At 67.4% G+C, this 111,091-nt stretch carries 106 protein-coding genes, 1 tRNA gene and 1 pseudogene (2 of these 108 only partly in view); 59 read left to right on the top strand and 49 right to left on the bottom strand.

Translation table 11 applies throughout. The features are described from left to right. Positions 1-1,053 carry the 5' portion of a murein biosynthesis integral membrane protein MurJ gene (murJ, locus tag AAFN46_RS09035; protein WP_347808346.1) on the bottom strand. The gene continues 492 nt to the left of window position 1, outside the view, so only the first 1,053 of its 1,545 coding nucleotides appear in the window; the start codon lies at positions 1,051-1,053; its stop codon lies beyond the left edge, outside the window. Positions 1,054-1,216: 163 nt separating this feature from the next. Here murJ and rpsT point away from each other — a divergent pair, with 163 nt between their 5' ends. Then, positions 1,217-1,489 carry a 30S ribosomal protein S20 gene (gene rpsT, locus AAFN46_RS09030; RefSeq protein ID WP_347808345.1) on the top strand — a complete coding sequence of 91 codons (273 nt, stop codon included), beginning with the start codon at positions 1,217-1,219 and terminating at the stop codon, positions 1,487-1,489. A gap of 89 nt (positions 1,490-1,578) precedes the next feature. Here the strand turns inward: rpsT and AAFN46_RS09025 are convergent, their stop codons facing one another. From AAFN46_RS09025 to rplU, 5 genes are all read right to left on the bottom strand, one after another. Further along, positions 1,579-2,040, bottom strand: coding sequence for a CreA family protein (locus AAFN46_RS09025; RefSeq protein ID WP_347808344.1), 462 nt, complete (start codon positions 2,038-2,040; stop codon positions 1,579-1,581). A 12-nt stretch (positions 2,041-2,052) separates the two neighbouring features. After that, a complete protein-coding gene (gene proB, locus AAFN46_RS09020; protein ID WP_347808343.1) occupies positions 2,053-3,171 on the bottom strand; it encodes a glutamate 5-kinase in 1,119 nt (372 codons plus the stop codon). Positions 3,172-3,238: 67 nt separating this feature from the next. Then, the gene (cgtA, locus tag AAFN46_RS09015; protein WP_347808342.1) at positions 3,239-4,462 is read right to left on the bottom strand and encodes an Obg family GTPase CgtA; all 1,224 of its coding nucleotides are present in this window, start codon (positions 4,460-4,462) and stop codon (positions 3,239-3,241) included. A 106-nt stretch (positions 4,463-4,568) separates the two neighbouring features. Continuing rightward, complete coding sequence (rpmA, locus tag AAFN46_RS09010) at positions 4,569-4,826, bottom strand: 50S ribosomal protein L27 (RefSeq protein ID WP_347808341.1); 258 nt, start codon at positions 4,824-4,826, stop codon at positions 4,569-4,571. 24 nt (positions 4,827-4,850) lie between these two features. Continuing rightward, on the bottom strand, positions 4,851-5,162 hold the full coding sequence (gene rplU, locus AAFN46_RS09005) for a 50S ribosomal protein L21 (RefSeq protein ID WP_347808340.1): 312 nt from the start codon (positions 5,160-5,162) through the stop codon (positions 4,851-4,853). A gap of 615 nt (positions 5,163-5,777) precedes the next feature. Between rplU and AAFN46_RS09000 the strand changes: the two genes are divergently transcribed. Beyond that, a complete protein-coding gene (locus AAFN46_RS09000; protein WP_347808339.1) occupies positions 5,778-6,746 on the top strand; it encodes a polyprenyl synthetase family protein in 969 nt (322 codons plus the stop codon). Between the two features lie 145 nt (positions 6,747-6,891). Beyond that, positions 6,892-7,134: a hypothetical protein gene (locus AAFN46_RS08995; RefSeq protein WP_347808338.1), complete on the top strand. Its 243-nt coding sequence runs from the start codon at positions 6,892-6,894 to the stop codon at positions 7,132-7,134. 163 nt (positions 7,135-7,297) lie between these two features. On the opposite strand, the gene AAFN46_RS08990 is transcribed toward AAFN46_RS08995, so the two are convergent. The 6 genes from AAFN46_RS08990 to AAFN46_RS08965 all read right to left on the bottom strand — a co-directional run bounded on the left by AAFN46_RS08990 (position 7,298) and on the right by AAFN46_RS08965 (position 12,428). Next, positions 7,298-7,915 (bottom strand): FKBP-type peptidyl-prolyl cis-trans isomerase, encoded by a 618-nt coding sequence (locus AAFN46_RS08990; RefSeq protein ID WP_347808337.1) that lies wholly within the window; start codon positions 7,913-7,915, stop codon positions 7,298-7,300. Positions 7,916-7,989: 74 nt separating this feature from the next. Continuing rightward, positions 7,990-8,244: a DUF6482 family protein gene (locus AAFN46_RS08985; protein ID WP_347808336.1), complete on the bottom strand. Its 255-nt coding sequence runs from the start codon at positions 8,242-8,244 to the stop codon at positions 7,990-7,992. Positions 8,245-8,380: 136 nt separating this feature from the next. After that, positions 8,381-8,875 carry a TIGR00645 family protein gene (locus AAFN46_RS08980; protein WP_347808335.1) on the bottom strand — a complete coding sequence of 165 codons (495 nt, stop codon included), beginning with the start codon at positions 8,873-8,875 and terminating at the stop codon, positions 8,381-8,383. A gap of 181 nt (positions 8,876-9,056) precedes the next feature. Further along, complete coding sequence (locus AAFN46_RS08975) at positions 9,057-9,398, bottom strand: hypothetical protein (RefSeq protein WP_347808334.1); 342 nt, start codon at positions 9,396-9,398, stop codon at positions 9,057-9,059. A gap of 178 nt (positions 9,399-9,576) precedes the next feature. Further along, the gene (locus AAFN46_RS08970) at positions 9,577-12,030 is read right to left on the bottom strand and encodes an AAA family ATPase (RefSeq protein WP_347808333.1); all 2,454 of its coding nucleotides are present in this window, start codon (positions 12,028-12,030) and stop codon (positions 9,577-9,579) included. A 74-nt stretch (positions 12,031-12,104) separates the two neighbouring features. Beyond that, positions 12,105-12,428: a TraR/DksA family transcriptional regulator gene (locus AAFN46_RS08965; protein ID WP_347808332.1), complete on the bottom strand. Its 324-nt coding sequence runs from the start codon at positions 12,426-12,428 to the stop codon at positions 12,105-12,107. Positions 12,429-12,563: 135 nt separating this feature from the next. Between AAFN46_RS08965 and AAFN46_RS08960 the strand changes: the two genes are divergently transcribed. Then, positions 12,564-14,396 carry a DUF4105 domain-containing protein gene (locus AAFN46_RS08960; protein WP_347808388.1) on the top strand — a complete coding sequence of 611 codons (1,833 nt, stop codon included), beginning with the start codon at positions 12,564-12,566 and terminating at the stop codon, positions 14,394-14,396. On the opposite strand, the gene rtcR is transcribed toward AAFN46_RS08960, so the two are convergent. Continuing rightward, positions 14,397-16,004 carry an RNA repair transcriptional activator RtcR gene (gene rtcR / locus AAFN46_RS08955; RefSeq protein ID WP_347808331.1) on the bottom strand — a complete coding sequence of 536 codons (1,608 nt, stop codon included), beginning with the start codon at positions 16,002-16,004 and terminating at the stop codon, positions 14,397-14,399. It abuts the gene before it with no gap. A gap of 219 nt (positions 16,005-16,223) precedes the next feature. Here rtcR and AAFN46_RS08950 point away from each other — a divergent pair, with 219 nt between their 5' ends. The 9 genes from AAFN46_RS08950 to AAFN46_RS08910 all read left to right on the top strand — a co-directional run bounded on the left by AAFN46_RS08950 (position 16,224) and on the right by AAFN46_RS08910 (position 24,982). Then, positions 16,224-17,774, top strand: coding sequence for a TROVE domain-containing protein (locus AAFN46_RS08950; protein WP_347808330.1), 1,551 nt, complete (start codon positions 16,224-16,226; stop codon positions 17,772-17,774). A gap of 228 nt (positions 17,775-18,002) precedes the next feature. Next, a tRNA-OTHER gene (locus AAFN46_RS08945) sits at positions 18,003-18,061 on the top strand. 391 nt (positions 18,062-18,452) lie between these two features. Beyond that, on the top strand, positions 18,453-19,673 hold the full coding sequence (locus AAFN46_RS08940) for an RtcB family protein (protein ID WP_347808329.1): 1,221 nt from the start codon (positions 18,453-18,455) through the stop codon (positions 19,671-19,673). A gap of 41 nt (positions 19,674-19,714) precedes the next feature. Beyond that, complete coding sequence (gene rtcA, locus AAFN46_RS08935) at positions 19,715-20,731, top strand: RNA 3'-terminal phosphate cyclase (protein ID WP_347808328.1); 1,017 nt, start codon at positions 19,715-19,717, stop codon at positions 20,729-20,731. 210 nt (positions 20,732-20,941) lie between these two features. After that, entirely contained in the window at positions 20,942-21,703 is a 762-nt protein-coding gene (locus tag AAFN46_RS08930) for a transporter substrate-binding domain-containing protein (RefSeq protein ID WP_347808327.1), read from the top strand. A gap of 310 nt (positions 21,704-22,013) precedes the next feature. Continuing rightward, positions 22,014-22,547 carry a PAAR domain-containing protein gene (locus AAFN46_RS08925; protein WP_347808326.1) on the top strand — a complete coding sequence of 178 codons (534 nt, stop codon included), beginning with the start codon at positions 22,014-22,016 and terminating at the stop codon, positions 22,545-22,547. Positions 22,548-22,558: 11 nt separating this feature from the next. Further along, positions 22,559-23,563, top strand: a complete 1,005-nt coding sequence (locus AAFN46_RS08920) for a DUF6402 family protein (protein ID WP_347808325.1) — start codon at positions 22,559-22,561, stop codon at positions 23,561-23,563. Continuing rightward, positions 23,539-24,306, top strand: coding sequence for a hypothetical protein (locus AAFN46_RS08915; RefSeq protein WP_347808324.1), 768 nt, complete (start codon positions 23,539-23,541; stop codon positions 24,304-24,306). The genes AAFN46_RS08920 and AAFN46_RS08915 overlap by 25 nt, the downstream gene beginning before the upstream one ends. 157 nt (positions 24,307-24,463) lie before the next feature. Continuing rightward, positions 24,464-24,982 (top strand): hypothetical protein, encoded by a 519-nt coding sequence (locus AAFN46_RS08910; protein WP_347808323.1) that lies wholly within the window; start codon positions 24,464-24,466, stop codon positions 24,980-24,982. A 76-nt stretch (positions 24,983-25,058) separates the two neighbouring features. Here the strand turns inward: AAFN46_RS08910 and ettA are convergent, their stop codons facing one another. Continuing rightward, on the bottom strand, positions 25,059-26,726 hold the full coding sequence (gene ettA / locus AAFN46_RS08905) for an energy-dependent translational throttle protein EttA (RefSeq protein WP_347808322.1): 1,668 nt from the start codon (positions 26,724-26,726) through the stop codon (positions 25,059-25,061). Positions 26,727-27,068: 342 nt separating this feature from the next. Here ettA and AAFN46_RS08900 point away from each other — a divergent pair, with 342 nt between their 5' ends. Both AAFN46_RS08900 and glyA read left to right on the top strand, forming a co-directional pair. Further along, positions 27,069-31,151: an EAL domain-containing protein gene (locus AAFN46_RS08900; RefSeq protein WP_347808387.1), complete on the top strand. Its 4,083-nt coding sequence runs from the start codon at positions 27,069-27,071 to the stop codon at positions 31,149-31,151. Between the two features lie 107 nt (positions 31,152-31,258). Beyond that, positions 31,259-32,512, top strand: coding sequence for a serine hydroxymethyltransferase (glyA, locus tag AAFN46_RS08895; protein WP_347808321.1), 1,254 nt, complete (start codon positions 31,259-31,261; stop codon positions 32,510-32,512). Between the two features lie 60 nt (positions 32,513-32,572). On the opposite strand, the gene AAFN46_RS08890 is transcribed toward glyA, so the two are convergent. Then, the gene (locus tag AAFN46_RS08890; protein ID WP_347808320.1) at positions 32,573-33,079 is read right to left on the bottom strand and encodes a DUF3015 domain-containing protein; all 507 of its coding nucleotides are present in this window, start codon (positions 33,077-33,079) and stop codon (positions 32,573-32,575) included. 134 nt (positions 33,080-33,213) lie between these two features. On the opposite strand from AAFN46_RS08890, the gene AAFN46_RS08885 reads away from it, so the two are divergent. After that, entirely contained in the window at positions 33,214-33,585 is a 372-nt protein-coding gene (locus tag AAFN46_RS08885) for a PilZ domain-containing protein (RefSeq protein WP_347808319.1), read from the top strand. A 99-nt stretch (positions 33,586-33,684) separates the two neighbouring features. Here AAFN46_RS08885 and radA read toward each other — a convergent pair whose 3' ends face one another. Further along, positions 33,685-35,049 (bottom strand): DNA repair protein RadA, encoded by a 1,365-nt coding sequence (gene radA, locus AAFN46_RS08880; RefSeq protein WP_347808318.1) that lies wholly within the window; start codon positions 35,047-35,049, stop codon positions 33,685-33,687. A 62-nt stretch (positions 35,050-35,111) separates the two neighbouring features. Here radA and AAFN46_RS08875 point away from each other — a divergent pair, with 62 nt between their 5' ends. The 3 genes from AAFN46_RS08875 (at position 35,112) to mscL (ending at position 36,456) form a co-directional block, all read left to right on the top strand. Next, positions 35,112-35,603: a GNAT family N-acetyltransferase gene (locus AAFN46_RS08875; RefSeq protein ID WP_347808317.1), complete on the top strand. Its 492-nt coding sequence runs from the start codon at positions 35,112-35,114 to the stop codon at positions 35,601-35,603. 104 nt (positions 35,604-35,707) lie between these two features. After that, complete coding sequence (locus AAFN46_RS08870) at positions 35,708-35,962, top strand: YdcH family protein (RefSeq protein ID WP_347808316.1); 255 nt, start codon at positions 35,708-35,710, stop codon at positions 35,960-35,962. Between the two features lie 86 nt (positions 35,963-36,048). Next, on the top strand, positions 36,049-36,456 hold the full coding sequence (gene mscL, locus AAFN46_RS08865) for a large-conductance mechanosensitive channel protein MscL (RefSeq protein ID WP_347808315.1): 408 nt from the start codon (positions 36,049-36,051) through the stop codon (positions 36,454-36,456). A gap of 30 nt (positions 36,457-36,486) precedes the next feature. Here mscL and AAFN46_RS08860 read toward each other — a convergent pair whose 3' ends face one another. After that, complete coding sequence (locus AAFN46_RS08860; RefSeq protein WP_347808314.1) at positions 36,487-37,263, bottom strand: ferredoxin--NADP reductase; 777 nt, start codon at positions 37,261-37,263, stop codon at positions 36,487-36,489. A gap of 178 nt (positions 37,264-37,441) precedes the next feature. Here AAFN46_RS08860 and AAFN46_RS08855 point away from each other — a divergent pair, with 178 nt between their 5' ends. Continuing rightward, on the top strand, positions 37,442-38,533 hold the full coding sequence (locus AAFN46_RS08855) for an IS5 family transposase (protein WP_347808313.1): 1,092 nt from the start codon (positions 37,442-37,444) through the stop codon (positions 38,531-38,533). Between the two features lie 144 nt (positions 38,534-38,677). Here the strand turns inward: AAFN46_RS08855 and AAFN46_RS08850 are convergent, their stop codons facing one another. Next, positions 38,678-39,670, bottom strand: coding sequence for a DctP family TRAP transporter solute-binding subunit (locus AAFN46_RS08850; protein ID WP_347808312.1), 993 nt, complete (start codon positions 39,668-39,670; stop codon positions 38,678-38,680). Positions 39,671-39,966: 296 nt separating this feature from the next. On the opposite strand from AAFN46_RS08850, the gene AAFN46_RS08845 reads away from it, so the two are divergent. From AAFN46_RS08845 to AAFN46_RS08820, 6 genes are all read left to right on the top strand, one after another. Next, positions 39,967-41,091, top strand: coding sequence for a class I SAM-dependent methyltransferase (locus tag AAFN46_RS08845; protein WP_347808311.1), 1,125 nt, complete (start codon positions 39,967-39,969; stop codon positions 41,089-41,091). A 229-nt stretch (positions 41,092-41,320) separates the two neighbouring features. After that, a complete protein-coding gene (locus AAFN46_RS08840) occupies positions 41,321-42,751 on the top strand; it encodes a cytochrome ubiquinol oxidase subunit I (RefSeq protein WP_347808310.1) in 1,431 nt (476 codons plus the stop codon). After that, complete coding sequence (gene cydB / locus AAFN46_RS08835; RefSeq protein ID WP_347808309.1) at positions 42,748-43,752, top strand: cytochrome d ubiquinol oxidase subunit II; 1,005 nt, start codon at positions 42,748-42,750, stop codon at positions 43,750-43,752. Before AAFN46_RS08840 ends, cydB begins: the two co-directional genes overlap by 4 nt. After that, on the top strand, positions 43,752-43,874 hold the full coding sequence (locus AAFN46_RS08830) for a DUF2474 domain-containing protein (protein WP_347808308.1): 123 nt from the start codon (positions 43,752-43,754) through the stop codon (positions 43,872-43,874). The genes cydB and AAFN46_RS08830 overlap by 1 nt, the downstream gene beginning before the upstream one ends. Before the next feature lie 216 nt (positions 43,875-44,090). Beyond that, positions 44,091-44,243, top strand: a complete 153-nt coding sequence (arfA, locus tag AAFN46_RS08825; protein WP_347808307.1) for an alternative ribosome rescue factor ArfA — start codon at positions 44,091-44,093, stop codon at positions 44,241-44,243. A 57-nt stretch (positions 44,244-44,300) separates the two neighbouring features. Continuing rightward, positions 44,301-45,596: a lytic murein transglycosylase gene (locus AAFN46_RS08820; RefSeq protein ID WP_347808306.1), complete on the top strand. Its 1,296-nt coding sequence runs from the start codon at positions 44,301-44,303 to the stop codon at positions 45,594-45,596. 194 nt (positions 45,597-45,790) lie between these two features. On the opposite strand, the gene AAFN46_RS08815 is transcribed toward AAFN46_RS08820, so the two are convergent. Then, the gene (locus AAFN46_RS08815; protein ID WP_347808305.1) at positions 45,791-46,672 is read right to left on the bottom strand and encodes an AlkA N-terminal domain-containing protein; all 882 of its coding nucleotides are present in this window, start codon (positions 46,670-46,672) and stop codon (positions 45,791-45,793) included. A gap of 179 nt (positions 46,673-46,851) precedes the next feature. Here AAFN46_RS08815 and lipA point away from each other — a divergent pair, with 179 nt between their 5' ends. Further along, on the top strand, positions 46,852-47,904 hold the full coding sequence (gene lipA, locus AAFN46_RS08810) for a lipoyl synthase (RefSeq protein WP_347808304.1): 1,053 nt from the start codon (positions 46,852-46,854) through the stop codon (positions 47,902-47,904). A gap of 52 nt (positions 47,905-47,956) precedes the next feature. Here lipA and lipB read toward each other — a convergent pair whose 3' ends face one another. From lipB to AAFN46_RS08755, 11 genes are all read right to left on the bottom strand, one after another. Then, the gene (gene lipB, locus AAFN46_RS08805; RefSeq protein WP_347808303.1) at positions 47,957-48,574 is read right to left on the bottom strand and encodes a lipoyl(octanoyl) transferase LipB; all 618 of its coding nucleotides are present in this window, start codon (positions 48,572-48,574) and stop codon (positions 47,957-47,959) included. Then, the gene (locus AAFN46_RS08800) at positions 48,574-48,852 is read right to left on the bottom strand and encodes a DUF493 domain-containing protein (protein ID WP_347808302.1); all 279 of its coding nucleotides are present in this window, start codon (positions 48,850-48,852) and stop codon (positions 48,574-48,576) included. The genes lipB and AAFN46_RS08800 overlap by 1 nt, the downstream gene beginning before the upstream one ends. Positions 48,853-48,993: 141 nt before the next feature. Continuing rightward, on the bottom strand, positions 48,994-50,166 hold the full coding sequence (locus AAFN46_RS08795) for a D-alanyl-D-alanine carboxypeptidase family protein (protein ID WP_347808301.1): 1,173 nt from the start codon (positions 50,164-50,166) through the stop codon (positions 48,994-48,996). A 233-nt stretch (positions 50,167-50,399) separates the two neighbouring features. Next, complete coding sequence (locus tag AAFN46_RS08790) at positions 50,400-51,407, bottom strand: septal ring lytic transglycosylase RlpA family protein (RefSeq protein ID WP_347808300.1); 1,008 nt, start codon at positions 51,405-51,407, stop codon at positions 50,400-50,402. Beyond that, positions 51,404-52,390, bottom strand: coding sequence for a lytic murein transglycosylase B (gene mltB / locus AAFN46_RS08785; RefSeq protein ID WP_347808299.1), 987 nt, complete (start codon positions 52,388-52,390; stop codon positions 51,404-51,406). The genes AAFN46_RS08790 and mltB overlap by 4 nt, the downstream gene beginning before the upstream one ends. A gap of 26 nt (positions 52,391-52,416) precedes the next feature. After that, complete coding sequence (rodA, locus tag AAFN46_RS08780; protein WP_347808298.1) at positions 52,417-53,565, bottom strand: rod shape-determining protein RodA; 1,149 nt, start codon at positions 53,563-53,565, stop codon at positions 52,417-52,419. Beyond that, positions 53,562-55,484 carry a penicillin-binding protein 2 gene (gene mrdA / locus AAFN46_RS08775; RefSeq protein WP_347808297.1) on the bottom strand — a complete coding sequence of 641 codons (1,923 nt, stop codon included), beginning with the start codon at positions 55,482-55,484 and terminating at the stop codon, positions 53,562-53,564. Before mrdA ends, rodA begins: the two co-directional genes overlap by 4 nt. A gap of 10 nt (positions 55,485-55,494) precedes the next feature. Further along, the gene (gene rlmH, locus AAFN46_RS08770; RefSeq protein ID WP_347808296.1) at positions 55,495-55,962 is read right to left on the bottom strand and encodes a 23S rRNA (pseudouridine(1915)-N(3))-methyltransferase RlmH; all 468 of its coding nucleotides are present in this window, start codon (positions 55,960-55,962) and stop codon (positions 55,495-55,497) included. Between the two features lie 273 nt (positions 55,963-56,235). Further along, complete coding sequence (gene rsfS, locus AAFN46_RS08765) at positions 56,236-56,595, bottom strand: ribosome silencing factor (RefSeq protein ID WP_347808295.1); 360 nt, start codon at positions 56,593-56,595, stop codon at positions 56,236-56,238. A gap of 7 nt (positions 56,596-56,602) precedes the next feature. Then, positions 56,603-57,283, bottom strand: a complete 681-nt coding sequence (gene nadD / locus AAFN46_RS08760; protein ID WP_347808294.1) for a nicotinate-nucleotide adenylyltransferase — start codon at positions 57,281-57,283, stop codon at positions 56,603-56,605. Next, entirely contained in the window at positions 57,276-58,544 is a 1,269-nt protein-coding gene (locus AAFN46_RS08755; RefSeq protein ID WP_347808293.1) for a glutamate-5-semialdehyde dehydrogenase, read from the bottom strand. Before AAFN46_RS08755 ends, nadD begins: the two co-directional genes overlap by 8 nt. 152 nt (positions 58,545-58,696) lie before the next feature. Between AAFN46_RS08755 and AAFN46_RS08750 the strand changes: the two genes are divergently transcribed. Together AAFN46_RS08750 and AAFN46_RS08745 are read left to right on the top strand one after the other, a co-directional pair. Next, positions 58,697-59,386 (top strand): DNA-3-methyladenine glycosylase, encoded by a 690-nt coding sequence (locus tag AAFN46_RS08750; RefSeq protein ID WP_347808292.1) that lies wholly within the window; start codon positions 58,697-58,699, stop codon positions 59,384-59,386. Further along, positions 59,379-60,692, top strand: a complete 1,314-nt coding sequence (locus AAFN46_RS08745) for a bifunctional DedA family/phosphatase PAP2 family protein (RefSeq protein WP_347808291.1) — start codon at positions 59,379-59,381, stop codon at positions 60,690-60,692. The genes AAFN46_RS08750 and AAFN46_RS08745 overlap by 8 nt, the downstream gene beginning before the upstream one ends. A gap of 67 nt (positions 60,693-60,759) precedes the next feature. Here AAFN46_RS08745 and AAFN46_RS08740 read toward each other — a convergent pair whose 3' ends face one another. The 3 genes from AAFN46_RS08740 to AAFN46_RS08730 all read right to left on the bottom strand — a co-directional run bounded on the left by AAFN46_RS08740 (position 60,760) and on the right by AAFN46_RS08730 (position 62,577). Further along, positions 60,760-61,347, bottom strand: coding sequence for an LON peptidase substrate-binding domain-containing protein (locus tag AAFN46_RS08740; protein WP_347808290.1), 588 nt, complete (start codon positions 61,345-61,347; stop codon positions 60,760-60,762). Between the two features lie 154 nt (positions 61,348-61,501). Next, on the bottom strand, positions 61,502-62,212 hold the full coding sequence (locus AAFN46_RS08735; protein WP_347808386.1) for an LrgB family protein: 711 nt from the start codon (positions 62,210-62,212) through the stop codon (positions 61,502-61,504). A gap of 2 nt (positions 62,213-62,214) precedes the next feature. Then, complete coding sequence (locus AAFN46_RS08730; RefSeq protein ID WP_347808289.1) at positions 62,215-62,577, bottom strand: CidA/LrgA family protein; 363 nt, start codon at positions 62,575-62,577, stop codon at positions 62,215-62,217. Between the two features lie 165 nt (positions 62,578-62,742). Between AAFN46_RS08730 and AAFN46_RS08725 the strand changes: the two genes are divergently transcribed. From AAFN46_RS08725 to AAFN46_RS08710, 4 genes are all read left to right on the top strand, one after another. Beyond that, positions 62,743-63,198, top strand: coding sequence for a MaoC family dehydratase (locus AAFN46_RS08725; RefSeq protein WP_347808288.1), 456 nt, complete (start codon positions 62,743-62,745; stop codon positions 63,196-63,198). 94 nt (positions 63,199-63,292) lie between these two features. Next, positions 63,293-64,996, top strand: coding sequence for a C13 family peptidase (locus tag AAFN46_RS08720; protein WP_347808287.1), 1,704 nt, complete (start codon positions 63,293-63,295; stop codon positions 64,994-64,996). Positions 64,997-65,065: 69 nt separating this feature from the next. Further along, positions 65,066-65,707 (top strand): oxidoreductase, encoded by a 642-nt coding sequence (locus AAFN46_RS08715; protein ID WP_347808286.1) that lies wholly within the window; start codon positions 65,066-65,068, stop codon positions 65,705-65,707. A gap of 73 nt (positions 65,708-65,780) precedes the next feature. Beyond that, positions 65,781-66,254 carry a YbaK/EbsC family protein gene (locus AAFN46_RS08710; protein WP_347808285.1) on the top strand — a complete coding sequence of 158 codons (474 nt, stop codon included), beginning with the start codon at positions 65,781-65,783 and terminating at the stop codon, positions 66,252-66,254. Between the two features lie 3 nt (positions 66,255-66,257). Here AAFN46_RS08710 and AAFN46_RS08705 read toward each other — a convergent pair whose 3' ends face one another. The 6 genes from AAFN46_RS08705 to mpl all read right to left on the bottom strand — a co-directional run bounded on the left by AAFN46_RS08705 (position 66,258) and on the right by mpl (position 71,809). Continuing rightward, a complete protein-coding gene (locus AAFN46_RS08705; RefSeq protein ID WP_347808284.1) occupies positions 66,258-67,301 on the bottom strand; it encodes a TRAP transporter substrate-binding protein in 1,044 nt (347 codons plus the stop codon). A 109-nt stretch (positions 67,302-67,410) separates the two neighbouring features. Continuing rightward, on the bottom strand, positions 67,411-68,736 hold the full coding sequence (locus AAFN46_RS08700; protein ID WP_347808283.1) for a TRAP transporter large permease subunit: 1,326 nt from the start codon (positions 68,734-68,736) through the stop codon (positions 67,411-67,413). Further along, positions 68,733-69,242 (bottom strand): TRAP transporter small permease subunit, encoded by a 510-nt coding sequence (locus AAFN46_RS08695; RefSeq protein WP_347808282.1) that lies wholly within the window; start codon positions 69,240-69,242, stop codon positions 68,733-68,735. Before AAFN46_RS08695 ends, AAFN46_RS08700 begins: the two co-directional genes overlap by 4 nt. 132 nt (positions 69,243-69,374) lie before the next feature. Then, entirely contained in the window at positions 69,375-69,689 is a 315-nt protein-coding gene (locus tag AAFN46_RS08690; protein ID WP_347808281.1) for a YceK/YidQ family lipoprotein, read from the bottom strand. Further along, positions 69,682-70,311 (bottom strand): flavin prenyltransferase UbiX, encoded by a 630-nt coding sequence (gene ubiX, locus AAFN46_RS08685; protein WP_347808280.1) that lies wholly within the window; start codon positions 70,309-70,311, stop codon positions 69,682-69,684. Before ubiX ends, AAFN46_RS08690 begins: the two co-directional genes overlap by 8 nt. A gap of 145 nt (positions 70,312-70,456) precedes the next feature. Next, positions 70,457-71,809, bottom strand: coding sequence for a UDP-N-acetylmuramate:L-alanyl-gamma-D-glutamyl-meso-diaminopimelate ligase (gene mpl, locus AAFN46_RS08680; protein ID WP_347808279.1), 1,353 nt, complete (start codon positions 71,807-71,809; stop codon positions 70,457-70,459). 206 nt (positions 71,810-72,015) lie between these two features. Between mpl and AAFN46_RS08675 the strand changes: the two genes are divergently transcribed. The 3 genes from AAFN46_RS08675 (at position 72,016) to AAFN46_RS08665 (ending at position 76,178) form a co-directional block, all read left to right on the top strand. After that, a complete protein-coding gene (locus AAFN46_RS08675) occupies positions 72,016-73,383 on the top strand; it encodes a glutamine synthetase family protein (protein WP_347808278.1) in 1,368 nt (455 codons plus the stop codon). Positions 73,384-73,502: 119 nt separating this feature from the next. Next, positions 73,503-74,891, top strand: a complete 1,389-nt coding sequence (locus tag AAFN46_RS08670) for an aldehyde dehydrogenase family protein (RefSeq protein ID WP_347808277.1) — start codon at positions 73,503-73,505, stop codon at positions 74,889-74,891. A 126-nt stretch (positions 74,892-75,017) separates the two neighbouring features. Next, on the top strand, positions 75,018-76,178 hold the full coding sequence (locus AAFN46_RS08665; protein WP_347808276.1) for an iron-containing alcohol dehydrogenase: 1,161 nt from the start codon (positions 75,018-75,020) through the stop codon (positions 76,176-76,178). Positions 76,179-76,546: 368 nt separating this feature from the next. On the opposite strand, the gene AAFN46_RS08660 is transcribed toward AAFN46_RS08665, so the two are convergent. Beyond that, on the bottom strand, positions 76,547-78,451 hold the full coding sequence (locus tag AAFN46_RS08660; protein ID WP_347808275.1) for a sigma-54-dependent Fis family transcriptional regulator: 1,905 nt from the start codon (positions 78,449-78,451) through the stop codon (positions 76,547-76,549). Between the two features lie 295 nt (positions 78,452-78,746). Here AAFN46_RS08660 and AAFN46_RS08655 point away from each other — a divergent pair, with 295 nt between their 5' ends. After that, complete coding sequence (locus AAFN46_RS08655; RefSeq protein WP_347808274.1) at positions 78,747-80,267, top strand: aldehyde dehydrogenase family protein; 1,521 nt, start codon at positions 78,747-78,749, stop codon at positions 80,265-80,267. Between the two features lie 238 nt (positions 80,268-80,505). On the opposite strand, the gene AAFN46_RS08650 is transcribed toward AAFN46_RS08655, so the two are convergent. Next, on the bottom strand, positions 80,506-81,543 hold the full coding sequence (locus AAFN46_RS08650) for an AraC family transcriptional regulator (RefSeq protein ID WP_347808273.1): 1,038 nt from the start codon (positions 81,541-81,543) through the stop codon (positions 80,506-80,508). A 258-nt stretch (positions 81,544-81,801) separates the two neighbouring features. On the opposite strand from AAFN46_RS08650, the gene eat reads away from it, so the two are divergent. From eat to AAFN46_RS08615, 7 genes are all read left to right on the top strand, one after another. Then, positions 81,802-83,166, top strand: a complete 1,365-nt coding sequence (gene eat / locus AAFN46_RS08645; protein ID WP_347808272.1) for an ethanolamine permease — start codon at positions 81,802-81,804, stop codon at positions 83,164-83,166. Between the two features lie 57 nt (positions 83,167-83,223). Then, positions 83,224-84,618, top strand: a complete 1,395-nt coding sequence (locus tag AAFN46_RS08640; RefSeq protein WP_347808271.1) for an ethanolamine ammonia-lyase subunit EutB — start codon at positions 83,224-83,226, stop codon at positions 84,616-84,618. Further along, positions 84,615-85,463, top strand: a complete 849-nt coding sequence (eutC, locus tag AAFN46_RS08635; protein ID WP_347808270.1) for an ethanolamine ammonia-lyase subunit EutC — start codon at positions 84,615-84,617, stop codon at positions 85,461-85,463. Before AAFN46_RS08640 ends, eutC begins: the two co-directional genes overlap by 4 nt. A 117-nt stretch (positions 85,464-85,580) precedes the next feature. Beyond that, positions 85,581-86,033: a GNAT family N-acetyltransferase gene (locus AAFN46_RS08630; protein ID WP_347808269.1), complete on the top strand. Its 453-nt coding sequence runs from the start codon at positions 85,581-85,583 to the stop codon at positions 86,031-86,033. Positions 86,034-86,078: 45 nt separating this feature from the next. Continuing rightward, positions 86,079-86,867 (top strand): M90 family metallopeptidase, encoded by a 789-nt coding sequence (locus AAFN46_RS08625; RefSeq protein WP_347808268.1) that lies wholly within the window; start codon positions 86,079-86,081, stop codon positions 86,865-86,867. A gap of 75 nt (positions 86,868-86,942) precedes the next feature. After that, positions 86,943-87,815 (top strand): thioredoxin, encoded by an 873-nt coding sequence (trxA, locus tag AAFN46_RS08620; protein ID WP_347808267.1) that lies wholly within the window; start codon positions 86,943-86,945, stop codon positions 87,813-87,815. Then, complete coding sequence (locus AAFN46_RS08615; protein ID WP_347808266.1) at positions 87,815-88,249, top strand: thioesterase family protein; 435 nt, start codon at positions 87,815-87,817, stop codon at positions 88,247-88,249. Before trxA ends, AAFN46_RS08615 begins: the two co-directional genes overlap by 1 nt. A gap of 77 nt (positions 88,250-88,326) precedes the next feature. Here the strand turns inward: AAFN46_RS08615 and AAFN46_RS08610 are convergent, their stop codons facing one another. After that, entirely contained in the window at positions 88,327-88,662 is a 336-nt protein-coding gene (locus tag AAFN46_RS08610) for a hypothetical protein (protein WP_347808265.1), read from the bottom strand. Between the two features lie 113 nt (positions 88,663-88,775). On the opposite strand from AAFN46_RS08610, the gene AAFN46_RS08605 reads away from it, so the two are divergent. From AAFN46_RS08605 to AAFN46_RS08585, 5 genes are all read left to right on the top strand, one after another. Then, a complete protein-coding gene (locus AAFN46_RS08605; protein ID WP_347808264.1) occupies positions 88,776-89,348 on the top strand; it encodes a DUF2796 domain-containing protein in 573 nt (190 codons plus the stop codon). Positions 89,349-89,444: 96 nt separating this feature from the next. Continuing rightward, positions 89,445-90,152, top strand: coding sequence for an ABC transporter ATP-binding protein (locus AAFN46_RS08600; protein ID WP_347808263.1), 708 nt, complete (start codon positions 89,445-89,447; stop codon positions 90,150-90,152). 1 nt (position 90,153) lies between these two features. Beyond that, the gene (locus AAFN46_RS08595; RefSeq protein ID WP_347808262.1) at positions 90,154-91,416 is read left to right on the top strand and encodes an ABC transporter permease; all 1,263 of its coding nucleotides are present in this window, start codon (positions 90,154-90,156) and stop codon (positions 91,414-91,416) included. Between the two features lie 8 nt (positions 91,417-91,424). Beyond that, positions 91,425-91,937 (top strand): DUF3299 domain-containing protein, encoded by a 513-nt coding sequence (locus tag AAFN46_RS08590; RefSeq protein ID WP_347808261.1) that lies wholly within the window; start codon positions 91,425-91,427, stop codon positions 91,935-91,937. Positions 91,938-92,071: 134 nt separating this feature from the next. After that, a complete protein-coding gene (locus tag AAFN46_RS08585) occupies positions 92,072-92,773 on the top strand; it encodes an OmpW family outer membrane protein (protein WP_347808260.1) in 702 nt (233 codons plus the stop codon). 58 nt (positions 92,774-92,831) lie between these two features. Here AAFN46_RS08585 and AAFN46_RS08580 read toward each other — a convergent pair whose 3' ends face one another. The 4 genes from AAFN46_RS08580 to rpmE form a co-directional block, all read right to left on the bottom strand. Beyond that, positions 92,832-94,100 carry a malic enzyme-like NAD(P)-binding protein gene (locus AAFN46_RS08580; RefSeq protein WP_347808259.1) on the bottom strand — a complete coding sequence of 423 codons (1,269 nt, stop codon included), beginning with the start codon at positions 94,098-94,100 and terminating at the stop codon, positions 92,832-92,834. Positions 94,101-94,186: 86 nt separating this feature from the next. After that, entirely contained in the window at positions 94,187-95,623 is a 1,437-nt protein-coding gene (locus tag AAFN46_RS08575; RefSeq protein WP_347808258.1) for a M48 family metalloprotease, read from the bottom strand. Continuing rightward, positions 95,620-96,420: a thermonuclease family protein gene (locus AAFN46_RS08570; RefSeq protein ID WP_347808385.1), complete on the bottom strand. Its 801-nt coding sequence runs from the start codon at positions 96,418-96,420 to the stop codon at positions 95,620-95,622. Before AAFN46_RS08570 ends, AAFN46_RS08575 begins: the two co-directional genes overlap by 4 nt. An 8-nt stretch (positions 96,421-96,428) precedes the next feature. Then, positions 96,429-96,641: a 50S ribosomal protein L31 gene (rpmE, locus tag AAFN46_RS08565; protein WP_347808257.1), complete on the bottom strand. Its 213-nt coding sequence runs from the start codon at positions 96,639-96,641 to the stop codon at positions 96,429-96,431. Positions 96,642-96,805: 164 nt separating this feature from the next. Between rpmE and AAFN46_RS08560 the strand changes: the two genes are divergently transcribed. The 10 genes from AAFN46_RS08560 (at position 96,806) to AAFN46_RS08515 (ending at position 109,554) form a co-directional block, all read left to right on the top strand. Next, the gene (locus tag AAFN46_RS08560; RefSeq protein WP_347808256.1) at positions 96,806-99,025 is read left to right on the top strand and encodes a primosomal protein N'; all 2,220 of its coding nucleotides are present in this window, start codon (positions 96,806-96,808) and stop codon (positions 99,023-99,025) included. Positions 99,026-99,155: 130 nt separating this feature from the next. Next, positions 99,156-100,895, top strand: coding sequence for an arginine--tRNA ligase (gene argS, locus AAFN46_RS08555; RefSeq protein WP_347808255.1), 1,740 nt, complete (start codon positions 99,156-99,158; stop codon positions 100,893-100,895). Beyond that, positions 100,896-101,573, top strand: a complete 678-nt coding sequence (locus AAFN46_RS08550) for an SPOR domain-containing protein (protein ID WP_347808254.1) — start codon at positions 100,896-100,898, stop codon at positions 101,571-101,573. A 95-nt stretch (positions 101,574-101,668) separates the two neighbouring features. Continuing rightward, positions 101,669-102,199: an ATP-dependent protease subunit HslV gene (gene hslV / locus AAFN46_RS08545; protein WP_347808253.1), complete on the top strand. Its 531-nt coding sequence runs from the start codon at positions 101,669-101,671 to the stop codon at positions 102,197-102,199. Between the two features lie 27 nt (positions 102,200-102,226). Next, entirely contained in the window at positions 102,227-103,564 is a 1,338-nt protein-coding gene (hslU, locus tag AAFN46_RS08540; protein WP_347808252.1) for an ATP-dependent protease ATPase subunit HslU, read from the top strand. 94 nt (positions 103,565-103,658) lie between these two features. After that, complete coding sequence (locus AAFN46_RS08535) at positions 103,659-104,030, top strand: DUF971 domain-containing protein (protein WP_347808251.1); 372 nt, start codon at positions 103,659-103,661, stop codon at positions 104,028-104,030. Positions 104,031-104,323: 293 nt separating this feature from the next. After that, positions 104,324-106,003 (top strand): class II poly(R)-hydroxyalkanoic acid synthase, encoded by a 1,680-nt coding sequence (gene phaC / locus AAFN46_RS08530; protein ID WP_347808250.1) that lies wholly within the window; start codon positions 104,324-104,326, stop codon positions 106,001-106,003. Positions 106,004-106,163: 160 nt separating this feature from the next. Further along, positions 106,164-107,021, top strand: coding sequence for a poly(3-hydroxyalkanoate) depolymerase (phaZ, locus tag AAFN46_RS08525; protein WP_347808249.1), 858 nt, complete (start codon positions 106,164-106,166; stop codon positions 107,019-107,021). Between the two features lie 157 nt (positions 107,022-107,178). Next, the gene (gene phaC, locus AAFN46_RS08520; protein WP_347808248.1) at positions 107,179-108,861 is read left to right on the top strand and encodes a class II poly(R)-hydroxyalkanoic acid synthase; all 1,683 of its coding nucleotides are present in this window, start codon (positions 107,179-107,181) and stop codon (positions 108,859-108,861) included. Positions 108,862-108,939: 78 nt separating this feature from the next. Then, positions 108,940-109,554 carry a TetR/AcrR family transcriptional regulator gene (locus AAFN46_RS08515; RefSeq protein ID WP_347808247.1) on the top strand — a complete coding sequence of 205 codons (615 nt, stop codon included), beginning with the start codon at positions 108,940-108,942 and terminating at the stop codon, positions 109,552-109,554. Between the two features lie 223 nt (positions 109,555-109,777). Here the strand turns inward: AAFN46_RS08515 and AAFN46_RS08510 are convergent. The 3 genes and pseudogenes from AAFN46_RS08510 to AAFN46_RS08500 form a co-directional block, all read right to left on the bottom strand. Then, positions 109,778-110,293 (bottom strand): annotated as a pseudogene (locus AAFN46_RS08510) (phasin family protein); the annotation flags it as partial. An 89-nt stretch (positions 110,294-110,382) separates the two neighbouring features. Beyond that, entirely contained in the window at positions 110,383-110,826 is a 444-nt protein-coding gene (locus tag AAFN46_RS08505) for a phasin family protein (protein WP_347808246.1), read from the bottom strand. Between the two features lie 101 nt (positions 110,827-110,927). Continuing rightward, positions 110,928-111,091, bottom strand: the 3' portion of a protein-coding gene (locus tag AAFN46_RS08500) for a polyhydroxyalkanoic acid system family protein (RefSeq protein WP_347808245.1). 115 nt of this gene lie beyond the right edge of the window; only the last 164 of its 279 coding nucleotides appear in the window; the start codon falls outside the window, past its right edge; it ends in the stop codon at positions 110,928-110,930.

Genomic DNA, 111,091 nt, shown 5'->3' with positions numbered 1-111,091 from the left:
CTCGGTCATCTGCGCGTCGTGGGCGGTGAACTTGCCGTACTGGAACAGCGAGACGATCAAGGGTTCGGCGATCAGCGCCAGCGCCAGTGTGCAGGGCAGCGCCAGCAGGAAACACAGACGCAGGCCCCAGTCGAGCAGCCGCGAGTATTCCTCGCGATCGGCGCTGGCATAGGTCTTGGCCAGCGCCGGCAGCAGGATGGTACCCAGGGCCACGCCGAGCACCCCGGAAGGCAGCTCCATCAGGCGGTCGGCGTAGTACATCCAGGACACCGAGCCGGCGACCAGCAGGGAGGCGAACACGGTGTTGATGATCAGCGAGATCTGACTCACCGAAACGCCGAAGATCGCCGGCCCCATCTGCTTGAGCACCCGCCACACGCCGCTGTCGCGCAGGTTGAGACGCGGCAGCACCAGCATGCCGATGCGTTTTAGCGCCGGCAGCTGCCAGAGCAGCTGGGCCAGGCCGCCGACCAGCACCGCCCAGCCGAGGGCCATGATCGGCGGGTCGAAATAGGGCGCCAGCCAAACCATGAACACGATCATGCTGAGATTGAGCAGGGTCGGCACGAAGGCCGGCACCGAGAAACGGTTCCAGGTATTGAGCACCGCACCGGCCAGCGATGACAGCGAGATCAACAGGATGTAGGGAAAGGTCACCCGCAACAGATCGACAGTCAGGGCGAAACGCTCGGGCTCGTCGACGAAGCCCGGCGCGCTGATCCAGACGATCCAGGGCGCGGCGAGGATGCCGAGCAGACTGACCAGCGCCAGCACCAGGGTCAGCAGGCCGGCGACGTAGGCCAGGAAGGTGCGGCTGGCCTCCTCGCCCTGCTGGGTCTTGTATTCCGCCAGGATCGGCACGAAGGCCTGGGAGAAGGCGCCCTCGGCGAAGATGCGGCGTAGCAGGTTGGGTAGCTTGAAGGCGACGACGAAGGCGTCGGAAGCCGCGCCGGCGCCGAAGACGCGCGCGATCAGAGTGTCGCGAACGAAGCCCAGCACGCGCGAGAGCATGGTCAGAGAGCTGACGGCGGCCAGGGATTTGAGCAGGTTCATGCGGTGCCGGAAGCGGGAGGAGAAAGGTCGAGGAGTGTAACCAGCCGCCGCTGGTCAGGCCAGCAGATCGCGGCGCCGACGCACTTGACATAGCCTTCGCGCGCCGGCATGATTCGCGGCCTTAATTTGTTTGCTATCCCCCCAGTTTTCGAGGAGCTTGACGGTGGCCAATACACCTTCTGCCAAAAAACGCGCAAAACAGGCTGAGAAGCGTCGTAGCCATAACGCCAGCCTGCGCTCCATGGTTCGTACCTACATCAAGAACGTGGTCAAGGCTATCGACGCCAAGGACCTCGCCAAGGCGCAGGCCGCCTACACCCTGGCCGTTCCGGTCATCGACCGCATGGCCGACAAGGGCATCATCCACAAGAACAAGGCCGCTCGTCACAAGAGCCGCCTGAACGGCCACATCAAGGCGATGGCTACCGCCGCCTGATTGGTTGTGTTCTTGAAAAACCGGCCCCAGGGCCGGTTTTTTATTGCCCGCAGAAACACGAGAGCGGAGTCTGCCCCCGACTTCTCGACCTAGCGAACCGGCCAGGGCAGGATCGGAATGGCCGTCACCGCATTCTGCGGACTGCCCTCGATCACCCGGTCGCTGTACACCAGATAGACCAGGGTATTGCGCTGGCGATCGAAGAAGCGCACCACCTGCATGGTCTTGAACACCAGCGAAGTGCGCTCGCGGAACACCTCCTCGCCATCCTTGAGCTCACCACTGAAACGCACAGGCCCGACCTGACGACAGGCGATGGAGGCCTCGGCACGATCCTCAGCCAGCCCCAGGCCGCCCTTGACGCCGCCGGTCTTGGCCCGCGACAGGTAGCAGGTCACCCCTTCCACCTTGGGATCATCGAAGGCCTCGACCACTATCTTGTCGTTCGGTCCGAACCACTTGAACACGGTGGAAACCTCGCCGATCTGCTCCGCCCGCGCCAGCAGCGGCAGTGCCACGCACAGGCCCAGCAATCCCTTGGTGATGCGCATCGCGCCCTCCCGTCAGACCAGAATCAGATTATCCCGATGCACCAACTCCGGCTCATCGACGTAGCCGAGCAGCTTCTCGATGGCATCGGAGGGCCGACCGACTATCTTCTGCGCCTCCAGGGCACTGTAGTTGGCCAGGCCGCGCGCGATCTCGCGCCCGTCGGGCGCGACGCAGACCACCATCTCGCCACGGCGGAAACTGCCGCGCACCTCGCGCACGCCGACCGGCAGCAGACTCTTGCGATCGACGGTCAGTGCCTTGACCGCACCGGCATCCAGCACCAGGGTGCCGCGCGTCTGCAGATGCCCGGCCAGCCACTGCTTGCGCGCCGCCAGCAGGCCACGCTCGGGCGCCAGCAGGGTGCCCAGGCGCTCGCCCGCCTTGAGCCGGTCCAGCACGCGCTCGATGCGCCCACCGACGATGATAGTGTGCGCACCGGAGCGCGCCGCCAGGCGCGCCGCGCGCAGCTTGGTCTGCATGCCACCGCGCCCCAGGGCGCCGCCGGTACCGCCGGCCACCGAGTCCAGGGACGGATCGTCGGCGCGCGCCTCGCAGATCAGCTGGGCATCGGGGTTGCTGCGCGGATCGGCATCGAACATGCCGTCACGATCGGTGAGGATCACCAGCAGGTCGGCCTCGACCAGGTTGGCCACCAGCGCCGCCAGGGTGTCGTTGTCGCCGAAGCGGATCTCGTCGGTGACCACGGTGTCGTTCTCGTTGATCACCGGGATCACGCCGAGGTCGACCAGGGTACGCAGGGTGCTGCGGGCGTTCAGGTAGCGCTTGCGGTCGGACAGGTCGTCGTGGGTCAGCAGCACCTGGGCGGTATGCCCACCGTGCACGGCGAAACTCGACTCCCAGGCCTGCACCAGCCCCATCTGCCCCACCGCGGCGGCAGCCTGCAGCTCGTGAATGGCGCTCGGTCGCGCAGCCCAGCCGAGGCGACTCATGCCCGCCGCCACCGCACCGGACGACACCAGCACCAGCTCCACCCCCGCCTCGCGCAGGGCCATCATCTGCTCGACCCATACCGCCATGGCGGAACGGTCCAGGCCACGCCCATCGGCAGTCAGCAGCGCGCTACCGATCTTCACCACCCAGCGCCGCGCGCCGGTCACCTTGTCCCGCATGATGCCCTCTGCATTCAAGCCACTCGGCACAACGCCGCTGAAAAGCGGCGCTGCACGATACCCAGTCTCAGTCCCGGACGTAAATGATCTCGGGACCGTCTTCGTCATCGTCGAAGTCGTCCCAGTCATCGTCGTCGCCCACATCGTCGACGCTCTTCAGCCCCGCCTTGCGCAGGGCGCGCTTGTCGTCCAGCGCCTGCAGACGGGCGCGCGCCTCGTCCTCGATGCGCCGATCCAGCTCGGCCAGCTCGGCGGCGTATTCCTCGTCTTCCTCGATGCGCTCGGCGCGCTCGTCCATGTAGCGCATGATGGCCTGACTCAGCGCCTCGGTACCCTCGCGCTCCAGGGCGGAGATGACGAACACCGGCCCCTGCCACTCCAGACGCTCGACCACCGCGCGCATGCGCTCCTCGCGCTCGTCATCGAGCAGCTGATCGGCCTTGTTCAGCACCAGCCAGCGCTCGCGCTCGGCCAGCGCCGGACTGAACTTCTCCAGCTCGCGAATGATGACTTCGGCCGCCTCGGCCGGGTCGCTCTCGTCCAGCGGCGCCATATCGACCAGGTGCAGCAGCAGGCGGGTACGCGCCAGGTGCTTGAGGAAGCGAATACCCAGGCCAGCGCCCTCGGAAGCGCCCTCGATCAGACCAGGAATATCGGCGATGACGAAGCTCTTGTAGCGCCCGACACTGACCACCCCCAGGTTCGGCACCAGAGTGGTGAAGGGATAGTCGGCGACTTTCGGCTTGGCCGCGGACACCGAGCGAATGAAAGTGCTCTTGCCGGCATTTGGCAGACCGAGCAGGCCGACGTCGGCCAGCACCTTGAGCTCCAGCTTGAGATCGCGCTGCTCGCCCGGCTTGCCCGGCGTAGTCTGGCGCGGCGCGCGGTTGGTGCTGGACTTGAAGCGGGTGTTGCCCAGGCCGTGCCAGCCGCCCTGGGCCACCATCAAGCGCTGACCGGCACGGGTCAGGTCGCCGATCACCTCCTGGGTGGCGGCATCGATCACAGTGGTGCCGACCGGCACCGGCAGGATCAGGTCCTCGCCCTTGGCCCCGGTGCACTCGGTGCTGCCGCCCTTCTCGCCATTCTGCGCCTGGAAACGGCGGGTATAGCGATAGTCCACCAGGGTGTTGAGGTTCTCGTCGGCCTCGAGGAACACCGAGCCGCCGTCGCCGCCGTCGCCGCCGTTGGGGCCACCCTTCTCGATGAACTTCTCCCGGCGGAAGCTCATCATGCCGTTACCGCCGTCGCCGGCCTTTACAAATATCGAAACTTCGTCGACGAATTTCATTGGGTTGCCTCCCACCGCGACGGCGGGCCAGTTAACTCAGGAATACAGGATACACAGAAACAAAAAAGCCCCGTCGCGAGACAGGGCTTTTTCCGCAAGCGCGACCTTAGGCGGTCACGATGCTCACGTAACGGCGGTTGAACTCGCCCTTCACGTCGAACTTGATCACGCCGTCCACTTTCGCGAACAGGGTGTGATCCTTGCCCATGCCAACGCCGTAGCCGGCGTGGAACTGGGTGCCGCGCTGACGCACGATGATGTTGCCGGCCTTGATGGCCTGGCCGCCGTACATCTTCACGCCAAGGCGTTTACTTTCGGAATCGCGGCCGTTACGAGTACTACCGCCAGCTTTTTTGTGTGCCATGAGTCATAGCCTCCTAAAAGGGGATCAGGCCTGGATGCCGGTGATCTTGATTTCGGTGAACCACTGACGGTGGCCCTGACGCTTCATGTGGTGCTTACGACGGCGGAACTTGATGATGGTCACTTTGTCGTGACGGCCCTGACCGATCACCTCGGCGACGACCTTGGCACCATCGACCACCGGAGCGCCGATTTTCACGTCGTCACCGTTACCGACCAGCAGAACGCGGTCGAAGGTCACGGATTCGCCGGTGGCGACTTCCAGCTTCTCGACCTTGAGGAATTCACCTTCGGCGACCTTGTATTGCTTGCCACCGGTAACAATTACTGCGTACATGGATTTTTCTCCGTTAAACCTGCTCACCCGACTCTTTATGGGAAGAGTTATTGGCCGGCATGGCTGCATGGGGCCGGAACTGACGCCCGTGCAATTGCGTAAGGCAGGGAGTTGCCCATAGAAGTTTGGGGCCGCGATTGTACGGAAAGGCGCCCCCCGAGGCAAGCCCCGCCAGGCCTCGCCTTGACAGCCCCTACCCTGCCCGCAGGGTCTGTTACCGCTTCGGCACGACCGCGACGGAGCCAGTTTTTGCGTGGAGCTAGGCCGAGCCCGCTCCCGGCTGGCTACGGCATTCACTCCATCCCTGGAGATCGCGCGAGACGCGAAGTTTGGTCGTCCAAATGAGCCGTCGAGTAACGACGTTCCGCGCAAAAACTGGCCCGTCCCTTCGGGTTGCGCGGAAAATCTCGCCATGCGTCGTTGCGGGCCTTGGCAAGGGATCACCATTGCCTGCGTCCCGCGCCTAGCCTGGCGAGATTTTGCGCTGCAACGCGGCTTGCGCCGAAACGGCAACAGACCCTAACATGCCGCGCAGCCCGGTCCGGCCCTGCCCGACCGGCCATTTCGCCGCCTCCGCCCGGGAGTGCCGGCCCGATCCAGGAGCCCCCGTCACCGATGCAACCCCAGGCCTTCCAAAGCGTGGTCGCGGACGATTTCGCCGCCGTCGACGGCATCATCCGCCAACAGCTGAAGTCCCGCGTGCCCCTGGTGGAAAAGATCGGCGACTACATCATCTCCGCCGGCGGCAAGCGCCTGCGCCCGCTGCTGGTGCTGCTCAGCGGCAAGGCCCTGGGCCATCAGACCGACGACCTGCGCCTGCTGGCCGCCACCATCGAGTTCCTGCACACCGCCACCCTGCTGCATGACGACGTGGTCGACATGTCCGGCATGCGCCGTGGCCGCGCCACCGCCAACGCCCAGTGGGGCAACGCGCCGAGCGTGCTGGTCGGCGACTTCCTCTATTCGCGCTCCTTCGAGATGATGGTCGAGCTCGGCTCCATGCCGGTGATGAAGATCCTCTCCCACGCCACCCGGGTGATTGCCGAGGGCGAGGTGCTGCAGCTGTCCAAGGTGCGCGATGCCAGCACCACCGAGGAGACCTATATGGAGGTCATCCGCGGCAAGACCGCCATGCTGTTCGAGGCCTCGACCCATAGCGCCGCAGCGCTCGCTGGAGCCTCAGAGCCCCAGCGCGAGGCCCTGCAGCGCTTCGGCGATCACCTCGGCATCGCCTTCCAACTGGTCGACGACCTGCTCGACTATCAGGGCGATGCCGCCACCCTGGGCAAGAACGTCGGCGACGACCTGGCCGAAGGCAAGCCGACCCTGCCGCTGATCCATACCATGCGCGAAGGCACTGCCGAACAGGCCGCCCTGGTGCGCAGTGCCATTCAGAAAGGCGGCATCGAGGATCTGGAAAGCATCCGCGCCGCCGTGCAGGCCTCGGGCGCCCTGGACTACACCGCGCGCCTGGCCCGCGAGCACGCCGAACGAGCCATCGCCTGCCTCGACGCCCTGCCGGACAATGTCTACCGCGACGCGTTGGTCGAGCTGAGCCGCTTCTCCGTCGCCCGTACCCACTGAGGCAATAGCCAGACAGCCCGAGAGCCCGTCCACGTGACGGGCTTTTCGTTTTAGCCAAAGCAATGGACGATTGGTGCTTGCTATTTATGTAATAGGAATTATTCTCATTCCTTGTGAGTTGCCCCGCATTCAAAGGAGATGAGCCGTGACTTATCTGATCGACGCCTGGCTGGATCGCCCCCACCCCTACCTGCGCATCCTCAACCGCGAGACCGGCGAGGTCTGCGCCGTGCTGCACGAAGACGCCCTCTGCGAACTGCGCGAGCAGGGCGATCTGGACCTGCACGACTTCGGCTCCAGCGAGCCGGGGGTATTGAAGGAGCTGGTGCGGGGTCTGTTCCTGTTCTGCTATGCGCGGGCCTTGCGCCCGCAGGGCGAAGCCCACTGAACCCGACAAGACGGCACCGCGGAGCGGACCAACGGCGACCCGCTGCGGCCGGAACGCGTCGACAAAGGAAGGATCGACGGCATGGCCCAGGGCCATGCGCGAGGGCAAAGAGGCCCTCGCCGGTGCCCGCCGCGCTCAGGACGAGCACGGCGGGCATCACTTCTTACAGAATCTCGAGCAGCTCGACGTCGAACACCAGCACGCTGTGCGGCGGGATGCTGCCGACGGCCTGGCCGCCATAGGCCAGCTCGCTCGGTACATGCAGGCGCCACTTGCTGCCGGCGTTCATCAGCTGCAGGGCCTCGACCCAGCCGGCGATCACGCCGCCGACCGGGAATTCGGCCGGCTGGCCGCGATCGTAGGAGCTGTCGAACACGGTACCGTCGATCAGGGTGCCGTGGTAGTGGGTGCGCACATGGTCGTCACGCGACGGCTTGGCGCCCTCGCCCGCCACCAGCACCTCGTACTGCAGGCCGGAGTCCAGCACGGTCACACCCTCGCGCTTGGCGTTCTGCGCCAGGTACTCGCGACCGGCACCGGCGGCGGCCTCGGCCTTGGCCGCGGCTTCGGCCTGCATGATTTCGCGGATCACGCGGAAGCTGGCGTTCAGCGCCTCGGCGGACACCTGGCTCGGCTTGCCGGCGAAGGCGTCGCGCAGGCCGGCGACTATGGCCTCCAGGCTGGCGCCGGGCGGCGGGTTGTCGCGCAGTTGGTCGCCCAGCTGGCGGCCGATGCCATAGCTGACGCGCGTTTCGTCGGTGGACAGATTGAGTTCGGACATGGCCGGGCTCCACTAGGGTCGAAAAGGCCGGCAAGCCTAACACAGCCATTTGCCCCACGCGCCCTCGGCCAGCGCTAGTGCAGCCTGCCCGCCCCGCACATCTCGTCCTGCACGCCATCCTGCACCAGGCTGAAGGGCAGGCCGTGCAGCAACTCGCGCGCATGCTCCAGCGAGCGCGGCTGCAGGGGCGCGCCCCGCTCGTCCTCGACCGGCTGCATGAGCCCGTCGACGCGGGCCTCCAGCAGATAGATGCCGCCCTCCAGGGAGATCAGGTGCAGCGCCTCCAGGCGGCCGGCCTGGGCATGGGAAGTCAGATCATGGAGCCTCATGGGACACCTCGCTCGCCTCTGCGATTGCGTCTTCGACCCGTACAGTTTTTGAGCTGAACGAGGGAGGCACAAGGCAGAAACGCGACCGCCCGTCCGTTTCCCAACGGCCGGGCGGCGAAGAAGGCGCGGGAGGCGATCAGTGATCGTGCTTGGTCAGCTTGTCCAGATAGCCCATGGCGAAGGCCGAGGCGACGAAGGTCATGTGGATGATCACGTACCACTTCAGATGTTCCGGCTGGATGTTCTGCGCATCCATGAAGATCTTCAGCAGGTGGATGGAGGAGATCGCCACGATGGAGGCCGCCACCTTCATCTTCAGTGAACCGGAGTCCATCTTGCCCAGCCAGCTGAGCTTCTCCTTGCTGTCGTCGATATCCAGCTGGGACACGAAGTTCTCGTAGCCGGAGATCATCACCATCACCAGCAGGCCGCCGACCAGGGCCATATCGATCAACGACAGCAGCACCAGGATCAGGTCGGCCTCGGCCTTCTCGAACACATGCGGCAGGATGTGAAAGATTTCCTGGAAGAACTTCAGCGCCAGGGCCAGCAGGGCCAGGGACAGACCGAAGTAGATGGGGGCCAGCAGCCAGCGCGAGGCGTACATCGCGTTCTCGATAAAGCGTTCCATGGGATCTCGCCGAGTGGAAAAAACTGGCCGCGAGTATACCCAGCCAGGCCTCGCGGGCAAGGCGACAAGCTTTGCCGCGTTTTTATCCCCGGCATCTGTGGATAACCCTGTGCGCAGGGCCTGGAAGAACGCGTGAGCGCCCGGAGAAACGGGGCCGCACAACGGATTGGGCAGAAAGCGCTCAGCTCTCCGGACCGAACTGGCAGCTGCCGAGATGGCGGCAGCCCTCGCCGTTCAAGCGGCGCAGCTCGGCCTGCAGGTGCAGGCGCCAGATCATCGGTTCGTCACAGGGCGCATAGCCCTGCACGGCCAGACACTGAGCGATCGAATCGAGCACCGCCTCGGCCACGAAAGGCCCGTGGAACGGGCCCTGGGCCTTGATCGCCGAAGGCTGGGCGGCGGACATGCCGGCGGCACAGAGGAGAACCCAGAGCCCCCGCCCATCGGCCAACGGACGAAGCTCGCACTCGATGCGGGTGGTCAGGCCGAGGCACTGACGGGTAAGGCAGAGGCTGCGCGGCATAACGGCGATCCTCGCATGGTCTGGCTTCCAGCCTACACCCCGGCGGCGCGCTTCGGGAAGGTAAAAGTTATCCCCGCACACTGTGGATAACTCTGTGAATGAAGCGTGGGATAACCCGCGACGGCGGCGCCTGTCGCGGGCGCCACCGCACTGCGCAGTGACCGACCAGTTGTCGCCGTTACTCCTTGGCGGCTTTCGGTACAGGCTTGGCGCGCGGCTTGACCTCCTTGGTCTTGGCGGCGTCCTTGTCCTTCTCCTCGTCCTCCAGGCCCAGCTCGGCGATGCTGCGCAGACGCTCGACCACTCGGGCATTGACGCTGCCCTTGGCGAAGCGGCCCTGTTCGTCCTGGGCGCCGGCCGGCTCGCCGAGCAGCAGGCCGAGGGCCTCGTCGACGTGGCGCACGGCGTAGACATGGAACTGCCCGGCGCGCACCGCCTGCAGCACGCGCTCGTCGAGCATCAGGTTGCTGACGTTGGAGTGCGGGATGATCACCCCCTGCTCGCCCGTCAGGCCGCGCGCCTCGCACAGGCGGAAGAAGCCCTCGATCTTCTCGTTGACCCCGCCGACCGCCTGCACCTCGCCGAACTGGTTGATCGAACCGGTGATGGCGAAGCACTGCTTGAGCGGCGTGCGCGACAGCGCCGAGATCAGGGTGCAGACCTCGCCCAGCGAAGCGCTGTCGCCATCGACGTAGCCGTACGACTGCTCCAGGGCGATGCTGGCGGATATCTCCAGGGGAAACTCCTGGGCGTAGCGGCTGCCGAGGAAGCCGGTGAGGATCATCACCCCCTTGGAGTGGATCGGCTGGCCCAGGCTGACCTCGCGCTCGATGTCGACGATGCCGCTGCCGCCCGGATAGACGGTGGCGGAAATGCGCGCCGGCACGCCGAAGGCCGAGTCGCCGACCTGCAGCACGGTCAGGCCGTTGCACTTGCCGATGGCCGAACCCTGGGTGTCGATCAGGATGATGCCGGCCAGCATGTCGTCGATGATCCGCGCCGAGACCCGCCCGGTGCGGTCTTCCTTGGCCCGCAGCGCGCGCTCGATATGGCCGACGTCGGTGACGCTGTCGCTGGCCAGCTGGCGCACGAAGTCGGCCTCGCTGACCAGCTGGAACAGGTCGCCGATGCGCGCCGACAGGCGCCCCTGGTGCTCGGCCAGGCGCGCGCTGTAGGTGGCCAGGCGCGCCACCGCGGCGGCGGTCAGCGGCGCCATGCCCTCCTCCGAGGTGCGCGTCTTGAGCAGCTGGGCGAACTGTTCGAGGCTGTCGTCGCCGACCGGGATCTCCTCGTCGAAGTCGACCAGCACGCGGAACATCTCCTGGAAGTCGGAATCCAGGTCCTGCAGGGTGTAGTAGAGCTGGCGCGAGCCGATGATGATGACTTTGAGCTGCAACGGCACCACCTGCGGGGTCAGGGTCACGGTGGCGATGCGGCCGAGGTCGCCGAGCGGCGACTCCATCTTCAGCTGGCGCGAATGCAGGGCGCGCTTGAGCGCGTCCCAGACGAAGGGCTCGCCGAGCAGCTTCTCCGCCTCGACTATCAGGTAGCCGCCGTTGGCCCGATGCAGGGCGCCGGGGCGCAGCTGCCGGTAGCTGGTGTAGAGCGCGCCCTGGTCGGTGCTGTACTCGATGCGGCCGAACAGGTTGTCGTAGGTCGGGTGCGGCTCGAACACCACCGGCGCGCCGCCGTCGACATGATGGCCGACCACCAGGCTGGGGCTGTACTGCTCCTCGAGCATCTCGCGGCGCTGCAGGTCCGGCTTGTCGTCGAGCAGCTGGTCGACCACGGTGCGCAGCAGGTTGACCTGCACCGCCTGCAGGTAGGCGCAGACCCCGGCGTTTTCCGCGTACTGCTCGGACAACGGCGCCAGCAACGGCTGCAGGGCCAGACCGATGGTCTCCTCGTTGAGCTGGCGCAGCTGGTTGCTGCTCTCGCGCTTCCACTGCGGCAGGCTGGCCAGCTCCTGATTGAGGCGCTCCTCCAAGGCCGCGATGTCATCGTGGAAGCGCTCGCGCTCGGCCTCCGGCAACTGGGCGAAGTCGGCCTCGTCCAGCGCCTTGCCGTCCTTCATCGGGGTGAAGGCGATGTTGGCGCTGTCGCGATACAGGGCCACGTCCTTCTCCAGCGCCAGCTTCTCGATCAGGTCCAGGGCCTTGTCGTAGCGCTGGTTGAACACCCGGTCGATGGCGCCTTTCTTCTGCTGGTAGGTGGGCGTCTCGAACACCGCCGGAAAGGTCGCCAGCAGGTTGTCGATCAACTGGCCGATATCGGCGACGAAGGCCGCCGCGGTGCCCGGCGGCAGCTCCAGTGCACGCGGCTCGCGCGGTTCGTCGAAGTTGTTGACGTAGACCCGATCGACCGGGGTGGCCTGGCGCTTGGCCTCGGCCCGCAGGTAGCGCTGCACGAAGGAGAAGCGCCCGGTGCCGGGCTCGCCCATGACGTACACGTTGTAACCCGGACGCGGCATCGCCACGCCGAACTGCAGGGCCTCTACGGCGCGCTCCTGGCCGAGCACGCCGCGAAACGGCTCGAGGTCATCGGTGGTGGTGAAGTTGAACTGATCGGGGGCACAGGGGCGGGTCAGGGCGTCGGGAGCCAGGCGCAGGCTGGCGGCGAAGGATTCGGCCATCGGATGTCCTTGTCGAAGCGGCGGACCGCGAGATGGAGCCATTCTGTCGCCCCCCCGGCGAACCTGGCAAGGCGTCAGCCACGGACCTTGTCCGCACAGGCCAGGCAGAACTCGGCGGCCGGCAGGGCCTGCAGGCGTCCCGCCTCGATCGGCTCGCCGCAGCGCTGGCACAGACCGTAGCTGCCGTCGGCCAGGCGCAGGCGGGCCAGGCCGACCTGGCGCATGCCGGCCTCCGCCTCGGCCAGCAGCGCATTGAGCACCTCGTCGTTCTGCCGCTCGCCGGCCTGCTCGGCGAAATCCGCGCTGCGCTGCAGGCCGAGGTCGTGACGGATGGCGTTGGCGCGCTTGCTGTACTGCTCGTACAGCGCATCCAGGGCCGTCTTGGGGTCGATACTCATGACGCACCTCCGCAGCATTTCTCTCAGTGTGGTGCCTGCCCGGGACTTGCGCAAAACGGCCCCGGCTTGACAGCCCCGGCCCGGCCTGCGACAAGCAGCCACGAGCCCCGGAAGAAGGCGCCGCGCTTGAAACGGATGCTGCCCTGGCTGGCCCTGTGCCTGGCCCCGACCCTGCACGCAGCCCAAGTCGATCTCTCCCAGCTGGCCATGGAGGCCCACTGGCTGGCCCTCGGCCACTACGAGCGCGGCAAGCTCGGCGGCTGGCGCAGCTATGTCGATGATGACGACTTCTTCTTCGCCGCCGACGGCGACAGCGACCCGGCGGCCGAGCTGCGCGCCACTCTGCAAGCGCTGTACGCCGCCCCCAGCCTGGGCGACCGACACCCACAGTGCGCGTTTCCGGCACGCACCCGCTGGCTGCGCGAGCGCCTCGGGCTGCACGATCTGCCAGCGGTCGACTGCACGGAGTACCGCACCTGGTATCGCGATATCGCCCCGCACGGCACTGTGCTGGTGTTTCCCGCCGCCTACCTGAACAGCCCCTCGTCCATGTTCGGCCACACCCTGCTGCGCATCGACCAGGCCGACGTCGACAGCAACAGCACCGCGATGCTCAGCTACGCGCTGAACTTCGGTGCCTTCATCGAGGGCAAGGACAACAGCATCCTCTATGCCTGGAAGGGGCTGATGGGTGGCTACCCGGGCCTGTTCGCCCTGGTGCCCTACCGGGAGAAGCTCAGCGAGTACAGCCGCCTGGAAAACCGCGACCTCTGGGAGTACCGCCTGAACCTGACGGCGAGCGAGACCGGGCGCATGGTCGAGCACGTCTGGGAACTCAAGCAGATCCGCTTCGACTACTACTTCTTCGACGAGAACTGCTCCTACCGCCTGCTCGAACTGCTGGAGATCGCCCGCCCGGGCCTGGAGCTGACCGATGCCTTCCCCCTCACCGCCATCCCCGCCGACACCGTACGCGCGGTGAAGCAGGCCGGGCTGGTCGAACGCATCGACTACCGCCCCTCGCACGAGCGCGAGCTGCAGACCCGTAGTGCGCCGCTGAACGCCGCCGAATTGGACTGGACCCGGCGCCTGGCGGACGACGGCGAGCGCCTGCAATCCGCCGAATTCCAGGCCCTGCCCAGCGAGCGTCAGGCCCTGGTGCAGGACGCCGCCTTCCGCCTGCTGCGCTACGAGGCCGGCGGCACGCCACGCGACGAAGGCGACGCCCGGCGCAGCTACCGGCTGCTGCGGGCGATCAACCGCAATCCGCCACCGCCCCTGGCGGTCGAGCGTCCGCCCCAGCCGGAGGAGGGTCACGAGTCGCGCACCTGGCAACTCGGCCTGGGCAGTCGCGGCGAGCGCGCCTTCGCCGAGTACGGCCTGCGCATGGCCTACCACGACCTGGGCGACAATCTCGCCGGCTTTCCGCTGGGGGCGCAGATCGAGATCCTCGGCCTCAAGCTGCGCCAGTACGAGCGCAGCCACTGGCAGCTGCAGGAACTCAACCTGGCCAACATCCGCTCGCTGACCCCGCGCAGCGCCCTGCTCAAGCCCTGGAGCTGGCAGGTCGGCGGCGGCCTGCAGCGGGTGCCGGGCGCGGACGGCGAGCAGAGCCTGGTCGGCCATCTGAGCGGCGGCGCCGGCGGCAGTTGGGCGCTGGGCGACGCTGCCCTGGCCTACGCCCTGGCCACCGTGCGCCTCGAGCACAACGCCGATTTCGCCGCCCAGCTGGCGCCGGCCCTGGGCTTCGACGGCGGCCTGCTGTGGCGCAACGCCCTGGGCAACCTGAGCCTGGAGGCCAAGGGCGACTACTTCCACAACGGCGAGGTGCGCCGGCGCCTGTCGCTCAACCAGCAGTGGGAACTGTCGCGCAACCTCGGCCTGCGCCTGTCCGCGGCGCGCGACTTCAGCCAGCTGGGCGCCAGCGACAACGAGCTGATGCTGCAGCTGCGCTGGTACCACTACTAATCAGTCTTGGGCGCGCAGACCCGCCCAGTCCAGGCCGAAACGCGCCAGATACTTGCGCAGGCGGTCGGCATCGTTGGCCTTGGCCTTGGCCTGGCGCGACACGCCGAACAACCGGCGCCCGGCATCGGACAGGCTGTCGGCCTGGCGGCACACGCCGATCACCGCCTGCAGCTGCAGGCGATCGAACAGGTCCAGCCGCTCGGCGGCCTCGCCCAGCAGGGCCGCCAACTCGTCAGGCGCCGCACCCTGGCCCCAGCTGCGGCGCAGCCGGGCGATCTCCTCTTCTACCTGCGCCTCGTCGATTCGCCCGCTGTCGGCCAGGGTGGCCATGCGCGTGACCGAGGCCGACAGCTCGCGGAAGTTGCCCTGCCAGGCGGCCTCGGCGGAACCGGCGAAAGCCAGGTAGCGGCGCCGCGCCTCCAGGTTGAAGCGCACCAGGCGCCCCTGCTCGCGGGCGTGGCGCTCCAGTTCGAAGTCCAGATTGGGCTCGATGTCCTCGCGGCGCCCGGCCAGGCCCGGCAGCTCGAAGGTCCACAGGTTGATGCGCGCGTAGAGGTCTTCGCGGAACAGGCCCTCCACCACCCGCCCGCGCAGGTCGCGGTGGGTGCCGGCGATCAGCTGGAAGTCGCTCGCCACTTCCTTGTCCGAACCGAGCGGGAAGAAGCGCTTCTCCTCGATGGCCTTGAGCAGCATGGCCTGCTCGTCCAGCCCAAGCTCGCCGATCTCGTCGAGAAACAGCATGCCACCATCGGCCGCGCGCAGCAGGCCCTCGCGCGCGGTTTGCGCGCCGGTGAAGGCGCCCTTGCTGTGGCCGAACAGCGCCGACATGGCGCCGTCGCCGCGCAGGGTGGCGCAGTTGACCTCGACGAAACGCCCCTGCACCTGATGCCGCGCGCGCTTGAGCTCGTAGACCCGGCGCGCCAGAAACGACTTGCCGGCGCCGGTGGGCCCCACCAGCAGCATGGGCGCACGCGAACGCACGGCGACCCGCTCGATCTGCTCGATGCTGCGGTTGAACGCGGCGTTGCGCGTGGCGATGCCCGACTTGAGGAAGGCCAGGCCCTGCAGACGCTCGCGCTGAAAACGCGTGGCGATGCGGTCGTAGCGCGACAGGTCGAGGTCGATCAGCGCATGGGTGCCGGTGGCTTGCTGCTCGGGGTCGCGGCGGCGCGCCGGCGAGGTCTGCACCAGCCGCGCCGGCAGGTAGCGCGCCTCGGTGAGCAGAAACCAGCAGATCTGCGCCACGTGGGTGCCGGTGGTGATGTGCACCAGGTAGTCCTCGTGCTCGGTATCGAAGGCATAACCACTGGTGAAGTCATGCAGAGCGCCATACACCTCCTCGAAATCCCAGGGGTTGCGCAGGTGCATCGGCTGCAGGCGCACCTCGGTCTCCGGGGAAATCTGCTGGATGTCGGCGCGGATACGCTCGGCCAGGCTCAGGTCGCGCGCATCGGTACCGTGAATCAGCTCCAGGCGATCGATCAACAGATCGGCCTGCTGACACAGACCGATGCTCGGCCGCCACTTATTCCAGCGGTTGGCGCCCTTGCCGACCCGATCCAGGGTCGCGCCGATGAAACCGATGGCGACCGTGCGCTTGCCACTCATGCCCGCTACCTCAAAAATTATCCAAAAAGATAAACAACGATAACACTTGATATAAAAATCGATGAGCACGCGACCCAGAGAATTTCCACAATTGCTCCAGACATAAAATTAAACACATATAAATCAATAACTTGAGAATATTAACCGCAACAAGAAGAGAACCTGGCACAGCCGCTGCAATAGTCCTAGCACAACGGACAAACACAGCGAGACGCCAAGATGGCCAACTTCAATCTGTTCAACACCAGGGCCGCGCAACTGCCGGTCAGCGACACCCTGAACCAGCAGCAGGCGCCGGCTTATGCCTACACGCCCAAGCACAAGCTGGCTCAGCTCGCCGTCACCGGCTGCCTGAACCAGACCTTCTACGCCGATGCTGAAACCCAGCTGGCCGAAGTGCTGAAGCTGGTCGCCGAACTGGACGCCCGCTACGTGGCCAAGGCCGCGCTGTATGCCCGCAAGAAAGGCCACATGAAGGACATGCCGGCCCTGCTGCTGGCAGCCCTGGTCGCCCAGCGTTCGAGCCTGGTGCCGGCGCTGTTCGAGCAGGTGGTGGACAACGGCAAGATGCTGCGCACCTTCGTGCAGATCCTGCGCAGTGGCGTGACCGGACGCAAATCGCTCGGCTCGCAGCCCAAGCGCCTGGTGCAGAACTGGCTGAACATGGCCAGCGAACGCCAGCTGCTGCAGGCGGCGATCGGCAACCAGCCGTCACTGGCGGACGTGGTGAAGATGACTCACCCCAAGCCGAGCGAAGCCTGGCGCGAAGCCTTCTTCGCCTGGCTGATCGGCAAGCCGGCCGATGCCGCCGCCCTGCCGCCGCTGACCCGCGACCTGCTGGCGTTTCGCAGCGGCGCCAGCAGCGAGCTGCCGGACGTGCCGTTCCAGTTGCTCGGCAACGAGACGTTGAACGCCGAGCAATGGGCTGAGCTGGCCGGACGCATGGGCTGGCAGGCCCTACGCATGAACCTCAACACCCTGCTGCGCCACGGCGCACTGGCGGTCGAGGGTTGCGCAGAGCGGGTCGCACAGCGTCTGGCTGACGCCGAAGCCGTGGCCAAGGCACGGGTTTACCCGTACCAGCTGCTGGCCGCCTACCGCATGACCGGCGACGGTGTGCCGCTGGCCGTGCGCGAGGCGCTGCAGGACGCCCTGGAGCTGTCGCTGGCCAACGTGCCGGCGCTGAGCGGCCATGTGGTGGTGTGCCCGGACGTGTCCGGCTCGATGCACAGCCCGGTGACCGGCTACCGCCAGGGCGCGACCACGGCGGTGCGCTGCATCGATGTCGCGGCGCTGGTGGCAGCGGCAATCCTGCGCAAACAACCGCGTGCTCAGGTACTGCCGTTCGAGAACAAGGTAGTGAAGGTGGCGCTCAACCCGCGTGACAGCCTGATGAGCAACGCGCAGAAGCTGGCGGCGGTCGGCGGTGGCGGCACCAGCTGCTCCGCGCCGCTCAAGCAACTGGCCGACGCCAAGGCCAAGGTGGACACACTGGTTCTGGTTTCCGACAACGAATCCTGGATCGACGCCCGCCGCCATGGCGCCACCGAGACCCTGCGGCAGTGGGAGCGGATCAAGCACATCAACCCGCAAGCGCGGCTGATCTGCATCGACCTGCAGCCCTACGGCACCACGCAGGCAGCGGACCGCAAGGACATCCTGAATGTCGGCGGCTTCAGCGACGCGGTGTTCGATGTGCTGGCACAGTTCGCCAGCGGCCACTTCGGCGCCGGCCACTGGGTCGACGCCATCGAGCAGATGGAGTTATGACAACGCGCCCGGCCAATTGAGGCCGGGCACACAGATCAACAATTTCGAGCGCATTCGAATGCCGATGGGACTACATCCAAGACGTCTCATCACACCCTTGTCGACTGCGCACGAAGGCACGAATTCCAGTGGCTGTACATTGGTTAAGCGGGTTCGATTCCCGCCCGTGGCGACACGGAACAGTCACTCATCTTGTCGTGCCACCTGATTCAGAGTTTTGCGACGAATGCCGGTGGAACTACATCCTTTTAAGATCGAGGTTGCGGGTTCGAATCCCGTCGGCTCCATCACTGGGGGGGGCCGTAGCTCAATGGGAGAGCGCGTGTTTCACCACACCTTGTCGTCGCATCTTTTTTGGCCCGCCACGGCGCGGTCGGCAGCGAATGCCACGGGTACTACATTGGGTCGCGGGTTCGAGTCCCGCCAGCCGCGAGGCTGTAGCTCAGTCGGTAGAGCAAATGTGCCTGTCACCTTGTCGCTGCACGGAGGTCTGGCCTCCACTTTTTTGATTGACCCGGCGAATGCCGGTGGAACTACAGGACGTGAAGGTCGCGGGTTCGACTCCCGCCAACCGCAAGGTTGTAGCTCAGCGGATAGAGCATCGCGCATGTTTCACCACCTCTTGTCGCCGCACTGAAAGCACGCCGGATGACCGGCACGAATGACGAGTGAATGACGATGCAAACCAAGACTTACAACCTGCTGGAAGTCGCCGGCGGCAAGCCGATCAAGCTGTGGACGCAAGGCGTGCCGGTCGAGGACGACGCCAGGCAGCAGCTGATGAACACCGCGAAGATGCCGTTTATCTTCAAGCACCTGGCGGTGATGCCGGACGTGCACCTGGGTAAGGGCTCGACCATCGGCAGCGTGATCCCTACCGTCGGCGCCATCATCCCGGCTGCGGTCGGGGTGGATATCGGCTGCGGCATGATCGCCGCGCGCACCTCGCTGATGGCGCACGACCTGCCGGACAACCTGCACGGCCTGCGCAGCGCCATCGAGAAGGCCGTACCGCATGGCAAGACCTTCGGCAAGCGCGACCAGGGCGCCTGGGACAACGTGCCCGAGCTGGCCGGCCACGCCTGGTCGGCGCTGAGCGCGCGGTTCAAGGCAATCACCGACAAGTACCCGCGCCTGGAGAAGACCAACAACCGCAAGCACCTGGGCACCCTGGGGACCGGCAACCACTTCATCGAGGTCTGCCTGGACGAGGCCAACCGTGTCTGGTTCATGCTGCACAGCGGTTCGCGCGGGGTGGGTAACGCCATCGGCAACCTGTTCATCGAACTGGCCCAGGCCGATATGCGCCAGCACATCGCCAACCTGCCGGACAAGGACCTGGCCTACTTTGAGGAGGGCAACAAGCACTTCGACGACTACGTGGAGGCCGTCGGCTGGGCCCAGGACTTCGCCAAGCAGAACCGCGCACTGATGATGCACGCGGTGATTGCGGCGGCGCGCCAGGTCATCCGCAAGCCCTTCGAGGCCGAGCTGGAGGCGGTGAACTGCCACCACAACTATGTGCAGAAGGAGCAGCACTTCGGCCAAGAGGTGCTGGTCACCCGTAAAGGCGCGGTGTCGGCGCAGAAGGGCGAGCTGGGCATCATCCCCGGTTCCATGGGCGCCAAGAGCTTTATCGTGCGCGGCCTGGGCAACGAGGAGGCGTTCTGCTCCTGCAGCCACGGCGCCGGCCGCACCATGAGCCGGACCAAGGCGAAGAAGCTGTTCAGCGTCGAAGACCAGATTCGCGCCACCGCCCACGTCGAGTGCCGCAAGGACAAGGACGTGATCGACGAAATCCCGATGGCCTACAAGGACATCGACCGCGTAATGGACGCCCAACGCGAGCTGGTGGAAGTGGTGCACACCCTGCGTCAAGTGGTGTGCGTGAAAGGATAAGCGCGGCGCCCAACGGCGCCACGCACAAGGAGTAGAACACCATGCAAGCCGAAATGCTCGAACTGGACGGCGCCATCGGCGGCGGCCAGGTGCTGCGCAGCGCGCTGAGCCTGTCGATGCTCAGCGGCCGGCCATTTCGCATCGTCAATATCCGCGCCAGGCGCAGCCGCCCCGGGCTGCTGCGCCAGCATCTGACCGCCGTGCAGGCGGCGGCGCAGATCTGCTCGGCCGAAACGAACGGCGTCGAGCTGGGCTCGCAGCAGCTGAGCTTTCGCCCCGGCGCCATCCGTGGCGGCGATTACCGCTTCGCCATCGGCAGTGCCGGCAGCTGCACCCTGGTTTTGCAGACGCTGCTCCCCGCGCTGCTGCGGGCCGATGGGCCGAGCACCCTGCGGATCAGCGGCGGCACCCATAACCCGCTGGCGCCCCCGGCGGACTTCCTGCAGCTTGCCTGGCTGCCGCTGCTGCGGCGCATGGGCGCGCGGGTGGAGATGCAGCTGCTGCGCCATGGTTTCATGCCGGCCGGCGGCGGCGAGCTCGCCGTACAGGTCGAGCCCTCCCGACTGCAGCCGCTGCATCTGGAGTCCCCCGGCGCGCCACGCTCGCAGCGGGCACGGGCGCTGCTGGCCGGCGTGCCCGGGCATGTCGGCGAGCGCGAGCTGGAGCGCGTGGCCCGGCGCCTGAAGTGGCCCGAGCAGACCCTGCAGTTCAACTGGCTCGAGCAGGACGAGGGACCGGGCAATGCCTTGCTGCTGGAAGTCGTCTGCGAGGAGGTCACGGAAGTGTTCTGCGCCTTCGGCCAGAGTGGCGTGCGCGCCGAACGGGTGGCCGACCGTGCCATCGATCAGCTGCGCGACTGGCAGCGCAGTGGCGCGGCGGTGGGCGAGCATCTGGCCGACCAGTTGCTGCTGCCGATGGCGCTGGCCGGCGGCGGCAGCCTGACCACCCCACGCCTGAGCGAGCACCTGAGCAGCAACATCGAGGTACTCAGGCGCTTCCTGCCGCTGGATATCCGCTGCGACAGGACGGCCAGCGGCTCGCTACGGATCGCGCTGTAGCTTCGCCATTCCGAGGGAAAAAGTCGCAGGCATGCGGCTTCATGCCGCCATCTACATGCGAAATGCGCCAACTCACGACGCTCGGGTTCTACCCCATTCCCTTTATATGGACGCAGGGAATAATGGCGAGTCAGCGAGCCCCGTACGCTGTACGCCACCGCCTTCGCCAGCTAGCCTGAAATCAGGCGCAACGTGAGCGAGCAGTCTGTCGTGAAAGCTCTACTGGCCCTGCTGATAACCCTTCTGTGCAGCACCCCTGGCGCGGCCTTCACTCTCTGCGTCGAGTCCGCCGACTACCCGCCCTTCATCCATGCCCGCGGCGAGATCGAGCAGGCCGGCCTGCTGCCGCAGATGGTGCAGCAGGCGGCACTGGCGAACGGCACCCGAGTCGAGCTGCTGCGCCAGCCCTGGAAGCGCTGCATAGACAACGTGCGCACGGGCAAGGTCGACGCGCTCCTGGCGTTGATCTGGTCGCCGGAGCGCGACGAGTGGGTCGCCTTCCCCAAGCGTCCCGAGCGGCCGCGAGACGCCCCGGACAGCGAGCTGCGCGTATGGCGCGAGGAATACCGCATCTTCGTGCCGCTGCAGGGCACGCTGCGCTACGACGGCAAGCGCTTCGAGGGCCTGCGCACGGGCATCGGCGCGCCGACGGGTTACGTGGTGTGGCAACGCCTGAAGGATGCGGGCGTGCTCAGCGAGTCGGTGCTGAAGCCGCAGATCGGCCTGCGCCTGGTCGCCATGGGTCGGCTGGACGGCTACGTGTCCGAGCGCAGCATCGGCCTCCATCTGCTGCGCAGCATGGGCCTGCGCGACCAGGTCGCCCTGCTGCCGCAGGTCTACCACCAGGACGACTCCTACCTGGTCTTCTCCCACGCCTTTCGCCGCAGCCAGCCACAGCTGACCCAGGCGATCTGGCAGTCGCTGCGCGGCATTCGCGAGCGCCATGCCGCGCAGCTGCGCCTCGACGAATAACCGCGGCACCAAAGAAAACGGGGCCTCGCCCAGGTGCCGGCCGGCGGCGGCAGCCTGACCATCCCACAACTGAGCGAGCATCTGAGCAGCAACATCGAGGTGCTGCGGCAGCTCCTGCCGATCGATATTTGCTGCAGCGAGACCGCGAGCGGAGCGCGACTGATCGAGCTAATAACCTGCCCCATCCGCCGGTGCCGCAACCTCCCCATCCGAAGGCGTGACCCAATCCAGACTTCCGCCAATTTCCCTGTGCAACTCCAACCCCAAGTTGCTAGAAGACATCTGCTACCAATCGAAAAGGAGTTCGATCATGTCCGGCAAACCTGCCGCGCGCGTTACCGATCCGCAAGCCTGCCCACTCCCCGGCCACGGTACCAACCCCATTACCACCGGCTCACCCGATGTCCTTTTCAACAACTTGCCGGCGGCCACAGTGGGCAGCGACACAGCCTGTGGCGGCAAGGTCAGCTCCGGCTCCAGTACCGTCCTGATCAACCATAAACTCGCCACCATGCTCGGCTGCCAGATCGACCATGGCGGCGTCATCGTTGGTGGCTCAGGCAACATCATCATCGGCGAAAATCACACACCCGCGCCCTTCACCCCCGCTTCATCCATGGCCCCTACCTCGGCCATGACTGGCGTATTCGATCGCTTTTTCCAATTGCTTGATGCACGCAACGGCCAACCGCTCGAAGGCATGCGCTATATCGCCACCACCGCTTCCGGCAAGGAGATCGAAGGGCAAACCGCCTCCAATGGTCAAAGCAAGCCACTCAGCCATAGCCAGGCGGAAGCCGCCCAGCTATGGGTCGAGCCACAAATTGAAATCTTCATCGGTTAAGGACAAACGCCATGGCTCAGCCCGCCACACGCACTTACACTGCCCTGGCCGAGAACGGAGGGTTTCTCGAAACCGTCGAAATTCAGTGCCAAGCCGAATTGATCTGCACCACGCAGCTCACGCCCAGTAATGATCAAGCTCCTGCGACAGCGCCTGTCGAGCTTTTCAAGCTCAGAGACATTCCAGATGTGATGAAAAAGCTGGGCTGGCCGGTGGCGGCGCGCATTCAAGAGAAGTGGTTCAGCAATAGTAAGAAGGAGATGAATGAAAAAGAAAAGAAAGGAGACTTAGATTACGACCCGAAATTTATAGATACCACCAGTGCATCTTTGGAGTGGGTGCTGGGATACGAACGGGCACAAAATGCCTACACCGAGCTAAAGGCCAGCCTGAACAGCCCCAAGGCCAGGCAAGTACTGATCGACAAGCTGCGCCACCAAAGCCATCTGGCGCAACTTATCCCGCTGACCGGTATTACCCTGAACAACACTAATGATGCTATTCCGGCGCTACACAAGAACTGGCAGTTCCAGCGGGCTCCCGTCGATGTCAGCAACACGGACCGGTTAAAGACCTACCTGCGAGGCACCGACGACCTGTTCGCGGCCTTTGGCGGTTTTAATCTCTACGCTGCTGCCGGGCGCATATCCCTGACCCCGCAAACGGAAACCCTGCTGCAAGTCAGCATTCCTCAGGTCATCGTCTATGCGAAGGATACCTATGACTTTATAGAGCCTGACCAATACCTCGGTCATTGGAACAGACAAGGCGTGCAAGCGTTGCTGGCGAATAATATTAGCGACTCCCTGGATGCACCATTCAGGCCCCACTGGTACTCGACACCCAAAGACCTCTATTTCTGCGTACGCAACAAGCATTATCAAGAGTGGCGAAAGAAGAACGGCACAGGCGGCGATATGCTGATCTATACCAACGGCATGAGTATCTCGACTCCCGACCTCAAATTCTCCGTTTCATCCCAACAGCTCCCATGGACACTCAGGAAGCCACAGTGAACATATCTCTTCGCCAGCTAGCTCTAGGTGGCTTAACAGCAGCACTGATCGGCAGTCTTATTTATTACGCAAATCAGCCCAACATTCTAAGTCGCTGGATAAAGTTCTATCCAGACGGCCATGTAGCTCGTGGAGTAATGATCGAAACCATTGAAGGGCAGGGATACGAAGGCGGGCCCGACAGAGAGGAAGGAGTCTCTATTGAGGATTGGTCTAGCGAATGCTCAATCACCTACGCAAAAGGCTCAAAATCTCTATCGATCTCAACAAAATACCCCACCAAAAATAGTTATGGGTATTTAATCAGTGCCAACAGCACTGACCGCACCGCCCCGAACCAAGATATAACACAGACAATTCAGATATTCGACAATGACCTAACCTGGTATACAACCACAAAAACACACATAAACAATTTCGAGAGGAGAGAAAACCTAAACTACGACATCAAGAAAAAACGCCTAATAACCTTCATCGAACACAACCAAAAACCTTTCTCAGGCGACTTCATAGAGACAGATGCCAATGGCTGGCATCTATTGACCTATAAAGATGGAAAGGTGACACACAGTGTTACCGGTGAGCTTGAAGACCTCCTAAAGCTCAGACAAAGCGAAGCGACAAACATTGATTACACCGCTAAAGCCAAGCAACAAATCGAAGAATGGCGCACCGCTATTCTCCAAGAGTTAAACCTTTCACATCTCAAGTCGACGACTTGCGAAGCCATTGACAGCCCATAGTTGCCACCCCAACACCTCCAACAAACTCATTGGAATGCAAAACCATCCCATCACTTTCACCTCGTCCACCGCCCTCTATGTCGTTATCAGCAGAGTCAATGCTGATCCACACTATGGCGAGTTCCCATGCTTTCATGAAACTGGGAGGACAGAGGGAATGATCGCCCACTACTCTTTGGTCGATGCAATGATCGATGCTCGGGTGCGCACCCAAAACAAATCACCCAGCCAAGCCTTCGGCTTTCATAACGTCAGCCCCGTACAACTTATTGAGCGCAACAATGGTAAACTAGAAATATTGCTCACCTACGCCTTTGGGGCTCGCGACAACAAACTACTGTTGGAAAATGGTGCGCTGTACCCAATCTTTGCCCGGCAATCGTTCACCATCGCAAAACCCTATAAATGCTCATACCTGCAATGGCCAGCCAATTTGCAGCCTGCATTGGATACATATTTCTCTGCGCTGGGATTGCCCACACAGGTCAAACGCACTCGAAGCTTACAGCAGCATCCGAAAGCACTTTCCATGGCTGCACGCGCTACAGATATGGCACTCGCGACCATTCCTGGAACACTGTCGGTTTCGACGATCAAAGACCCGGAAATGATCCAACAAAACGCGGTCTATGACATTCGCAGTGGCACTTGGCGCTTTCGACCTATCTTCACCTAATACGCATGTTTATTGGCATAAATCGAAGGCATAAAAAACGGGACCCGAAGGCCCCGTTTTCTTTTGCAACTGGCGCTTACTGCGCCAACTTCTTGTAACGCACCCGGTGCGGCTGGGCTGCGGCCTCGCCCAGGCGCTTCTTGCGATCGGCCTCGAACTCGGTGTAGTTGCCTTCGAAGAAGTTGACCTTGCCGTCGTCCTCGTAGGAGAGGATGTGGGTGGCGATGCGGTCGAGGAACCAGCGATCGTGGGAAATCACGATGGCGGCGCCGGGGAAGTCCAGCAGCGCCTCTTCCAGGGCACGCAGGGTTTCCACGTCGAGGTCGTTGGACGGTTCGTCGAGCAGCAGCACGTTGCCGCCCTGCTTCAGGGTCAGGGCCATGTGCAGACGGCCGCGCTCACCGCCGGAGAGGTCCTTGACGAACTTCTGCTGGTCGGCGCCCTTGAAGTTGAAGCGGCCGACGTAGCCGCGCGACGGCACCTCGTAGTTGCCCACCTTGATCATGTCGAAGCCGTCGGAGATCTGCTCCCACACGGTCTTGTTGCCTTCGAGCATGTCGCGGCTCTGCTCGACGCTGGCGATCTGCACGGTCTCGCCGATCTCGATACGGCCGGAATCCGGCTGCTCCTTGCCGGTGATCATGCGCAGCAGTGTCGACTTGCCCGCGCCGTTGCCGCCGATCACGCCGACTATGGCGCCTTTGGGGATGCTGAAGGACAGGTCGTCGATCAGCACGCGATCGCCGAAGCCCTTCGACACGTTGATGAAATCGATGACCTTGTCGCCCAGACGCGGACCGGCCGGGATGTAGATCTCGTTGGTCTCGCTGCGCTTCTGGAATTCCTGCGACTGCATTTCCTCGAAACGCTGCAGACGCGCCTTGGATTTGGACTGGCGCGCCTTGGCGCCCTGGCGCACCCACTCCAGCTCGGCCTTCATGGCCTTGGCGTGCGACGCCTCGGCCTTGGCTTCCTGGGCCAGGCGGTTGGCCTTGGATTCCAGCCAGCCGGAGTAGTTGCCCTCGTAGGGGATGCCGTGGCCGCGGTCCAGTTCGAGGATCCAGCCGGCGACGTTGTCGAGGAAGTAACGGTCGTGGGTGATGGCCACCACGGTGCCGGGGAAGTCGTGCAGGAAGCGCTCCAGCCAGGCCACCGAGTCGGCGTCCAGGTGGTTGGTCGGTTCGTCCAGCAGCAGCATGTCGGGGGCCGACAGCAGCAGGCGGCACAGGGCCACGCGGCGCTTCTCGCCACCGGACAAGTGCTCGATCCTGGCGTCCCACGGCGGCAGGCGCAGGGCGTCGGCGGCGACTTCCAGCTGGCGCTCCAGATTGTGGCCGTCGGCGGCCTGGAGGATGGCCTCCAGCTTGGCCTGCTCGGCGGCCAGGGCGTCGAAGTCGGCGTCCGGCTCGGCATAGGCGGCGTAGACCTCGTCGAGGCGGGCCTGGGCCTGTTTGATCTCGCCCACCGCCTCTTCGACTATGTCGCGCACCGTCTTGCTGGGGTCGAGCTGCGGCTCCTGCGGCAGGTAGCCGACCTTGATGCCGGGCATCGGCCGGGCTTCGCCGTCGATCTCGGTATCGACCCCGGCCATGATGCGCAGCAGGGTGGATTTACCGGCGCCGTTCAGGCCCAGCACGCCGATCTTGGCGCCGGGGAAGAACGACAGGGAGATGTCCTTGAGAATCTCGCGCTTCGGGGGCACGACCTTGCTGACCCGATGCATGGTGTAGACGTATTGAGCCATGAAATGACCTTGGTTCCGCTGGGGATGTGAATCTGGGGATGGCGGCGCACGACTGCGGGAAACGCCGGTCGAATGGGCATGATAGCCCCTGCGCCCACGCGCGTGCGGCAAAACTACCGGAATGACGGGCGCGGGGCAAACCGCTCGACGGGCAGTAATGGCACTCTGCCGCATTTCCGGGCATGCTAGACGGTTGTTGTCGCCCGCTCATTGCCTAACCGCCACGGCAGCCATATCAGCAGGGTTTATCGCGTGTTCCGATCCCGCTTCCCATCCTCCCGCACACCGGCCCGCCCCTGGCGCGGCTCGCTGAAGGGCGCCCTGGCGCTGCTGGTGGCGCTGATGCTCGGCCTGCTGCTGTGGCAGCTGCAGCAGGAGACCCGCCAGCAGGAGGACAACCAGCGCCTGCGCAGCCAGGAACACGCCAGCCAGCTGGCCAACTACCTGAGCCTGGTGCTCAGGCTCAAGGCCGAGGCCGGCCACACCCTGCTCGCCAGCCAAGCGCAGACGCCTCCCAGCGCCGCCGAACTGCCCACCCTGCTGCAGGACCTGCGCGGCATCTACCCGGCCCTGCACAGCCTGGCCTGGCGCGATGAGCGTGGCCGGGTACTGCACGACAGCGCGCCGGGCTACCCCCTGCCCGCCCCCCTGGCGCCGTCCAGCGAGTTCCATTTCAGCTACGCGCCGACGGAGGCCGGGCTGATCCTGCTCGACCTGCGCCAGGCGCCGGGCCGCGGCTCCTGGCTGGTGCGCCTGCGCCCGGCGGCACTGAACAACTGGCTGCCGGCACATGCCAACGGCCAGCCCTGGCTGCTGCAGGACCGCCGCAGCGGCCAGACCATGCTGCGCCCACCGCGAGCGGACGGCCCCGGCTCCGGGCAGGCCAGCCAGGAACTGGGCATCGCCGAACTGCCGCTGAACGGCAGCGACTGGCAGATCCAGGCCCTGTTCGACGCGCCGCGCCTGCGCGCCGAGCTGCTGCCGATCCAGGCCGGCAAGCTGCTGCTGTTCATCCTCTGCGCCAGCCTGGCCCTGCTCGCCCTGTTCGGCCTGCTGCGCGAGCAGCGCAGCCTGCGCGCCTACCAGGCGCTGTCGCGGCGCGCCATGGAGGACGCCCTCGGCGCCCTGGGGGCCATCGACGAGTGCGTGCTGGTGACCCAGCCGGACGGTCGCATCAGCTACCTCAACCCGCGCGCCGAAGGCATGTTCGGCCTGGACCTGGCCGGCGCCAGCCAGATGCACCTGCTGGAGCTGCTGCCGCCGCTCAAGCCCTGGCTGGACAACGCCTGCCACGAGCAGCGCGAGCCCATCGAGCTGCTCATGAACGGCCGCCCGCAGCTGTTCGACGTCGCCTGTCACGCCCTCTACACCGATAACCCGGAGCCCAGCCGGGCCTGGGTGCTGCGCGACGTCACCGAGCGCCAGCAAAACCTGCGCGTACTGCAGGACACCCGCCGGCGCTACCAGGACATCTTCGAGGGTAGCGGCGTGGCCCTCTGCGTGCTCGACCTGTTCGATCTGCGCCAGTATCTGGAGGCCCAGGACCTGCGCCACAGCAGCCAGCTGCTGCCCTGGCTGGAGCAGGACCCGGCGCGCCACGCCGAGCTGCTGACGCGGATCCGCATCAGCGAAGTCAACCGGGTGGCGCTGCAGCTGCTCGGCGTCGACGGCCCGGACGAGGCCTGGACCCACCTGGTCGGCGGCCCGCCGCTGCGCATCGGCGGCGTCCGCCATGCCCTGATCAGCGCCCTGCTCGATGGCGAGCGCGACATGATGGTCGAGAGCCAGATAAAGACGCCGCAGGGCCACGAGCGCTACCTCTGGCTGGCCCTGCAACTGCCGCGCCGCCGCGAGGAACTGCGCGCGGTGACCCTCAGCGTGCACGACATCACCAGCCGCAAGCGCGTCGAGCTGTCGCTGGTCGAGCGCGAGCGCTTCTGGTCGGACGTGCTGCGCGCGGTGCCCGACACCCTGTACGTGCACGACATGAGCAGCATGCGGGTGATGTTCAGCAACAACCGCCTCGGCCCCGACCTCGGCTACAGCAAGGAGGAGCTGCGCAAGATCGGCGACAGGCTGTGGGAGAAGATCCTTCACCCCGACGACGTCGAGCTGTACCAGCGCCTGCGCAACCTGCAGAAGGTGGTGGGCGACGGCCAGCTGCTGCACTTCCAGCTGCGCTGGCGCCATCGCGACGGCAGCTGGCACTGGTTCGACGTGCGCGAGCACGCCCTCAGCCGCGACCGCCACGGCCGGGTCAGCCGCCTGATCGGCGTGGCCAAGGACATCACCGGCGAGATCGCCGCCCAGGCCAGCCTGCGCGACAGCGAGCGGCGCTACCGCCTGCTGGCGGAGAGCATCAGCGACGTCATCCTGTCCAGCAACAGCCATCTGCAGCTCAGCTACGTCAGCCCCTCGGCCCAGGCCCTGTTCGGCTACAGCCCGGAATGGCTGCTGCAGCACGGCCTGCTCACGACTCTCACCGACCCGCATCAGCTGAGCACCCTGCAGGCGCTGCTGGACGAGGTGAAGGAGTCCCTCGGCGACCAGGAGCACCTGCGCGAGCTGCACCGGCGCCTGAGCGCCCGCCCCTTCGTGTTCGACTGCCTGCGCGCGGACGGCCGCAAGATCACCGTGGAAATGCGCGCCATGCTGATGTGGGACGAGCAGGACCGCTTCGAGGGAGCGCTCGGCATCGGCCGCGACATCACCCAGCAGCGCCGCGCCGAGCGCGACCTGCGCATGGCCGCCACGGTGTTCGAGCACTCCACCGCGGCCATCCTGGTCACCGACCCGGCCGGCTACATGGTGCGCATCAACGAGACCTTCCAGCGCATCACCGGCTTCGCCCCGGAGGACGTGCTCGACCAGCGTCCGGACATGCTCACCGCCGACCGCCAGCAGGCCGCCCAGTTCAGCTACATCCTGGCCCAGCTCAACCAGCGCGGCAGCTGGGAGGGCGAGCTGTGGCTCAAGCGCAAGGACGGCGAACAGTACCCGGCCTGGGTCGGCATCACCGCGGTGCAGGACGACGACGGCGACCTGGTCAGCTACGTGTGCTTCTTCAACGACATCAGCGAGCGCAAGGCCAGCGAACAGCGCATCCACCGCCTGGCCTACTACGACGCCCTGACCCTGCTGCCCAACCGCACCCTGTTCCAGGACCGCCTGTACACCGCCCTGCAGCACGCCGAGCGGCATGACGAGTGGGTGGTGCTGATGTTCCTCGACCTCGACCGCTTCAAACCGATCAACGACTCCCTCGGCCATGCCGCCGGCGACCGCATGCTCAAGGACGTGGCCGTGCGCCTGGCCGCCTGCGTCGACGAGGACGACACCGTGGCGCGCATGGGCGGCGACGAGTTCACCCTGCTGCTGCAGGCCCGCAACACCCGCGCCGGAGCGCTGAACCGGGCCATCCACGTGGCCGAGCAGATCCTCGACAGCCTGGCCCAGCCCTTCGTCCTGCAGGGCCGCGAGTTCTTCGTCACCGCCTCCATCGGCATCGCCCTGGCGCCGCAGGACGGCAACGAGCTCAGCCAGCTGATGAAGAACGCCGACACCGCCATGTACCACGCCAAGGAGCGCGGCAAGAACAACTTCCAGTTCTACCAGGCGGAGATGAACGCCACCGCGCTGCAGCGCCTGGAGCTGGAGAGCGACCTGCGCCACGCCCTGGAGCAGGGCCAGTTCCAGCTCTACTACCAGCCACAGCTGTCCGGCGACGGCAAGCGTCTGACCGGGGTCGAGGCGCTGCTGCGCTGGAACCACCCGCGCCGCGGCCTGGTCGCCCCGAGCGAGTTCGTGCCGGTGCTGGAGGAGCTGGGGCTGATCGTCCAGGTCGGCGACTGGGTAATCGCCGAGGCCTGTCGCCAGCTCAAGGCCTGGCACCAGGCCAGCGTGCGGGTGCCCAAGGTCTCGCTCAACCTCTCGGCCCGCCAGTTCGCCGACGGCCAGCTGGGCATGCGCATCTCCCGCACCCTGGCCGACAGCGGCGTGCCGCCGGCCTGCCTGGAGCTGGAGCTGACCGAGTCGATCCTGATGCGCGACGTCGACGAGACCCTGCAGACGCTGACCAGCCTGAAGAAGCTCGGCCTGTGCATCGCGGTGGACGACTTCGGCACCGGCTACAGCTCGCTCAACTACCTCAAGCAGTTCCCCATCGACGTGCTGAAGATCGACCGCAGCTTCGTCGACGGCGTGCCGGCCGGCGAGCAGGACTCGCAGATCGCCCGCGCCATCATCGCCATGGCCCACAGCCTGGGCCTGGCGGTGATCGCCGAGGGCGTGGAGACCCAGGAGCAGCTGGACTTCCTGCGCCAGCACGGCTGCGACGAGGTGCAGGGCTACCTGTTCGGCAAGCCGATGCCGGCCGCGCAGTTCGAGTCCCAGTTCGGCGGCCGCGCGCTGTTCCTGCTGACCTGAGCTCCGCTTGTCCGCCACTTGACCGCCTTTCATGTGCCAGGGTGTGGCACATCGGGTAGAATGCCGGCCTTTCCCTACCGTCCCCGCCGATAGATCAGGTGACCATCATGTTCAGCCGTGAAATGACCATTGCCCGCTACGATGCCGAACTCTTCGCCGCCATGGAGCAGGAAGCCCAGCGCCAGGAAGAGCACATCGAGCTGATCGCCTCCGAGAACTACACCAGCCCGGCGGTGATGGAGGCCCAGGGCAGCGTGCTGACCAACAAGTACGCCGAGGGCTATCCGGGCAAGCGCTACTACGGCGGCTGCGAGTACGTCGACGTGGTCGAGCAGCTGGCCATCGACCGCGCCAAGCAGCTGTTCGGCGCCGACTACGCCAACGTCCAGCCGCACGCCGGTTCCCAGGCCAACTCCGCCGTCTACCTGGCCCTGCTCAACGCCGGCGACACCATCCTCGGCATGAGCCTGGCCCACGGCGGCCACCTGACCCACGGCGCCAGCGTTTCCTCCTCCGGCAAGCTGTATCACGCCGTGCAGTACGGCATCGACGCCAACGGCCTGATCGACTACGACGAAGTCGAGCGCCTGGCCGTCGAGCACAAGCCGAAGATGATAGTCGCCGGCTTCAGCGCCTATTCGCAGGTACTGGACTTCGCCCGCTTCCGCGCCATCGCCGACAAGGTCGGTGCCTACCTGTTCGTCGACATGGCCCACGTCGCCGGCCTGGTCGCCGCCGGCGTGTACCCGAACCCGGTGCCCTTCGCCGACGTGGTCACCACCACCACCCACAAGACCCTGCGCGGCCCGCGCGGCGGCCTGATCCTGGCGCGCAAGAACGAGGAGATCGAGAAGAAGCTCAACTCCGCCGTGTTCCCGGGCGCCCAGGGTGGCCCGCTGGAGCACGTGATCGCGGCCAAGGCGATCTGCTTCAAGGAGGCCCTGCAGCCCGAGTTCAAGGCCTACCAGCAGCAGGTGGTGAAGAACGCCCAGGCCATGGCCCAGGTGTTTATCGAGCGCGGCTTCGACGTGGTCTCGGGCGGCACCCAGAACCACCTGTTCCTGCTGTCGCTGATCAAGCAGGACATCACCGGTAAGGACGCCGACGCCGCCCTGGGTCGCGCCTTCATCACCGTGAACAAGAACAGCGTGCCGAACGACCCGCGTTCGCCCTTCGTCACCTCCGGTCTGCGCATCGGCACCCCGGCCGTCACCACCCGCGGCTTCAAGGAAGCCGAGTGCAAGGAGCTGGCCGGCTGGATCTGCGACATCCTGCAGAACATGGGCGACGAGTCCGTGGTCGACGCGGTGCGCGAGAAGGTCAAGGCCATCTGCGCCAAGCTGCCGGTATACGGCAAGTAAGGGCTACAGGCGCATGAAAAAGCCCGGCCAATTGGCCGGGCTTTTGCGTTTCTCAGCGCATCAGGCAGGCTGCTTGGCGTAACGCGCCAGGCGCCGGTCACGACTCATCACCTCGAGGGTGGCGGCCAGCACCTGCTCGCCGGTCGCACTTTCACTGGCGAAGATCTCGGCGAAGTGCTCGTGGGTCACCCTGGCGAAGTGCTCACGATCCTGCCGCTCGATCCCCAGCAGGATGGCGTAGGCATCCAGCGCCTCGCCCCGGCCCTGGGCCATGTCCTCGGCGATGTTGTCGAGCATGCCGTTCATCGCGAAGATCGAGCGCCCGCCGTAGCCTATTCGGGCCCCGGTGTCGCAGCCGTTGGTGCCCGACGTCATGCCGAAGGTGGCATTGCCCGAGGTGCCGTTGGTCGTGGTGGCCAGGAAGTGCGGGGCGAAGCCACGCTGCCCGTCGAACACCATGTTGCCCCAGCCACAGCCATTGCCACCGGCCGCATCGGCCAGTGCGCCGGCGCTGGCCAGGCTCAACGCCGCCAGCACCAACCCCTTGCTCAACAGTCTTTTAGCCATTTCCCTTGCTCCGCAATCAGATGATAAGAAATCCCCCCTTGGAGCTTTGGCGCCCCCCTTGCCCCTGTCAAACCGGAGGCGGCAAATGGCGGCGCTCTTGGCTATAGTGAGCAAAACCCTCGAGGAGTTTCGGCATGAGTGAAACCGCCACCGAGCGTCGGCGCTTCCAGCGCATCGCCTTCGACGCCGCCACCGAGCTTGCCCAGGGCGAGCGGCGCTGGACGGTTGCCCTGCACGACGTGTCGCTCAAGGGGTTGCTGGTCAAACGCCCGCGCGACTGGAACGGCGATCCGCACCAACCTTTCGTCGCCACTATCACCCTGGACGCCGACACCCGCCTGAAGATGGAGGTGGTGCTGACCCGCACCCGCGACGACCTGCTCGGCTTCGTCTGCCGGCATATCGACCTGGACTCCATCAGCCACCTGCGCCGCCTGGTGGAGCTCAACCTGGGCGACGAGAGCCTGCTGGAGCGCGAACTGGCCGCGCTGGGCGAGGAAGCCTGACCGGAGCGAGCTCTGCTCGCGAAGCATAGCGATTGAAGCTTCGCGAGCAGAGCTCGCTCCTAGCTCAACAGAAGAAGGGCGCCATCTGGCGCCCTTCTTCTATTCGAACAGCGCATCCAGCGCCTGCTCCAGGCGCGTCACCGCGATGATCTGCAAACCGGCCGGGGCCTCCTTGGGTGCGTTGCCCCGGGGCACTATGGCGCGCTTGAAGCCGTGCTTGGCTGCCTCCCTGAGGCGTTCCTGGCCGCTCGGCACCGGGCGGATCTCGCCGGACAGGCCGATCTCGCCGAACACCAGCAGGTCGTGCGGCAGCGGCCGATTGCGCAAGCTGGAGATCACCGCGGCCATCAGCGCCAGGTCCGAGGCGGTCTCCAGCACTTTCACCCCACCGACCACATTGAGGAACACGTCCTGGTCATAGGTGGGGATGCCGCCGTGGCGGTGCAACACGGCCAGCAGCATGGCCAGGCGGTTCTGGTCCAGGCCCAGGGTCACCCGCTTGGGGTTGGCCATATGGCTGGTGTCGACCAGCGCCTGCACCTCCACCAGCATCGGCCGGGTGCCTTCCCAGGTGGCCATCACCACGCTGCCGGGCACCGCCTCCTGGGCGCGGGTGAGGAAGATCGCCGAGGGGTTGGTGACCTCCTTCAGGCCCTTGTCGGTCATGCCGAACACGCCCAGTTCGTTGACCGCGCCGAAGCGGTTCTTCACCGCGCGCAGCAGGCGCAGGCGGCCATCGGACTCGCCCTCGAAATACAGCACCGTATCGACCATGTGCTCCAGCACGCGCGGGCCGGCCAGGGCGCCCTCCTTGGTCACGTGGCCGACCAGGAAGATCGCCGTGCCGCTCTGCTTGGCGAAGCGCACCAGCAGCGCCGCGCTCTCGCGCACCTGGGCCACCCCGCCGGGGGCGGACTGCAGCTGCTCGGTGAAGATGGTCTGGATCGAGTCGATCACCATCACCTTGGGCTGCTCGCGGCGCGCCACCTCGATGATCGACTCGATGCAGGTCTCGGTCATCACCTTGAGCCGGTCCTGCGGCAGCTCCAGGCGCCGCGCGCGCATGGCCACCTGCTGCTGCGATTCCTCGCCGGTGACGTACAGCGCCGGCAGACGCTGGGCGATGTTGCACAGGGTCTGCAGCAGGATGGTCGACTTGCCGATGCCGGGGTCGCCGCCGATCAGCACCACCGAGCCGTCCACCAGGCCGCCGCCGAGCACCCGGTCCAGTTCGCCGGAGACGGTGGAGAAGCGCGGCACCTCCTCGACGCTGACTTCGGCCAGGGTCTTGATCTGCGCCTGCTGCCCGGCCCAGCCGCCGCGCCCGCTGGGCGTGGCGGAACCGGCCTCCAGCACGGTCTCGGTCAGGCTGTTCCAGGCCCCGCACTCGCCGCACTGCCCGGCCCACTTGGGAAAGGTCGCGCCGCACTCGGTGCAGCCATACATGCGCTTGGCCTTGGCCATGGCGGTCTCCCTCTGGCAAAAGCGCGATAATAGCGTCCGCCCCCACCACGAGTCGCCCCGCGATGCAGATCGAACTGATGCCCACCACCGCCGAGCAGCTGCCGCTGATCGCCAATCTCTACCAGTTCTATGCCTATGACTCTTCGGACTGGGAACAGGAAGACGTGGAGCCGGACGGCCGCTTCTACCTGCACCAGGCGCACCTGCAGCGCTACTGGCAGGAGCCGGGCTGGAGCGCCCGGCTGATCCTGGCGGACGGTTTCATCGCCGGCTTCCTGCTGGTCGAGCGCAGCGAGCTGGCGGACCTGGACGCCCTGGAGTTCGCCGACCTGTTCGTGCTGAAGAAATACCGCCGCCTGGGCATCGGCCGCGCCCTGGCCGAGCAGGTGCTGTGCGGCGGCGAGCGCTGGCTGGTGCGTTTCTACCGCCAGGACGCCCTGGCCACGGCCTTCTGGCGACGGGTGTTGGCCGACCTGCCGCGCCGGGTGGAGCAGATCGAGCCGGGCGACGATGCCGAGTTGCTCAGTTACCTGATCACCCCGGCCATGCACTAGCCGGCGCCCTGGGGCGCGGCGCGGCGACCGTCCGCCGCCTGGGCAGCCCCGCCGCCCGTCGCTGAGCTAGGCTGAATAGGCTAGCCATGCAGGGAGTCACCACCATGCCGCTCGAACACCATCCATTGACCCGTGAGTTCCCCGACCATCTGCCGCAGCTGCAGGCGCTGAACGCCAGCGACGCCCATTTCGCCCAACTGGCGCAGCATTACGAGAGCCTGGACAAACGCATCTACGAAGTGGAAGACGGCCGCCAGACCCTAGACGACCTGGCCCTGCAGGCCCTGAAGAACGAACGGGTACAGCTCAAGGACCAGATCGCCGAGCGCCTGCGCAAGGCCAATGGCGCCGCCTGCTGAGCCCACGCGAGCCCCGAACCCCGGAGGCGCCGCGGCACATCCCTGATTACACTGGTCGCACAACCAGAAACCTCAGGGAGTGAAACATGGGCATCCTCAGCGAGTTCAAGGCCTTCGCGGTCAAGGGCAACGTGGTCGACATGGCCGTGGGCATCATCATCGGCGCGGCCTTCGGCAAGATCGTCAGCTCCTTCGTCGGCGACGTGATCATGCCACCGGTGGGCCTGCTGGTCGGCGGGGTGGACTTCACCGACCTGGCCATCACCCTCAAGGCCGCCGAGGGCGACCTGCCGGCCGTGGTGCTGAGCTACGGCAAGTTCATCCAGACCGTGCTCGACTTCGTGATAGTCGCCTTCGCCATCTTCATGGGGGTCAAGGTGATCAACAGGCTCAAACGCGAGGAGGAGGCCGCCCCGGCGGCACCGCCCGCGCCGAGCAAGGAGCAGGAGCTGCTCGCGGAGATTCGCGACCTGCTGAAGAGCCAGCAGCAGTGAGAACGACGGCGCCCGAGGGCGCCGTTTTCGTCACCAGTAGTTTTCCACCGCCACCTGCCCCGGCCTGCGCGTCAGCGCCAGGTTGAGGCCCCGCGCCTTGAGCACCGCCCGGGTGTCCTCGATCATCTGCGGATTGCCGCACAGCATCAGGCGCGAGCGGGCCGGCTCCAGGGCCAGACCGGCGGCGCGCTCCAGCTCGCCGCTCTCGATCAGGCCGGTGACCCGCTCGCCCAGTGCGCCCGCCACCCGCTCGCGGGTCACCACCGGGATGTACTGCAGCTTGTGCCCCGCCCCCTCCAGCCACTCGCGCTGCGGCAACTCGGCGATCAGCTGCTGGTAGGCCAGCTCGCCGCGATCGCGGGCGCTGTAGACCAGGAGGATGCGTTCGAAGCGCTGCCACGCCTCCAGGTCCTGGAGGATCGACAGGAAGGGCGCCAGTCCGGTGCCGGTGCCGATCAGCCAGAGGTCACGGCCGTCGGCGAAGCGGTCGAGGGTGAGATAGCCGGTGGCCTGCTTCTCCACCAGCAGCTCGTCGCCGGGCCTGAGGCGGCTCAGTTCGGAGGTGAACTCGCCGCCGGGCACGACGATGGAGAAGAACTCGAGGAACTCGTCGTGCGGCGCCGAGACCATCGAATAGGCACGCCAGACCACGCTGCCGTCGGCCTTGCGCACGCCCAGGCGGGCGAACTGCCCGGCGCGGAAGCGAAAGCCGGCGTCGCGGCTGCAACGCAGACTGAACAGGCTGGGCGACCAGACCCGCACCTCGGTGAGGGTCTGGCGGGTGAACTTCTCTTCGCTGGCGGTCATGGCGTCCCCTCGCTCACTTCCGCACAGTCTGGCGCAAAGCGCAGTGGACAAACACCGCTAGTTAGCAAGGATAAGGCGCAGGGATTAGCAGCCTGTTGAAATTCGTCGACGCGCTGTCTGGCTTTGCGGCATGAGGTTTACGATATTCGCTCCAATCTGCCGGGAGCCCTCGTTTTCCATGCGTGGAGCCGATATCACACAGGAATCCCTGTTCACTGTCGCCAAGCTTGATGACTTCGTGCCGCTGAATCACCCTCTGCGCGCCATCCGCAAGCTGGCGGACACTGCTCTGCAGCGGATGAGCGCCCTGTTCGACACCTTGTATGCCGATACTGGTCGCGCGTCGATTGCCCCCGAGAAGTTGATGCGGGCGCAGTTGCTGCAGCTGTTCTATTCGCTGCGCAGCGAGCGGATGCTCATGGAACAACTGGGCTACAACCTGCTATTCCGCTGGTTCGTCGGCCTGGCCATCGACGACCCGGTGTGGGATCACTCGGTGTTCTCGAAGAACCGTGACCGCCTCAATGCCCAGGCCGTGGCCGCCGAGTTTCTGAGCGAAGTGGTGCGCCTGGCAGAGAAACAGGGGCTGATCTCGGATGAGCATTTCTCGGTCGATGGCACGCTGCTGCAGGCCTGGGCTTCGCAGAAGAGCTTCCGGCCCAAGGACGACTCTCCGGATGAACCGGGCCCCGGTCCGCGCAATGCCCAGCCAGACTTCAAGGGCCAGAAGCGCAGCAACGACACCCACGCCTCGACCAGCGATCCGGATGCCCGGCTGTACCGCAAGAGCCATAACACGGGCGCACAGCTGAGCTACATGGGGCATGTACTGATGGAACACCGCAGCGGCCTGGTGCGCGGTGCTCATGTGACGCTGGCCAGTGGCCGGGGCGAGCGCGAAGCCGCGCTGGCGATGCTGAGCAAACTGGGTGGCCGCCGCAGGCGCACCCTGGCCGCGGACAAGGCCTACGACACGGCAGACTTCGTCGCCGCTTGTCGCGCACTCGGCGTGACGCCCTATGTGGCGCAGAACACCAGTGGCCGGCGCAGCGCCATCGATGGGCGCACCACGCGACACGCCGGTTATGGCGTGAGCCTGAAGATACGCGCCTGGATCGAAACCCACTTCGGCTGGCTCAAGGCAGCGGCAGGCCTGCGTCAAGTGAAGCAGCGCGGCTTGGAGCGGGTCACCGCCTTGTTCCAGCTGGCCATGGCGGCAAGCAACCTGGTGCGCCTGCCGAAATTGCTGGCTGCAGGCACAGCGGCATGAGCGCGCTCACGGGGAAGGTGCGCCCGGAGCCTGCCAAATCGGGCTATTTCATCGGTCAGACGCCCTGAGCAAGGCTTATCCGACCGCGACGATTGCTATCACAACGCGGTACTCGCAGTCATCGCAGTGAATTTCAACAAGCTGTTAGCGCCGGTTGACCGTCTGCGCGGCGCGCAGCACGTCGGCGCCTATCTCCGCCTCGTACTGCTGCCACAGCGGCTGCATGGCCGCGCGCCAGGCCGCGCGCTCCTCCTTGCCGAGGGTCACCAGGCGCGCGTTGCCGGCGCCGAGCAGCTGCTCGCGGCCCTTGCGGTTGAGTTCCTCGGCATCGCGGTTCACCTGGGCGGTGACCTCCTCGACTATCGCCTCCAGTTCGCTGCGGGTGGCGTAGGGAATGCTCTGCCAGAACGACGAGCTGCTGATCAGCATGTAGTTCAGCGAGCCGTGGTTGGTCTCGGTGATGAACGGCTGGGCGCGGTCGAAGCCGCTCGCGGTCATGTTCGACCAGGCATTCTCGGTGCCCTGCACTATGCCGTCCTGCAGGGCCTTGAGCGACTCGCCGAAGGGAATCCGCTTGGCCTCGGCGCCGAGCGCGGCGAACTGCGCTTCCAGCACGCTGGAAGACTGGATGCGGAAGGCCAGGCCCTTGGCATCGCCCGGCGCGCGCAGCTCGCGGGTGGCCGAGAGCTGCTTCATGCCGTTGTTCCAGAAGGCCAGGCCATAGATGTTGTTGGCGGCCATGGAGCGCAGCAGCTCGCGGCTCTTGTCGCGGCGCTGGAAACGCTTGACCGCCGCCAGGTCGTCGAACAGGAACGGCAGGTCGAACACCTGCAGCTGCTTGGTGTAGGCCTCGAACTTGGATACCGAGGGCGCCAGCATCTGCACCTCGCCGCGCTGCAGGGCGGCCATCTCGTCGGCGTCGCCGAACAGCGTGGAGTTGGGGTAGACCTCGACCTTCACCGCACCGCCCAGGCGCTCGGCGACCAGGCGCTGGAACAACAGGGCGCCACGGCCCTTGGGGGTGTCCTCGGCCACCACATGGGAGAACTTGATCAGGATCGGCTCCTTGCCGTCGGCCAGGGCCGGAGCGGACAGCAACAGAGAGCAGGAGAGCAATAGTGCGAACAGGTACTTCATGGACTTCCTTGCGGCAATGCAATAGCTGCGCCCCGCGAAACGGGCGGGGCGAATGGCGATTGGGATTGTGTTCGGCCGCGGCGGCCGTGGGGTTCGGGCGGTGCCTACACGTCAGGTCGCGTGGCCATCCGATTTGTTGTTGGACATGCCGCCCATTGCGGAACTTCGGCGGCGGCAAGTGACTGCATATTCTCCGGATTGCACCCCAAGGTCACAAGCCGCCTGTTTCTCACTTCGAGACATTTCCCTATGCATCTAGGACAATGCGCCAGCTCCACTCAGCCGACCCCGCCGCCATGCCGACTCTCGCCACGCCCTTCGCCCAGCTCGACCTGATCCGCCAGCCGGAGATGGCCAACGAGCCGCTGCAGGCCTTCGATGCCGCCGACGAATACCTGCTGGCCCAGCTGCACGAGCAGGGCCTGCAGGCGCACAGCCGGGTGCTGCTGCTCAACGACGCCTTCGGCGCCCTGGCCTGCTCGCTGGCCGCGCATTGCCAGGTGACCAGCAGCGGCGACTCGCACCTGGGCTTTCTCGCCCTGCAGAAGAACCTCGCGCGCAACGGCCTGGCCGCCGACGCCGTGCGCTTCGTGCCGGCCAGCGCGACGGCCGAGGGCCCCTTCGACTGGGTACTGCTGCGCGTGCCCAAGACCCTGGCCCTGCTGGAGGAACAGCTGATCCGCCTGCACGGCCAGTTGGCCCCCGGCGCCCGGGTGGTGGCGGGCGCGATGATCAAGCACCTGCCGCGTAGCGCCGGCGATCTGTTGGAGAAGTACATCGGCCCGCTGCAGGCCTCGCTGGCGGTGAAGAAGGCGCGCCTGCTGACGGCCACCCCCGAGGCCAGGACGGCCCCGGTGTCGCCCTATCCGACCCGCTACCGCCTGGACAACCCGGCCATCGAGCTGCTCAACCACGCCAATGTGTTCTGCCGCGAGGGCCTGGATATCGGCACCCGCGCCTTCCTGCCGCACCTGCCCAGGTCGCTGGCGCCGCAGCGGGTGGCCGACCTCGGCTGCGGCAACGGCGTGCTGGCCATCGCCTTCGCCCTGGCCAACCCACAGGCCGAGCTGACCCTGGTCGACGAGTCCTATATGGCCGTGCAGTCGGCCGAGCAGAACTGGCGCGCGGCACTGGGCGAGCGCTCGGCGACCTTCCGCGCCGCCGACGGCCTGGCCGACCAGCCGCGCGACTCGCTCGACCTGGTGCTGTGCAACCCGCCCTTCCACCAGCAGCAGGTGGTCGGCGACTTCCTCGCCTGGCGCATGTTCCAGCAGGCCCGCGCGGCGCTGGTCACAGGCGGCGAGCTGTGGATAGTCGGCAACCGTCACCTCGGCTACCACGCCAAGCTGGGGCGTCTGTTCCGCGGCGTCGAGCAGGTGGCGGCCAACCCCAAGTTCGTGGTGCTCAGGGCCATCAAGTAGCCTGGGAGCCCCTCACCCCAGCCCTCTCCCGGAGGGAGAGGGAGTCGAGCAGTGCTAGTTCTGAGCAGCGAGCCCGTCGACAGCTCGGACTGCCCCCTCTCCCTCCGGGAGAGGGTTGGGGTGAGGGAAGCGCGGCTGCGACAATTCGCCCGATGCGACAATACGCCAGCTACGCCGCGTCCTAGGCTTGACGGAAGATTGATTCAGATCAATTTCCGGAGTGGCCATCATGTTCGGCCTGGATGCACTGGAGCTGGGGCGCCTGCAGTTCGCCTTCACCGTCTCCTTCCACATCATCTTCCCCGCCATCAGCATCGGCCTGGCCAGTTACCTGGCCGTGCTCGAAGGCCTGTGGCTGAAGACGGGGCGCGAGGTCTACTACGACCTGTTCCGTTTCTGGCTGCAGATCTTCGCCGTCACCTTCGGCATGGGCGTGGTCTCCGGGGTGGTGATGAGCTACCAGTTCGGCACCAACTGGGCCGGGCTGTCCACCGCCGCCGGCAGCATCATGGGGCCGCTGCTGACCTACGAGGTGCTCACCGCCTTCTTCCTCGAGGCCGGCTTCCTGGGGATCATGCTGTTCGGCCTGAACAAGGTCGGCCGCGGCCTGCACTTCTTCGCCACCCTGATGGTGGCCATCGGCACGCTGATCTCGACCTTCTGGATCCTCTCCTCGAACAGCTGGATGCACACCCCGCAGGGCTACAGCCTGGTCGACGGCGTGTTCCAGCCCGAGTCCTGGTGGGCCATCGTGTTCAACCCGTCCTTCCCCTACCGCCTGGCGCACATGGCGGTGGCGGCCTTCCTCAGCACCGCCTTCGTGGTCGGCGGCACCGCCGCCTGGCACCTGCTCAAGGGCAAGCGCGACGAGGCCACCCGCATGATGTTCTCCATGGCCCTGTGGATGGCGCTGCTGGTCGCCCCCATCCAAGCCTTTATCGGCGACGCCCACGGCCTCAACACCCTCAAGTACCAGCCGGCCAAGGTGGCCGCGATGGAGGGCCACTGGGACACCGAGAAAGGCGTGCCGCTGCTGCTGTTCGGCATCCCCGATATGCAGGAAGAGACCACCCACTACGCCATCGGCATCCCGCGCCTGGCCAGCCTGATCCTCACCCATGACCTCGACGGCGAGATCAAGGGCCTCAAGGACTGGGCGCCGCAGGACCGGCCCAACGTGCCGGTGGTGTTCTGGAGCTTCCGCGTGATGGTCGGCCTGGGCCTGGCGATGATCCTCTGCGGCGTGCTCGGCCTGTGGCTGCGCCGTGGCGGGCGGATCTACGAGGCCAGGGGCTTCCAGCGCCTGATGCTGGCGATGGGCCCGAGCGGGCTGATCGCCCTGCTGGCCGGCTGGGTGACCACCGAGGTCGGCCGCCAGCCCTGGGTGATCTACGGCCTGCTGCGCACCTCGGATGCGGTGTCCAACCACAGCGCCACCCAGATGGGAGTGTCGCTGAGCATCTTCGTGCTGGTGTACTTCCTGGTGTTCGGCGTCGGCATCACCTATCTGCTGCGCATGATGCGCAAGGGCCCGACCCTCGGCCTGCTGCATGCCCACACCGCGGAACAGGACGGTGGCCCCGGCCATGCGCGCACTCCGTCGCGGCCGCTGTCGGCCGCCGACGAGAGCGTCGAAGACGAACAGGAGAGCCGCCAATGAGCATCGATCTGCCGCTGATCTGGGCCGGGGTGATCGCCTTCGGCATCTTCATGTACGTGGTGATGGATGGCTTCGATCTGGGCATCGGCATCCTCTACCCCTTCTTCCGCGACAAGGACGAGCGCGACGCCATGATGAACACCGTGGCGCCGATCTGGGACGGCAACGAGACCTGGCTGGTGCTCGGCGGCGCCGGGCTGTTCGCCGCCTTCCCGCTGGCCTACTCGGTGGTGCTCACCGCGCTGTACCTGCCGCTGGTGATCATGCTGATCGCCCTGATCTTCCGCGGCGTGGCCTTCGAGTTCCGCTTCAAGGCCAAACGCACCCGCCACCTGTGGGACGCCGCCTTCATCTGGGGCTCACTGCTGGCGACCTTCGCCCAGGGCGTGGTGCTGGGCGCCTTCATCGAGGGCATCGAGGTGGAGAACCGCGCCTTCGCCGGCGGCCCCTTCGACTGGCTGGCGCCCTTCCCGCTGTTCTGCGGCGCCGGCCTGGTGGTCGGCTATGCCATGCTCGGCTGCGCCTGGCTGCTGATGAAGACCGAGGGCCAGCTGCGGCGCAAGATGTACAGGCTGATGCTGCCGCTGACCTGCCTGATGCTGGCCTTTATCGCCGCCGTCAGCCTGTGGACGCCCATCGCCCACCCGGCCATCGCCGAGCGCTGGTTCACCCTGCCCAACCTGTTCTACTTCATCCCGGTGCCGACCCTGGTGGCGGTGGCCGTGCTCGGCATAGTGCGGGCCGTGCACCTGAAGATCGACTGGCAGCCCTTCGTGCTGACCCTGGCGCTGATCGCCCTGTCCTACACCGGCCTGGCCATCAGCCTGTGGCCGAACATCATCCCGCCCTCGGTGAGCATCTGGGAGGCCTCGGCTCCCGCGAGCAGCCAGGCCTTCGCCCTGGTCGGCGTGGTGCTGATGGTGCCGATCATCCTGTTCTACACCGGCTACAGCTACTGGGTGTTCCGCGGCAAGGTCAAGGTCGGCGAGGGTTACCACTGATGAACGACGACAGGCCGCCGCTGGCCAGGCGCCTGGCCTGGTTCGTTGCCCTGTGGCTGGGCGGCGTACTGGCCGTGGGGCTGCTCGCCTATGCGATCAAGTGGGGCATGGGCCTGGCCTGAGAGCCTGCTTGCGACCTCTTGATCGTCGGCCATGCCGCGTTGGAATTGGGCTCGGGCTGCTCATTTACGGTGTGTAAACTCCGCGCCCTCGCCCAATTCCGCCTAGCCTGGCTCTAGCTCAAAAGGTCGCAAACAGGCCCTGACTGGACATCTTTTGCACGGCGGCGCATAGTCCGCGCCGCCCGCAGCGTCGCGGGCCATGCGAGGAATCCGCCGATGAGCAAGAAGCGCAACAAGCGGCCGAACAAGGCCAAGTCCATAATCGCCCAGCCACTGTTCCGTTGCCGCCAGGAACAGCCGAAGAAAGGCAAAGGCAGCTACCGCCGCGAAGCCTCCCACTGGGAGGCTTCTTGCTTTCTGGCGGCCTGAAACGCCCTGGTCATGCTATGGTCGCGCTCTGACTGGCACTACCGAGATTCCCCCGCAATGCCCCTTCGCCTCTCCCATCCGCGCTTGGCCGGGCTGATCGCCGGCACCGCCCTGCTGCTCGGCGCCTGCGCCGAGACCCCGACCCCGGAAGCCGAACAGATCTCCAGCAAGCCGGGCGCCACGGTGCAACGCATCGAGCCGAGCGCGGCTCAGGTCCAGGTCGCCGTGCCGCCGGCCCCGGCGGTGACCTTCGCCGAGTGGCGCACGCGCTTCCGCCTCAAGGCCCTGCGCGCCGGCATCGACGCCGGGCTGTTCGACCGGGCCCTGGCCGGTATCGAGCCGGACGCCAGCGTGGTGCGCGCCGATGGCGCCCAACCGGAATTCACCCGCCCGGTGTGGGAGTACCTGGACGGCGCCATGTCGCCGGTGCGCGTGCGCAAGGGCCAGGCCCTGCTCGCCGAACACGCCGCCAGCCTGCAGGCCATCGAGCGCCGCTACGGCGTGGAGCGCGAGACCCTGGTGGCGATCTGGGGCATGGAGAGCAGCTTCGGCCAGTTCCAGGGCGAGCACTCGGTGATCCGCTCGCTGGCCACCCTGGCCTTTGAGGGGCGCCGCCCGCAGTGGGCCGAAGAGCAGTTGCTGGCCGCCCTGCAGATACTGCAGAGCGGCGACATAGGCCCGAACGGCCTGCGCGGCTCCTGGGCCGGCGCCATGGGCCAGACCCAGTTCATCCCCACCACCTACCTGAGCCATGCGGTGGACTTCGACGGCGACGGCCGCCGCGACATCTGGAACTCCAGCGCCGACGCCCTGGCCTCGGCCGCCCACTACCTGCAGGCCTCCGGCTGGCATCACGGCAAGCCCTGGGGCTTCCAGGTCGCCCTGCCGGACGGCTTCGACTATGCCCTGGCCGACAGCGAGATCCGCAAGACCTATGCGCAGTGGCACGCGCTCGGCGTGAAGGGCACGCCCGCCGGCCTGGCGCCGAACGACACCGGCTACCTGCTGCTGCCGGCCGGTCATCGCGGCCCGGCGTTCCTGGTGTTCGGCAACTTCGCCGCCATCCTCAAGTACAACAACTCCTCCTCCTATGCCCTGGCCGTGGGCCTGCTCGGCCAGCGCTTCGGCGGCGGCGGACAGATCGGCGGCAGCTGGCCGAAGGACGAGCGCCCGCTCGGCCGCAGCGAACGCATCGCCCTGCAGCAAGGTCTGGCGGCCAAGGGCTACGACCCGGGCCCGGCCGACGGCATCATCGGCGCCAACACCCGCCGCGCCGTGCGCGCCTTCCAGCAGAGCCTGGGCCTGCCGGCCGACGGCTATCCGACTCCGGCGCTGCTGCAGCGCCTGCGCTGAGCAAAGGCTGCTGCGCGTCGGCCGGGCGTTGTTGGAGAGAGGCCTCGGGTGCTCATTTACCACTCGTAAACTCCGCGCCCTCTGCCTCTCTACTCGCTGGCGCTCGCCCTTCGGGCCAGCCTATGGCTGTTACTCCCTCTGGTCGTTTCTCGCCTAGCCCGGCTCTAGCTCGCTAGCCTTTGCACCGCTAAAGCTTACGGCATGGCCCAGAGATGGGCCGCCACCAGCGCGCGCCAGGGGCTGAAGGGCTGCAGCCAGTCGCGCACGAAGGGCTGGCCGAGCTTCTCTGCGGAACCCAGCAGGCGCTGCAACTGGCGACGCACCGCGGCGTCGCCGTGCAGCGAGCCGTCCATGCGGGCGAAGCCGCGCAGCAGGGCATAGTCCACCGTCCAGGGGCCGATACCCTTGAGCGCCAGCAGGCGCTGGCCGATGGCCTCGGCCGGCTCGTCCGCCAGCCATTGGTCCAGCGGCAGACGCCCCGCCAGCACTTCACGCGCCAGCATCAGCAGGGTCTGGCTCTTGGCCCGCGAGAAGCCGGCCCGGCCCAGGGCATCCTCGTCCAGCGCCGCCACCGCCGCCGCGTCCGGGTAGCACAGCAGGCCGCCGGAGTGCGCCCGCCCGGCCAGCCGGATCAGCTTGCGGCGCAGGGAGATGGCCACCGCCAGGCTGATCTGCTGGCCGCTGATGGCCCAGCTCAGCGCTTCGAACGGGCTGCTCGACTGCGGCACGCGCAGGCCGGGATGGGCGGCGATCAGGCGGCCGAGCAGCGGGTGGCCGGCATGCGCCGCCGCGAACGCGGCCACCGGCTGGGTCAGCCCCAGCATGCGCTCGGCCAGCGCCCGCAGCGCCTGCGGCTCCTCGGCCACCCGGCCATCGATCGCCAGGGCCACCCGCGCCCGGCCAGGCGCGAAACGCATGCTCAGGCAGGCCGGCAGGCCCTGCCAGAGCAGCCCCTTGTCCAGCCCGTCCGCCGTCACCCGCTCGGCCAGGGCCTGGGCATCGCGGCCATGGAAGGCGAGCAGGTCGGCCGGGCGGAAGTCCGCCGGCAGCTCCAGAACAACCTCGATACGGCTCACTGCAAAGTCTCTCGATGGGCCAATGCCACCGGCACGGGCAAACTCAGGGAAGCACGGGCGGCCCGACAGTGCCTCTCGCCGCCAGCCGACAGGCGCCGGCGCCGTGCCAAGGCGTCTATGGTAGACTGCGATCCGGCCACAAGCCCCGCCACCGAAGCCCCTACCGGAGCCGAGATCAGATGTCCGACACCCCCTCGCCCAAGTCCGTAGCCAGCGGCGAAAAATTCCGTACGCCGCAGGGTATCACCGCGATCAAGGATGGCCAGAAGCGTCGCGCTTCGGCCGAGCCGCAGATCGTCGAACCCAAGCCGAGCTGGCTGCGGGTCAAGGCGCCGAGCGGCAGCCGCTTCGAGGCGGTCAAGCGCAATGTAGGCGAGCATCGCCTGAGCACCGTGTGCCAGGAATCGCACTGCCCGAACATGGGCGAATGCTGGTCCAACGGCACCGCCACCATCATGCTGATGGGTTCGGTGTGCACCCGCGCCTGCCGCTTCTGCGCGGTCGACACCGGCAACCCGAATGGCTGGCTGGACCTGGAAGAGCCGCAGAACACCGCCAAGTCGGTGGAGCTGATGGGCCTGCGCTACATAGTGCTGACCTCGGTGGACCGCGACGACCTGGCCGACGGCGGCGCCGCACACTACGCCGCCTGCGTGCAGGCGATCAAGGCCAACACCCCGCGGGTGGTGGTGGAAGCGCTGACGCCGGACTTCGACGGCGACCAACAGGCGATCGCCCGCGTGGTGGATTCCGGCCTCGAGGTGTTCGCGCAGAACGTCGAGACGGTCAAGCGCCTGACCCATGTGGTGCGCGACCCCCGCGCCGGCTACGAGAAGACCCTGAAGGTGCTGGAGTTCGCCAAGCAGCATCGCCCGCAGGTACTGACCAAGACCAGCCTGATGCTGGGCCTGGGCGAGACCGACGAGGAGATCCTGCAAACCATGGACGATCTGCGCGCCATCGGCGTCGACATCCTCACCCTCGGCCAGTACCTGCAGCCGACGCGCAACCACCTGAAAGTGCAACGCTGGGTCAGCCCCGAGGAGTTCAACCGCTTGCGCGACATCGGCCTGGAGAAAGGCTTCATGGAAGTCGCCGCCGGCCCGCTGGTGCGCTCCAGCTACCGCGCCGACCGGGTGTTCGAGAAGAACAACCTGGGCCTGGCCGCCCCCGTCCCAGTGCCCGGCCAGCAGCAGGACGACAGCCTGATTCCGGCGCTCAATCTGAACTGACAGCGGCGAAAACGAAAAGGCCATGGTCACCCCATGGCCTTTTTCGTTTGCCTCAGACGTAGCCCAGGCGCTCGCGCAGGGCGCGCTCTAGGCGCTGCGCCACCTCGTCCAGCGCGGGCGGGCTCTGCAGCAGGTCCTTGAGCTGGACCATCTTCAGGCCGGCATAGCCGCAGGGATTGATGCGCAGGAACGGCGCCATGTCCATGTCGACGTTCAGCGCCAGACCATGGAAGGAGCAGCCGTTGCGCACCCGCAGGCCCAACGAGGCGATCTTGTCGCCGTTGACATACACTCCCGGGGCGTCGGCCTTGGGCGCCGCCTCGATGCCATAGCCGGCCAGCACATCGACCAGCGCCAGCTCCATAGCGGTGACCAGCTCGCGTACTCCCAGCTTGCGCCGGCGCAGGTCGAGCATCAGGTAGGCCACCAGCTGGCCGGGGCCGTGGTAGGTGACCTGGCCGCCACGCTCGACCTGGATCACCGGGATGTCGCCCGGCGCCAGCAGGTGCTCCGGCTTGCCGGCCTGGCCTTGGGTGAACACCCGCGGATGTTGCAGCAACCAGATCTCGTCGGGGCTCGACGCATCGCGCTCGGCGGTGAAGCGGCGCATGGCTTCCAGGGTCGGCAGGTAGTCCGCCAGGCCCAGGTGACGCACGACGAGCTCGGCCACTAGAGCACCATGTGCACGCGGCCGGTGGCCTTGAGGTCGCTGTGGATCGCCTGCAGCTGCTCGATGCTGGTGGCGGTGATCAGCACCTGCACGGAGAGGAAGCGGCCGTTGCGGCTGTCGCGCGACACCAGGCTGGCGGGATCGAGGTCCGGCGCGTGGCGCTGGATCACTTCCACCACCAGGTCGGCGAAGCCTGCGCCGGCCTCGCCTATCACCTTGATCGGGTAGCGCTCGCAGGGGAATTCGATTTTCGGGGCTTGTACTTCGGTATCGGTCATCAGGGTGCTCCGGGTTTGTGGCCCGCGAGAAAAACAGAACGCCCCGTCAGGGGCGTCTCATGAGCGAGTCGCTCCGCGACTCGTCGGCCTTTCGCCAAAAATGGGCGCGCCTGGCCGGTTTTTCAAGGCGCGCCCATCGCCTCAGTTGAACAGGCCGTAGAAGAACAGGCGGATGCTGTCCCACAGGCGGCGGAAGAAACCGCCCTCCTCCACCGGCTCCAGGGCGATCAGGTCGGCGCTGTGCACCAGCTCCTCGCCCAGCTTGACCTCGACCTTGCCGATCACGTCGCCCTGCTTGAGCGGCGCCACCAGTTGTGGCTCCAGCACCATGCTGGCCTTGAGCTGCTTGATCTGGCCCTTGGGCAGGGTCATGGACAGGTCCTCGGCCAGGCCGGCCTTGACCTGGCGACCGACGCCCTTCCATACCTGGGCCTGGGTCAGCTCCTGGCCGGCCTTGTAGAAGGTCTGGGTCTCGAAGAAGCGGAAGCCGTAGGTCAAAAGCTTCTGGGTCTCGGCCGCGCGGGTCTTCTCGCTGTCGGTACCGAACACCGAGGTGATCATGCGCGCGTCGTTGCGCACGGCCGAGGCCACCAGGCAGTAGCCGGCTTCCTCGGTGTGGCCGGTCTTCAGGCCGTCGACCGTGCTGTCGCGCCACAGCAGCAGGTTGCGGTTGCCCTGCTTGATGTTGTTCCAGAGGAACTCCTTCTGCGAGTAGATCGCGTAGTGCTGCTTGTCCTCGTTGATGATGGCACGGGCCAGGATGGCCATGTCGTGGGCGCTGGAATAGTGCTCCGGATGCGGCAGGCCGGTAGCGTTCATGAAGTGCGAGTTCTTCATGCCGAGCCGCTCGGCGGTGGCGTTCATCATGTCGGCGAAGGCGTCCTCGCTGCCGGCGATGTACTCGGCCAGCGCGATGCTGGCGTCGTTGCCGGACTGGATGATGATGCCGTGCAGCAGGTCGTCCACCGTGACCTGGCTGTTGATCGGCAGGAACATGGTGGAGCCGCCGGAGGCCGCGCCGCCGGTGCGCCAGGCATGCTCGCTGACGGTGACCAGGTCCTGCTCGCCGATCTTGCCCTTGCGGATTTCCAGGGTGGCGATATAGGCGGTCATCAGCTTGGTCAGGCTGGCCGGCGGCAGGCGCTGATCGCCATTGTTCTCCACCAGCACCTTGCCGCTGGCGCCGTCCATCAGCACATAGGATTTGGCGGCCAGTTGCGGCGGCGAGGGAATCGCCGATTCGGCGGACGCGACGCAGGGCGCGGCCAGCATCACGAGCAGGGAGAGGCGTTGGGCAAGGCGAGAGATGTTCATCCGTTTCTCTGAAGTCACTGTTCAACAATGGCACGGGCGGCCTCGGCCGCCCGCATTCACCGCCGCCTCACGGCGGCGGACGAAGTCCGCTCAGAACCTGTTCAAAGTCTTGCGAGCTAGAGCCAGGCTAGGCAGAAACAGGCGAGGAAGCGCAGTTTACGAGCGGTAAATGAGCATTCCGAGTCTGTTTTTAACGACGCATGGCCGACGCGCAGCAGACTTTAAACAGGTTCTCAGTCGGGGCGCACCAGGGTCGGCTCCCCAAGATTGGCCAGGCGCACGCTGTCCTGCAGCTGCTGCGCCTCGGCCTGGGTCTCAACCGGCCCCAGGCGGACTCGGTGCAATATCTGCTGGTTGCGCACCACCGAGCTGATAAACACCTGGGCAGGCACCGTTTGGCTCAGCTTGGCCTTGAGAAGTTCCGCAGCGTCGGGATTGGCGAAGGCGGCTACTTGGAGATACAGGCCAGAGACTGCGGGCGTAGCGTTTTTTTTTACCTCGACCTGGACCGGCAGCACGGCGGCCGCATGCTGCTCGGCCGGCGGGCTGTACTGCTCGATCGGCTGGCTGGCGGCCACCGCCAGCGGCTGCGCGGCGGCCGGCTGCGGGCTGGCCATCTTCGGCTGCGCCAGCACCATGGGCACCGGGCGCCCCTGGGCGGCCCACCACTCGTGCGGGTCGATGCCCTCGACCTTGACCCGCGCGGTGCCGCTCTCGGCATAGCCGAGCTTCTTCGCCGCGGCGAAGGACAGGTCGATGATGCGGTCGGAATAGAAGGGCCCGCGGTCGTTGACCCGCAGGATTACGCTCTTGCCGTTGTCCAGGTTGGTCACCCGCACATAGCTCGGCAGCGGCAGGGTCTTGTGCGCGGCGGTCATGCCGTACAGGTCGTAGGCCTCGCCGTTGGCGGTGGCCTGGCCGTGGAACTTGGTGCCGTACCAGGAGGCGGTGCCGGTGGCGACATAGCGACGGCTGTCGCGGATCGGGTAATAGGTCTTGCCCATCACCGTGTAGGGGTTGGCCTTGTAGTTGCCGTAATGCGGCATCGGCACGGCATCGGGGATGCGCGACACGTCGACGTCCCACCAGGGCGCGCCGTCGCGGTGCGGACGGTTGTAGTCGGAAGGCCCGGAGATCGGCTGCGAGCCCGGCGCCACCGGCTGCGGCGCACGGCTGCTGGAGCAGCTGGCGAGTGCCAGGCCGAGCACGGCCAGGGCCAGGCCACGCAGCGCCAGGTTCATGGCCGGCCCCGCTTGGCCAGCAGCTCGCCGGACAGCTGGTGCACGGCCATGGCGTACATGGCGCTGCGGTTGTAGCGGGTGATCACGTAGAAGTTGGGTAGGCCCATCCAGTACTCCTGGCCCTCGGCGCCGTCGAAGCGGAAGGCGGTGACCGGGATATCGTCGCGCAGCACGTCGCCGCTGACCCAGCCCAGGGCGCGCAGCTCACCGACGTTCTTCACCGGATCGAGGCCTTGGGTCAGGCCGCCCTCGGCCAGTTCGCCCTTGATCTGGGCGCGGCTGACCACCGGCTCGCCGGTCGTCCAGCCATGGCGCTTGAAGTAGCTGGCGACGCTGCCGATGGCATCCACCGGGTTGCTCCAGATGTCGATGTGGCCGTCGCCGTCGAAGTCCACGGCATAGGCGCGGAAACTGCTCGGCATGAATTGCGGCAGGCCCATGGCCCCCGCGTAGGAGCCCTTGAGATTGAGCGGGTCGACCTGCTGCTCGCGGGCCAGGATGAGGAACTCGCGCAGCTGCTGGCAGAAGAATTCGGCGCGCGGCGGGTAGTCGAAGCACAGGGTGGACAACGCATCGAGCACGCGCCAGCTGCCGGTGTTGCCGCCGTAGAAGGTCTCCACGCCGATGATCGCTACAATCACCTGGGCCGGCACGCCATATTCCTGCTCGGCACGCGCCAGGGCGTCGGCATGCTTGTTCCAGAAGTCCACGCCCTTGCCGATGCGCGCCTCGGTGATGAAGATCGGCCGGTAGTCCTTCCACGGCTTGACCTTCTCGGCCGGCCGGGAAATAGCGTCGAGGATCGCCTGCTTGCGCTCCACCTGGTCGAACAGCGCGGTCAGCTGCTCGCCGGCGAAGCCGTGGTCGCGGGTCATCTCGGCCACGAACTCGGCCACCCTGGCCGAGCCCTGGTATTCCCCCGCGGCCTGGGCCGGCCCGGTCACGCCCAGCAGCGCCATCATGGCCACCGCAGCGCTACGCATTGCTTGTTTCAAATTCTGCACTCTTGTCATGCCTGGGCGATCCACTTGCGGTGCGTCTGGATCGCCATCAACACCCCGAACCCTGACAGCAGCGTCACCAGATGGGTTCCGCCATAACTGATAAAGGGCAGGGGTACCCCCACCACCGGCAGCAGTCCGCTGACCATGCCGATGTTCACGAATACATAGACGAAGAAGGTCATGGTCAGGCTGCCGGCCAACAGCTTGCCGAACAGCGACTGGGCGTTCGCGGTGATGATCAGCCCGCGGCCGATCAGCAGCAGGTAGACGAACAGCAGAATGCACACCCCGACCATGCCGAACTCTTCGCTCAGCACGGCAATGATAAAGTCCGTGTGGCTTTCCGGCAAAAAATCCAGGTGCGACTGGGTGCCGAGCAGCCAGCCCTTGCCGAATACGCCACCCGAGCCGATGGCCGCCTTCGACTGGATGATGTTCCAGCCGGTGCCCAGCGGGTCGCTCTCCGGGTTGAGGAAGGTCAGCACCCGCTGCTTCTGGTAATCACGCAAAACGAAGAACCACATGGCGATGGCGATCGGCACCACGGCCGCCAGCGCGCCGATGATCCAGCGCCACTGCAGGCCGGCCATGAACAGCACGAAGGCGCCGGAGGCGAGGATCAGCAGCGAGGTGCCCAGGTCCGGCTGCTTGAGGATCAGCACGAAGGGGATGAGGATCAGCACCAGGCTGATGGCGATGTGCTTGAACTTCGGCGGCAGGTTGTGCCGCGCCAGGTACCAGGCGATGGTCGCCGGCATGATGATCTTCATCAGCTCCGAGGGCTGGAAGCGGATCACCCCGGGAATATTGATCCAGCGCGTGGCGCCCATGGCCGTGTGGCCCATGACTTCCACCGCCACCAGCAGACCGACGCCCACCAGATAGGCCAGCGGCACCCAGCTGGCCATGAAGCGCGGCTCGAACTGGGCGATGACGATGGCCGCGACCAGGCCGATGGCGAAGGAGGTGCCCTGCCTGAACACCAGATCCCAGCTCTTGCCGCTGGCCGAATACAGCACGAACAGGCTGCCGGCGGCCAACGCCAGCAGGATCAGCAGCAGCCAGCCGTCGATATGCAGGCGCTGCAGCAGGCTGGCGCGGCGCTTGAACACGTCCTCCTGGGAAAGGTTGCGGTCGAATTCCTGGCGTTTCATCTTTGCACCCTCGCCTCTTCGGCCGTCAGTGGCGGGCGGTATTCCGGTTTGAGCTGGCCGTCGGGGCCCAGCAGCCAGGCGTCCATCACCTGCTTGACCACCGGCGCGGCGACCCCGGAGCCGGACTCGCCGTTCTCCACCATCACCGCCACGGCGATCTTCGGTGCCTGGGCCGGGGCGAAGGCGACGAACAGGGCGTGGTCGCGATGGCGCTCACGCACCTTGCTGCGGTCGTACTTCTCGCCCTGCTTGATCGCCACCACCTGGGCCGTGCCGCTCTTGCCGGCGATGCGGTAGGCGGCGGTGGCGCCGACCTTGGCCGCGGTGCCGCGCGGCCCGTGCATCACCGCCTCCATGCCCTGACGCCCGTAGTCCCAGAACTTGTCGTCGCGCAGCACTATGTCCGGCGGCGTCTCCATGCCGTCCATGGCGCCCTCGGCCATCAGCTCCTGCGGCGTCTGGCCGTCGGCGCTCTTGAGCAGGTGCGGGCGTATCCACTTGCCGCGGGTGGCCATCAGCGCGGTGGCCTGGGCCAGCTGCAGCGGCGTGGTCTGCATGTAGCCCTGGCCGATGCCGAGGATCAGCGTTTCGCCCGGATACCAGGCCTGGCGGTAGCGCGCGCGCTTCCACTCGCGCGAGGGCATCAGGCCGGCGGTCTCCTCGAACATGTCCAGCGCCACCCGCTGACCGAAGCCGAAGCGGGTCATGTAGGCGTGCAGGCGGTCGATGCCCATCTTGCGCGCCAGGTCGTAGAAGTAGGTGTCGTTGGAACGCATGATGGCGAACTCCATGTTCACCGAGCCGTCGCCCAGGCGGTTCCAGTTACGGTACTTGTGGCTGTTGCCGGGCAGCTGATAGTAGCCGGGATCGAACACCCGGGTCTGCGGGGTGATCACCCCGGCGTCCAGACCCGATACGGCCACCATCGGCTTGACCGTCGAGCCCGGCGGATACAGGCCGCGCAGCACCCGGTTGTACAGCGGCCGGTCGATGGAGTCGCGCAGCTCGGCATAGGCCTTGAAGCCGATGCCGGTGACGAAGGGGTTGGGGTCGAAGCTGGGCTGGCTGACCATGGCCAGCACCTCGCCGGTGGCCGGCTCGATCGCCACCAGGGCGCCGCGGCGATCGCCCAGGGCCTGCTCGGCGGACTCCTGCAGACGCACGTCCAGGCTCAGGGTGAGGTCCATCCCGGGAGTCGGATCGGTGCGCTTGAGCACCCGCAGCACCCGGCCACGGGCGTTGGTCTCGACTTCCTCGTAGCCGACCCGGCCGTGCAGCAGGTCCTCGTAGAAGCGCTCGATGCCGGTCTTGCCGATATGGTGGGTACCGGCGTAGTCGGTGGCGTCGAGATTCTTCAGCTCCTGTTCGTTGATCCGCCCGACATAGCCGACCGAGTGGGCGAAGCGCTCCTTCTGCGGGTAGTGGCGCACCAGCTGGGCGCTGACCTCGACGCCGGGCAGGCGGAACTGGTTGACCGCGATGCGGGCGATCTGCTCCTCGGACAGCTCGAACAGCACCGGCACCGGCTCGAAGGGGCGGCGCCCCTGGCGCATGCGCTTCTCGAACAGGGCGCGCTCGTCGGCGCCGAGTTCCAGCACCTCGACCACGGTATCGAGCACCCGCTGCCAGTCGCCGGCGCGCTCGCGGGTCAGGGTCAGGCTGAAGCTGGGCCGGTTGTCGGCGATGATCACCCCGTTGCGGTCGAAGATCAGCCCACGGGTCGGCGGGATCGGCTGCACATGGATGCGATTGTTCTCCGCCAGGGTCGAGTGATATTCGTACTGGATCACCTGCAGGTAGTACATGCGCGCGACCAGCACGCAGGTCAACAGCAACACCACCACGCCGCCGACCAGGACGCGCCGGCGCACGACGCGGGCGTCCTTCTCGTGGTCCTTGATGCGGATCGGTTGCGGCATCGACTGCTACTTACTTGTGATACGGATGGCCGGACAGCACGGTCCAGGCCCGATAGATTTGCTCACCGACCAGGATGCGCACCAGCGGGTGCGGCAGGGTCAGCGGCGACAGCGACCAGCGCTGCTCGCTACGCGCGCAGACTTCCGGCGCCAGGCCCTCGGGGCCGCCGACCATCAGGTTGACGTTGCGCGCGTCGAGGCGCCAGCGCTCCAGCTCGGCGGCCAGCTGCTCGGTGCTCCAGGGCTTGCCTGTGACCTCCAGGGTGACGATGCGTTCCCCCGCCTGCACCTTGCCCAGCATGGCCTCGCCCTCCTGGCGGATCAGGCGGGCGACGTCGGCGTTCTTGCCACGGGTGTTCAGCGGAATTTCCACCAGCTCCAGCGGCAGCTCGGCCGGCAGGCGCTTGACGTACTCCTGCCAGCCCTCCTCCACCCAGCGCGGCATGCGCGAGCCGACGGCGATCAGCTTGATACGCACGATTAGGGTCTGTTCCCGTTTCGGCACGAGCCGCGTTGCCGCGCCAAATGGCGCCAGGCTAGGCGCGGGACGCAGGCAATGGTCATTCCCTTGGCAAGTCCCGCAACGACGCATGGCGCCATTTGCCGCGCAACCCGCAGGGCCGGGCCGGTTTTGGCGCGGTGCTGCGTTATTCGTCGCTCATTTGGAATGACCAAACTTCTCTCCTCATGCCTTGCCCCACGCCAAAACCGGCGCCGGCGCGGCCGTGGCGAAACGGGAACAGACCCTATCTTATTCCGGCTGGTCTTGGTGATGGGCGCGGCTCTGCTCGGCGCCCTGCCACAGGCGCTCCAGGTCGTAGAACTGACGGGTGGCGACCTGCATCACGTGCACCACCACGTCGCCCAAGTCGAGCAGGGCCCATTCGCCGCCGTCCAGACCCTCGTTGCCGAGCGGGCGCACGCCCTGCTCCTTGACCTTCTCCAGGACGTTCTCGGCCATCGACTTGACGTGACGGCTGGAGGTGCCGCTGGCGATCACCATGAAATCGGTGACGCTGGTCTTGCCGCGCACATCGATGGTGGTGATGTCCTTGCCCTTGAGTTCTTCCAGGGCGCCTACGGCGACCCGGACCAGTTCTTCGTTCTGCATCTCTACCTCATGAAAGGGTTTGCGCAGGGTACAGCCCCTGCGTTTGGATATAGGTCAGCACGGCATCGGGCACCAGGTAGCGCGCCGAACGCCCGTCCGCCAGCAACTGGCGAATCTGCGTGGCGGACACCGCCAGCGGCGTCTGCCAGATGAAGCTGAGCTGCCCGCTCGGTCCCTCGAGGCTCAGCGGGTCGTGCACGCTGCGCGCGGCGACCAGATCGCGCAGCGCCTCGGGCGCCTCGCTGTCGGCGTCCGGGCGCTGCAGCACCAGCATGTGGCAGTGCTGCAGCAGTTCCTGCCAGCGGTGCCAGCTCGGCAAACCGCAGAAGGCATCCCAGCCGAGCAGGAGAAACAGCTGGTCGTCCGTCGCCAGTTCGCCGCGCACCGACTCCAGAGTGTCGACGGTGAAGGACGGCCTGTCGCGCCTGAGCTCGCGATCGTCCACCGCCAGCCGCGGCTCGCCGGCTACCGCCAGGCGCACCATGGCCAGGCGCTGCTCGGCCGTGGCCTGCGGCGCCTCGCGGTGCGGCGGGCGCGCGCTGGGCACCAGACGCAGCTCGTCCAGAGCCATGAACTCGGCCACTTCCAGCGCCGCGCGCAGGTGGCCGACGTGCACCGGGTTGAAGGTGCCGCCGAGCAGGCCGATGCGCCGTGGCGCGGCGGACTGGGCGCCCCCCTGCTTAGGCATTCTGCCCGCGCAGCTGGCCGTCGCCGATCACCACATACTTCTCGCAGGTCAGGCCCTCCAGGCCGACCGGACCGCGGGCGTGCAGCTTGTCGGTGGAGATGCCGATCTCAGCGCCCAGGCCGTACTCGAAGCCGTCGGCGAAGCAGGTCGGCGTATTCAGCATCACCGAGCTGGAGTCGACCTCGGCGAGGAAGCGCCGGGCCTGGCCCTGGTGCTCGGTGACGATGGCGTCGGTGTGGTGCGAGCCGTAATGATTGATGTGCTCGATGGCCTGCTCCAGGCCGTCGACCACGCGGATCGACAGGATCGCCGCCAGGTACTCGGTGCTCCAGTCCTCTTCCGTGGCCGGCAGCGCCTCGATCAGCGCGCGGGTGCGCTCGCAGCCGCGCAGCTCGACGCCCTTGTCGCGCAGGCGCGCGGCGATCGCCGGGAGGAAGTCGGCGGCCACCGCCTGGTCGACCAGCAGGGTCTCCATGGCGCCGCAGATGCCGTAGCGGTAGGTCTTGGCGTTGAAGGCGATGTCGCCGGCCTTGGCCAAATCGGCATGGGCGTCGACATAGACGTGGCAGATGCCGTCCAGGTGCTTGATCACCGGCACCCGTGCGTCCTTGCTGATGCGCTCGATCAGGCCCTTGCCGCCGCGCGGAACTATCACGTCGACGAACTCCGGCAACGTGATCAGCGCGCCGACGGCGGCGCGGTCGGTGGTCTCCACCACCTGCACGCAGGCGGCCGGCAGCCCGGCCTCGGCCAGGCCCTGCTGGATGCAGCGGGCGATGGCGCGGTTGGAGTGGATGGCCTCGGAACCACCACGCAGGATGGTGGCGTTGCCGGACTTCAGGCACAGGCTGGCGGCGTCGATGGTCACGTTCGGCCGCGACTCGTAGATGATGCCGATCACGCCCAGCGGCACGCGCATCTTGCCGACCTGGATACCGGACGGCCGATAGCTCATGTCGCGGATGGCGCCGACCGGGTCGGGCAGCGCGGCGACCTGGCGCAGGCCCTCGATCATGCCGTCGATGCGCGCTGGGGTCAGCGCCAGGCGGTCGACCATGGCTGGCTCCAGACCATTGGCGCGGGCGGCGGCCAGGTCCAGCTCGTTGGCGGCGGCAAGCTCGGCGCGGGCGGCGTCGAGGGCGGCGGCGGCGGCCAGCAGGGCGCGATTCTTCTGCGCCGTGCTGGCGCGGGCGAGCACCCGCGAGGCGGCGCGCGCGGCGCGGCCCAGACGGGTCATGTAGTCGAGTACGGACTCGGTCATGGTCGGCGAAGGTCCGGTGGCTGGAAAAAAGTGGCTGATTATAGCCGGCATGCCCCGCCGCGCCCAGCGCCGCCGGACGCACGACCAGGGCGATGGCCCCGAACAGCGGGCGGCGCTGCTAAGATCGCGCCACTCGCCGACCCGGAGCACCGATGCGCGCCCCCGCCCGCCCACTACCCGACAGCTTCTTCGACCGCGACGCCCAGTTGCTCGCCCGCGCCCTGCTGGGCAAGGTGATCCGCCATTGCCATCGCGGCCACTGGCTGGCGGCGCGGATCATCGAGACCGAGGCCTACTACCTGACCGACAAGGGCAGCCACGCCTCGCTCGGCTACACCGACAAGCGCCGCGCGCTGTTCCTCGATGGCGGGCACATCTACATGTACTACGCCCGCGGCGGCGACTCGCTGAACTTCAGCGCCCAGGGGCCCGGCAATGCGGTGCTGATCAAGTCGGCCGCGCCCTGGCTGGACGAGCGCTGCGCGGCCGACGCCCTGCCGCGCATGCAGGCCAACAACCCCGCCGCCAGCGGCGAGCCGCGCCCACCCGAACGCCTGTGCGCCGGCCAGACCCTGCTGTGCAAGGCACTCGGCCTCAGGGTAGCGGACTGGGACGGCCGCCGCTTCGACCCGCAGCGGCTGTTCGTCGAGGACGTCGGCGCGCGCCCGGCCCGCATCGTCCAGACCACCCGCCTGGGCATCCCGGCCGGGCGCGACGAACACCTGCCCTACCGTTTCGTCGACGCCGCCTTCGCCCGCCAGTGCACCCGCAACCCGCTGCGCCGGGGCCAGGTCGAAGGGCGCGACTACTTCCTGCTCGATCCCGAGGACACCCATGACTGAATGGTTCGCCCACCTATCGACCTGGCTGGAGGCCCACCCGCAGTGGCTGGGCCTGGTCCTGTTCCTGGCCGCCTGCCTGGAGTGCCTGGCCCTGGCCGGCCTGCTGGTGCCTGGCACCGTGCTGCTGTTCGCCCTCGGCGTGCTGGCCGGCAGCGGCGCCCTGAGCCTGGGCGAGACCCTGCTGCTGGCCTATGCCGGCGGCCTGCTCGGCGATGTCATCTCCTATGCCATCGGCCGTCGCTTCCACCAGGGCATCCGCCGCCTGCCGCTGCTGCGCGACCACCCCGAGTGGCTGAGCGGCGCGGAGCGCTATTTCCAGCGCTACGGCGTGGTCAGCCTGCTGGTCGGCCGCTACATAGGCCCGCTGCGGCCCATGCTGCCGCTGGTGGCCGGCATGCTCGACATGCCCTTCGTGCGCTTTCTGCTGATCAGCCTGCTGGCCGCCGGCTGGGCAGTGGCCTACCTGCTGCCGGGCTGGGCCACCGGCGCGGCCATGCGCCTGCCCCTGCCGGAGGGCTTCTGGCGCGAGGCCGGGCTGGTCGCCGCCGGCATCGCCCTGATGCTGCTGGCGGTGATCCACAGCAGCCTGCGCGAGCAGCGCTGGGCCACCCTGCTGGCCGCCGGCAGCAGCGCCGCGCTGCTGCTCGCCCTGCTGCTCGGCATCCCCCACCTCGACGCCCTCGACCACGGCCTGAACGCCCTGGTCCAGGAGCAGCGCAACCCGCACCTGGACAGCCTGGCCCTGCTGATCACCGGCCTCGGCGACTTCGACACCCAGCTGGCCGCCGGCGCATTGCTGACCCTGCTCCTGCTACTCGCCCGCCGCCTCCACGCCGCCCTGTTCGTCGCCAGCTGCATGCTGTGCACCGCCCTGGCCACCAGCGGCCTCAAGCAGCTGTTCGCCCGCGCCCGCCCGGAGGTGCTGCAGCATCCGCTGGAGAGCTTCAGCCTGCCCAGCGGCCACAGTTCGGCGGCCTTCGCCTTCTTCCTTGCCCTGGGCGTGCTGGCCGGGCGCGGCGCGCCGGCGCGCACGCGGCTGACCTGGATGCTGCTGGCCAGCCTGCCGGCGCTGTGCATCGCCGCCTCGCGGGTCTATCTGGGGGTGCACTGGCCGACCGACATACTGGCCGGCGCCCTGCTCGCCGGCAGCCTGTGCGCCGCCAGCCTGGCCTGGCTGCAGCGCCGCGCGCCGATGGCGCCGCTGGGCGCGCGGGTGTGGTGGCTGATCCTGCCGGCGACCCTGGCCCTGCTCGGCGCGATCAGCGCCTGGGCGCTGCCGCAGGCGATCCTGCAGTACCGCTATTGAGCTATTTCCGTAGGGTGGACAACGCCGAAAGCTTGTCCACCGTGACGGATGGCTGCGGCCATCCAGCCTATGCGGTGATCTCCTGCAACTGCTCCAGCAACTGCTGAATCAGCTCGAGACGCTGCGAAGGCGAGTCCAACACCAGCAGCTGCAGTTTCTGCTCGACGGCGAAGGGCAGCAGGTAGGCCAGCTGGTTGGCCAGGGCCTGCTGGCCGTCGACCGCCCCGCCCATGCCAAGGCCGGCCACCAGCGGATGCTCGGCCAGGGCGCCGAGCAGCGCGGCGAGGTCGGCGTGCTCGTCCAGCAGCGCGGCATCCCCGGCCTCGGCCAGCCAGTCCACCTCGGCCAGGGTCTGCTGGTTCGGCTGCACCAGCGCCTTGCTCACGCGAAAGCGCCGCCCACCCTCGACGCGGATGCCGAGCAGGCCGTTGGGGCGCTGCTGGAAGTCGCGGATCAGCGCCTCGCAGCCCAGCGCGGCGAAGCGCTTGACCGCCCCGCCGACCTCCTGGCCTTCGAGTATGGCGACCACGCCGAAGCCCTCACCGCGCTTCATGCAGGCGCTGACCATGTCCAGGTAGCGCGCCTCGAAGATCTGCAGATCGAGGATGCAGCCGGGAAACAGCACGGTGTTGAGCGGAAACAGTGGATAACTCATCGACGCTCCCTCAGAGCCTGTGCAAAGTCATGCGCGCTAGAGTCAGGCTAGGGCCAGGTGCCCGCGTAAACAAGCGAAGCGGCGTTTAACGGCGGCAAATCGTCTTTCGACAGGCACGCCCCGCCTCGCGCTTGACGGCGCTTCGCACGGGCTCTCAGACGACCAGCGCCACCGCCAGCGGCAGCAGCACGGCGGTCAGCATGCCCATCAGGCTCATGGCCAGGGCGGCGAAGGCGCCGCATTCCTCGCCCTCCTGCAGGGCGCGCGCCGTGCCCACCGCGTGGGCGGTCAGCCCCAGCGCCATGCCCTGGGCCGCCGGATGGCGCACGCCGGCGCGGCGCAGCAATTCCGGTCCGCAGATGGCGCCGAGCACCCCGGTGATCAGCACGAACACCGCGGCCAGCGCCGCCACCCCGCCGATCTGCTCGGCCACCAACATGGCGATGGGCGAGGTCACCGACTTGGGCGCGATGGTCATCAGCATCATCCGCTCTGCGCCGAACAGCCAGGCCAGGGCCACGCCCAGCAGGGTGGCGAGCAGACCGGCGAGCAGCAGGGTGAGCAGGGTCGGCCAGAACAGCTGGCGGATGCGCTTGAGATTGAGGAACAGCGGCACGGCCAGGGCCACGGTGGTCGGCCCCAGCAGCACGCCGAGCAGGAAGGTGCTCTGGCGATATTCCGCATAGCTGAGCCCGGCGGCCAGCAGCACGCCGATCAGCACGGTCATGGACACCAGCACCGGCTGCAGGAACACCCAGCGGGTGCGCTCGTAGGCGGCCAGCGCCAGCTGGTAGACCGCCAGGGTGATGCCGACGCCGAACAGCGGGTGATGCACCACCGCCTGCAGCGCGCCGTGCCAGTCCAGGCTCATGGCCGCTCCTCGCGCCGCGCCTGGCGCTCGATCAGGCGCTGCATCAGCCAGCCGGCGAACAGCAGCGACAGCAGCAGCGACAGGCCCAGGGCGCCGGCCAGCGCCCAGAAGTCGGCGGCGATCTGCTCGGCATAGGCCATCACCCCCACCGCCGGCGGCACCAGCAGCAGCGGCAGGTAGCGCAGCAGGCTGCCCGCGGCCTGGGTGATCGGTTCGCCGACTTCGCCGCGCAGCAGCAGGAAAAGGAACAGCAGCAGCATGCCCAGGATCGGGCCCGGCAGCATGGGCAGGCACAGCACGTTGAGGGCGGTGCCGAGCAGCTGGAACAGCACCAGCCAGGTCAGGCCGCGAAGCAGCATGCGGAGGTCTCCGGCGCGGGATGGACGAGCATTATAGGCACGCCCGAGGGGCCGCCATAAACCGCGACTTTCGGCTTGACCCACGCCGCCGCGCCATGCTGTTCTAGGGCCAGCCTGGTTCACCGTAAAGAGCAACAAGTAACCTCGCATCCTCAAGGAGGATCTATGCCGTTCGTACCCGCTGCACAACTGCAAGACTATGTAGGCAAGGAACTCGGACGTTCCGAATGGTTGACCATCGATCAGCAACGCATCGACCAGTTCGCCGAGTGCACCGGCGATCACCAGTTCATCCACGTCGACCCGGTCAAGGCCAAGCACACCCCCTTCGGCGGCACCATCGCCCATGGCTTCCTCAGCCTGTCGCTCATCCCCAAGCTGATGGAAGGCCTGATGATCATGCCCGAGGGCCTGAAGATGGCCGTCAACTATGGCCTGGACAGCGTGCGCTTCATCCAGCCGGTCAAGGTCGACTCGCGCGTGCGCCTGGCCGTCAGCGTGCTGGAAGTCACCGAGAAGCGCGCCGGCCAGTGGCTGATCAAGCTGCAGGCGACCCTGGAGATCGAGGGCGAGGAGAAACCGGCCTATATCGCCGAGCCGCTGACCCTCTGCTTCGTCTGACCGCACGGCGGTCGCACGCGACGGGGCGCCAAGGCGCCCCGTTGTCATTCTGGCGCTGGCATACTCGAAACATCGCAAGAACGGAACACTCATCATGCTGCGCACCCTGGCCCCACTCTCCCTCGCCCTGCTGCTGGCCGCCTGCGGCGACGGCGAGCCGCTGCTGCCGCCGGACGCCGTGCTGCCCGACGGCGGGCGCTACCGCGGCGAACTGGTGGACGGCCGCCTGCAGGGCGAGGGACGCATCGACTACGCCAACGGCGCCTACTACCAGGGGCGCTTCGACAATGGCCTGTTCGAAGGCCATGGCGAGTGGCGCGGCGCCCAGGGCGAGCGCTACGTCGGCCAGTTCCACCGGGGCCTGTTCCACGGTCAGGGCACGCTGACCGACGGCAACGGTGGCCGCTACGAAGGCGCCTTCGCCCAGGGCCGCATGCATGGCGAGGGGCATCTGCAGCGCGGCGGCCTGAGCTATCGCGGCGAGTTCGCCAAGGGCCTCTACCACGGCCTGGGCACCCTGGAGTGGCCGGACGGCAGCCGCCATCAGGGCCGCTTCGTGCGCGGCAAGCCGAATGGCGAGGGCACGCGCAGCAGCGCCGAGGGCCAGTTCAGCGGCACCTTCAAGAATGGCCTGCTGCAGGGCGAGGGCAGCTACCGGGGCGAGGACGGCGAAAGCTACAGCGGCGGCTTTCGCAACAGCCTGTTCCACGGCAAGGGCCGCTACCAGGACGGCGATGGCGAAGTCTGGAAAGGCCGCTTCGACAACGGTGCGCTGAACGGCAAGGGCGAGTTCCGCGGCAGCGACGGCCGCCACTACGAGGGCGAGTTCCGCTACTGGCGCTTCCACGGCCAGGGCAAGCTGAGCCTGGCCGACGGCAGCGTCTACCAGGGCCAGTTCGCCGACGGCCAGTACGCCGGCGCAGGCGCCCTCACCGCGCTCGACGGCCAGCGCACCCAGGGCATCTGGAGCAATGGCGAACTGCTGCGCCGCGACGACGGCGAGGCCAAGGCCGATCCGCTGGAACTCGGCCTGCTGCAACAGGGTCAACTCCTGCAACAGGCGCTGGACGCCCTGCCCGCCTCCACCCCGGCGGTCGAGCTGTACAGCCTGGCCCTGGCCGGCGACGGCAAGCAGAGCGTGTTCCTGCGCGAGGTCGACTATGTCAGCACGCTGCTGCGCGAGCGCTTCGGCACCCGCGGCCATGTCAGCCTGATCAACCATCGCGACCACCTGGCCGACCGCCCGCTGGCCACCCGCGAGAGCCTGAGCCGCGCCGTGCAGGCCCTGGCCGAGCGCAGCGGTCCCGAGGATCTGGTGTTCCTCTATCTGACCAGCCACGGCTCGCGCGAACACGAGCTGAGCATCGACCAGCCGCGCCTGCAGCTGGCCGACCTGCCGGCCAGCGAACTGGCTGCGCTGCTCGCACCGCTCAAGGACAGGCACAAGGTGGTGGTGATCTCGGCCTGCTACTCCGGCGGTTTCATCCCGCCGCTGAAGGACGGCAAGACCCTGGTGATGACCGCCGCCCGCGCCGACCGGGTGTCCTTCGGCTGCTCCGAGGACAACGACTTCACCTACTTCGGTCGCGCCCTGTTCGCCGAGGCGCTGAACGAGACCGACGACCTGGCCCGTGCCTTCGCGCTGGCCAAAGCCAAGGTCGCCGAGCGCGAGAAGGCCGACGACTTCGAGCCTTCCGAGCCGCAGCTGTGGGCGCCGCGGGCGGTGCTCGAGCACTGGAAGCGGCTGCGCCGGGAACAGGCCGAGCAGGCCCTGACGGCTGCGACGAAGGCGCCGTAATTTGCGATCAAATTCAGGCCGGTTCTGCCGATTCGCTCTAAGCTGATAAGTAACAGCGGAGGACCCAGCATGTACCTGACGCCGCAACACATACTCCTCGCCGGGGCCACCGGCCTCACCGGCGAACACCTGCTCGACCGCCTGCTCAGCGAGCCGACCATCAGCCGCGTGCTAGCACCCAGCCGCAGCCCGCTGGCCGAGCACCCGCACCTGGACAACCCGGTGGGGCAGCTGAGCGACCTGCTGCCGCAGCTGGCCGGGCGCATCGATGCCGCCTTCTGCTGCCTGGGCACCACCCTGCGCCAGGCCGGCTCCAAGGAGGCCTTCCGCGCCGTCGACCAGGAGCTGGTGCTGGCCTTCGCCCGCCGCGCCCGCGAGCTGGGCACTCGCCACCTGCTGGTGATCAGCGCGCTGGGCGCCGACCCGCATTCCACGGTGTTCTACAACCGGGTCAAGGGCGAAACGGAAGAGGCGCTCAAGGCGATGGACTGGCCGCAGCTGACCATAGTCCGCCCCTCCCTGCTGCTCGGCCCGCGCCGCGAGTTCCGCCTCGGCGAACGTCTGGCCGCGCCGCTGCTGCGCTGGATTCCCGGCAAGTACCGCGGCATCGAGGTGGCCGTGCTGGCCCGCGCCCTGTGGCGCCTGGCCCTGGAGGAGAGCGACGGCATCCGCATCATCGAGTCCGACGAACTGCGCCGCCTGGGCCGCTAACGGGCGGCGAGGCTTGACGGCGGCGCCCGGGTCGCCAAGGATTCGGCTCTTCGTCCGCAGGAAGTGACAGCCCATGAGCCTGGATTCGGTACGCGCCTTCTTCGCCGCCAAGGCCCCGGAAATCGCCATCATCGAGCTGGAAACCAGCACCGCCACCGTGGCCCTGGCCGCCGAGGCGCACGGCGTGGAGCCGGGGCAGATCGCCAAGACCCTGGCCTTTCGTGTGGGTGAGCGCGAGTTGCTGGTGGTGGCCCGCGGCGATGCCCGCCTGGACAACCGCAAGCTCAAGGAGGCCTTCGGCGGTCGCGCCAAGATGCTCGACGCCGATACGGTGGTGGCGCTCACCGGGCACCCGGTCGGCGGCGTCTGCCCCTTCGGCCTGGCCACGCCGCTGCCGGTGTACTGCGATCGCTCGCTGCTCGACTACCGCGAAGTGCTGCCGGCCGCCGGCGCCATCCATAGCGCCGTGCGCATCTGCCCACGACGCCTGGCCGAACTGGTGCAGGCCGAGTGGGTGGACGTCTGCCAGGCGCCGGTACCGGCCTGAGCCTCAGTAGCGATAGGGCGGGCCGGCCTGCTCCATCAGCGCGTTGTAGTTCTTGAAGATCTCCACCACCTTGGCGCAGCGCGGGCTGGTCTTGGCGATCTCGTCCCAGAACTTGTGCGCCTCGGCCTCCACCGTCTTCCACTCGGCATCGGGGATGGTGGTCAGCTTGAGCTTGTCGCCCTGCACCCGCAGCTTGGCCTCGCCGCCCCAGTACCAGTGCTGGCGGTAGTAGTGCGAGCTGTCCATGCACAGCTTGAACAGGGTCTTGAGATTGTCCGGCACCTCCGCCCACTTGTCCGAGTTGGCGAAGTAGGAGCCGATCCAGGCGCCGGAGATGTTGTTGGTGAGGAAGTACTTGGTGACGTTGGCCCAGCCCACCGTGTAGTCCTCGGTGATGCCCGACCAGGCGATGCCGTCCAGCTCGCCGGTCTGGATCGCCACCTCGACGTCCTCCCAGGGCAGGGTCACCGGGATCACCCCGAAGCGGGCGAGGAACTTGCCGGCCGTGGGAAAGGTGAACACCCGCTTGCCCTTGAGGTCGGCCAGCGACTTGATCGGCTCGACCGTGGCGAAGTTGCATGGGTCCCAGGCGCCGGCGCCGAGCCAGGTAACGCCCTTGACCTCGCTGTAGGCCTCTTCCCAGATCTGCCGCAGGCCGTACTGTTCGAACAGGGTCGGCACGTCCAGGCTGTAGCGGCTGGCGAAGGGGAAGTAGCCGCCGAACACCGCCACGTCGACCGGTGCGGCGATGGAGTCGTCGTCGCTCTGCACCGCGTCGATGGTGCCCTTCTGCATGGCGCGGAACAGCTCGCCGGTGGGCACCAGCTGGTCGGCGAAGTACAGCTGGATCTCCATCTGCCCCTCGGCGACCTTGTTGAAGGCCTCGATCGACGGCTTGATCACGTGTTCGGCCAGCGCCGGCCCGGCGTAGGTCTGCAGGCGCCAGGTGATCTTCTTCGGCTCCGCGGCGTAGATATGCGCCGAGCCCAGCGCCGCCGTGCCGCCGGCCAGCGCGGCGGTCTGCAGGAACTTGCGTCTCGTACTCATGCTGTCCTCTCCAAGCTGTGAGCGGAGCCGCACCGTTGCGACTCCCATCTTCCCAGGCCGGCGCGTGCACTGCGGACATCTGCCAGAGGCGCCATCCTGAAACCGGTTGTCAGCCGCCGTAGTGCAGCTGTGGCAGCCACAGGGCGATCTGCGGGTAGATCATCACCAGCGCCAGGGTCAGGCCCATGATCAGCACGAAGGGGGTGACCGAGCGGTAGATGTCGCCCAGGCTCACCTCGGGCGGCGCCATGGCGCGCATCAGGAACAGGTTGTAGCCGAACGGCGGGGTCATGTAGGCCATCTGGCAGGTGATGGTGTAGAGCACGCCGTACCACACCAGGTCGAAGCCCAGGCTGCCCACCAGCGGCACGTAGAGCGGCGCGACTATCACCAGCATGGCGGTGTCGTCGAGGAACATGCCCATGAGGATGAACGACAGCTGCATCAGGATCAGGATCTCCCAGGGCCCCAGGCCCAGGCTGCCGACGAAGAAGCCCTCGATCGCCCTTACCGCGCCGAGGCCGTCGAACACCGCGCCGAAACACAGCGCGGCGAGGATGATCCACATGAACATGCAGCTAATGCCGAGGGTCTTGCGCAGGGTCTCCTCCATCACCTTGCGCGTCAGCCGGCCCTGCACCGCCGCCGCCAGGGTGGCGGCCAGGGCGCCGACCGCCGAGCTCTCCACCAGGCTGGTGTAGCCGAGCATGAACAGGCCGGTCATGGAGACGAAGATGAACAGCGGCAGCAGGCCGGCGCGCAGCAGCCGCAGTTTCTCGCCGAGGCCGATCTGCTCGCGCTCCTCGCGACTCAGCGGCGGCCCCAGCTGCGGCTGCAGGCGGCAGCGCACGGCGATGTAGAGGACGAACAGCGTGGCCATCAGCAACCCCGGCAGCACCCCGGCCAGCCACAACTGGCCGACCGGCTGGCGGGCGATCATGCCGTACAGCACCAGCACCACGCTGGGCGGAATCAGGATGCCCAGCGAGCTGCCAGCCTGGATCACCCCGGTGACCATGATCTTGTCGTAGCCGCGGCGCAGCAGTTCGGGCAGGGCGATGGTCGCGCCTATGGCCATGCCGGCCACGCTCAGCCCGTTCATCGCCGAGATCAGCACCATCAGGCCGATGGTGCCGACGGCCAGGCCGCCGTGCAGCGGCCCCATCCACACGTGGAACATGCGGTACAGGTCGTCCGCCACCCCCGATTCGGAAAGCATGTAGCCCATGAACACGAACATCGGCAGAGTCAGCAGCGGATACCACTTCATCAGCTTCATCGCCGCGCTGAACGGCAGCTCGGCGCCGCCGTCGCCCCACAGCAGCAGCGCCGCGGCGGCGGCGACGAAGCCGATGGCGCCGAACACCCGCTTGCCGGTCAGCAGCAGGAGCATCATCGAGCTGAACATCAGCAGGGCGATCAGCTCATGGTTCATTCCAGGCTCTCCCCGCGGATCAGCGCCACATCCTTGAAGAACATGGCGATGGCCTGCAGCAGCATCAGGGCGATGCCGATCACCATCACCACCTTGATCGGCGCCATGCGCGGCGACCAGGCCGAGTAGCTGGTCTCGTCGTACTCGAAGGCGTACCGGGTGGAGGAGATGCCGCCGTGCAGCAGCACGGCCAGGTAGAACAGCAGGAAGGCCACGGTCAGCACATCCAGCCAGGCGCGGGTGCGCGGTTGCAGGCGACCGTAGAGCAGGTCCATGCGCACATGGGCGTCGAGCTGCATGGAGTAGGCGCCGCCCAGCAGGAAGTAGGCGACCATGAGGAACTGGGCGGTCTCCAGGGTCCAGAGCGAGGGCTCGAACAGCGCCTTGCTCAGCGACGAATAGAGCAGTACCCCCAGCATGGCGAAGATCAGGTACATGGCGCCGCGGCCAATGAACCTGTTCATCCGGTCTACAGCACGCACATACGCTCGGATTGCCTGGTGCATATCCCTGCCTGCGAAGCCGACATTTTTTTCGTCAGCCTAGACGATGATTGGCCGATGCCAACTCGCCGCCTGCAAGAACAGCGCCCGTCGCCCCCGGCAGCCGCTCTGGCGCAGGGCTCGGCGCCCGCCGCCTCAGTTGCCGCCGGTGACGCCCAGGCTCACGCCCAATTCGGCGGCCACCGCGAAGGGCAGCAGCAGGGTATCCAGCAGGGCGCTGGCGGGCAGGTCGAGGCCGGCATATTTCGGCGCGGGCGCACCGAAGCGGTCCTCGGGGCAGCAACCGCCGTGCAGCGCGTACCAATCCAGGCGAGTGCCGGAATAGATGAGCGGCGCGCCGGGCTTGGCCGCATCCAGGGTACGCAGGCTGGCGCAGCCGGGCAGCAGCGCGCAGGCCAGCAATACCGCAACAGCGTAGTAGCGAGCCGTGCTCGCGCCTGCATCAATCATCGCTGGCCAGATGATGCTCGCCCCAGCGCGGCAGCATGTCCTGGGGAATGTTCAGGCAGTTGAGGATGCGCGCGACGACGAAGTCGACCAGATCGTCGAGGGTCTGCGGCTGGTGATAGAAGCCGGGCGAGGCCGGCAGTATGGTCACGCCGAGGTTGGACAGCTTGAGCATGTTCTCCAGATGGATGCTGGAGTACGGCGCCTCGCGCGGCACCAGGATCAGCTGGCGGCGCTCCTTGAGCACCACGTCGGCGGCGCGCTCGATCAGGTTGTTGCAGGCCCCGCTGGCGATGGCCGACAGGGTGCCGGTGCTGCACGGCACCACCACCATGGCGCTCGGCGCGCCGGAGCCGGAGGCCGGCGGCGCCATCCAGTCCTCCTTGCCGTACACGCGGATCTGCCCGGGCGCCGCGCCGGTGTATTCGGACAGGAACTGCTGCATGGCCTGCGGCTTGGCCGGCAGGGTCACGTCGGTCTCGGTGGCCATCACCAGTAGCGCGGCCTTGGAGATCAGGAAGTGCACCTCGCGCTCCTCCTGCACCAGGCAGTCGAGCAGGCGCAGGCCGTACTGGGCACCGGAGGCGCCGGTCATGGCCAGGGTGATGCGTTCGGGGCCGTTCATACCATCTCCACTTATGCGTAGTTCCCCTCTCCCCTGGAAGAGGGGCCAGGGCGGGCCGCGTAGGATGAGGGAATGTCAGGCCAGTCCCAGCTGGCCTCACCACCCTCACCCCAACCCTCTCCCGGAGGGAGAGGGAGCCAGCTTGCTATTCAGCCAGCGCCGCCACCAGCTTGCCATGCAGGCCGCCGAAGCCGCCGTTGCTCATGATCACCACCTGGGTGCCGGGCGCGGCCACGGCCTTCACGCCGGCGATGATGGCCTCCAGCGAGTCGCACACCTGGGTCGGCACGTTCGAGCCGGCCACGCAGGCGGCCAGGTCCCAGCCCAGGTTGGCCGGGGCGTACCAGAACACCCGGTCGGCCTGCACCACGGAATCCGGCAGACCGTCGCGGTGGGCGCCGAGCTTCATCGAGTTGGAGCGCGGCTCGATCACCGCCACTACCTGCGCGTCTCCGACCCGCTTGCGCAGGCCGTCGAGGGTGGTGGCGATGGCGGTCGGGTGGTGGGCGAAGTCATCATAGATAGTCACGCCCTGCACTTCGGCGACCTTCTCCATGCGCCGCTTGACGCTCTTGAAGGAGGACAGCCCGGCCACGCCCAGCGCCGGTACCACGCCGACATGGCGCGCCGCGGCCAGGGTCGCCAGGGCGTTGGCGACGTTGTGCCGACCGGTGAGTTCCCACGCCACCACGCCCTCGACCTTGCCGTCGAACAGCACTTCGAAGCGCGAGCCGTCCTCGCTGAGCAGGCGCGCCTGCCACTGCCCGCCTTCGCCGGTGGTCTGCACTGGCGTCCAGCAGCCCATGCCGATCACCCGCTTGAGGGCAGACTCGCTCTCGGGATGAATGATCAGCCCCTCGCCCGGCACGGTACGCACCAGATGGTGGAACTGCCGCTCGATGGCCGCCAGGTCGGGGAAGATGTCCGCGTGGTCGAATTCCAGGTTGTTGAGGATGGCCGTGCGCGGACGGTAGTGGACGAACTTGCTGCGCTTGTCGAAGAAGGCGCTGTCGTACTCGTCGGCCTCGACCACGAAGAACGGCGTGTCGCCCAGGCGCGCCGACACGCCGAAGTTCTGCGGCACCCCGCCGATCAGGAAGCCCGGGCTCATGCCGGCATGCTCCAGCACCCAGGCCAGCATGCTGCTGGTGGTGGTCTTGCCATGGGTGCCGGCGGCGGCCAGCACCCAGCGGCCCTGCAGCACATGGTCGGCCAGCCACTGCGGGCCGCTGACGTAGGGCAGGCCCTGGTTCAGCACATATTCCACCGCCGGGTTGCCACGACTCAGGGCGTTGCCGACCACCACCAGGTCCGGCGCCGGTTGCAAATGGGCCGGATCATAGCCCTGCAGCAGCTCGATGCCCTGCGCCTCCAGCTGGGTACTCATGGGCGGGTAGACGTGGGCGTCGGAGCCGGTGACGCGGTGGCCGAGCTCCTTGGCCAGCACGGCCAGCGACCCCATGAAGGTGCCGCAGATGCCGAGGATATGGATATGCATGGATGACCTCTGAATACCGGCCCACGGGGCTCGGGCGAAATTGGCCGCAGGTTAGCACAGCGGCCGTGCGGATCGGACCGGGGGGCGTTCGCGGGGGTTCCGGGCAGCGGCGAAATTTCGACTAGAGTCAAAGGCAGCCGGCCAGGCCGGCCCGTTCCCGACAACAAGAATCAAGGGGCACGATGCCCCGCAAGGGAGAACTACGGATGAGCGCCCCCCTCACCCTCGCCCAGCTGCGCCAGCACGCCGAGGCCGGCACCGTCGACACCGTGCTGGCCTGCATGGTCGACATGCAGGGCCGCCTGATCGGCAAGCGTTTCCAGGTCGAGTTCTTTCTCGACAGCGCCCATGAGGAAACCCACGGCTGCGACTACCTGCTGGCCGACGACATCGACATGGAGCCGGTGCCCGGCTACGCCGCCGCCAGCTGGAAGCGCGGCTACGGCGACTTCGTGTTCAAGCCGGACCTGGCCACCATGCGCCTGGTGCCCTGGCTGGAAGGCACCGCCCTGGTGCTGTGCGACGTGCAGGACCATCACCACCAGGACCTGCCGCACAGCCCGCGGGCCATCCTCAAGCGGCAGATCGCCCGCCTGGAGGAGCGCGGCTACCAGGGCATGTTCGCCTCGGAGCTGGAGTTCTACCTGTTCGACCAGAGCTACGAGAGCATCCACGCCCAGCACTACCGCGACCCACGCACGGCCAACTACCACATCGAGGACTACGGCATCCTCCAGACCATCCGCGACGAGCCGGTGCTGCGCGCCATCCGCAAGCACCTGCAGGCGGCCGGCATCCCGGTGGAGAACTCCAAGGGCGAGTGGGGGCCTGGGCAGGAAGAGATCAACGTGCGCTACGCCGATGCGCTGACCATGGCCGACAGCCACAGCATCATCAAGCACGCCTGCAAGGAGATCGCCCTGCTGCAGGGCAAGGCCATCACCTTCATGGCCAAGTGGAACTACAACCTGGCCGGCTCCAGCAGCCATATCCACAACTCGCTGTGGAGCCTGAAGGGCAACAAGCCGCTGTTCTTCGACGCCAAGGCCGAGTTCGGCATGTCCAAGCTGATGCGCCAGTGGGTCGCCGGGCAGCTCAAGTACGCGGGCGACATCACCTATTTCCTCGCCCCCTACATCAACTCCTACAAGCGCTTCCAGGCCGGCACCTTCGCCCCCACCCGCGCGGTGTGGAGCCGCGACAACCGCACCGCGGGCTTTCGCCTGTGCGGCGAGGGCGGCAAGGGCATCCGCATCGAGTGCCGCATCGGCGGCGCCGACCTCAACCCCTACCTGGCCTTCGCCGCGCTGATCGCCGCCGGCCTGGCCGGCATCGACGAGCAGCTGGAGCTGCCGGCGCCCTTCTCCGGCGACGCCTACCAGCACGACGAGCTGCCCGAGGTGGCCAAGACCCTGCGCGGCGCCAGCGCCGCGCTGGAACACTCGGCCATGCTGCGCAGCGCCTTCGGCGACGAGGTGGTCGAGCACTACCTGCACACCGCGCGCTGGGAGCAACTGGAATACGACCGCCGGGTGACCGACTGGGAGCTGCGCCGCGGTTTCGAACGCTATTGACCTTACTCCCCTCTCCCACCAGTGGGAGAGGGGCCGGGGGAGAGGGACGGACCATGCCCTCTCCCTAACCCTCTCCCGTACACGGGAGAGGAGATGATCACAGGGAGCCCCGTGCGAACATGAACCATATCCGCCTGATTTCGCCGGTCGACGGCAGCCTCTACGCCGAACGGGCCATCATCGGCAGCCACGAACTGGAGCAGGTCCTGCGCCGCGCCGGCGAGGCCCAGCGCGTCTGGCGCGAACTGTCCATCGAACGGCGCGCCGGCTACTGCCTGAAGGCGGTGGACGCGATGCTGGCGATGAAGGACGAGATAGTCCCCGAGCTGGCCTGGCAGATGGGCCGCCCGGTGCGCTTCGGTGGCGGCGAGCTGCGCGGTTTCGAGGAACGTGCGCGGCACATGATCGGCATCGCCGAGAGCGCCCTGGCCGATGTGCTGCCGGCGCCGAAAGAAGGCTTTCGCCGCTTCATCCGCCGCGAGCCGCTGGGCACCGTGCTGGTGATCGCGCCGTGGAACTACCCCTACCTGACGGCGGTGAACGCCATCATCCCGGCGCTGATGGCCGGCAACGCGGTGCTGCTCAAGCACGCCAGCCAGACCCTGCTGGTCGGCGAACGCTTCGCCGCCGCCTTCGCCCGCGCCGGCCTGCCCGAGGGGCTGTTCCACAACCTGGTGCTGGACCACGGCCAGACCGCCGCGCTGATCGCCTCCGGCCAGGTGCAGCAGGTCAACTTCACCGGCTCGGTGGAGGCCGGGCGGATGATGGAGAGCGCCGCCGCCGGCCACTTCATCGGCGTCGGCCTGGAGCTGGGCGGCAAGGACCCGGCCTATGTGCGCGGCGACGCCGACCTGGCCCACGCGGTGGAGAACCTGGTCGACGGCAGCTTCTTCAACTCCGGGCAGAGCTGCTGCGGCATCGAGCGCATCTACGTGGACAAGGCCCTGTACCCGGCCTTCGTCGAAGGCTTCGTCGCGCTGACCAAACAATATGTGCTGGGCAGTCCACTGAACGAGGACACCACCCTCGGTCCGCTGGTGCGCGCCCAGGCCGCCGAGTTCGTTCGCGGGCAGATCGCCGAAGCCAAGGCCAGGGGCGCCAAGGCGCTGATCGACCCCAGCCACTTCGCCGCCGACGCGCCCGGCACGCCCTATATGGCGCCGCAGGTGCTGACCGGGGTCAGCCACGAGATGGCGGTGATGCGCGAGGAAAGCTTCGGCCCGGTGGTCGGCATCATGCCGGTGGCCGGCGACGCCGAGGCCATCGAGCTGATGAACGACAGCCCCTACGGCCTCAGCGCGGCGATCTGGACCTCCGACCCGGACGCCGCCGAACGAATCGGCGACCGGCTGCACACCGGCACCGTATTCATGAACCGCTGCGACTACCTCGACCCGGCGCTGGCCTGGACCGGGGTCAAGCACAGCGGGCGCGGCGCCAGCCTGTCCAGCCTCGGCTACGAACACCTGACCCGGCCCAAGTCCTTCCACCTGCGCCACGCCCTGTAACTCCCCTCTCCCCCCGGGAGAGGGGCAGGGGCGGCCCGCGTAGGGTGAGGGAGTTACCGACAACTCGCCCCTCACCCCTACCCTCTCCCGAGGGGAGAGGGAGCACACAAATATCGAGGCCCAACCATGAGCAAGACCGCCAACTGGAACTACCCGACCTCGGTGCGCTTCGGCGCCGGGCGGATCAAGGAGCTGCCGGCGCTGTGCCAGAGCCTGGGCATGCAGCGCCCGCTGCTGGTCACCGACCGCGGCCTGGCCAACGCGCCGATCACCACCGCCGCCCTCGACTCGCTGAAGGCCGCCGGCCTCGGCGCGGCCCTGTTCAGCGAGCTCAAGCCCAACCCGGTCGGCGCCAACCTCGACGCCGGCCTGGCCGCCTACCGCGCCGGCCAGCACGATGGCGTGGTCGCCTTCGGCGGCGGCAGCGGCCTGGACATGGGCAAGTTGATCGCCTTCATGAGTGGGCAGAGCCGCCCGGTGTGGGATTTCGAGGATGTCGGCGACTGGTGGACCCGCGCCGACCCCAAGGGCATCGCGCCGATCATCGCCGTGCCGACCACCGCCGGCACCGGCTCGGAAGTCGGCCGCGCCGGCATCCTCACCGACGAGCGCAGCCATACCAAGCGCATCATCTTCCACCCGCAGATGATGCCGAAGATCGTCGTCAGCGATCCCGAGCTGACCGTCGGCATGCCCGCCTGGGTCACCGCAGGCACCGGCATGGACGCCTTCTCCCACTGCCTGGAGGCCTACTGCGCGCCCGGCTTCCACCCCATGGCCGACGGCATCGCGGTGGAGGGCATGCGCCTGATCCAGCAGTCGCTGGTACGCGCGGTGAAGACCCCGGACGATCTCGACGCCCGCGCCGACATGCTGGCCGCCGCCGCCATGGGCGCCACCGCCTTCCAGAAGGGCCTCGGCGGCATGCACGCCCTGGCCCATCCGATCGGCGCGCTGTACGACAGCCACCACGGCATGACCAACGCGGTGCTGATGCCCTATGTGCTGCAGTTCAACCGCAGCCAGATCGAGGAGCGCATCACCCGCCTGGCCGCCTACCTGGGCCTGGCCAACCCCGGCTTCGCCAGCTTCCTCGACCTGGTCATGCGCCTGCGTGAGGACAGCGGCGTGCCGCACAGCCTGGCCGAGCTGAAGGTGACCGACGAGCACGCGGCCCTGGTGGCGAAGATGGCGGTGCTCGACCCCTCCGCCGGCGGCAACCCCAGGCCGCTCAGCGAGGCCGACTGCGCGCGGCTGTTCGACGACGCCCTGCACGGCCGCCTGTAGCGCTGCACGAAAAACCGCCAGGCCCGCCGCAGCGCAGGCCTGGCGGCGCCTGCAAGCAACGCCGAACAGCTTGTCCACAGCCTTGCCCAGGGTTTCTGTGGGCAAGCACCGAGGCTCATTGGTGGGTAAATCACTGGCTGAAAATCAGGCAGCGCCCGGCAGCCCCCGGCAGGCCTTGCCTGGCGCCGCCTGCGCACAACTTACCCACAGAGTGGCGCACAGTTACTGTGCCTAAAACGAGAGCTAAGTCGCTGAATAAGCTCGAAATTCAACCAGAGAACGGGAAGCCTTGGCGGCCCTGGGCGGGCGCGCCTTGCCGACAGCTTATCCACAGCTTCATCCACCCCCACTGGGGGTAACTGCGCCGCTCAGGCGTGGCGGCGAATGCCGTGGCGCTGCAGCTTGCGGTACAGGGTGTTGCGGCTGATGCCGAGCGCGGCCGCCACCCGGCTGACGTGCCAGCGCTGCGCGTCGAGCAGGCGCAGCAGGGTGTCGCGCTCGGCCTGGGCCAGCGGGTCTTCGCCCGGTTCGACCACTGGCCGCGCCGCTGGCGCCGCGCGCAGCTCCTCGGGCAAATCGTCCAGGCCGATGCAGTCGTCCTCGCACAGCGCCAGCAGGGTGCGCAGCACGCTGCGCAGCTGACGCACGTTGCCCGGCCAGGAATAGTCCAGCAGGGCCTGGCGCGCCGCGCGTTCCAGACGTACCGGCGCGCCCTTGGCCTCCTCGGCCAGCAGCTGGTCGAGCAGGGCCTCGCGGTCCTCGCGCTCGCGCAGCGGCGGCAGGCGCAGTTGCAGGCCATTGAGACGGTAGAACAGGTCCTCGCGGAACTGCCCGCTGGCAACCAGTGCGCCGAGGTCGCGGTGGCTGGCGCTGATCAGGCGCAGGTCCACCGGCTGCGCCTCCAGGGCGCCGACCGGCACCACCGCACGCTCCTCCAGCACCCGCAGCAGGCGGGTCTGCATGGCCAGCGGCATGTCGCCGATCTCGTCGAGGAACAGGGTGCCGCCGTCGGCCTGCTGCAGCTTGCCGCGCATGCCTTCCTTGCGCGCGCCGGTGAAGCTGCCGCCGCGGTAGCCGAACAGCTCGCTCTCGATCAGCGACTCGGGGATCGCCGCGCAGTTGATCGCCACGAACGGCTTGCCGCGCCGCGAGCAGGACCGGTGCAGGGCGCGGGCGAAGGCCTCCTTGCCCGAGCCGGTCTCGCCGCCGATCAGCAGCGGCACGTCGCGCTCGTAGACCTTGAGGCCACGGCGAAAGGCCTCACTCAGCTGACTATCCCGCAGGCACAGGCCGGGCACCTGCACTACGGGGACTCGCGGCACCAGCGGTGCAGAAGTGCTGCGCCGCTGACCACGCAGCATGGCATGCAGCAGCTGGCCGTCTTGGGTGCGCAGCGGCCAGGCCGCACCGGGCTGCGGCGAGGCGCGGGCGAACAGCTCGTCCAGCGGCACGTCGAACAGGGTTTCAAGGGAGCGCCCGAGCAGTTCGGCGCGGGCCATGCCCAGCAGGTTCAGCGCGCTCTGGTTGGCCGCGCGCACCCGGCCGTCGCCGCCGAAGGCCAGCAGGCCCTCGCTGAACAGGCCGATGTACTCGGCCTGGGCATGGAAGCGCAGCAGCCAGTCATTCTCGTAGCTGCGCAGGAAGTAGCAGCCCTCGATGGCCTTGGCCGACAGGTTGACCAGCGCCATGGTGTGGAACTGGCTCTGCCGCGACACATCGCGACGCGCCGAGGACACGTCGAGCACGGCCAGCAGATCGCCATGCGGGTCGAACACCGGGCTGGCCGAGCAGGTCAGGCCGGTGTGGCGCGAACGGAAGTGCTCGTCCTGATGAATGGTCAGCGCCTGGCGCTCGACCAGGCAGGTGCCGATGCCGTTGGTGCCCTCGCAGGCCTCGCTCCAGTCGGCGCCCAGCCACAGCCCGGCGCGCTCGAAGGTGCGCTGCTCGCTCTGCTGGGTCACGCAGTTGAGGATCACCCCGCGCGCATCGGTGAGCAACACGGCATGTCCGGAGCCGGCCAGCTGGCGATGCAGGCTGTTCATCTCGCCATTGGCGATCTCCAGCACCTGGCGCGAGCGCTCGCGGCATTCGAGCATGCGCGCGTGTTCCAGCACCGCCGGGGCCATGGCCTGGGCCGGGTCGAGGTGGTGCTGCTCCAGGCAGCGCAGCCAGGAACGCGCCACCGATGGGTCTGCCGCGGGGCCGGCCAGCGCCGCCCCGCCCTGAGCCACGCGCAGCACGCGCTGGGCGTGGCGGCTCTGTTGAGTGCGCATTGTTATTGTTCTCCGCGCGGGGGGAGGCAGCCCGCGCCCGCGTCCCGGCAGCATCCTCCAGCCTCGCGGGCAATGCAACGGCAAAATGACCGACCAGTCCGCGACTGTCCCGCTATTGCAACAGAGTGTCACCCCACCCTGTTCCAGGCCTGACACGGCGCCGCGTCGCAGAGTCGCGCGACTGCGCCGCAGGCCTCGCCGCGCCTGGCCTGCGCCCCTCTGGCCCAGCGCTTGCTCTGCTCCTGGCAGCGTCTCGACGCACTCCCCAACAAGCACAAGAGCCAGGAGATTCCCCATGATCTATGCCCAACCCGGCACCCCCGGCGCCATCGTTTCCTTCAAGGCGCGCTACGGCAACTACATCGGCGGCGAATTCGTCGCGCCGGTGGCCGGCCAGTACTTCACCAACAACTCGCCGGTCAACGGCCAGCCGATCGCCGAATTCCCCCGCTCCAGCGCCGCCGATATCGACAAGGCGCTGGACGCCGCCCACGCCGCCGCCGATGCCTGGGGCCGCACCAGCGTGCAGGAGCGCTCCAACATCCTGCTCAGAATCGCCGACCGCATCGAGACCAACCTGGAACTGCTGGCCGTCACCGAGACCTGGGACAACGGCAAGGCCGTGCGCGAGACGCTGAACGCCGACATCCCGCTGGCCGCCGACCACTTCCGCTACTTCGCCGGCTGCATCCGCGCCCAGGAAGGCGGCGCCGCCGAGATCGACGCCGGCACCGTGGCCTATCACATCCACGAGCCGCTGGGCGTGGTCGGGCAGATCATCCCGTGGAACTTCCCGCTGCTGATGGCCGCCTGGAAGCTGGCCCCGGCCCTGGCCGCCGGCAACTGCATCGTGCTCAAGCCGGCCGAGCAGACCCCGCTGGGCATCAGCGTGCTGCTGGAGCTGATCGGCGACCTGCTGCCGGCCGGCGTGCTCAACGTGGTGCACGGCTTCGGCAAGGAAGCCGGCGAGGCCCTGGCGACCAGCAAGCGCATCGCCAAGATCGCCTTCACCGGCTCCACCCCGGTGGGCTCGCACATCTTGAAATGCGCCGCCGAGAACATCATCCCCAGCACCGTGGAGCTGGGCGGCAAGAGCCCGAACATCTACTTCGAGGACATCATGCAGGCCGAGCCGGCCTTTATCGAGAAGGCCGCCGAGGGTCTGGTGCTGGCCTTCTTCAACCAGGGCGAGGTGTGCACCTGCCCGTCGCGCGCGCTGGTGCAGGAGTCCATCTACCCGGCGTTCATGGCCGAGGTGATGAAGAAAGTGGCGGCGATCAAGCGCGGCAACCCGCTGGACACCGAGACCATGGTCGGCGCCCAGGCCTCCGAGCAGCAGTTCGACAAGATTCTCTCCTACCTGCAGATCGCCCAGCAGGAAGGCGCCGAAGTGCTCACCGGCGGCGGCGTGGAGCGGCTCGCCGGCGATCTGGCCAGCGGCTATTACATCCAGCCGACCCTGCTCAAGGGGCACAACAAGATGCGCGTGTTCCAGGAGGAGATCTTCGGCCCGGTGGTCGGCGTCACCACCTTCAAGGACGAGGCCGAGGCCCTGGCCATCGCCAACGACACCGAGTTCGGCCTCGGCGCCGGCCTGTGGACCCGCGACATCAACCGCGCCTACCGCATGGGCCGCGGCATCAAGGCCGGCCGGGTGTGGACCAACTGCTACCACCTGTACCCGGCGCACGCCGCCTTCGGTGGCTACAAGAAGTCCGGCGTCGGCCGCGAGACCCACAAGATGATGCTCGACCACTACCAGCAGACCAAGAACCTGCTGGTCAGCTACGACATCAACCCGCTCGGCTTCTTCTGAGTCATCCGAGGTCGAAAGCGCCGCCTTGAGGCGGCGCTTTCGTTTGTGCTGGGCTCAGAGCGTAGGCTGGGTTAGGACGTAGGCTGGGTTAGCCGCCTACATAGTGTTCAGTTCTGGCGTCGAACTGGCGGCGGCGTAACCCAGCAGAACCGCCACGCCGGGTTACGCCGCTCCGAGCCTCGGCGGTAAATACAGACAAGGTGACGCGCGGCTAACCCAGCCTACAGGCGGGACCCAGTCAAGCGTCGCGCCACTGCCGCGGACTGACTCCGAACCAGCGGCGGAAGGCGCGCGAGAAGGCGCTGGTCTCCGAATAGCCGAGCAGCGGCGCCAGCTCGGAGATCGGCCGGCGCTGGCGCAGGTAGTGCACGGCCAGCTCGCGGCGGGTCTGCTCGACCAGCTGAGTGAAGCTCAGGCCGGCATCGCGCAGGCGCCGCTGCAGGCCCAGGGCACTCAGCCCGAGCCGCTCGGCGATCTGCTCCAGCACCGGCTCGCCGCGCGTCAGCGCCAGGCGAATCTGGCTGCCGGCATCCTCGACCAGGCTCGGCCCGACATCCCGCTCGCCCAGGCGGCGAATCACGTCCTGCACCAGGAACAGCAGATTGGCGTCGCGTTCGGGCATCAGCCGGCCCTGCAGATCGCCCTTGGACACCAGCAGCGAGTTGCACGGCCGGGCGAACTGCACCGGCGCGCCGAACGCCTCGACATGTTCCTGCCACTGCTCCGGACGGCGGTGCTCGAAGGTCACCGCGCGCGGCGCCCAGCCCTCGCCGAGCACATGACGCAGCAGGTTGGCGACCATGCCCATGGTCAGCTCGGCGTCCTGGCGACGGTCGAGAATGGCGTCGTGCTGCACCTGATAGTCGAAGCGGTAACACTCGCCGCAGTCGACCAGGCGGATCAGGCTGCTGTGCTGGTGGTAGGGAAAGGCTGCGGCGAAGTTGCGCAGGGCGTCTTCCAGGGTCTCCGAACACAGCCCGACATAGCCCAGCAGGCCGAGGGCCTGGGGGCGGAACTGCTGGCCATAGCGCAGGCCGAAGTTGTCGCAGCCGGACTGCCGCGCGGCCTCCTCCAGCACCTGGCAGTAGCTGGTCAGCGGCAGGCTGAGGGTGGGGTGGCGCAGCTGCTCCGGATCGATGCCGGCGCGGCCGAACACCCGGTCGAGATCGCCGCCCTGACGGGTGATGAAGCCCTCCAGGCCACTGGCGGCGGCCGACAGCACGCCGACATTGCTGGCGGGGGCGAGGCTGGCACTGGCGAACAGGGACTGGCTCATGGCGACGACTGTCTGCGGGTGAAGGATGAAGCATCCAAGCAAATGCCATGCCTCTGCCAGGCTGACGGCGCCGCGAAACCGCGCCACGCGGATCGCCCCGAAACGGGGCAAGACATCCGACCCACGCCCCGCCTGGGCGCGCGCGGATTTGACCGCAGGCGACCGTGACGGTCGGCCAGGGTCAAGTTCCGCCACGAGCATCGTCCTAACATCGGTCTCAGTCAAACGCGCATGCCCCCGGGCAGAGGAATGAGAAAAATGACTACACAGCTGAAACCGACACTGGGAACCTTGCATCTATGGGGCCTCGCCGTGGGCCTGGTGATCTCCGGCGAATACTTCGGCTGGAGCTACGGCTGGGGTACCGCCGGCACCCTGGGCTTTCTCATCACCGCGCTGATGGTCGCGGCCATGTACACCTGCTTCATCTTCAGCTTCACCGAGCTGACCACCGCCATTCCCCACGCCGGCGGCCCCTTCGCCTACAGCCGGCGGGCCTTCGGCGAGCGCGGCGGGCTGATCGCCGGCATGGCCACGCTGATCGAGTTCGTCTTCGCCCCGCCGGCCATCGCCATGGCCATCGGCGCCTACCTCAACGTGCAGTTTCCCGAGCTGGACCCACGGCATGCCGCGGTCGGCGCCTACCTGGTGTTCATGACCCTGAACATCCTCGGCGTCAGCATCGCCGCCACCTTCGAGCTGGTGGTCACGGTGCTGGCGGTGGCCGAGCTGCTGGTGTTCATGGGCGTGGTGGCGCCGGGCTTCAGCTTCAGCAACTTCGTCGTCGGCGGCTGGGCCGGCAGCGACAGCTTCGGCCTGCCGGCGATCTCCGGTATCTTCGCCGCCATCCCCTTCGCCATCTGGTTCTTCCTCGCCATCGAGGGCGCGGCCATGGCCGCCGAGGAGGCCAAGGACCCGCAGCGCACCATTCCGCGCGCCTATATCGCCGGCATCCTGACCCTGGTGTTCCTCGCCATCGGCGTGATGGTGATGGCCGGCGGCGTCGGCGACTGGCGCGAGCTGTCGAACATCAACGACCCGCTGCCGCAGGCGATGAAGGCGGTGGTCGGCGACAACTCGACCTGGATGCACATGCTGGTGTGGATCGGCCTGTTCGGCCTGGTGGCCAGCTTCCACGGCATCATCCTCGGCTACTCCCGACAGTTCTTCGCCCTGGCCCGCGCCGGCTACCTGCCGGCCGGCCTGGCCAAGCTGTCGCGCTTCCGCACCCCGCATCGCGCCATCCTCGCCGGCGGCGTGGTGGGCATCGCGGCGATCTACAGCGACGGCCTGATCAACCTGCAGGGCATGAGCCTGACCGCGGCGATGATCACCATGAGCGTGTTCGGCGCCATCGTCATGTACATCATCAGCATGCTCAGCCTGTTCAAGCTGCGCGTGAGCGAGCCGAACCTGGAGCGCGCCTTCAAGGCCCCGGGCTACCCGCTGGTGCCGGCCATCGCCCTGATCCTGGCGCTGGTCTGCCTGGTGGCCATGGTCTGGTTCAACACCCTGATCGCCGCGATCTTCCTCGGCTTCATGGCCGCCGGCTTCCTCTACTTCCAGTTCACCGCCCACCAGCGCGCCAGCGCGCCGACCGACGTCCTGCTCAGCCAGGCCTGAGGTCACCCCGCCCCGCCGACCAACACCGGCGGGGCACCTTGATTGCCGGAGCATCGCATGAGCAGTTATTCCCATACGGTCGCGGGCCACACCTGGCGTTTCGACAGCCTGCGCGAGGTGATGGCCAAGGCCAGCCCGGCGCGCTCCGGCGACTACCTGGCCGGCGTCGCCGCGAGCAGCGACGTCGAGCGGGTGGCGGCGCAGATGTGCCTGGCCGAGATTCCGCTCACGCGCTTCCTCGACGAGGCGCTGATTCCCTATGAACAGGACGAGGTCACCCGCCTGATCCTCGACGGCCACGACCGCGCCGCCTTCGCTCCGGTCAGCCACCTGACGGTGGGCGGCCTGCGCGACTGGCTGCTCGGCGACGCGGCCGACGAGGCCAGCCTGCGCGCCCTGGCCCCGGGCCTGACGCCGGAGATGGCGGCCGCCGTGTCGAAGATCATGCGCGTGCAGGATCTGGTGCTGGTGGCGCAGAAGATCCGCGTGGTCACCCGCTTTCGCAACACCCAGGGCCTGCGCGGGCGCATGTCCACCCGCCTGCAGCCGAATCACCCGACCGACGAGCCGGCCGGCATCGCCGCCAGCATTCTCGACGGCCTGCTCTACGGCAACGGCGACGCCATGCTCGGCATCAACCCGGCCAGCGACAGCCTCAGCGCCATCGGCGAGATGCTGCGCATGCTCGATGGGGTGATCCAGCGCTACGAGATTCCCACCCAGGCCTGCGTGCTGACCCACGTCACCACCTCGATCGAGGCGATCAACCGCGGCGTGCCGCTGGACCTAGTGTTCCAGTCCATCGCCGGCAGCGAGGCGGCCAACGCCAGCTTCGGCATCAGCCTGAGCATCCTCCAGGAAGGCTACGAGGCCGGCCTGTCGCAAGGTCGCGGCACCCTGGGCAACAACCTGATGTACTTCGAGACCGGCCAGGGCAGCGCGCTGTCGGCGGGCGCCCACCACGGCGTCGACCAGCAGACCTGCGAGGCCCGCGCCTACGCGGTGGCCCGCCACTTCAAGCCGTTCCTGGTCAACACCGTGGTCGGCTTCATCGGCCCCGAGTACCTGTACAACGGCAAGCAGATCATCCGCGCCGGTCTGGAAGACCACTTCTGCGGCAAGCTGCTGGGCCTGCCGATGGGCTGCGACATCTGCTACACCAACCACGCCGAGGCCGACCAGGACGACATGGACACCCTGCTGACCCTGTTCGGCGTGGCCGGCATCAACTTCATCATGGGCATTCCCGGCTCCGACGACGTGATGCTCAACTACCAGACCACCTCCTTCCACGACGCCCTCTACGCGCGCCGCACCCTCGGCCTCAGGCCTGCGCCGGAATTCGAGGCCTGGCTCGAGCGCATGGACATCCTGCGCCAGCGCGACGGCCGCCTGGAGCTCGGCCGGCAACTGCCGGCGCCCTTCCGCAAAGCCCTGGAGCAACTGGCATGAGCGCCTTCGAAGCCGGCACCGGCGAACTGCAGTGCGCCCACGAAGCCAGCCTGGAGCGCGACGAAACGGTGATCGCCAACCCCTGGCAGGCGCTGCGCCGCCTGACGCCCGCGCGCATCGCCCTGGGCCGTGCCGGCAGCAGTCTGCCGACGGCCGCGCAGCTGGACTTCCAGCACGCCCACGCCCAGGCCCGCGACGCCGTACACCTGGCCTTCGACCACGCCGCCCTGGCCGCCGGCCTGGCCGAACGCGGCCGCCCCAGCCTGCACCTGCGCAGCGCCGCCGCCGACCGCCACACTTACCTGCAGCGCCCGGACCTGGGCCGCCGCCTGCACCCGGACTCCGCCGCGCTGCTGCGCCAGCAGCCCCGGGGCCACGACCTGGCCATCGTCATCGCCGACGGCCTGTCGGCCCTGGCCGTGCAGCGCCACGCCCTGCCCTTCCTCGAACGCCTGGAGGAGCTGACGGCGGAGGAAGGCTGGCGCCTGGCGCCGGTCGCCCTGGTCGAGCAGGGCCGGGTGGCGGTGGCCGACGAGATCGGCGAGCTGCTCGGCGCACGCATGGTGGTGATCCTGATCGGCGAACGCCCCGGCCTCAGCTCGCCGGACAGCCTCGGCCTGTACTTCACCTGGGCGCCACGGGTCGGCCTCACCGACGCCCAGCGCAACTGCATCTCCAACGTGCGCCTGGAGGGGCTCAGCTACGGCGTGGCCGCGCACAAGCTGCTGTACCTGATGCGCGAGGCCTGCCGCCGCCAGCTGTCCGGGGTCAACCTCAAGGACGAGGCACAGGTGCCCAGCCTGGCGCCGGGGCTGGAGGGGCCGCGCAACTTCCTGCTGAGCTGAGAGAACAATCAAACGCTCGCTTGGATTGCGCTTTCCAGCTTCTTTGGGCAGCATCGAGCCGATCACTGGCACAGCACCCGCAGCGCCACCCCCAGTCCACTGAAGCCGAGGCCCGCCATGCGCATCGTCCAAGCCACCCTGGAACACCTGGACCTGCTGACCCCGCTGTTCATCAAGTACCGCGAGTTCTACGGCGAGCTGCCCTTCCCGGAGTCCTCGCGCAAATTCCTCGAGACCCGCATCAAGCGCAAGGAGTCGATCATCTACCTGGCCCTGGCCGACGACGAGGACAGGCTGCTCGGCTACTGCCAGCTGTTCCCCAGCTACTCCTCGCTGTCGCTCAAGCGCGTGTGGATCCTCAACGACATCTACGTGGCCGAAGACGCCCGCCGCATGCTGGTCGCCGACCGCCTGCTGCAGACCGCCAAGCAGATGGCCAGGGAGACCCAGGCCGTGCGCATGCGCGTGGCCACCAGCGAGAGCAACGAGGTGGCGCAGAAGACCTATGAGTCCATCGGCTTCCGCGTCGACGAGCGCTTCAAGCACTACACCCTCGAACTGGGCGACTGAGCCCGACCGGGGCAGGCACTGCCCCGGCCCGCCGAGAACCCGCCGATGTGGTCGTCGTTCCGCGCCTGGCGTCGCCGGCGCATCCTCTCCCGCTCGCTCTACACCACCCAGCACTGGCATGCGCTGCGCGCGCGCCTGCCGATCCTCGATGGATTGAGCGAGGCCGAAGAACAGCGCCTGTTCCAGCGCGCCATCCTGTTCCTCCACCACAAGCGCCTGACCGCCCTGCCCGGCGTCGAACTGGACGAACTGGACCGCCTGAGCCTGGCCGCCCAGGCCGAGCTGCCGCTGCTGCACCTGGGCGAGCTGGACTGGTACCGGGGCTTCCACGAGATCGTCCTGTATCCGGACGACTTCCTCAGCCCGCAGCGTCATCGCGACGCCGCCGGGGTCGAGCACGAATGGGACGACGCGCGCAGCGGCGAGGCCTGGCAGCAGGGCCCGGTGATTCTGGCCTGGCCCGGCGTGCACAGCAGCGGCGGCTGGGACGCCTACAACCTGGTGATCCATGAGCTGGCGCACAAGCTCGACATGTTGAACGGCGACGCCAACGGCCTGCCGCCACTGCACCGCGACATGCGCATCGCCGACTGGGCCGCCGCCATGCAGGGCGCCTTCGACCGGATGAACGCCCAGCTCGACGCCGCCCCCGAGGCCGAAACCGCCATCGACCCCTACGCGGCGGAAAACCCCGCCGAGTTCTTCGCGGTGACCAGCGAATACTTCTTCAGCGCCCCCGACCTGCTGGCCGAAGCCTTCCCGGCGGTGTACGCGCAGCTCGCCGCCTTCTACCGCCAGGATCCGCTGGCGCGTCTGCACAAACTGCAAACCTGACATCAGTAGCACTTGTATCCACCGCGCCGCGCCCGCATTTATAGTTTCAGCCTTTTCGCCTTTCCGAGATTTGCCATGAGCGATACCCCCTATATCTTCGACGTATCCGGCGCCGCCAGCTTCGAGCAGCTGGTGATCGAGAACTCCTTCCACAAGCCGGTGCTGGTGGACTTCTGGGCCGAATGGTGCGCGCCGTGCAAGGCGCTGATGCCGCTGCTGGCGAAAATCGCCGAGGAGTATCGCGGCGAGCTGCTGCTGGCCAAGGTCGACTGCGACGCGGAGCAGGACATCGTCATGCGCTTCGGCATTCGCAGCCTGCCGACCGTGGTGCTGTTCAAGGACGGCCAGCCGGTCGACGGCTTCGCCGGCGCCCAGCCGGAGTCGGCCATCCGCGAGATGCTCAAGCCCCATGTGGCCGAGCCGGCGCCGCTGGCCGCCGACCCGCTGGAGACGGCCCGAGCGCTGTTCGCCGAGGAGCGTTTCGGCGAGGCCGAGGCCCTGCTCAAGCAGCTGCTGAGCGAGAACAACGAGAACGCCGCGGCGCTGATCCTCTACGCCCGCTGCCTGGCCGAACGCGGCGAGCTGGGCGAAGCGGAGGCGGTGCTGAATGCGGTCAAGAGTGACGAGCACAAGCAGGCCCTGGCCGGTGCCCGCGCGCAACTGACCTTCCTGCGTCAGGCCGCCAGCCTGCCGGACAGCGCCGAGCTGAAGAGCCGCCTGGCACAGAACCCGGGCGACGACGAGGCCTGCTACCAGCTGGCCATCCAGCAGCTGGCGCGCCAGCAGTACGAGGCGGCGCTGGAGGGCCTGCTCAAGCTGTTCGTGCACAACCGCGGCTTCCAGGAAGGCGCGCCGCACAAGACCCTGCTGCAGGTGTTCGACCTGCTCGGTGGCGACCACCCGCTGGTGACCCTGTATCGACGCAAGCTGTACCAGGCGATCTACTGATGACACCCTTCCGCCTGCTGCTACGGGTACGCTACGGCGAGTGTGACGCCCAGCAGGTGGTGTTCAACGCCCGCTACGGCGATTACGTCGACGTGGCGGTCACCGAGTTCTACCGCGCCCTGTTCGGTAGCTACCAGGCCCTGCTGGAGCAGGGCCTGGACAGCCAGGTGGTGCGCATGGTCACCGACTGGAGCGCGCCGGCGCGCTTCGACGACGTGCTGCAGCTGGAGGTGAGCACCCTGCGCCTGGGCAGCAGCTCCTTCGCCCTGGAGGTGGACATCCGCCGCCAGGCCGACCAGGCGGCCATCGCCCGCGCCGAGGTCACCTACGTGATGGTCGACGCCCAGGCCTTCAGCAAGACGGCCATTCCCGACACCATCCGCAGCCAATTGGAACGTGGCGCGCCGGGTGTGATAGTCGACCAGGCCGGCTAGGCGGCCGCGCGCCGGCACTCATCGCGACCAGAGCCCCGGCGATCGTCGCGCTCCTCCCATCCTCCGCACTCGCCGCCTCAGCCCACCCAGTGGTAAATCGGCGCCTCGTCAGCGCTCTCGACCCGCACCTGCGGGCAGTGGCGCAGACGCACCAGCAGGCGCTTGCCGGCCGCTTCGTCGCCGGCCAGGGCGGCCAGCTCACCCAGCAGCTGCGGGCCTTCCATGCGACCGGTGCGCTGCAACAGCTCCAGGGCACTCGACCACAGGCCATCCGCCGCATGGGCCGTCCGGGCACGCGGCGCCGCTGCCGCCTCGGACGGCAGATGGGCGGCCAGCTGGGCCCAATCCTCGGCATCCATCTCCAGCGTCAGGTCCACCGGCCAGTCGCCGACTCGCCCCTTGATTCGCAGCATCTTTTCCACTCCCGGACTTCAGGCCGTCATGCTGCCACGCCGACCGAGGCTGGCCAATCGCGACGGTTAAGTGTTACAAGATAACCTAACACTTGACCACCGGAGCCCCACCCATGCGCCGCACCCTGCTCGCCCTGCCCCTCGCCCTGCTGCCCCTGAGCATCGCCCAGGCCGCCAACCACGGGCACGACCATGACCACGAGGAACACGGCAGCCTCGCCGCTCACGAGCACGGCCTCGCCAGCCTCAACGTGGCGCTGGACGGCGGCACCCTGGAGATCCAGCTGCAGAGCCCGGCAATCAACCTGGTCGGCTTCGAACACGAGGCCAAGAGCGACGCCGACAAGGCCAAGGTCGCTGCAGCACGCAAGCAGCTGGAGCAACCCCAGGCGCTGTTCGCCCTGCCCATCGAGGCCAAGTGCACACTGGCGAACAGCGCCCTGGAAAGCCCGCTGTTCGCCGGGCACAAGCACGAGGAACATGGGCACGACGAGGAGAGCGACCATAGCAATATCGACGCCAGCTACCACTTCGCCTGCGCCAACCCCGAGGCGCTCAAGGTTTTGGAGCTGGGCACCTTCTTCGGTACCTTCCCCGCCACCGAGAAGCTGCAAGTGCAGCTGATCGGCCCGAGCGGCCAGCAGGGTGCCGAGCTGACGCCGAAAGCCCCGCGCCTGAGCTTCTGATCCCCGCGCTGCCCGCCCCCGCTCGCGAAGCCCGACTCGCGGGCGGGGCCCTCTTCTCGGTTAAGCTATCGCCTCCTTACTCCGCACGGCCCGCCCATGCCCGACGCACTGATCGAACTATCCGACTTAGGCTTCGCCTGGCCCGGCCAGGCCGAGCTGCTGGACATCCCGGCCTTCCGCCTGCAGCGCGGCGAGAGCCTGTTTCTCAAGGGGCCCAGCGGCAGCGGCAAGACCACCTTGCTCGGCCTGCTCGGCGGCGTGCAGAAGCCCGGACGCGGCAGTCTGCGGTTGCTCGGCCAGGAGCTGGCGACCCTGTCCGCCGCCGCCCGCGATCGCTTCCGCGTCGACCACACCGGCTACATCTTCCAGCAGTTCAATCTGCTGCCCTTCCTCTCCGTGCGCGAGAATGTCGAGCTGCCCTGCCGCTTCTCGAAGAGCCGCGCGCGGCGGGCCGCCGAACGCTATGGCAGCGTGGACGCCGCCGCCGCACAGCTGCTCGAACACCTGGGGCTGAAGACCGAACTGCTGCAGCGCCGCGCCGATTCGCTATCCATCGGCCAGCAGCAGCGGGTCGCCGCCGCCCGCGCGCTGATCGGCCAGCCTGAGCTGGTGATCGCCGACGAGCCGACCTCGGCGCTGGACCATGACGCCCGCGAAGCCTTCCTCCAGCTGCTGTTCGCCGAATGCCGCGCCGCCGGCGCCAGCCTGCTGTTCGTCAGCCACGACCAGAGCCTGGCGCCGCTGTTCGACCGCAGCCTGTCGCTGGCCGAGCTGAACCGCGCCAGCAAACCCGCCGAGGCCTGACATGCACCTGATCCGCATCGCCCTGGCCAGCCTGGCCAACCGCCGCTTCACCGCGCTGCTCACGGTGTTCGCCATCGCCCTCTCGGTATGCCTGCTGCTGGCCGTCGAGCGGGTGCGCAGCGAGGCGCGCGCCAGCTTCGCCAGCACCATCAGCGGCACCGACCTGATAGTCGGTGCGCGCTCGGGCAGCGTGAATCTGCTGCTGTACTCGGTGTTTCGCATCGGCAACGCCACCAACAATATCCGCTGGGAGAGCTACGAGGCCCTGGCCAACAATCCACAAGTGAAGTGGGCCATTCCGCTGTCGCTGGGCGACTCGCACCGCGGCTACCGGGTGCTGGGCACCGAAACCGGCTACTTCGAGCACTACCGCTACGGCCGCGGCCAACAGCTGCAGCTGGCCGAGGGCAAGCCGTTCGCCGAACTGTTCGAGGTGGTGCTCGGCGCCGAGGTGGCCGAGGCGCTGAAGTACCGGCTGGGCGACCGGATCGTCCTGGCCCACGGCGTGGCCAGCGTCAGCCTGACCCAGCACGACGACAAACCCTTCGTGGTCAGCGGCATCCTCGCCCGCACCGGCACGCCGGTGGACCGCACCCTGCACATCTCGCTACAGGGCATGGAGGCGCTGCACGTGGACTGGCAGGGCGGCATGCCGGCGCGCGGCGCAGCCAGGATCTCGGCCGAGCAGGCGCGCGAGATGGGCCTGCAGCCCAAGGCGATCACCGCCATGCTGCTCGGCCTGAAGAGCAAGATCGCCACCTTCGCCGTGCAGCGCCAGGTCAACGAGTATCGCGGCGAGCCGCTGCTGGCGATCCTCCCCGGCGTGGCCCTGCAGGAGCTGTGGAGCCTGATGGGCACGGCGGAGATGGCGCTGTTCGTGGTCTCCCTGTTCGTCGTGCTGACCGGCCTGATCGGCATGCTCACGGCCATCCTCACCAGCCTCAACGAGCGCCGCCGGGAGATGGCCATCCTGCGCTCGGCCGGCGCACGCCCCTGGCATATCGCCGGCCTGCTGGTGTTCGAGGCCTTCGCCCTGGCCCTGGCCGGCGCCCTGCTGGGCCTGGCCCTGCTGTATGTCGGCATCGCCGCCAGCCAGGGCTGGGTGCAGGCGCAGTACGGCCTGTACCTGCCGCTGGCGCTGCCCAGCCCCTATGAGTGGAGCCTGCTCGGCGCTATTCTGGGCGCCGCCCTGCTGATGGGCGGCGTACCGGCCTGGCGCGCCTACCGCCAGTCGCTGGCCGACGGCCTGTCCATTCGTCTGTGAGGTTGCCCATGCGTCATCTGCTGTTCGCCCTGCTGCTCGCCATCGTCTCCCCGCTGTGGGCGGCAGAGCCCCGCGAGCTGACCTGGAGCGCACTGGTCCCGGCGGATGCGCCGCCGCAGCAGGCGCAGCAGATGCCGATGCACGACCTCACCCAGCTGGCCGACGCCCTGGCCGCCGAGAGCGCCCCGGCGGCCCGCCAGCAGTCGCCGGCGGCACCGGTGGTGCGCGAACTCGACGGCCAGCGGATCAAGCTGCCCGGCTACATAGTGCCGCTGGACGTTACCGAGGAGGGTCGGGTGACCGAGTTCCTCTTCGTGCCCTTCTTCGGCGCCTGCATCCACGTGCCGCCACCGCCCTCCAACCAGATCGTGCATGTCAGCGCCGAGCTGGGCGTGCTGATGGACGCGCTGTACCAGCCGTTCTGGATCGAGGGTTCGCTCAAGGTCGAGCAGAGCAGCAGCGAACTGGCCGAAGCCGGCTACCGCATGGCCGCCGAGAAGATCTACCCCTACGAGATGTAGGGCCCGGCCCCTGTGCGACAGGCCGCCGCAGCTTGCCGCGCGCGGCCATTGAGCCAGGTCAAGAAGCCGGTCCGCGGGGCTCCCTAGCATGAGCGTCAGCCAACCCAACTCGCTGACGCCCCCGGAGCCCCCTGATGAACAAGCCCCTGCTCGCCTCCTCCCTGCTCGCCTCCTCCCTGCTCGCCCTCGCCCTGGCCGCCCCACTGGCCCAGGCCCACAAAGCCGGCGACATCATCCTGCGTGCCGGCGCCATCACCGTCGACCCGCATGAGAACAGCAGCGACATCTGGGTCGGCGCCCTCGGCAGCGACGTGGCCGGCACCAAGGCCACCCTGGACAGCGACACCCAGCTGGGCCTGAACCTCGCCTACATGCTCACCGACCACCTCGGCGTCGAACTGCTGGCCGCCACCCCCTTCAGCCACGCTGTCGGCGTCAAGGGCATGCCCGGCGCCTTCGCCAGCCTCAACGGCAAGCTCGGCGAACTCAAGCAGCTGCCGCCGACCCTGAGCCTGATCTACTACCCGCTGGATGCCGCCTCGGCCCTCCAGCCGTACCTGGGCGCCGGCATCAACTACACTTGGTTCTTCGACACCGAGCTCTCCGGCGAGGCCGAGGACAAGGGTTTCAGCGGCCTCGACCTGGACGACTCCTGGGGCCTGGCCGCGCAGCTCGGCCTGGACTACCTGCTGACCGACGACCTGCTGCTCAACGCCCAGCTGCGCTACATCGACATCGACACCCGGGGCAGCACCCGCTTCGGTGGCCGCGAGGTCGAGGTGGACGTCGACGTCGATCCCTTGGTCTACATGCTCGGCCTGGGCTACAGGTTCTAAGCCTGCAGAAACGAAAAAGCCCGGCGAACAGTGCCGGGCTTTTTCATGGCAACGGCACTCAGCCGTTGAACACTTCATCCACCGACTTCAGCGGATAGTGCTTCGGATAGGGCAGGGTCGCCACGCCGGTCTCGATCGCGGCCTTGGCCACGGCATCGGCCACCACGGTGATCAGACGCGCATCCATCGGCTTGGGAATGATGTACTCGCGACCGAAGGCCAGCTCGATGCCGCCGTAGGCGTCGCAGACTTCCTTGGGCACCGGCAGCTTGGCCAGGTCGCGCAGGGCGAGGGCGGCGGCGATCTTCATCTCCTCGTTGATGCGGGTGGCGCGCACGTCCAGGGCACCGCGGAAGATGAAGGGGAAGCCGAGCACGTTGTTGACCTGGTTCGGGTAGTCGGAGCGGCCGGTGGCCATGATCACGTCCGGACGGGTCTCGTGGGCCAGCTCGGGCTTGATCTCCGGGTCCGGATTGGAGCAGGCGAAGACGATCGGGTTCGGCGCCATGCGCGCCAGGTCTTCCTGGCTCAGCAGGTTGGCCCCGGACAGGCCGACGAACACGTCGGCGCCGTCGAGGGCGTCGGACAGGCTGCGCTTGTCGGTGGCGTGGGCGAATACCGCCTTGTACTGGTTGAGGTCGTCGCGGCCGGCGTGGATCACGCCCTTGCGGTCGAGCATGTAGACGTTCTCGACCTTGGCACCCATGCTCACCAGCAGCTTCATGCAGGAGATGGCGGCGGCGCCGGCACCGAGGCAGACGATCTTGGCTTGTTCCAGGGTCTTGCCGGCGATTTCCAGGGCGTTGAGCATGCCGGCGGCGGTGACGATGGCGGTGCCGTGCTGGTCGTCGTGGAACACCGGGATGTCGCACTGCTCGATCAGCGCGCGCTCGATCTCGAAGCACTCGGGCGCCTTGATGTCTTCCAGATTGATGCCGCCGAAGGTGATGGAGATGCGCTTGACCGTGTCGATGAAGGCCTGCGGGCTCTCGGCGTCGACCTCGATGTCGAACACGTCGATGCCGGCGAAACGCTTGAACAGCACGCCCTTGCCTTCCATCACCGGCTTGGAGGCCAGCGGGCCGAGGTCGCCCAGGCCGAGGATCGCGGTGCCGTCGGAAATCACTGCCACCAGATTGCCCTTGCCGGTGTAGCGGTAGGCCAGCTCGGCATCGCGGGCGATCTCGCGTACCGGCTCGGCCACACCCGGGCTGTAGGCCAGGGACAGATCACGCGCGGTGACGGTGGGCTTGGTCAGTTCGACGCTGAGTTTGCCCGGGCGGGGCTGAGCGTGATACTCGAGAGCGGCAGTTTTCAGATCGGACATTTCGGCTATTTCCGCTTTGCTATGAACGCAGGCGAGCGAGCATACGCAAGATGCTCAAGGCCCACAAGCTCGGGGCTCGCGGCGACTCAGTGAACCACTTTGAGCCAGGCGCCAGGTTGTGGCCGACCGGTCGGATACAGACCGTTGAGCAGGCGCAGGCGCTTCAGCCGATCACCCTCGCCCTCCATCTGCCGGCTCAACTCCTCCAGAGTCTGCCCGGCCTGAAAGCGCACCAGACGCAGGCGTCGCGGCTGGCCCAACTGACGCTCGCCCGCCAGCAGCGGACGAAAGCTGCGCAGCACCTCCATGAACTGCTGGTCCGCACTCTCCAGCGCGGTGCGGCCCTTGACCGCACCGACGAAGACGAAGGCGTCGCGCCCGCGCACCACCACCGCGATGCGCTTGCCACCATTGCCGGGCAGCACGCCGGTGGTCACGTCCAGGCCGTTCTGGCGGAAACTCTGCTCGGCGGAGAGGCCGCGCCCACCGGTACGCTTACGGATGAATGCGCGGGAGTCGAGCGCCTGCTGCTGCGCCTCCATGCGCATGACCATGAAGGCCTGCTGGTCGGCGCTGTGCACGATCAGCGCATCCGGGCGGTTGATCAGCTCCCAGCCCTCGGGAAAGGCCAGGGTGAAGTTCAGGCCGGCATGGTAGAAGTGCTGGCCACGGCGCACGCCGGCCTCGGCGGAGTCGCCGAAGGGCATGCCGTCGATCATCCGCAGGTAGCTGTCGCGCCCCACCTCGCCGCGGCCGGCGGCCAGCGGCGTGGCGGCGGCCACCACCTGGCGCAGGCGGGTGTCGCTGTCTGGATGGGTGTCGAACAGGCCGTGGTAGCCGGTCGGCGCCACTTCCTGGCCCTTGGCCAGGGCCTCGTCGCGGGCGAAGTCCTCCTGGTTCTTCAGCACCTTGACCACCTCGATCATCGCCTGCGGATCGTAACCGCTGCGCGCCAGGTACTGGGCGCCGAAGCCGTCGGCCTCCAGCTCCATGTCGCGACCGTAGCCGCGCACAAAGGCGCCGCCGAGGACGTTGGCCAGGTCGCCGGCGGCGCCGACGCCGGTGCCGATCGCCACGGCCTGGCCGAGGATGTTCCAGGCGGTGGACTGGCTCTGCTGGCGCACGCTGTGGCGCGCCGTGACATGCCCCACCTCGTGGCCGAGCACGGCGGCCAGCTCCGCCTCGGAGCCCAGGTAGGCCATCAGCCCGCGGTGGATATAGATGTGCCCGCCGGGAATGGCGAAGGCGTTGATGTCCGGGCTGTCGATGATGGTGAAGGTGTAGCCGAGGCCGCTGCGGTGGCTGTTGCGCGCCACCCGCTCGCCGACCCGCTGCACGTAGGCCTGCAGCTTGTCGTCGGCATAGCGCGGGTACTGGCTGGCGATTTCCTGGGCATAGCGCCGGCCCAGGTCGATCTCCTGCTGCTCGCTCATCATGACGAAGTCGGTCTTGCCGGTGGCCGGGTTGAGCGCACAACCGGCGAGCTGAGCGAGCGCGAGCAGCAGTAACAGGGGCAGTCTCATGGCAACACCTCGAGCATGGCCGCATGGGTCAGCGGCAGCATCCAGCGGGCCTGCCCCGGTTGTACGCCGCCACGGCGGGCACGGTCAATCACCCAGCCGCGCGCCTCCACCTCGCGCCCGGCCAGGCGCTGCAGGGCCGTCACATCGAAATGGCGCAGCAGCCTGGGCTCGACGCGCAGCACCAGCGGCCCGTCCAGCTCCAGCCACAGGCCACCTCGATTGCGCTGCACGGCCGCAACCCGGCCGCGCACCAGGGCGAAGCCGCCGCCACGCAGAGCGGAAGGGCTGAGCACTTTCTGCTGCTGCCACAGGCCGAGCCGCCGTTCGCGAGCCGCGGCTTCCGCCTCGCGCTGGCACACCTCCAGGCCGCTGGCCGGTTCGAAGGCCACCCGGTAGCCGAGGCCCTCGGCCAGCAGCTGCGCCTCCAGGTTATGCCCCGCGCGATCATAGGCGTGGGCCAGGGTGCGACCATAGTGGTCACGGGGCTTGGCGCCGAGGCGCAGGCCGACACGCCCGTCGCCGGCCGCCACCAGGGCCTGCAGGCGCCGGGTCGCCGCCTCGGCGAAGGGCTCGGCCGGGCGCCCGTCGCGCGCCCGTTCCGGTGCGTTGATGCCGATCAGACGCACGCTGCGCCCATCGGCCAGGCGCAGGGTATCGCCATCCACCACCTTGGCCACGGGCAGCGGCTGCAGCCCCTCGACCCGGGGACAGAAGGCCCAGGCCGGTAAAACCAGGCCGACGGAAACGAAAAAGGCGCCCACCAGGGACGCCTTTTTCAGCAACGTGGTTCGCACCACCATTCGGCTTACTTGCTGCCGAACACGCCGAAACGCTGCTTGAAGCGATCGATACGGCCGCCGGTGTCCAGCACCTTCTGCTTGCCGGTGTAGAACGGGTGGCACTCGGAGCACACGTCCAGGCTCAGCGACTTGCACAGAGTGGAACGGGTCTTGATCACGTTGCCACAGCTGCAGGTAGCGGTGACTTCTTCGTACTGCGGATGGATATCGGCTTTCATCGCTGTTTCCTCGGGTAAGGTGTGCCGCCACCCGGCCATTCGCCGAGTACCGCACGGAAATAGGCCGCGCACTATACCAGAGCGCCGCCCGCGCGCAAGTCGCAGGCGGCTCGTGGCGACGCGCGGGCATGCTAGCATCGCGCCCTCGTTTTCCGGAGTCCGTCGTGCCCGAGACCATTCTACGCCTCGCCCTGCCCTCGCCGCTGCGCCGCCTGTTCGACTACCTGGCGCCGCCGGGCGTGCCGCGCGCCGCGCTGCAGCCAGGCATGCGCCTGCGCGTGCCGTTCGGCCGCCGCGAGGTGGTGGGCGTACTGGTGGAACTGGCGGACAGCAGCGAAGTGGCGCAGGACAAGCTCAGGCCGGCCCTGCAACTGCTCGACCGCAAGCCCCCGCTGCCGGCGCCGCTGTTCCGGCTGTGCCTGTGGACGGCCCAGTACTACCAGCACAGCCTCGGCGACACCCTGAGCTGGGCTCTGCCGGTGCTGCTGCGCCAGGGCGAGCCGGCCGAGGCGCGCCAGGAGCGCTACTGGCACGCCTGCGAGGGCGCCAGCGCCAACGACCCGCGCCTGGCCCGCGCGCCGCGCCAGCGCGAGGCCCTGCGCGCCCTGGCGCAGCACCAGCACGGCGTGCCGCACTCGCTGCTGGGCAAGCTGCAACTGAACAAGGACAGCCTCGACCTGCTGCTGGACAAGGGCCTGGCGCGCGTCGAAGTGCGCCGCAGCGCGCCACTCAGCCGCCACGGCGGCTGGCTGGCGCAGCCGGAGCTGCCGCTCAACGCCGAGCAGCGCGCCGCCTTCACCGCCGTGCAGGCCGGCATGGGCGAGTTCGGCGCCTACCTGCTGCAGGGCGTCACCGGCAGCGGCAAGACCGAGGTCTACCTGCAGCTGATCCGCCACTGCCTGGAGGCCGGCCGGCAGGCCCTGGTGCTGATCCCGGAGATCAACCTGGGGCCACAGACGGTGGAGCGCTTCGCCCGTCGCTTCAACGCGCGCATCGCCCTGCTGCATTCCGGGGTCAATGATCGCGAACGCCTGGACGCCTGGCTGGCCGCCCGCGACGGCGAGGCCGATATCGTGATCGGCACCCGCTCGGCACTGTTCACCCCGCTGCACAAGCCCGGCCTGATCATCGTCGACGAGGAGCACGACGCTTCCTACAAGCAGCAGGAGGGCCTGCGCTACCACGCCCGCGACCTGGCCCTGGTGCGCGCGCGCCAAGAGAACCTGCCGATCCTGCTCGGCTCGGCCACCCCCTCGCTGGAGAGCCTGCACAACGCCCATGCCGGGCGCTACGCCCTGCTCAAGCTCAACCAGCGCGCCGGCGGCGCCCAGCCGCCGCGTTTCCTGCGCCTGGACGTGAAGAGCCTGCCGCTCGACGCCGGCATGTCCGGCCCGCTGCAGCAGGCCATCCGCCAGACCCTGGAGGCCGGCCAGCAGGCGCTGGTGTTCCTCAACCGCCGCGGCTTCGCCCCCACCCTGCTGTGCCACGACTGCGGCTGGATCAGCCAGTGCCCGCGCTGCGACGCGCGCATGACCCTGCACCAGCGGCACAACGAACTGCGCTGCCACCACTGCGGCCACGTCGAGCGGCCGCCGCGCAACTGCCCCGAGTGCAATCGCGTCGACCTGCGCCCGGTGGGCGCCGGCACCGAGCGCGCCGAGGAGCGCCTGGCCCTGCTCTACCCGCAGTTCCCGGTGCTGCGCATCGACCGCGACAGCACCTCGCGCAAGGGCGCCATGGACAGGCTGTTCGCCACCATCAACCAGGGCGAGCCGTGCATCCTGGTCGGCACCCAGATGCTCGCCAAGGGCCACCACTTCCCGCGGGTGACCCTGGTGGCCATCCTCGACGCCGACGGCGGCCTGTTCTCCGCGGATTTTCGCGCCAGCGAGCGCATGGCCCAGCTCACCGTGCAGGTGGCCGGGCGCGCCGGGCGCGCCGAGGAGCCGGGCAAGGTGATCATCCAGAGCCATCTGGCCGACCACCCGCTGCTGGTCCAGCTCACCGAGCAGGGCTACCCGGCCTTCGCCGAGCAGGCCCTGAGCGAGCGCCGCGGCGCCGGCCTGCCGCCCTTCGCCCACCTCGCCCTGCTGCGCGGCGAGGCGCACAAGCCCGGCCAGGCCGAGGCTTTTCTCGACCTGGCCTGCAGCTATGCCGAACAGCTGCGCGATGAACTCAAGCTGGGCGGCATCGAACTGCTCGGCCCGGTGCCGGCGCCGATGGAGCGCCGCGCCGGGCGTTTCCGCGCCCAGCTGCTGCTGCAATGCACCAGCCGTGCGCCGCTGCACCGGCTGCTGGCGCACTGGCTGCCGATACTCGAAGCCATGCCGGAAGGCCGCGCGGTGCGCTGGTCGCTGGATGTCGACCCGATCGATCTTTTTTGAGCGGCAAGCCACAAGCTGCAAGCCTCAAGTCCAAAGCGCGGCGTGCTTTTCCTTGCAGCTTGTGGCTTGCCGCTTGCCGCTGCTTTTATAATGCGCAGTTTTCGACCAGCCGCGGCCGACCGAGCAGACCATGAAAGACACGATTCGCCACCTGATCCAGCAAGCCCTGACCCGCCTCACCGCCGAGGGCGTGCTGCCCGAGGGCCTGAGCCCGGCCATTCAGGTGGAGAACACCAAGGACAAGAGCAACGGCGACTTCGCCAGCAATATCGCCATGATGCTGGCCAAGCCGGCCGCCATGAAGCCGCGCGACCTGGCCGAGAAGCTGGTCGCCGCCCTGCCGGCCGACGATGGCATCGCCAAGGTGGAGATCGCCGGCCCCGGCTTCCTCAACTTCTTCCAGAACAGCGACGCCCTGGCCCAGCGCCTGGAAGCGGCGCTGGCCGACGCCAGCCTCGGCGTGCGCAAGAGCGGCCCGGCGCAACGCGTGGTGGTCGACCTGTCGGCGCCCAACCTGGCCAAGGAGATGCACGTCGGCCACCTGCGCTCGACCATCATCGGCGACGGCGTGGCCCGCGTGCTGGAGTTTCTTGGCGACGAGGTGATCCGGCAAAACCATGTCGGCGACTGGGGCACCCAGTTCGGCATGCTGCTGGCCTACATGCAGGAGCAGCCGGTCGGCAGCGATGCCGAGCTGGCCGACCTGGAAAGCTTCTACCGCGCGGCGAAGAAGCGCTTCGACGACAGCGCCGAGTTCGCCGAGCGCGCCCGCCAGCTGGTGGTCCAGCTGCAGGCCGGCGACGCCGAGTGCATGCGCCTGTGGCACCGCTTCAACGACATTTCCCTGAGCCACTGCCAGGCCCTCTACGACCGCCTCGGGGTCAAGCTGAGCATGGCCGACGTCAAGGGCGAGAGCGCCTACAACGACGACCTGGCCCAGGTCATCGCCGACCTCGCCGCCAAGGGCCTGCTCACCGAGGACAACGGTGCCCAGTGCGTGTTCATGGACGAGTTCAAGAACGCCGAGGGCAATCCGCTGCCGCTGATCGTGCAGAAGGCCGGCGGCGGCTACCTGTACGCCACCACCGACCTGGCCGCCACCCGCTACCGCGCCAATGTACTGAAGGCCGAGCGCGTCCTGTACTTCGTCGACCAGCGCCAGGCCCTGCACTTCCAGATGGTCTTCGCCTGCGCGCGCCTGGCCGGCTTCGTGCCGCCGAGCATGGCGCTGGAGCACATGGGCTTCGGCACCATGAACGGTCCGGACGGCAAGCCGTTCAAGACCCGCGACGGCGGCACCGTGAAGCTGGTCGAGCTGCTCGACGAGGCCGAGCAGCGCGCCTACGCCCTGGTCAAGGAGAAGAACCCGGAGCTGGACGAAGACGAACTGCGCGAGATCGCCCGCGTGGTCGGCATCGCCTCGGTGAAGTACGCCGACCTGTCCAAGCACCGCACCAGCGACTACCGCTTCAACTTCGAGCTGATGCTGAGCTTCGAGGGCAATACCGCGCCCTATCTGCTGTACGCCTACACCCGCGTGGCCAGCCTGTTCCGCAAGCTGGGCAAGGAGGTCGGCGAGATCGGCGGGCAGATCCGCATCGAGGCGCCGCAGGAGCAGGCCCTGGCCGGCAAGCTGGCGCAGTTCGCCGACACCCTGAACAACGTCGCCGGCAAGGGCGAGCCGCACCTGCTGTGCGCTTACCTGTACGACCTGGCCGGGCTGTTCTCCAGCTTCTACGAGAACTGCCCGATCCTCGCCGCCGAGGACCAGGCCACCCAGCAGAGCCGCCTGCGCCTGGCCGCGCTGACCGGCCGCACCCTCAAGCAGGGTCTGGAGCTGCTCGGCCTGCCGACCCTGGAGCGCATGTAAGTGGCGGCAGCGAAGAAGAAGCCCGCCGCCAAGCGCGGCGCCAGTCGCTACCAGGCGCCGGCCAAGAAGCCGGTACCGGGCTGGGTGTGGCTGGCCTGCGGCGCCGCCGTGGGCGCCTTCTTCATGTTCCTGTTCAGCCTGGAGCCGGGCCGCGACGAAGTGAAGCGGGCTAATCCGGAACAGGCCAAGAAGACCGTGCAGCAGAAGCCGCAGGCCCCGGCCGAGCCGGCCAAGCCGAAGTACGACTTCTACACCCTGCTGCCCGAGTCCGAGGTCATAGTACCGCCGCAAGCGCTGCCGCCCGCCGAGCCGGCCAAGCCCGAGCAGAAGCCGGTGACGCCGGAGGAGGCGGCCAAGATCGACGCCGCCCGCGCCGAGGCCGCACTCAACGGCGAGACCCCGCCCCCGCCGCCGGTGGTGGCCAAGGCGCCGGTCACCACCCAGTTCTTCCTCCAGGCCGGCTCCTTCCGTAAGCGCGAGGACGCCGACAAGGTGCGCGCGCAACTGCTGCTGCTCGGGCAGAACGTGCAGGTCGAGTCGGGCAAGGTGCGCGAGGATACCTGGCACCGCGTGCTGGTCGGCCCCTACGCCAACCGCGAACAGCTGGCCGGGGCGCAGAAGCAGCTGGCCGCCAGCGGTTTCAGCAATCTCTTGCTACAACAGCGGCAGAGCCGCTGAGCCGGCAAGTTGCCCGCTCCGGTTGAAAAGCCGGGCGGGCCACCCCATCTGATCTCCATTCGGGCACTTCAGCCCCGCTGCGTGGAGATTCACCCTTGACCACCATCGTTTCAGTGCGCCGCAACGGCAAAGTCGTCATGGGCGGCGACGGCCAGGTTTCCCTCGGCAACACCGTGATGAAAGGCAACGCCAAGAAGGTGCGACGCCTGTACCACGGCCAGGTGCTGGCCGGCTTCGCCGGCGCCACCGCCGACGCCTTCACCCTGTTCGAGCGCTTCGAGGGCCAGCTGGAGAAGCACCAGGGCCATCTGGTGCGCGCCGCCGTCGAGCTGGCCAAGGACTGGCGCACCGACCGCAGCCTGAGCCGCCTGGAGGCCATGCTGGCGGTGGCCAACAAGGACGCCTCGTTGATCATCACCGGCAACGGCGACGTGGTCGAACCCGAACACGGCCTGATCGCCATGGGCTCCGGCGGCGGCTTCGCCCAGGCCGCGGCCCTGGCCCTGCTGCAGAAGACCGATCTCTCCGCCCGAGAAATCACCGAGGCCGCATTGAACATCGCTGGCTCCATCTGTGTCTTCACTAACCAGAATCTGACCATCGAAGAGGAAGACTGCGCTGAGTAAGCGCGCTTCCTGCTGGAGCAAGCCCGCATGCCTATGACCCCCCGCGAAATCGTTTCCGAACTGGACCGCCACATCATCGGCCAGGACGACGCCAAGCGCGCCGTCGCCATCGCCCTGCGCAACCGCTGGCGGCGCATGCAGCTGCCCGCCGAGCTGCGCCAGGAGGTGACGCCGAAGAACATCCTGATGATCGGCCCGACCGGCGTCGGCAAGACCGAGATTGCCCGCCGCCTGGCCAAGCTGGCGGGCGCCCCCTTCCTCAAGGTGGAGGCCACCAAGTTCACCGAGGTCGGCTATGTCGGCCGCGACGTCGAGTCGATCATCCGCGACCTGGCTGACGCCGCGCTTAAGATGCTGCGCGAGCAGGAAGTGCAGAAGATGCAGCACCGCGCCGAGGACGCCGCCGAGGAGCGCATCCTCGACGCCCTGCTGCCGCCGGCGCGCAGCTTCGGCGAGGAGGCCGCGCCGAGCACCGACTCCAACACCCGCCAGCTGTTCCGCAAGCGCCTGCGCGAAGGCCAGCTGGACGACAAGGAAATCGATATCGAGGTGGCCGAGGCGCCGATGGGTGTGGAGATCATGACCCCGCCAGGCATGGAGGAGATGACCAACCAGCTGCAGAATCTGTTCGCAGGCATCACCAAGGGCAAGAAGAAGAGCCGCAAGCTCAAGGTCAAGGACGCGCTCAAGCTGATCCGCGACGAGGAGGCCGCGCGCCTGGTCAACGAGGATGAGCTCAAGGCCCGCGCCCTGGAGGCGGTGGAGCAGCACGGCATCGTCTTCATCGACGAGATCGACAAGGTCGCCAAGCGCGCCAACGTCGGCGGCGCCGACGTGTCCCGCGAGGGCGTGCAGCGCGACCTGCTGCCGCTGATCGAGGGCTGCACGGTGAACACCAAGCTGGGCATGGTCAAGACCGACCACATCCTGTTCATCGCCTCCGGCGCCTTCCACCTGGCCAAGCCCAGCGACCTGGTGCCGGAGCTGCAGGGCCGCCTGCCGATCCGCGTCGAGCTCAAGGCCCTGACCCCGCAGGACTTCGAGCGCATCTTGAGCGAACCGCATGCCTCGCTGACCGAACAGTACGCCGAGCTGCTCAAGACCGAGGGCCTCGCCATCGAGTTCCAGGCCGACGGTATCCAGCGCATCGCCGAGATCGCCTGGCAGGTCAACGAGAAGACCGAGAACATCGGCGCGCGCCGCCTGCACACCCTGCTCGAACGCCTGCTGGAGGAAGTCTCCTTCAGCGCCGCCGACCTGGCCGGCCAGCAGAACGGCGAGCCGATCCGCATCGACGCCGCCTACGTCAACGGCCACCTCGGCGAACTGGCGCAGGACGAGGATCTGTCGCGCTATATCCTTTAAAGCAGCGGCAAGCTGCAAGCCATAAGCCACAAGTCGAAAGCACCTGTGCCTTGGCTTTGCTTGCCGCTTGAAGCTTGCCGCTTGGAGCTTTCTTATGCCCATCCCCAGCGCGATCAAACTGCACAAGGCGTCGAAGACCCTGGAGCTGCGCTATGGCGAGCAGCGCTACAGCCTGAGCGCCGAGTTCCTGCGCGTGCACTCGCCCTCGGCCGAAGTGCAGGGCCATGGCAAGCCGATCCTGCAGACCGGCAAACTCAAGGTCGGCCTGGAGCGCATCGAGCCGGCGGGCAACTATGCACTGAAACTGTGCTTCGACGACGGCCACGACAGCGGCCTGTACAGCTGGGACTATCTGTACCAGCTCGCCACCCGCCACGACGAGCTGTGGGCCGACTACCTGGCGCAGCTGGCCGCCGCCGGCAAGTCGCGCGACCCGGACGAGTCGATCGTGCGCCTGATGCTCTGAGGCGCGGCTCTAGGCCGCACCCCGCGCAATATTTCCTTCACACCTAGGGCGCATTTTCTAATCGCCCTCGGCATACTCCCGCGCGCCGTTCGTTCGACATTGGCGAACTTGCGCAAAAGAGGAAACTCGGGTAACCAAGGAACTGGCAGGTTCCGTGCATTTACCTACGGTGAATGCGAAGAAAGCGCGGAGTTCGCTCCGCACCCCGGCAAACCCGAGCAGTACCAGCCCTTCGCCCTGTGCCCTTTCACAGCTGCAGTTGGTATTCGTCTCAGGACAATGGAGCGTCGTAGATGACCCAGAAGAATAACGAAGACCTGCATCACCAAGCCTCGGAAAACACCTTGGGCCTGAACCCGGTGATTGGCTTGCGTGGCAAGGATCTTCTCACCTCTGCCCGGATGGTGCTGGTGCAGGCCATCAAGCAACCCTTGCACAGCGCCAAGCATGTCACCCATTTCGCGCTGGAGCTGAAGGACGTCCTGCTCGGCCGCTCCGAGCTGGTCCCCGAAGCCGACGACCGCCGCTTCGCCGACCCGGCCTGGAGCCAGAACCCGCTGTACCGCCGTTACCTGCAGACCTACCTGGCCTGGCGCAAGGAACTGCACGACTGGATCGAGGACAGCAACCTCACCGAACAGGACGCCAGCCGCGGCCACTTCGTCATCAACCTGATGACCGAGGCCTTCGCCCCGAGCAACAGCATGGCCCACCCGGCGGCCGTCAAGCGCTTCTTCGAGACCGGCGGCAAGAGCCTGCTCGACGGTCTCTCGCACCTGGCCAAGGACATCATCAACAACGGCGGCATGCCCAGCCAGGTGAAGATGGACGCCTTCGAGGTCGGCAAGAACCTGGCCACCAGCGAAGGCGCGGTGATCTTCCGCAACGACCTGCTGGAGCTGATCCAGTACAAGCCGACCACCGAGCAGGTGCACGAGCGCCCGCTGCTGGTGGTGCCGCCGCAGATCAACAAGTTCTACGTATTCGACCTGTCGCCGGAGAAGAGCGTGGCGCGCTTCCTCCTGCGCAACCACGTGCAGACCTTCGTGGTGAGCTGGCGCAACCCGACCAAGGCGCAGCGCGAGTGGGGCCTGTCGACCTATATCGAGGCGCTCAAGGAAGCCATCGACGTGGTCACCGAGGTGACCGGCAGCCCGGACGTCAACATGCTCGGCGCCTGCTCCGGCGGCATCACCATCTCCTCGCTGCTCGGCCACTACGCCGCCACCGGCGAGCAGAAGGTGCACTCCATGACCCTGCTGGTCAGCGTGCTCGACACCAAGCTCGACACCCAGGTCGCCCTGTTCGCCGACGAGAAGACCCTGGAGGCCGCCAAGCGCCGCTCCTACCAGGCCGGCGTGCTGGAAGGCAAGGACATGGCCAAGGTGTTCGCCTGGATGCGTCCCAACGATTTGATCTGGAACTACTGGGTCAACAACTACCTGCTGGGCAACGAGCCGCCGGTGTTCGACATCCTCTACTGGAACAACGACACCACCCGTCTGCCGGCCGCCCTGCACGGCGATCTGATCGAGCTGTTCAAGACCAACCCGCTGACCCGGCCCAACGCCCTGGAAGTCTGCGGCACGCCGATCGACCTCAAGCAGGTCACCAGCGACATCTATTGCGTGGCCGGCACCACCGACCACATCACCCCCTGGGAGGCCTGCTACAAGTCCTCGCTGCTGTTCGGCGGCAAGGTCGAGTTCGTGCTGTCCAACAGCGGCCACATCCAGAGCATCCTCAACCCGCCGGGCAACCCCAAGGCGCGCTTCTCCACCAACAGCGAGCAGGCGCCGACCGCCCGCGAGTGGCAGGAGAACGCCACCAAGCACGCCGACTCCTGGTGGCTGCACTGGCAAAAGTGGCTGGCCGAGCGTTCCGGCAAGCAGAAGAAGGCGCCCAGTGCCCTGGGCAGCAAGAAGCACGCGCCGGGCGAGGCGTCCCCCGGAACCTATGTGCACGAGCGCTAACCACAGAGCGCCCACCGCACCTTGCGCAATACTGCCCGCGGCACCCGGAAGTGCCGCACGCCGCGCCGGGCCCGTGCCCGCGCGGCGCCCGCCACGGCGGGAAACTGGAGCGCGGCCCCGGAAGGTCGCTCTCCACCGATTCATGTATAGGGCCTAGCGCATGCCGCAACCTTTCGTTTTTCGCACCATCGAACTGGACGGCCAGACCATCCGCACCGCGGTCCGCCCGGGCAGCAGCAGCCTGACGCCGCTGCTGATCTTCAACGGCATCGGCGCCAACCTGGAGCTGGTGATGCCCTTCGTCGCCGCGCTCGATCCGGACCTGGAAGTGATCGCCTTCGACGTCCCCGGCGTCGGCGGCTCCTCCACCCCGACCGTGCCCTATCGCTTCCCCGGCCTGGCCAAGCTGGCGGCGCGCATGCTCGACTACCTGGACTACGGTCAGGTCAACGTCATCGGGGTGTCCTGGGGCGGCGCCCTGGCCCAGCAGTTCGCCCACGACTATCCGGAGCGCTGCAAGAAGCTGGTGCTGGCGGCCACCTCGGCCGGCGCCATCATGGTGCCGGGCAAGCCCAAGGTGCTCTGGCGCATGGCCAGCCCGAAGCGCTACATCCAGCCGTCCTACGGCGTGCACATCGCCCCGGACATCTACGGCGGCGCCTTCCGCCGCGACCCCAAGCTGGCCCTGGCGCACGCCAGCAAGGTGCGCTCCGGCGGCAAGATGGGCTACTACTGGCAGCTGTTCGCCGGCATCGGCTGGACCAGCATCCACTGGCTGCATCGCATCCGCCAGCCTACCCTGGTACTGGCCGGCGACGACGACCCGCTCATCCCGCTGGTCAACATGCGCCTGCTGGCCTGGCGCATTCCCAACTCGGAACTTCACGTGATCGACGACGGTCATCTGTTCCTGGTGACGCGCGCCGAAGCGGTGGCGCCTATCATCATGAAGTTCCTTCAGGAGGAGCGGCAGCGCGCGCGGATGCATCCGCAACCGCAGCCCATTCGTGCGCACTGATCGCACAACTGTAGTGCCACACCGGTAGGCTCGCCCCAAGGCGATGCCGGCCGGACAAGGAAGATTCTTCGCGCGGCAGTCTGGAATGCCCTCCGGCGCGCCTTGGTACAAGCCTTGCTGTCATCGGAGATGACAGTTTGACGACGGAGCCTGCCCCATGCGAGACAAAGCTGCATCAGGATCATTGCCGGTCCCCGCAAACTTCATGAACGCGCAGAGTGCCATGGTCGGCCTGCGCGGCCGCGACCTGTTCTCCACCCTGCGCACCCTGGCCTTCCAGGGCCTGCGCCAGCCGGTGCACAGCTCGCGCCACCTGCTGGCCTTCGGCAAGCAGCTGGGCCGGGTGATGCTCGGCGACACGCCGTTCCAGCCCAACCCGCAGGACAGTCGCTTCGCCGACCCGACCTGGCGCCTCAACCCCTTCTACCGCCGCAGCCTGCAGGCCTATCTGGCCTGGCAGCGCCAGCTCAAGGCGTGGATCGACGAGAGCGATCTGTCGGCGGACGACCGCACCCGCGCGCACTTCCTGTTCTCCCTGCTCAACGACGCCCTGGCGCCCTCCAACACCCTGCTCAACCCGCTGGCGGTCAAGGAGCTGTTCAACAGCGGCGGCACCAGCGTGCTGCGCGGCGCCCGGCAAATGTTCGACGATCTGCTGCATAACAGCGGCATGCCGCAACAGGTCGACAAGCGCGCCTTCGAAGTCGGCCGCAACCTGGCCACCACGCCCGGCGCGGTGGTGCTGCGCACCGAGATGTTCGAGCTGATCCACTACAAGCCGATGAGCGAGAAGCAGTACGAACGCCCGCTGCTGATCGTGCCGCCGCAGATCAACAAGTTCTACATCTTCGACCTGAGCCCGGAGAAGAGCTTCGTCCAGTACTGCCTGAAGAACGGCCTGCAGGTGTTCATGCTCAGCTGGCGCAACCCGGATGCGCGGCATCGCGAATGGGGCCTGTCCAGCTACGTGCAGGCGGTAGAGGACGCCAGCGACCTGTGCCGCTCGATCACCGGCAGCAAGGAAGTCAACCTGATGGGCGCCTGCGCCGGCGGCCTGACCATCGCCGCGCTGCAGGGCCATCTGCAGGCCAAGCGCCAGCTGCGCAAGATCGGTTGCGCCACCTATCTGGTCAGCCTGCTCGACGCCCAGGTGGAGAGCCCGGCCATGCTGTTCGCCGACGAGCAGACCCTGGAGTCGGCCAAGCGCCGCTCCTACCAGAGCGGTGTGCTGGATGGCCGCGACATGGCCCGGGTGTTCGCCTGGATGCGCCCCAACGACCTGATCTGGAACTACTGGGTCAACAACTACCTGATGGGCAAGGAACCGCCGGCCTTCGACATCCTCTACTGGAACAACGACAACACCCGCCTGCCGGCCGCCCTGCACGGCGACCTGCTCGACCTGTTCAAGCACAACCCGCTGAACCGGGCCGGCGCCCTCGAGGTGTGCGGCACCCCCATCGACCTGTCCAAGGTCGGCCTGGACAGCTTCAGCGTGGCCGGCATCAACGACCACATCACGCCTTGGGACAGCGTCTATCGTTCGGCGCTGCTGCTCGGCGGCAACAGCCGCTTCGTGCTGTCCAACAGCGGCCATATCCAGAGCATTCTCAACCCGCCGGGCAACCCCAAGGCGACCTACTTCGAGAATGGCAAGCTGAGCGGCGATCCGCGCGCCTGGTACCACGAGGCGAAGAAGAAGGAAGGCAGCTGGTGGCCCGAGTGGCTGGAGTGGATCCAGCAGCGTTCCGGCGAACAGCGCGAGACCCAGTTCAGCGTCGGCAGCAACAAGTACCCCGCCATGGAGTCGGCGCCGGGCACCTACGTGCATGTGCGCTGAAAGCGGCAACCAGCACTGGCCGGGCACGCGTCCGGCCGGTTATCGTCGGCACTCCGGCGGCCACCACAAGATCATGGAATGAAGACCCGCGAGCGCATCCTCGAGTGCGCCCTGCAGCTGTTCAACGAGCAGGGCGAGCCCAACGTTTCCACCCTGGAGATCGCCACCGAGATGGGCATCAGCCCCGGCAATCTCTACTACCACTTCCATGGCAAGGAACCGCTGATCCTGGAGCTGTTCGAGCGCTTCCAGGCCGAGCTGGCGCCGCTGCTCGACCCGCCGGCCGAGGCCGAGCTGGGCGCCGAGGACTACTGGCTGTTCCTCCACCTGATAGTCGAGCGCCTGGCCCAGTACCGCTTCCTGTTCCAGGACCTGTCCAACCTGTCCGGACGCCTGCCCAAGCTGGCCCGCGGCATGCGCCAGTGGCTCAACCAGCTCAAGCGCACCCTAGCCAGCCTGCTGGCGCGCCTCAAGGCCCTCGGCCAACTGCGCAGCGATACCCAGTCGCTCGGCCAGCTGGTCGAACAGATCACCCTGACCCTGCTGTTCTCCCTGGACTACCAGCGTATCCTCGGCGCCGCCGGCGAAATACGCCTGGTGGTTTACCAGGTGATGATGCTGGTCGCCCCGCACCTCACCGACGAGCCGCGCCACGCCGCCGAGCTGCTGGCCCATCGCTATCTGGAAACTTAGGGTCCGCTGAAATGCAAACGCCCGGCACTGGGCCGGGCGCTGGCACATCCCGAGGGAATCAGGACGGGGTGGACGGGGTCGCCGATGTCGCGGCCGGGGCCGATGCCGGAGCTGCGGCCGGGGCCGGCGCCGGGGCGGCTGCCGGCTTGGCGGCAACCGGTTTGGCGGCAGGCTTGGCCGCTGCTGGCTTCTTCACCGCCGGCTTCTTCGCAGCCGGTTTCGCGGCAGCCTTGGCGGCGGGTTTAGCAGCAGGCTTGGCGGCGGCCTTGGCTGCCGGTTTAGCGGCGGGCTTCGCAGCCGGCTTGGCGGCAGCCTTGGCGACCGGCTTGACCGTCTGGCCGGTGATTTTCTCGATCTGCTTGGTCAGGGTGTCGACCTTGGCCTGCAGAGCCTTGACCTCGTTGCGGCTGGGCACACCCAGGCGCGAGATGGCACTGTTCAGACGCCTGTCGAAGGCGTCCTCCAGCTCGTTCCACTTACCGAGCGCCTTGTCCTTGACCTCGTCGACCTTGGACTTGGCCGAATCGACGGTGGAACCGACGCTGGACTTGACCGCACCCAGCTGCTTGTCCACTCCGGTCTTGGCTTTCTTCTCGGCTTTCTCGCCATCCTTGACCAGGCCATCGAACAGCTTGTTGCCGTCGTTGCTGATCTTCGAATAGGCACCGAGGCCGGCCAGCCAGATCTGCCGCGAGTACTTCTCGATCTCGCCGATCCAGGAACTGCTTTCCTTCTTGGCCGCCGGCTTCTTGGCTGCCGGTTTGGCCGCGGCCTTGGAGGCCGGTTTCGCTGCGGTAGGTTTCTTGACTGCCATCCTGCTCTCCTTGATTAGGTCCGCGCCACACGCTCAAGCAATGCATTCAACGCATCCAGCTTAGCAGAGAGTGCATCAACATCCTGCTTGGAGGGAATACCCAGGCGATTCAGCGCGCTGGCGACACGGCTGTCGAAGGCCTGCTCGATCTTGTCGAGACGTACCTCAACCTTGCCCCTGACCTCGGCGACGCTGCTCTTGACGCTCTTCAGTTGCGATTCGATCTGGCTGTTGGCGGCCTCGACCTGCTCGCTCACCAGCTTCTTGCCCTGCTTCTCGACGCCCTCGCCGGCCTTGACCAGCTCCTTGAAGTACTCGGCGCCCTCGGCACCGGCCTTGGCATAGGCGCCCAGGCCTGCCAGCCAGACCTTGCGAGCATAGTCCTTCACGTCGGTCAGAACGGTGATCTTGCTTTCGACAGCTTCGTCTTTCTTCTTGACGGCGGCTTTAGTGGCCATGGTGCACCTCACGTTCATAGGGGGTGAAAAGTTCGTCCTGAATCAGGACTTGAGCGCAAGGTAGAGGGAAAAATTAGAAATCACATACTAGGGACAGCACCTCACGCCTGGAGGTGCTTGTCGAGCGTCTCCTCGATCTCGCGGCGGATGGTGCCGCCGAGGGCCGACAGCAGCAGGCCCAGCTTAAGCTCCACGCGCACGCTGTCCGCCGCCACCGCGATCCGCCCGTCGGCACCGCTGCGCTTGAACTCCAGGGTGTCGCCGC

Source organism: Pseudomonas sp. CAU 1711 (assembly GCF_039888625.1).
Taxonomy (GTDB): domain Bacteria; phylum Pseudomonadota; class Gammaproteobacteria; order Pseudomonadales; family Pseudomonadaceae; genus Aquipseudomonas.
Note: the sequence above shows the minus strand (reverse complement) of the source record. Positions and strands in the feature narration are given on the sequence as shown.

Excerpts from the sequence above, each read along its gene's own strand:
- trxA (WP_347808267.1), top strand. The coding sequence starts at position 86,943 with ATGAGCGATACCCCCTATATCTTCGACGTATCCGGCGCCGCCAGCTTC.
- AAFN46_RS08655 (WP_347808274.1), top strand. The coding sequence starts at position 78,747 with ATGATCTATGCCCAACCCGGCACCCCCGGCGCCATCGTTTCCTTCAAG.
- ettA (WP_347808322.1), bottom strand. The coding sequence starts at position 26,726 with ATGGCTCAATACGTCTACACCATGCATCGGGTCAGCAAGGTCGTGCCC.
- AAFN46_RS08590 (WP_347808261.1), top strand. The coding sequence starts at position 91,425 with ATGCGTCATCTGCTGTTCGCCCTGCTGCTCGCCATCGTCTCCCCGCTG.
- AAFN46_RS08750 (WP_347808292.1), top strand. The coding sequence starts at position 58,697 with ATGCGCGCCCCCGCCCGCCCACTACCCGACAGCTTCTTCGACCGCGAC.
- AAFN46_RS08720 (WP_347808287.1), top strand. The coding sequence starts at position 63,293 with ATGCTGCGCACCCTGGCCCCACTCTCCCTCGCCCTGCTGCTGGCCGCC.
- AAFN46_RS08665 (WP_347808276.1), top strand. The coding sequence starts at position 75,018 with ATGAGCAAGACCGCCAACTGGAACTACCCGACCTCGGTGCGCTTCGGC.
- ubiX (WP_347808280.1), bottom strand. The coding sequence starts at position 70,311 with ATGAACGGCCCCGAACGCATCACCCTGGCCATGACCGGCGCCTCCGGT.
- AAFN46_RS08950 (WP_347808330.1), top strand. The coding sequence starts at position 16,224 with ATGGCCAACTTCAATCTGTTCAACACCAGGGCCGCGCAACTGCCGGTC.
- AAFN46_RS08725 (WP_347808288.1), top strand. The coding sequence starts at position 62,743 with ATGCCGTTCGTACCCGCTGCACAACTGCAAGACTATGTAGGCAAGGAA.
- AAFN46_RS08925 (WP_347808326.1), top strand. The coding sequence starts at position 22,014 with ATGTCCGGCAAACCTGCCGCGCGCGTTACCGATCCGCAAGCCTGCCCA.
- AAFN46_RS08790 (WP_347808300.1), bottom strand. The coding sequence starts at position 51,407 with ATGAACCTGGCGCTGCGTGGCCTGGCCCTGGCCGTGCTCGGCCTGGCA.
- AAFN46_RS08860 (WP_347808314.1), bottom strand. The coding sequence starts at position 37,263 with ATGACCGCCAGCGAAGAGAAGTTCACCCGCCAGACCCTCACCGAGGTG.
- AAFN46_RS08650 (WP_347808273.1), bottom strand. The coding sequence starts at position 81,543 with ATGAGCCAGTCCCTGTTCGCCAGTGCCAGCCTCGCCCCCGCCAGCAAT.
- rsfS (WP_347808295.1), bottom strand. The coding sequence starts at position 56,595 with ATGCAGAACGAAGAACTGGTCCGGGTCGCCGTAGGCGCCCTGGAAGAA.
- arfA (WP_347808307.1), top strand. The coding sequence starts at position 44,091 with ATGAGCAAGAAGCGCAACAAGCGGCCGAACAAGGCCAAGTCCATAATC.
- mpl (WP_347808279.1), bottom strand. The coding sequence starts at position 71,809 with ATGCATATCCATATCCTCGGCATCTGCGGCACCTTCATGGGGTCGCTG.
- AAFN46_RS08695 (WP_347808282.1), bottom strand. The coding sequence starts at position 69,242 with ATGCACCAGGCAATCCGAGCGTATGTGCGTGCTGTAGACCGGATGAAC.
- AAFN46_RS08705 (WP_347808284.1), bottom strand. The coding sequence starts at position 67,301 with ATGAGTACGAGACGCAAGTTCCTGCAGACCGCCGCGCTGGCCGGCGGC.
- glyA (WP_347808321.1), top strand. The coding sequence starts at position 31,259 with ATGTTCAGCCGTGAAATGACCATTGCCCGCTACGATGCCGAACTCTTC.
- AAFN46_RS08980 (WP_347808335.1), bottom strand. The coding sequence starts at position 8,875 with ATGGAACGCTTTATCGAGAACGCGATGTACGCCTCGCGCTGGCTGCTG.
- eutC (WP_347808270.1), top strand. The coding sequence starts at position 84,615 with ATGAGCGCCTTCGAAGCCGGCACCGGCGAACTGCAGTGCGCCCACGAA.
- hslU (WP_347808252.1), top strand. The coding sequence starts at position 102,227 with ATGCCTATGACCCCCCGCGAAATCGTTTCCGAACTGGACCGCCACATC.
- AAFN46_RS08610 (WP_347808265.1), bottom strand. The coding sequence starts at position 88,662 with ATGCTGCGAATCAAGGGGCGAGTCGGCGACTGGCCGGTGGACCTGACG.
- phaZ (WP_347808249.1), top strand. The coding sequence starts at position 106,164 with ATGCCGCAACCTTTCGTTTTTCGCACCATCGAACTGGACGGCCAGACC.
- AAFN46_RS08940 (WP_347808329.1), top strand. The coding sequence starts at position 18,453 with ATGCAAACCAAGACTTACAACCTGCTGGAAGTCGCCGGCGGCAAGCCG.
- AAFN46_RS08730 (WP_347808289.1), bottom strand. The coding sequence starts at position 62,577 with ATGCTGCTTCGCGGCCTGACCTGGCTGGTGCTGTTCCAGCTGCTCGGC.
- AAFN46_RS08625 (WP_347808268.1), top strand. The coding sequence starts at position 86,079 with ATGTGGTCGTCGTTCCGCGCCTGGCGTCGCCGGCGCATCCTCTCCCGC.
- lipA (WP_347808304.1), top strand. The coding sequence starts at position 46,852 with ATGTCCGACACCCCCTCGCCCAAGTCCGTAGCCAGCGGCGAAAAATTC.
- AAFN46_RS08960 (WP_347808388.1), top strand. The coding sequence starts at position 12,564 with ATGCTGCCCTGGCTGGCCCTGTGCCTGGCCCCGACCCTGCACGCAGCC.
- AAFN46_RS08890 (WP_347808320.1), bottom strand. The coding sequence starts at position 33,079 with ATGGCTAAAAGACTGTTGAGCAAGGGGTTGGTGCTGGCGGCGTTGAGC.
- eat (WP_347808272.1), top strand. The coding sequence starts at position 81,802 with ATGACTACACAGCTGAAACCGACACTGGGAACCTTGCATCTATGGGGC.
- AAFN46_RS08970 (WP_347808333.1), bottom strand. The coding sequence starts at position 12,030 with ATGGCCGAATCCTTCGCCGCCAGCCTGCGCCTGGCTCCCGACGCCCTG.
- AAFN46_RS08640 (WP_347808271.1), top strand. The coding sequence starts at position 83,224 with ATGAGCAGTTATTCCCATACGGTCGCGGGCCACACCTGGCGTTTCGAC.
- phaC (WP_347808250.1), top strand. The coding sequence starts at position 104,324 with ATGACCCAGAAGAATAACGAAGACCTGCATCACCAAGCCTCGGAAAAC.
- mltB (WP_347808299.1), bottom strand. The coding sequence starts at position 52,390 with ATGCGTAGCGCTGCGGTGGCCATGATGGCGCTGCTGGGCGTGACCGGG.
- AAFN46_RS08910 (WP_347808323.1), top strand. The coding sequence starts at position 24,464 with ATGATCGCCCACTACTCTTTGGTCGATGCAATGATCGATGCTCGGGTG.
- cydB (WP_347808309.1), top strand. The coding sequence starts at position 42,748 with ATGAGCATCGATCTGCCGCTGATCTGGGCCGGGGTGATCGCCTTCGGC.
- AAFN46_RS08990 (WP_347808337.1), bottom strand. The coding sequence starts at position 7,915 with ATGTCCGAACTCAATCTGTCCACCGACGAAACGCGCGTCAGCTATGGC.
- AAFN46_RS08660 (WP_347808275.1), bottom strand. The coding sequence starts at position 78,451 with ATGCGCACTCAACAGAGCCGCCACGCCCAGCGCGTGCTGCGCGTGGCT.
- AAFN46_RS08915 (WP_347808324.1), top strand. The coding sequence starts at position 23,539 with ATGGACACTCAGGAAGCCACAGTGAACATATCTCTTCGCCAGCTAGCT.
- AAFN46_RS08675 (WP_347808278.1), top strand. The coding sequence starts at position 72,016 with ATGAGCGCCCCCCTCACCCTCGCCCAGCTGCGCCAGCACGCCGAGGCC.
- rpmA (WP_347808341.1), bottom strand. The coding sequence starts at position 4,826 with ATGGCACACAAAAAAGCTGGCGGTAGTACTCGTAACGGCCGCGATTCC.
- AAFN46_RS08820 (WP_347808306.1), top strand. The coding sequence starts at position 44,301 with ATGCCCCTTCGCCTCTCCCATCCGCGCTTGGCCGGGCTGATCGCCGGC.
- AAFN46_RS09025 (WP_347808344.1), bottom strand. The coding sequence starts at position 2,040 with ATGCGCATCACCAAGGGATTGCTGGGCCTGTGCGTGGCACTGCCGCTG.
- AAFN46_RS08975 (WP_347808334.1), bottom strand. The coding sequence starts at position 9,398 with ATGCCGCGCAGCCTCTGCCTTACCCGTCAGTGCCTCGGCCTGACCACC.
- proB (WP_347808343.1), bottom strand. The coding sequence starts at position 3,171 with ATGCGGGACAAGGTGACCGGCGCGCGGCGCTGGGTGGTGAAGATCGGT.
- AAFN46_RS08670 (WP_347808277.1), top strand. The coding sequence starts at position 73,503 with ATGAACCATATCCGCCTGATTTCGCCGGTCGACGGCAGCCTCTACGCC.
- argS (WP_347808255.1), top strand. The coding sequence starts at position 99,156 with ATGAAAGACACGATTCGCCACCTGATCCAGCAAGCCCTGACCCGCCTC.
- AAFN46_RS08800 (WP_347808302.1), bottom strand. The coding sequence starts at position 48,852 with ATGACCGATACCGAAGTACAAGCCCCGAAAATCGAATTCCCCTGCGAG.
- AAFN46_RS08870 (WP_347808316.1), top strand. The coding sequence starts at position 35,708 with ATGCCGCTCGAACACCATCCATTGACCCGTGAGTTCCCCGACCATCTG.
- mscL (WP_347808315.1), top strand. The coding sequence starts at position 36,049 with ATGGGCATCCTCAGCGAGTTCAAGGCCTTCGCGGTCAAGGGCAACGTG.
- rtcR (WP_347808331.1), bottom strand. The coding sequence starts at position 16,004 with ATGAGTGGCAAGCGCACGGTCGCCATCGGTTTCATCGGCGCGACCCTG.
- AAFN46_RS08585 (WP_347808260.1), top strand. The coding sequence starts at position 92,072 with ATGAACAAGCCCCTGCTCGCCTCCTCCCTGCTCGCCTCCTCCCTGCTC.
- AAFN46_RS08600 (WP_347808263.1), top strand. The coding sequence starts at position 89,445 with ATGCCCGACGCACTGATCGAACTATCCGACTTAGGCTTCGCCTGGCCC.
- AAFN46_RS08920 (WP_347808325.1), top strand. The coding sequence starts at position 22,559 with ATGGCTCAGCCCGCCACACGCACTTACACTGCCCTGGCCGAGAACGGA.
- AAFN46_RS09000 (WP_347808339.1), top strand. The coding sequence starts at position 5,778 with ATGCAACCCCAGGCCTTCCAAAGCGTGGTCGCGGACGATTTCGCCGCC.
- AAFN46_RS08755 (WP_347808293.1), bottom strand. The coding sequence starts at position 58,544 with ATGACCGAGTCCGTACTCGACTACATGACCCGTCTGGGCCGCGCCGCG.
- AAFN46_RS08605 (WP_347808264.1), top strand. The coding sequence starts at position 88,776 with ATGCGCCGCACCCTGCTCGCCCTGCCCCTCGCCCTGCTGCCCCTGAGC.
- AAFN46_RS08900 (WP_347808387.1), top strand. The coding sequence starts at position 27,069 with ATGCTCGGCCTGCTGCTGTGGCAGCTGCAGCAGGAGACCCGCCAGCAG.
- mrdA (WP_347808297.1), bottom strand. The coding sequence starts at position 55,484 with ATGCCGCAACCGATCCGCATCAAGGACCACGAGAAGGACGCCCGCGTC.
- AAFN46_RS08985 (WP_347808336.1), bottom strand. The coding sequence starts at position 8,244 with ATGAGGCTCCATGATCTGACTTCCCATGCCCAGGCCGGCCGCCTGGAG.
- AAFN46_RS08855 (WP_347808313.1), top strand. The coding sequence starts at position 37,442 with ATGCGTGGAGCCGATATCACACAGGAATCCCTGTTCACTGTCGCCAAG.
- rtcA (WP_347808328.1), top strand. The coding sequence starts at position 19,715 with ATGCAAGCCGAAATGCTCGAACTGGACGGCGCCATCGGCGGCGGCCAG.
- AAFN46_RS08850 (WP_347808312.1), bottom strand. The coding sequence starts at position 39,670 with ATGAAGTACCTGTTCGCACTATTGCTCTCCTGCTCTCTGTTGCTGTCC.
- AAFN46_RS08845 (WP_347808311.1), top strand. The coding sequence starts at position 39,967 with ATGCCGACTCTCGCCACGCCCTTCGCCCAGCTCGACCTGATCCGCCAG.
- AAFN46_RS08535 (WP_347808251.1), top strand. The coding sequence starts at position 103,659 with ATGCCCATCCCCAGCGCGATCAAACTGCACAAGGCGTCGAAGACCCTG.
- AAFN46_RS08595 (WP_347808262.1), top strand. The coding sequence starts at position 90,154 with ATGCACCTGATCCGCATCGCCCTGGCCAGCCTGGCCAACCGCCGCTTC.
- AAFN46_RS08580 (WP_347808259.1), bottom strand. The coding sequence starts at position 94,100 with ATGTCCGATCTGAAAACTGCCGCTCTCGAGTATCACGCTCAGCCCCGC.
- rpmE (WP_347808257.1), bottom strand. The coding sequence starts at position 96,641 with ATGAAAGCCGATATCCATCCGCAGTACGAAGAAGTCACCGCTACCTGC.
- AAFN46_RS08740 (WP_347808290.1), bottom strand. The coding sequence starts at position 61,347 with ATGAGTTATCCACTGTTTCCGCTCAACACCGTGCTGTTTCCCGGCTGC.
- AAFN46_RS08700 (WP_347808283.1), bottom strand. The coding sequence starts at position 68,736 with ATGAACCATGAGCTGATCGCCCTGCTGATGTTCAGCTCGATGATGCTC.
- AAFN46_RS08505 (WP_347808246.1), bottom strand. The coding sequence starts at position 110,826 with ATGGCCACTAAAGCCGCCGTCAAGAAGAAAGACGAAGCTGTCGAAAGC.
- AAFN46_RS08875 (WP_347808317.1), top strand. The coding sequence starts at position 35,112 with ATGCAGATCGAACTGATGCCCACCACCGCCGAGCAGCTGCCGCTGATC.
- AAFN46_RS08690 (WP_347808281.1), bottom strand. The coding sequence starts at position 69,689 with ATGATTGATGCAGGCGCGAGCACGGCTCGCTACTACGCTGTTGCGGTA.
- AAFN46_RS08515 (WP_347808247.1), top strand. The coding sequence starts at position 108,940 with ATGAAGACCCGCGAGCGCATCCTCGAGTGCGCCCTGCAGCTGTTCAAC.
- AAFN46_RS08715 (WP_347808286.1), top strand. The coding sequence starts at position 65,066 with ATGTACCTGACGCCGCAACACATACTCCTCGCCGGGGCCACCGGCCTC.
- AAFN46_RS08745 (WP_347808291.1), top strand. The coding sequence starts at position 59,379 with ATGACTGAATGGTTCGCCCACCTATCGACCTGGCTGGAGGCCCACCCG.
- rplU (WP_347808340.1), bottom strand. The coding sequence starts at position 5,162 with ATGTACGCAGTAATTGTTACCGGTGGCAAGCAATACAAGGTCGCCGAA.
- AAFN46_RS08840 (WP_347808310.1), top strand. The coding sequence starts at position 41,321 with ATGTTCGGCCTGGATGCACTGGAGCTGGGGCGCCTGCAGTTCGCCTTC.
- radA (WP_347808318.1), bottom strand. The coding sequence starts at position 35,049 with ATGGCCAAGGCCAAGCGCATGTATGGCTGCACCGAGTGCGGCGCGACC.
- AAFN46_RS08630 (WP_347808269.1), top strand. The coding sequence starts at position 85,581 with ATGCGCATCGTCCAAGCCACCCTGGAACACCTGGACCTGCTGACCCCG.
- AAFN46_RS08575 (WP_347808258.1), bottom strand. The coding sequence starts at position 95,623 with ATGAGACTGCCCCTGTTACTGCTGCTCGCGCTCGCTCAGCTCGCCGGT.
- AAFN46_RS08710 (WP_347808285.1), top strand. The coding sequence starts at position 65,781 with ATGAGCCTGGATTCGGTACGCGCCTTCTTCGCCGCCAAGGCCCCGGAA.
- phaC (WP_347808248.1), top strand. The coding sequence starts at position 107,179 with ATGCGAGACAAAGCTGCATCAGGATCATTGCCGGTCCCCGCAAACTTC.
- AAFN46_RS08615 (WP_347808266.1), top strand. The coding sequence starts at position 87,815 with ATGACACCCTTCCGCCTGCTGCTACGGGTACGCTACGGCGAGTGTGAC.
- cgtA (WP_347808342.1), bottom strand. The coding sequence starts at position 4,462 with ATGAAATTCGTCGACGAAGTTTCGATATTTGTAAAGGCCGGCGACGGC.
- AAFN46_RS08795 (WP_347808301.1), bottom strand. The coding sequence starts at position 50,166 with ATGAACATCTCTCGCCTTGCCCAACGCCTCTCCCTGCTCGTGATGCTG.
- AAFN46_RS08965 (WP_347808332.1), bottom strand. The coding sequence starts at position 12,428 with ATGAGTATCGACCCCAAGACGGCCCTGGATGCGCTGTACGAGCAGTAC.
- AAFN46_RS08830 (WP_347808308.1), top strand. The coding sequence starts at position 43,752 with ATGAACGACGACAGGCCGCCGCTGGCCAGGCGCCTGGCCTGGTTCGTT.
- nadD (WP_347808294.1), bottom strand. The coding sequence starts at position 57,283 with ATGCCTAAGCAGGGGGGCGCCCAGTCCGCCGCGCCACGGCGCATCGGC.
- AAFN46_RS08885 (WP_347808319.1), top strand. The coding sequence starts at position 33,214 with ATGAGTGAAACCGCCACCGAGCGTCGGCGCTTCCAGCGCATCGCCTTC.
- rodA (WP_347808298.1), bottom strand. The coding sequence starts at position 53,565 with ATGAAACGCCAGGAATTCGACCGCAACCTTTCCCAGGAGGACGTGTTC.